The sequence below is a fragment of the Pseudoalteromonas galatheae genome (assembly GCF_005886105.2).
In the GTDB taxonomy this organism is placed as follows: Bacteria; Pseudomonadota; Gammaproteobacteria; order Enterobacterales; family Alteromonadaceae; genus Pseudoalteromonas; species Pseudoalteromonas galatheae.
Genome location: NZ_PNCO02000001.1, coordinates 3,225,172 through 3,340,514 on the forward strand (window position 1 = coordinate 3,225,172; position 115,343 = coordinate 3,340,514).

General features: G+C 42.8%; 102 protein-coding genes and 1 other RNA gene (2 of these 103 only partly in view). 40 read left to right on the forward strand and 63 right to left on the reverse strand.

The window, feature by feature from the left end; all coding sequences use genetic code 11:
- Positions 1–1,146 carry the 3' portion of an ATP-binding protein gene (locus CWC29_RS14325; protein WP_138524728.1) on the forward strand. Its footprint begins 288 nt before the window's first position, so only the last 1,146 of its 1,434 coding nucleotides appear in the window; its start codon lies off the left edge, out of view; the stop codon is at positions 1,144–1,146.
- A 124-nt stretch (positions 1,147–1,270) separates the two neighbouring features.
- Here CWC29_RS14325 and CWC29_RS14330 read toward each other — a convergent pair whose 3' ends face one another.
- The 6 genes from CWC29_RS14330 to CWC29_RS24110 form a co-directional block, all read right to left on the reverse strand.
- Positions 1,271–2,359 (reverse strand): winged helix DNA-binding domain-containing protein, encoded by a 1,089-nt coding sequence (locus tag CWC29_RS14330; RefSeq protein WP_138524726.1) that lies wholly within the window; start codon positions 2,357–2,359, stop codon positions 1,271–1,273.
- 136 nt (positions 2,360–2,495) lie between these two features.
- A complete protein-coding gene (locus CWC29_RS14335; protein ID WP_138524725.1) occupies positions 2,496–2,960 on the reverse strand; it encodes a hypothetical protein in 465 nt (154 codons plus the stop codon).
- 19 nt (positions 2,961–2,979) lie between these two features.
- A complete protein-coding gene (locus CWC29_RS14340; RefSeq protein WP_138524724.1) occupies positions 2,980–4,080 on the reverse strand; it encodes a hypothetical protein in 1,101 nt (366 codons plus the stop codon).
- A 1-nt stretch (position 4,081) separates the two neighbouring features.
- Positions 4,082–4,813, reverse strand: a complete 732-nt coding sequence (locus tag CWC29_RS14345; protein WP_138524723.1) for a hypothetical protein — start codon at positions 4,811–4,813, stop codon at positions 4,082–4,084.
- On the reverse strand, positions 4,810–5,592 hold the full coding sequence (locus CWC29_RS14350) for a class I SAM-dependent methyltransferase (RefSeq protein ID WP_235956663.1): 783 nt from the start codon (positions 5,590–5,592) through the stop codon (positions 4,810–4,812). Before CWC29_RS14350 ends, CWC29_RS14345 begins: the two co-directional genes overlap by 4 nt.
- 74 nt (positions 5,593–5,666) lie before the next feature.
- Entirely contained in the window at positions 5,667–6,779 is a 1,113-nt protein-coding gene (locus CWC29_RS24110; protein ID WP_167815434.1) for an NAD(P)-dependent oxidoreductase, read from the reverse strand.
- Between the two features lie 619 nt (positions 6,780–7,398).
- Here CWC29_RS24110 and CWC29_RS14360 point away from each other — a divergent pair.
- The 7 genes from CWC29_RS14360 (at position 7,399) to CWC29_RS14390 (ending at position 18,813) form a co-directional block, all read left to right on the forward strand.
- Entirely contained in the window at positions 7,399–8,943 is a 1,545-nt protein-coding gene (locus tag CWC29_RS14360) for a TnsD family Tn7-like transposition protein (RefSeq protein WP_167815435.1), read from the forward strand.
- A gap of 5 nt (positions 8,944–8,948) precedes the next feature.
- A complete protein-coding gene (locus CWC29_RS14365) occupies positions 8,949–9,938 on the forward strand; it encodes a TniQ family protein (protein ID WP_328820784.1) in 990 nt (329 codons plus the stop codon).
- A gap of 97 nt (positions 9,939–10,035) precedes the next feature.
- Positions 10,036–11,169: an SEC-C domain-containing protein gene (locus CWC29_RS14370; RefSeq protein WP_167815436.1), complete on the forward strand. Its 1,134-nt coding sequence runs from the start codon at positions 10,036–10,038 to the stop codon at positions 11,167–11,169.
- A 33-nt stretch (positions 11,170–11,202) separates the two neighbouring features.
- On the forward strand, positions 11,203–15,723 hold the full coding sequence (locus CWC29_RS14375; RefSeq protein ID WP_167815437.1) for an NACHT domain-containing protein: 4,521 nt from the start codon (positions 11,203–11,205) through the stop codon (positions 15,721–15,723).
- 197 nt (positions 15,724–15,920) lie between these two features.
- On the forward strand, positions 15,921–17,501 hold the full coding sequence (locus CWC29_RS14380; RefSeq protein WP_138523029.1) for a hypothetical protein: 1,581 nt from the start codon (positions 15,921–15,923) through the stop codon (positions 17,499–17,501).
- An 11-nt stretch (positions 17,502–17,512) separates the two neighbouring features.
- Entirely contained in the window at positions 17,513–18,352 is an 840-nt protein-coding gene (locus CWC29_RS14385) for a M4 family metallopeptidase (RefSeq protein ID WP_138523031.1), read from the forward strand.
- Between the two features lie 14 nt (positions 18,353–18,366).
- On the forward strand, positions 18,367–18,813 hold the full coding sequence (locus tag CWC29_RS14390) for a hypothetical protein (protein WP_232288079.1): 447 nt from the start codon (positions 18,367–18,369) through the stop codon (positions 18,811–18,813).
- Positions 18,814–19,253: 440 nt separating this feature from the next.
- Here the strand turns inward: CWC29_RS14390 and CWC29_RS14395 are convergent, their stop codons facing one another.
- The 8 genes from CWC29_RS14395 to prlC all read right to left on the reverse strand — a co-directional run bounded on the left by CWC29_RS14395 (position 19,254) and on the right by prlC (position 31,755).
- A complete protein-coding gene (locus tag CWC29_RS14395) occupies positions 19,254–22,361 on the reverse strand; it encodes an efflux RND transporter permease subunit (protein ID WP_128727625.1) in 3,108 nt (1,035 codons plus the stop codon).
- Complete coding sequence (locus CWC29_RS14400; RefSeq protein WP_128727626.1) at positions 22,361–23,461, reverse strand: efflux RND transporter periplasmic adaptor subunit; 1,101 nt, start codon at positions 23,459–23,461, stop codon at positions 22,361–22,363. The genes CWC29_RS14395 and CWC29_RS14400 overlap by 1 nt, the downstream gene beginning before the upstream one ends.
- 15 nt (positions 23,462–23,476) lie before the next feature.
- Complete coding sequence (locus tag CWC29_RS14405) at positions 23,477–24,202, reverse strand: TetR/AcrR family transcriptional regulator (RefSeq protein WP_128727627.1); 726 nt, start codon at positions 24,200–24,202, stop codon at positions 23,477–23,479.
- A 184-nt stretch (positions 24,203–24,386) separates the two neighbouring features.
- Entirely contained in the window at positions 24,387–25,049 is a 663-nt protein-coding gene (locus CWC29_RS14410) for an alpha/beta hydrolase (RefSeq protein ID WP_128727628.1), read from the reverse strand.
- Positions 25,050–25,533: 484 nt separating this feature from the next.
- Complete coding sequence (locus CWC29_RS14415; protein ID WP_138521398.1) at positions 25,534–27,456, reverse strand: methyl-accepting chemotaxis protein; 1,923 nt, start codon at positions 27,454–27,456, stop codon at positions 25,534–25,536.
- Positions 27,457–27,618: 162 nt separating this feature from the next.
- The gene (locus CWC29_RS14420) at positions 27,619–28,374 is read right to left on the reverse strand and encodes a class I SAM-dependent methyltransferase (protein WP_128727615.1); all 756 of its coding nucleotides are present in this window, start codon (positions 28,372–28,374) and stop codon (positions 27,619–27,621) included.
- Positions 28,375–28,448: 74 nt separating this feature from the next.
- Positions 28,449–29,600: a response regulator gene (locus CWC29_RS14425; RefSeq protein ID WP_128727614.1), complete on the reverse strand. Its 1,152-nt coding sequence runs from the start codon at positions 29,598–29,600 to the stop codon at positions 28,449–28,451.
- 115 nt (positions 29,601–29,715) lie between these two features.
- Positions 29,716–31,755, reverse strand: a complete 2,040-nt coding sequence (gene prlC / locus CWC29_RS14430) for an oligopeptidase A (protein ID WP_138521400.1) — start codon at positions 31,753–31,755, stop codon at positions 29,716–29,718.
- A 177-nt stretch (positions 31,756–31,932) separates the two neighbouring features.
- Between prlC and gorA the strand changes: the two genes are divergently transcribed.
- Positions 31,933–33,291 carry a glutathione-disulfide reductase gene (gorA, locus tag CWC29_RS14435; protein WP_138521402.1) on the forward strand — a complete coding sequence of 453 codons (1,359 nt, stop codon included), beginning with the start codon at positions 31,933–31,935 and terminating at the stop codon, positions 33,289–33,291.
- 180 nt (positions 33,292–33,471) lie between these two features.
- Here the strand turns inward: gorA and CWC29_RS14440 are convergent, their stop codons facing one another.
- Complete coding sequence (locus CWC29_RS14440; RefSeq protein ID WP_128727611.1) at positions 33,472–35,289, reverse strand: alpha/beta hydrolase; 1,818 nt, start codon at positions 35,287–35,289, stop codon at positions 33,472–33,474.
- Between the two features lie 131 nt (positions 35,290–35,420).
- Between CWC29_RS14440 and CWC29_RS14445 the strand changes: the two genes are divergently transcribed.
- Positions 35,421–37,391: a winged helix-turn-helix domain-containing protein gene (locus tag CWC29_RS14445; RefSeq protein ID WP_128727610.1), complete on the forward strand. Its 1,971-nt coding sequence runs from the start codon at positions 35,421–35,423 to the stop codon at positions 37,389–37,391.
- A 56-nt stretch (positions 37,392–37,447) separates the two neighbouring features.
- Here the strand turns inward: CWC29_RS14445 and rpmG are convergent, their stop codons facing one another.
- The 3 genes from rpmG to radC form a co-directional block, all read right to left on the reverse strand.
- The gene (gene rpmG / locus CWC29_RS14450) at positions 37,448–37,603 is read right to left on the reverse strand and encodes a 50S ribosomal protein L33 (RefSeq protein WP_010364212.1); all 156 of its coding nucleotides are present in this window, start codon (positions 37,601–37,603) and stop codon (positions 37,448–37,450) included.
- 11 nt (positions 37,604–37,614) lie between these two features.
- Positions 37,615–37,851, reverse strand: a complete 237-nt coding sequence (rpmB, locus tag CWC29_RS14455) for a 50S ribosomal protein L28 (protein WP_010376746.1) — start codon at positions 37,849–37,851, stop codon at positions 37,615–37,617.
- 459 nt (positions 37,852–38,310) lie between these two features.
- Complete coding sequence (gene radC, locus CWC29_RS14460) at positions 38,311–38,985, reverse strand: RadC family protein (protein ID WP_138521404.1); 675 nt, start codon at positions 38,983–38,985, stop codon at positions 38,311–38,313.
- A 128-nt stretch (positions 38,986–39,113) separates the two neighbouring features.
- Here radC and coaBC point away from each other — a divergent pair, with 128 nt between their 5' ends.
- The 4 genes from coaBC (at position 39,114) to CWC29_RS14480 (ending at position 47,125) form a co-directional block, all read left to right on the forward strand.
- Entirely contained in the window at positions 39,114–40,310 is a 1,197-nt protein-coding gene (coaBC, locus tag CWC29_RS14465) for a bifunctional phosphopantothenoylcysteine decarboxylase/phosphopantothenate--cysteine ligase CoaBC (protein WP_128727609.1), read from the forward strand.
- A gap of 157 nt (positions 40,311–40,467) precedes the next feature.
- Positions 40,468–41,055, forward strand: coding sequence for a nucleoid occlusion factor SlmA (gene slmA / locus CWC29_RS14470; RefSeq protein ID WP_010376740.1), 588 nt, complete (start codon positions 40,468–40,470; stop codon positions 41,053–41,055).
- A gap of 106 nt (positions 41,056–41,161) precedes the next feature.
- Positions 41,162–43,933 carry a S9 family peptidase gene (locus tag CWC29_RS14475; protein WP_138521406.1) on the forward strand — a complete coding sequence of 924 codons (2,772 nt, stop codon included), beginning with the start codon at positions 41,162–41,164 and terminating at the stop codon, positions 43,931–43,933.
- Between the two features lie 276 nt (positions 43,934–44,209).
- The gene (locus CWC29_RS14480) at positions 44,210–47,125 is read left to right on the forward strand and encodes a TonB-dependent receptor plug domain-containing protein (protein ID WP_128727607.1); all 2,916 of its coding nucleotides are present in this window, start codon (positions 44,210–44,212) and stop codon (positions 47,123–47,125) included.
- A 636-nt stretch (positions 47,126–47,761) separates the two neighbouring features.
- On the opposite strand, the gene CWC29_RS14485 is transcribed toward CWC29_RS14480, so the two are convergent.
- Together CWC29_RS14485 and CWC29_RS14490 are read right to left on the reverse strand one after the other, a co-directional pair.
- A complete protein-coding gene (locus tag CWC29_RS14485; protein ID WP_128727606.1) occupies positions 47,762–48,013 on the reverse strand; it encodes a hypothetical protein in 252 nt (83 codons plus the stop codon).
- A gap of 124 nt (positions 48,014–48,137) precedes the next feature.
- Positions 48,138–50,327: a bifunctional diguanylate cyclase/phosphodiesterase gene (locus CWC29_RS14490; protein WP_138521408.1), complete on the reverse strand. Its 2,190-nt coding sequence runs from the start codon at positions 50,325–50,327 to the stop codon at positions 48,138–48,140.
- A gap of 220 nt (positions 50,328–50,547) precedes the next feature.
- Between CWC29_RS14490 and CWC29_RS14495 the strand changes: the two genes are divergently transcribed.
- Positions 50,548–51,030, forward strand: coding sequence for an SRPBCC family protein (locus CWC29_RS14495; RefSeq protein WP_128727604.1), 483 nt, complete (start codon positions 50,548–50,550; stop codon positions 51,028–51,030).
- A gap of 1 nt (position 51,031) precedes the next feature.
- On the forward strand, positions 51,032–51,910 hold the full coding sequence (locus CWC29_RS14500; RefSeq protein WP_138521410.1) for a TIGR03899 family protein: 879 nt from the start codon (positions 51,032–51,034) through the stop codon (positions 51,908–51,910).
- Positions 51,911–51,996: 86 nt separating this feature from the next.
- Here the strand turns inward: CWC29_RS14500 and CWC29_RS14505 are convergent, their stop codons facing one another.
- The 7 genes from CWC29_RS14505 to dusA all read right to left on the reverse strand — a co-directional run bounded on the left by CWC29_RS14505 (position 51,997) and on the right by dusA (position 56,858).
- Complete coding sequence (locus CWC29_RS14505) at positions 51,997–52,758, reverse strand: TIGR04219 family outer membrane beta-barrel protein (RefSeq protein WP_010376724.1); 762 nt, start codon at positions 52,756–52,758, stop codon at positions 51,997–51,999.
- 4 nt (positions 52,759–52,762) lie between these two features.
- Entirely contained in the window at positions 52,763–53,749 is a 987-nt protein-coding gene (locus tag CWC29_RS14510; protein ID WP_010376722.1) for a DUF2333 family protein, read from the reverse strand.
- A gap of 17 nt (positions 53,750–53,766) precedes the next feature.
- Positions 53,767–54,291, reverse strand: a complete 525-nt coding sequence (locus CWC29_RS14515; protein WP_138521412.1) for a copper chaperone PCu(A)C — start codon at positions 54,289–54,291, stop codon at positions 53,767–53,769.
- 95 nt (positions 54,292–54,386) lie between these two features.
- A complete protein-coding gene (locus CWC29_RS14520) occupies positions 54,387–54,728 on the reverse strand; it encodes a hypothetical protein (RefSeq protein WP_045964956.1) in 342 nt (113 codons plus the stop codon).
- A 23-nt stretch (positions 54,729–54,751) separates the two neighbouring features.
- Complete coding sequence (locus tag CWC29_RS14525; protein ID WP_128727601.1) at positions 54,752–54,961, reverse strand: PspC domain-containing protein; 210 nt, start codon at positions 54,959–54,961, stop codon at positions 54,752–54,754.
- Between the two features lie 48 nt (positions 54,962–55,009).
- On the reverse strand, positions 55,010–55,666 hold the full coding sequence (locus CWC29_RS14530; RefSeq protein ID WP_128727600.1) for a PspA/IM30 family protein: 657 nt from the start codon (positions 55,664–55,666) through the stop codon (positions 55,010–55,012).
- 178 nt (positions 55,667–55,844) lie between these two features.
- Entirely contained in the window at positions 55,845–56,858 is a 1,014-nt protein-coding gene (gene dusA / locus CWC29_RS14535) for a tRNA dihydrouridine(20/20a) synthase DusA (protein ID WP_138521414.1), read from the reverse strand.
- A gap of 257 nt (positions 56,859–57,115) precedes the next feature.
- Between dusA and CWC29_RS14540 the strand changes: the two genes are divergently transcribed.
- The gene (locus CWC29_RS14540; RefSeq protein ID WP_328820785.1) at positions 57,116–58,030 is read left to right on the forward strand and encodes a site-specific integrase; all 915 of its coding nucleotides are present in this window, start codon (positions 57,116–57,118) and stop codon (positions 58,028–58,030) included.
- On the opposite strand, the gene CWC29_RS14545 is transcribed toward CWC29_RS14540, so the two are convergent.
- Both CWC29_RS14545 and CWC29_RS14550 read right to left on the reverse strand, forming a co-directional pair.
- Positions 58,031–59,209 (reverse strand): pentapeptide repeat-containing protein, encoded by a 1,179-nt coding sequence (locus CWC29_RS14545; protein WP_138521416.1) that lies wholly within the window; start codon positions 59,207–59,209, stop codon positions 58,031–58,033.
- A gap of 80 nt (positions 59,210–59,289) precedes the next feature.
- Positions 59,290–59,586, reverse strand: a complete 297-nt coding sequence (locus CWC29_RS14550; RefSeq protein ID WP_167815399.1) for a hypothetical protein — start codon at positions 59,584–59,586, stop codon at positions 59,290–59,292.
- A gap of 91 nt (positions 59,587–59,677) precedes the next feature.
- Here CWC29_RS14550 and CWC29_RS14555 point away from each other — a divergent pair, with 91 nt between their 5' ends.
- The gene (locus tag CWC29_RS14555) at positions 59,678–59,920 is read left to right on the forward strand and encodes a S24 family peptidase (protein WP_167815438.1); all 243 of its coding nucleotides are present in this window, start codon (positions 59,678–59,680) and stop codon (positions 59,918–59,920) included.
- A 40-nt stretch (positions 59,921–59,960) separates the two neighbouring features.
- On the opposite strand, the gene CWC29_RS14560 is transcribed toward CWC29_RS14555, so the two are convergent.
- The 5 genes from CWC29_RS14560 to rsmI form a co-directional block, all read right to left on the reverse strand.
- Positions 59,961–61,493, reverse strand: a complete 1,533-nt coding sequence (locus CWC29_RS14560; RefSeq protein WP_138521420.1) for an anti-phage dCTP deaminase — start codon at positions 61,491–61,493, stop codon at positions 59,961–59,963.
- Between the two features lie 48 nt (positions 61,494–61,541).
- Entirely contained in the window at positions 61,542–61,706 is a 165-nt protein-coding gene (locus tag CWC29_RS14565; protein WP_167815439.1) for a hypothetical protein, read from the reverse strand.
- 702 nt (positions 61,707–62,408) lie between these two features.
- Entirely contained in the window at positions 62,409–63,884 is a 1,476-nt protein-coding gene (locus CWC29_RS14575) for a serine hydrolase domain-containing protein (protein WP_138521422.1), read from the reverse strand.
- A 237-nt stretch (positions 63,885–64,121) separates the two neighbouring features.
- Positions 64,122–64,492: RNase P RNA component class A (gene rnpB / locus CWC29_RS14580), an RNA gene on the reverse strand.
- 54 nt (positions 64,493–64,546) lie between these two features.
- A complete protein-coding gene (gene rsmI, locus CWC29_RS14585) occupies positions 64,547–65,407 on the reverse strand; it encodes a 16S rRNA (cytidine(1402)-2'-O)-methyltransferase (RefSeq protein WP_017219056.1) in 861 nt (286 codons plus the stop codon).
- 60 nt (positions 65,408–65,467) lie between these two features.
- Between rsmI and CWC29_RS14590 the strand changes: the two genes are divergently transcribed.
- The 4 genes from CWC29_RS14590 to dolP are packed head-to-tail and all read left to right on the forward strand — an operon-like array spanning position 65,468 to position 68,881.
- Positions 65,468–67,354, forward strand: a complete 1,887-nt coding sequence (locus CWC29_RS14590) for a penicillin-binding protein activator (protein ID WP_138521423.1) — start codon at positions 65,468–65,470, stop codon at positions 67,352–67,354.
- Positions 67,355–67,363: 9 nt separating this feature from the next.
- On the forward strand, positions 67,364–67,729 hold the full coding sequence (locus CWC29_RS14595; protein WP_010605918.1) for a YraN family protein: 366 nt from the start codon (positions 67,364–67,366) through the stop codon (positions 67,727–67,729).
- 1 nt (position 67,730) lies between these two features.
- Entirely contained in the window at positions 67,731–68,318 is a 588-nt protein-coding gene (locus tag CWC29_RS14600; protein ID WP_010376705.1) for an SIS domain-containing protein, read from the forward strand.
- On the forward strand, positions 68,315–68,881 hold the full coding sequence (gene dolP, locus CWC29_RS14605) for a division/outer membrane stress-associated lipid-binding lipoprotein (RefSeq protein ID WP_128727596.1): 567 nt from the start codon (positions 68,315–68,317) through the stop codon (positions 68,879–68,881). The genes CWC29_RS14600 and dolP overlap by 4 nt, the downstream gene beginning before the upstream one ends.
- A gap of 46 nt (positions 68,882–68,927) precedes the next feature.
- Here the strand turns inward: dolP and CWC29_RS14610 are convergent, their stop codons facing one another.
- The 8 genes from CWC29_RS14610 to zapE all read right to left on the reverse strand — a co-directional run bounded on the left by CWC29_RS14610 (position 68,928) and on the right by zapE (position 75,499).
- Positions 68,928–69,353, reverse strand: coding sequence for a ClpXP protease specificity-enhancing factor (locus tag CWC29_RS14610; protein WP_128727595.1), 426 nt, complete (start codon positions 69,351–69,353; stop codon positions 68,928–68,930).
- Positions 69,353–69,979, reverse strand: coding sequence for a stringent starvation protein SspA (sspA, locus tag CWC29_RS14615; protein ID WP_095728872.1), 627 nt, complete (start codon positions 69,977–69,979; stop codon positions 69,353–69,355). The genes CWC29_RS14610 and sspA overlap by 1 nt, the downstream gene beginning before the upstream one ends.
- Positions 69,980–70,075: 96 nt before the next feature.
- On the reverse strand, positions 70,076–70,837 hold the full coding sequence (locus tag CWC29_RS14620; protein ID WP_128727594.1) for a cytochrome c1: 762 nt from the start codon (positions 70,835–70,837) through the stop codon (positions 70,076–70,078).
- Positions 70,834–72,135, reverse strand: a complete 1,302-nt coding sequence (locus CWC29_RS14625; protein WP_128727593.1) for a cytochrome b — start codon at positions 72,133–72,135, stop codon at positions 70,834–70,836. The genes CWC29_RS14620 and CWC29_RS14625 overlap by 4 nt, the downstream gene beginning before the upstream one ends.
- Entirely contained in the window at positions 72,135–72,725 is a 591-nt protein-coding gene (petA, locus tag CWC29_RS14630; protein ID WP_095728873.1) for a ubiquinol-cytochrome c reductase iron-sulfur subunit, read from the reverse strand. The genes CWC29_RS14625 and petA overlap by 1 nt, the downstream gene beginning before the upstream one ends.
- A 503-nt stretch (positions 72,726–73,228) precedes the next feature.
- Entirely contained in the window at positions 73,229–73,621 is a 393-nt protein-coding gene (gene rpsI / locus CWC29_RS14635; RefSeq protein ID WP_161568695.1) for a 30S ribosomal protein S9, read from the reverse strand.
- Between the two features lie 8 nt (positions 73,622–73,629).
- Positions 73,630–74,058, reverse strand: a complete 429-nt coding sequence (rplM, locus tag CWC29_RS14640) for a 50S ribosomal protein L13 (RefSeq protein WP_010376694.1) — start codon at positions 74,056–74,058, stop codon at positions 73,630–73,632.
- Positions 74,059–74,410: 352 nt separating this feature from the next.
- Entirely contained in the window at positions 74,411–75,499 is a 1,089-nt protein-coding gene (gene zapE / locus CWC29_RS14645; RefSeq protein ID WP_138521425.1) for a cell division protein ZapE, read from the reverse strand.
- A gap of 123 nt (positions 75,500–75,622) precedes the next feature.
- On the opposite strand from zapE, the gene CWC29_RS14650 reads away from it, so the two are divergent.
- The 3 genes from CWC29_RS14650 to CWC29_RS14660 all read left to right on the forward strand — a co-directional run bounded on the left by CWC29_RS14650 (position 75,623) and on the right by CWC29_RS14660 (position 78,727).
- On the forward strand, positions 75,623–76,078 hold the full coding sequence (locus CWC29_RS14650; RefSeq protein WP_128727591.1) for a YhcB family protein: 456 nt from the start codon (positions 75,623–75,625) through the stop codon (positions 76,076–76,078).
- 115 nt (positions 76,079–76,193) lie between these two features.
- The gene (locus CWC29_RS14655; protein ID WP_128727590.1) at positions 76,194–77,546 is read left to right on the forward strand and encodes a DegQ family serine endoprotease; all 1,353 of its coding nucleotides are present in this window, start codon (positions 76,194–76,196) and stop codon (positions 77,544–77,546) included.
- A gap of 101 nt (positions 77,547–77,647) precedes the next feature.
- Positions 77,648–78,727, forward strand: a complete 1,080-nt coding sequence (locus tag CWC29_RS14660; RefSeq protein ID WP_128727589.1) for a trypsin-like peptidase domain-containing protein — start codon at positions 77,648–77,650, stop codon at positions 78,725–78,727.
- Between the two features lie 71 nt (positions 78,728–78,798).
- On the opposite strand, the gene murA is transcribed toward CWC29_RS14660, so the two are convergent.
- The 7 genes from murA to CWC29_RS14695 are packed head-to-tail and all read right to left on the reverse strand — an operon-like array spanning position 78,799 to position 83,456.
- Positions 78,799–80,058: a UDP-N-acetylglucosamine 1-carboxyvinyltransferase gene (gene murA, locus CWC29_RS14665; RefSeq protein WP_138521427.1), complete on the reverse strand. Its 1,260-nt coding sequence runs from the start codon at positions 80,056–80,058 to the stop codon at positions 78,799–78,801.
- A gap of 12 nt (positions 80,059–80,070) precedes the next feature.
- A complete protein-coding gene (locus CWC29_RS14670; RefSeq protein WP_128727587.1) occupies positions 80,071–80,328 on the reverse strand; it encodes a BolA family protein in 258 nt (85 codons plus the stop codon).
- 5 nt (positions 80,329–80,333) lie between these two features.
- Positions 80,334–80,639, reverse strand: coding sequence for an STAS domain-containing protein (locus CWC29_RS14675; RefSeq protein ID WP_010376680.1), 306 nt, complete (start codon positions 80,637–80,639; stop codon positions 80,334–80,336).
- The gene (locus tag CWC29_RS14680; protein WP_128727586.1) at positions 80,626–81,312 is read right to left on the reverse strand and encodes an MlaC/ttg2D family ABC transporter substrate-binding protein; all 687 of its coding nucleotides are present in this window, start codon (positions 81,310–81,312) and stop codon (positions 80,626–80,628) included. Before CWC29_RS14680 ends, CWC29_RS14675 begins: the two co-directional genes overlap by 14 nt.
- A gap of 2 nt (positions 81,313–81,314) precedes the next feature.
- On the reverse strand, positions 81,315–81,860 hold the full coding sequence (gene mlaD / locus CWC29_RS14685) for an outer membrane lipid asymmetry maintenance protein MlaD (protein WP_128727585.1): 546 nt from the start codon (positions 81,858–81,860) through the stop codon (positions 81,315–81,317).
- A 13-nt stretch (positions 81,861–81,873) separates the two neighbouring features.
- A complete protein-coding gene (gene mlaE / locus CWC29_RS14690; protein ID WP_010376675.1) occupies positions 81,874–82,653 on the reverse strand; it encodes a lipid asymmetry maintenance ABC transporter permease subunit MlaE in 780 nt (259 codons plus the stop codon).
- A gap of 2 nt (positions 82,654–82,655) precedes the next feature.
- Positions 82,656–83,456, reverse strand: coding sequence for an ATP-binding cassette domain-containing protein (locus tag CWC29_RS14695; protein WP_193554575.1), 801 nt, complete (start codon positions 83,454–83,456; stop codon positions 82,656–82,658).
- A gap of 174 nt (positions 83,457–83,630) precedes the next feature.
- Here CWC29_RS14695 and CWC29_RS14700 point away from each other — a divergent pair, with 174 nt between their 5' ends.
- The 12 genes from CWC29_RS14700 to mgtE all read left to right on the forward strand — a co-directional run bounded on the left by CWC29_RS14700 (position 83,631) and on the right by mgtE (position 93,091).
- Entirely contained in the window at positions 83,631–84,590 is a 960-nt protein-coding gene (locus tag CWC29_RS14700) for a calcium/sodium antiporter (protein WP_128727584.1), read from the forward strand.
- A gap of 27 nt (positions 84,591–84,617) precedes the next feature.
- Positions 84,618–85,571: a KpsF/GutQ family sugar-phosphate isomerase gene (locus CWC29_RS14705; protein WP_408004178.1), complete on the forward strand. Its 954-nt coding sequence runs from the start codon at positions 84,618–84,620 to the stop codon at positions 85,569–85,571.
- Positions 85,571–86,122 (forward strand): 3-deoxy-manno-octulosonate-8-phosphatase KdsC, encoded by a 552-nt coding sequence (gene kdsC / locus CWC29_RS14710; RefSeq protein ID WP_138521429.1) that lies wholly within the window; start codon positions 85,571–85,573, stop codon positions 86,120–86,122. Before CWC29_RS14705 ends, kdsC begins: the two co-directional genes overlap by 1 nt.
- Positions 86,119–86,673, forward strand: a complete 555-nt coding sequence (gene lptC / locus CWC29_RS14715) for an LPS export ABC transporter periplasmic protein LptC (RefSeq protein ID WP_138521430.1) — start codon at positions 86,119–86,121, stop codon at positions 86,671–86,673. Before kdsC ends, lptC begins: the two co-directional genes overlap by 4 nt.
- The gene (gene lptA, locus CWC29_RS14720; RefSeq protein ID WP_138521431.1) at positions 86,663–87,205 is read left to right on the forward strand and encodes a lipopolysaccharide transport periplasmic protein LptA; all 543 of its coding nucleotides are present in this window, start codon (positions 86,663–86,665) and stop codon (positions 87,203–87,205) included. Before lptC ends, lptA begins: the two co-directional genes overlap by 11 nt.
- A complete protein-coding gene (gene lptB, locus CWC29_RS14725) occupies positions 87,205–87,930 on the forward strand; it encodes an LPS export ABC transporter ATP-binding protein (protein ID WP_128727579.1) in 726 nt (241 codons plus the stop codon). Before lptA ends, lptB begins: the two co-directional genes overlap by 1 nt.
- Positions 87,931–87,976: 46 nt before the next feature.
- Entirely contained in the window at positions 87,977–89,476 is a 1,500-nt protein-coding gene (locus CWC29_RS14730; protein WP_128727578.1) for an RNA polymerase factor sigma-54, read from the forward strand.
- 29 nt (positions 89,477–89,505) lie between these two features.
- Positions 89,506–89,793 (forward strand): ribosome hibernation promoting factor, encoded by a 288-nt coding sequence (gene hpf, locus CWC29_RS14735; protein WP_128727577.1) that lies wholly within the window; start codon positions 89,506–89,508, stop codon positions 89,791–89,793.
- Between the two features lies 1 nt (position 89,794).
- A complete protein-coding gene (gene ptsN, locus CWC29_RS14740) occupies positions 89,795–90,253 on the forward strand; it encodes a PTS IIA-like nitrogen regulatory protein PtsN (RefSeq protein ID WP_128727576.1) in 459 nt (152 codons plus the stop codon).
- Positions 90,246–91,112, forward strand: a complete 867-nt coding sequence (rapZ, locus tag CWC29_RS14745) for an RNase adapter RapZ (protein WP_010605937.1) — start codon at positions 90,246–90,248, stop codon at positions 91,110–91,112. Before ptsN ends, rapZ begins: the two co-directional genes overlap by 8 nt.
- Positions 91,113–91,382 carry an HPr family phosphocarrier protein gene (locus CWC29_RS14750; protein ID WP_010376658.1) on the forward strand — a complete coding sequence of 90 codons (270 nt, stop codon included), beginning with the start codon at positions 91,113–91,115 and terminating at the stop codon, positions 91,380–91,382.
- A gap of 350 nt (positions 91,383–91,732) precedes the next feature.
- A complete protein-coding gene (gene mgtE, locus CWC29_RS14755) occupies positions 91,733–93,091 on the forward strand; it encodes a magnesium transporter (RefSeq protein ID WP_128727575.1) in 1,359 nt (452 codons plus the stop codon).
- A 61-nt stretch (positions 93,092–93,152) separates the two neighbouring features.
- Here mgtE and pmbA read toward each other — a convergent pair whose 3' ends face one another.
- A complete protein-coding gene (gene pmbA / locus CWC29_RS14760) occupies positions 93,153–94,502 on the reverse strand; it encodes a metalloprotease PmbA (RefSeq protein ID WP_138521433.1) in 1,350 nt (449 codons plus the stop codon).
- Positions 94,503–94,638: 136 nt separating this feature from the next.
- On the opposite strand from pmbA, the gene yjgA reads away from it, so the two are divergent.
- Positions 94,639–95,157, forward strand: a complete 519-nt coding sequence (gene yjgA, locus CWC29_RS14765; RefSeq protein WP_138521434.1) for a ribosome biogenesis factor YjgA — start codon at positions 94,639–94,641, stop codon at positions 95,155–95,157.
- A gap of 91 nt (positions 95,158–95,248) precedes the next feature.
- Here yjgA and tldD read toward each other — a convergent pair whose 3' ends face one another.
- From tldD to CWC29_RS14810, 9 genes are all read right to left on the reverse strand, one after another.
- A complete protein-coding gene (gene tldD / locus CWC29_RS14770) occupies positions 95,249–96,688 on the reverse strand; it encodes a metalloprotease TldD (protein ID WP_138521436.1) in 1,440 nt (479 codons plus the stop codon).
- Entirely contained in the window at positions 96,685–97,500 is an 816-nt protein-coding gene (locus CWC29_RS14775; RefSeq protein WP_138521438.1) for a carbon-nitrogen hydrolase family protein, read from the reverse strand. The genes tldD and CWC29_RS14775 overlap by 4 nt, the downstream gene beginning before the upstream one ends.
- Complete coding sequence (locus CWC29_RS14780; RefSeq protein ID WP_138521440.1) at positions 97,493–101,422, reverse strand: YhdP family protein; 3,930 nt, start codon at positions 101,420–101,422, stop codon at positions 97,493–97,495. The genes CWC29_RS14775 and CWC29_RS14780 overlap by 8 nt, the downstream gene beginning before the upstream one ends.
- A 13-nt stretch (positions 101,423–101,435) precedes the next feature.
- The gene (gene rng / locus CWC29_RS14785; protein WP_010376650.1) at positions 101,436–102,908 is read right to left on the reverse strand and encodes a ribonuclease G; all 1,473 of its coding nucleotides are present in this window, start codon (positions 102,906–102,908) and stop codon (positions 101,436–101,438) included.
- A 3-nt stretch (positions 102,909–102,911) separates the two neighbouring features.
- Positions 102,912–103,478 (reverse strand): Maf family protein, encoded by a 567-nt coding sequence (locus CWC29_RS14790; protein WP_138521441.1) that lies wholly within the window; start codon positions 103,476–103,478, stop codon positions 102,912–102,914.
- The gene (gene mreD / locus CWC29_RS14795; RefSeq protein ID WP_010376646.1) at positions 103,478–103,957 is read right to left on the reverse strand and encodes a rod shape-determining protein MreD; all 480 of its coding nucleotides are present in this window, start codon (positions 103,955–103,957) and stop codon (positions 103,478–103,480) included. The genes CWC29_RS14790 and mreD overlap by 1 nt, the downstream gene beginning before the upstream one ends.
- Complete coding sequence (gene mreC / locus CWC29_RS14800) at positions 103,950–104,792, reverse strand: rod shape-determining protein MreC (RefSeq protein WP_128727568.1); 843 nt, start codon at positions 104,790–104,792, stop codon at positions 103,950–103,952. Before mreC ends, mreD begins: the two co-directional genes overlap by 8 nt.
- A complete protein-coding gene (locus CWC29_RS14805) occupies positions 104,792–105,835 on the reverse strand; it encodes a rod shape-determining protein (RefSeq protein WP_010376642.1) in 1,044 nt (347 codons plus the stop codon). The genes mreC and CWC29_RS14805 overlap by 1 nt, the downstream gene beginning before the upstream one ends.
- A gap of 67 nt (positions 105,836–105,902) precedes the next feature.
- Positions 105,903–107,915: an SUMF1/EgtB/PvdO family nonheme iron enzyme gene (locus CWC29_RS14810; protein WP_138521443.1), complete on the reverse strand. Its 2,013-nt coding sequence runs from the start codon at positions 107,913–107,915 to the stop codon at positions 105,903–105,905.
- A gap of 299 nt (positions 107,916–108,214) precedes the next feature.
- On the opposite strand from CWC29_RS14810, the gene CWC29_RS14815 reads away from it, so the two are divergent.
- Positions 108,215–109,126, forward strand: coding sequence for a 1-aminocyclopropane-1-carboxylate deaminase/D-cysteine desulfhydrase (locus tag CWC29_RS14815; RefSeq protein ID WP_128727566.1), 912 nt, complete (start codon positions 108,215–108,217; stop codon positions 109,124–109,126).
- A gap of 21 nt (positions 109,127–109,147) precedes the next feature.
- On the opposite strand, the gene CWC29_RS14820 is transcribed toward CWC29_RS14815, so the two are convergent.
- From CWC29_RS14820 to CWC29_RS14835, 4 genes are all read right to left on the reverse strand, one after another.
- The gene (locus CWC29_RS14820) at positions 109,148–110,734 is read right to left on the reverse strand and encodes an EAL domain-containing protein (protein ID WP_128727565.1); all 1,587 of its coding nucleotides are present in this window, start codon (positions 110,732–110,734) and stop codon (positions 109,148–109,150) included.
- A 266-nt stretch (positions 110,735–111,000) separates the two neighbouring features.
- Entirely contained in the window at positions 111,001–111,654 is a 654-nt protein-coding gene (ssb, locus tag CWC29_RS14825) for a single-stranded DNA-binding protein (protein ID WP_128727564.1), read from the reverse strand.
- 17 nt (positions 111,655–111,671) lie between these two features.
- Entirely contained in the window at positions 111,672–113,039 is a 1,368-nt protein-coding gene (locus CWC29_RS14830; protein WP_128727563.1) for an MFS transporter, read from the reverse strand.
- A gap of 138 nt (positions 113,040–113,177) precedes the next feature.
- Complete coding sequence (locus tag CWC29_RS14835) at positions 113,178–113,924, reverse strand: substrate-binding periplasmic protein (RefSeq protein WP_128727562.1); 747 nt, start codon at positions 113,922–113,924, stop codon at positions 113,178–113,180.
- 180 nt (positions 113,925–114,104) lie between these two features.
- Between CWC29_RS14835 and uvrA the strand changes: the two genes are divergently transcribed.
- Positions 114,105–115,343 carry the start of an excinuclease ABC subunit UvrA gene (uvrA, locus tag CWC29_RS14840; RefSeq protein ID WP_138521444.1) on the forward strand. 1,584 nt of this gene lie beyond the right edge of the window, so 1,239 of the gene's 2,823 nt are visible here — the first part of the coding sequence; its start codon is at positions 114,105–114,107; the stop codon falls past the right edge of the window.

Consider the following 115,343-nt stretch of genomic DNA (forward strand, 5'->3'; position numbering starts at 1 on the left):
CCGACCACGGCTCAGTACCTTCATTATCCGGTTGAGGAAAGACCGGAAATAGCCCCTAGAACTGGTTATTTTGAACCTAAAGCTGAAACCATTACCTTGATAGGAAGCAGTGGTGTAGGTAAAACTAGTATGCTTGAGCAGATCCTCAACTATTTGCCAGCCGTTATCGAGCATGATGAGTATAAGGGGCGTCGGATGGAGTTTACCGAGCAGGTTATATGGATAAAAGTTGAGTGTCCAAACAACTCCAGTGTGCGTGACTTATGTGAAGAGATACTGGCAAGTTTGGATCTCGTGATGAATAGACCAAAAGAAACGCCTGCGAGTACAATAGGCGGTTTGATGAGGCAAATTGAGCAACGCATAAAATCGAGTTTTCTCGGTATCTTAGTCATTGATGAAATGCAGCGCCTGGTATTCAAACGTACGGGAGGGGAAAATAATCTACTGAATTTCCTCCATCGTTTGGTCAACAAACTGGGTGTTCCTATGTTGTTTTGTGGTAATCCGCCTTTTGATGAAACATTGTCAAAAACGTTGAAGGCAGCTCGCCGTGCGGAAAGCGCCGGTTGTTTCCAAATGGAGCCTTTAAAAAGAGACAGTGATGAGTGGGAAGCGTTTCTTGGTGAGCTTTGGGAAATTCAATGGACGAGCGTTTACAACGAACTTACAGTTAAGTTAAACGATAAAATGTACGAGCTATCGCTCGGAAATTTGGATATAGCCCACCGTATTTATCGTGAAGCGCAACGACTGGTTATTTTATCTGATTCAGATGATGAACGGATCAACGCTACAGTACTTGAACAGGCTTATGCAAGAGCTTGCGGCCTGTCTTCCAATACCGAAGAAATAAAGGTGCAGAGAGAAAAGTTTCTGTTACCAACCGGTAATCGCGGGTCAAGGAAGAATTCGCAGCAAGAGAAAGCCGCAAAACCTAAGGTGTTTATTGCCGATATAACTCGTCCACAACATCCGGAATTTGAAATACAGTTGCGCGAGCTAGTCGGTACGGTAGATTTACCGATCAGGATCCGAGATCCAGATATGTTTCAGCGAGCCGCTGAACTGGAAAATCCGGTCGACATGCTCAAGAAAACGGGGATTGTTTGTGATAATCCTATTGCAGATTTGGACTTTATTTAATTAGTTGATGTAATGCTGCCCGAGAACAAAGTTAAGTGACGCTTAAGAGGTTGTAACTCTGGTTTGAGCTTACAATTCGCCTGATTAGGTCAAAACTAATCTGACGGTTTGTTATAATGAAATATCAGACGCTTCGCATCGCTGACTTCAAGTTAGCATCAAAAAATTTTTCTAAAAACCTCTCATGCTCTAAAGCTTTTTCTCTCACTTCTGTTGAAATTTTTTCATTCGAAAATGGTTCTACTTCAATGATATATTTCTTCCCCTTTTTGATATAGTGCCACTTTGCCACCGCCGTTCCTTTTACAACGACGACACCTGAAACATGTCCTCCTGCGGTCCAGACTTTGTTGTAGTGTTCACGTGGAACGATCCACTCTTTTGACTTATGGGCTAATAGAAGTGGGTCGAAACGATATAGCATAATAATTGGACAACTCCGGATTCTATCCTGATTTTCCAATGATGAAATTATGCTTGGTTCCTTTCGCAACATATAAAGCTTTATCCCACTACATTCAAGCTCCATTAGGTCCATAAAGCTCATTAAGTTCTCTATAACCCCTACTTTCTCTCCAAACCAAAATGCTATATCAGCAAGACTGGCTGGGCCATAGCTATAGAGGTATCGAGTAACTAATTGTATACCAGCCTGCCTCTTACTTAGGCTTTTATCATTAACAAAACCTCTATACTTTCCATGGGAGAAGCGTTTCTTACCTGCATCATAAACTAGGCCTCTATAAGCGGCGTCGATTAGTAGACCACCCCACGCAGACGAACTAACTCCCGTGTACGCTGATATTTCACTTCTCAAAAGAGGCTTCCCTGTTTCGAGTATCTCACCGATCTTATGGAGGAGTCGTTCATACTCACTATCTGATCCCCCATCTTTTTTGAAGTTTTTATATGCCCATGAGCGTCGATTGCAAATAGCCGGGATAATATTTGGCCAGTCTGTCGAGCGATATACGTGGAGAGTATGACGTTGTCCCCATGTTCGTATTAGAGAACCAGAGTCGTATAAAAGGTTTTCAAACTCTAAAAATGAAAAGTTGACAACTCTATTAGCTATTGAAAGTGCAGCAGCTCTTGGCATCTGTGCTTGAATACCGATAAGCGACTCCGCGCAATCCTCAGCTGATTTGAATGGAGTTATTAAACCAGACCGCTTCATGCGATGCCATTTAAGATCATTTAAAGTTATTTTCATTAATTCACTCAGAGAGAATATATATATTTTGCTCGAACAAATGCCGCTTGATTGTATTTAACATTTAAAGTCATTTGAACATTAAATTCACTATTAGACGGTAATAGGTATACCAATGATATGGTTGATACCTCAATTATTCACCCAAGTGCCGAGCTCGGATGAAATCACGAAGGGCAGGGTTATTATCTAACACAAGATAACTTTGAGGTGCTGTAAAGCCAAATCGCTCTCGTAGGTCTGCCAGTGGAATTCCTTCAAAACTATCATACGATAATATTGGAATCGCAAACCCATTATCTCGAGTGCCTAAATATTCCATCATGCCTTTATATGAACCGGGGCTTTGACTTTCAGCTAAATCAGCTATCTCCTTCGGAGAGCTTATTAGTGGAACATCAAAATCGATAAAGCCCACAATTTCTTTTCTAGGAGAGCTAAGATAAATATATGCTTGAACAGCATCCTTACGGAATAAACGACGATATTCAAACTTTTTTTCTCCGCTAAGAACTAGTTGCCAATATTGAGGCTGAAGACTCAAAAGGAGTAGAGGTTTTTGGTATTTTTCGTCATTTACAAAAAGACTTTCTTGGGACATATTTTATATTCCTTCTTTGTTATTTCTGGAGCATAAGCTGAAAATAGTCGATTGAGTAGTTTCTAAAAAGCTTCTTAGGCTCCTCTGGCCAACTACGTACTTCTTCCCAGAGCTGGAGAAAACCTGATTTACCATAAAATTCTATGAACTTTTCAAAATTAATGAGACCCTCTGGTAGGTATTCATATGCATGCGCTTTTACATAGAGTGACTTAGAAAACTTAGCCCCTGACCAGTCGGTTATAATCGGAGAAAAAAAGCGGAAGGGTAAGCTTTCATAAGGGTATCCCAGCCTAGTTATTCCATTACAAAATACTTGCATATTCCAAACCCCAGCCCAGTCTCCTCCATCGCACATAACCATGAGCTCATTACTGTGCTGCCCTTCTTCAATTAACGTTGCTCCTTTAGCTACATCTCTTAAGGGAGTATTCGTATCTATAAAATCGCTACTTTTTTCACTAAGGATTATTTGATGTTCACCGTGTTTAAAGCATCTGCTACTTAGCACGGCATGATCCTCATCGAAGGATAATATCCTTGTCGTCTTGGATGATTTATCCACCCACCTACATTTTGGACACGGAAAACGAAAGCGGATTACTTTGTCTGTAGGTGAAAGAAAAGAAGAGAATTGCTCTTTATTCTGAAGGATTTTAAGAAGGTTTCTACGAAAAGCGGGCTTTTTTTGAAAGTCGTCGTAAGAGCAAATTTTATAAGGAATATCTGTTAGTTGTGATAAAAAATCAAAAACCCAGCGGAAAGACTTCATGTACTCATTTGCTAGTGATATACCCCTGTCCCCCATGGTATCTCCGAGGCTCTTTTGATATTCGATACCATCTGCTGTTTGCTTTTCACCTGGAGCATTCTCTAACTGATCAAAGGTAAGTCGTACAGGCAAGTTGAAGTAACTTCTTAGATACTCACCTATAGCAAAAGCGGTCATTAACGTCGTTACTGTTCCAAGGTGGGGGTTGCTATTTGGCTGTGCAGAAGTATTTATATGTATACCTTGTTTTTCTGCGATATGTGGTTCTAAAAGTTTTCCGACTGTATCAGTTATATGCACAATCCCTACCGGAGGGTAAAAAATATTTTCATGGGTATTAAGTGTCATACTAAATCCTTTTTTTATTTAAAACCCAAACAATGACGGCATCATAGTAAGGATCTCCCTTTACAGGAATCATTTCTGCATGCAATAGTTCCATATCGTGTATTTCTGCAGCAGAGACTATCAACTCTGTGCAGAGATAGGAATTTTTTCCACCATATAGAGAAACATAATGATTGCTACGCACCCAATTTGCTCCGATGAATCTACCTCCTGGAGTAATCGCTGGCTTAACATATCCAACACAATCAATAAATGCTTCTGCAGATGGTGAAATACCGAAACACCCAAACTCTGTAACCAAATCAAAAGATTCAGAGAGCGCATGACCATGCCAAGGTCGTAGCGCATCTATTTCATAGTAACTACTAAATTTTTTACGCATATCAGCAAGGTGATCTACATTTCTTGAACAGATTTCAAGTACATCTTTATAACATTTAGGAATCTTTCTACTGCATACGAAATTCCGAAGAATAAGTAACATTTCTGGATGCTTATCAGAACAAGTAATACTAGTTATTCCCGATAGTGGAATTGACCAAAGTAGTGTGGAAGGTCCAGAACCTAGATCTAACCATGATCCTTTAGTTCCATAACACTCAAGTATTTTGAGTAGCTCTTCGACGCCTTGTCCGTAGATAAAAGGTCCTTGATAGTATTCTAAGAAATATTGTTTAGCCCTAGAGTATTGAGCAGGATCTAACTTGATATCATCAAATGAATCTATTTTCATTTTTCATGGCCCACCAGATAAATGCAACGTGTGCTATCATGCCTAAAGCTCCCGCGATCATAATCGCAAAAACGTTCTTTGATTTCTAAACCTGTAGAAGTAATTAATATATCTAAAGCCGAGTATGTATAACGTCGAAGTACCAGCTTTGATTTATATTCTTGTAAATCCGTTTCATTTGTTTTCACTTGATATGAAAAATCAAAGTGCACTAAGTCAGCTATGTGCTTTTGTCGTGTTCTTCGAAAAAGAAAAGATTCATGGTCTAAGGCTCGAACAATATCTGTTTTCCATTTACCATCAGGAAGCTCGGGATCGTAACACATAGGTGTATTCTGCAAGCTTAAAGAAGTCGATTCCAATAATGATACATCAATCATCAGCCGTCCAGATGAGCTCAGATGTTGTTGCATACAATCTAAAACGGCCTTGACTTCATCATCTTTTGAAAACATGAGAAATGCATCATGAGAGATAATGATAAGATCAAATTTCATACCTAAATCTAAGTCCCTCATATCTGCAACAACAGCCCTCACTCGAGGGATTTTTTTTCTTTGTATTAATTTCTTAGAGAGTATTTCTATCATTGCAGGTTCTAGATCTGCGAAAACGATTTCCCGGCCAGTTTCCGCAAGCCATAGATTTCTTCCTGTTCCAGAAGGGATATCAAGGATAGTTCGCACATTTGGAGTTACCAAAGAAGCAATGAAGTCCTTATCTTTGTTAAAGGAATATTCAATGTCATAGTGGCGCGCACGCATTCCATAATCAATCATATCCACGTCTTCTTTCCATAGTAAGAGAACAATCAAGGCATATATTAAGTTAGTTCAGAGCTAGAAAAAGCACGTCAAAAAGAAATCGATTGCTTTCTATAGTGGTCCATATGTTTCTGAATAACAGGGTGAGTAATTTTTCCTTGACTAACAATTTTGCCTGTAGAAGAAATAGAGTCGAAAGTGCCTTCATATACCATTTCTGCTAACCGCAGCAAATACGGTAATGCGTTGGCGCTATATGCTTCCGTTGTTGTTATAGGAAACTGTGCAGGTAGTTTATCAATTTTACAATGTAGAACACCATATTTCTCATAAACAGGATCTTCAAAACTTGTCTCTTGATCAAAGCTCGGCATGTACCCGGAACCATAACCACAGGTCACATCAACAATCATAGAGCCTTTTGGCATTAATTTCACAAGATCATCATGAACGATTGGTTTGGTATCGTAAGTAGATATTAGAATTGCTCCAATAAGTAAATCGGTGTCAGATAACTCGCGTTGTAAAACTTGCTCTGAGCATATTGCGGTTCGGATATTTCCACCTAAGTTTAATTCAAAACGTTTCAACCCTTCGCCGCTTCGTCCAAGAACCACTACTTCCGCCCCCATAGCTAGAGCAAGTCTTGCTGAGGCACTCCCCACGTTACCATAACCAATAATTGTAACTTTCGCTTTAGAGGCCCCCTTAGTTTCAGTTAAAAGAACTCCCGAGCCTCCGAGGTGGCGCTGAAGGTGGTATGCTCCATATAGTACAGCCATTTTTCCAGCAATTTCACCTCCTGGGATGGCTAAGGGGAAATCCCCATTCTCTTTTTGGAAGAATTCGTAGGAATACGCAGTAACCCCACTTCGTACTAGTGCTGTAACTAAGCCGGGATCACCTTCGGCATGAAAAATTGCACATAGGTGCATGTCTGGACGGAGCCATTTCCATTCATCAGGTAGAGGGGGTTTGTACTTTAGAACAAAGTTACTACTCCATGCTTGCTTTTGAGAAACTATCTGTGCGCCGACATCTGAGTAGCTTGTATCATCGTGACCGGCTTTAATTCCGGCTCCCTGTTCAACCAAAACAGTAAATCCTTTACGGAAAAATTGCTCTACTTCTTTTGGTGTAAGTATAACTCGACACTCACCTTTTGCTCTTTCTTTTATTACCGAAACTATTTTTTTATTCACTGTCACTTCATCCCTGTACTTTACTTAGTCAAAAACATCAACTTTAAGTAAGCTAACATAAATAATTGAGAAGTGGAAAGAGCAATAGGCAAAATCATATATTGAATTAGGCGTTGAGTATCGAATCGCGCGCTGGCAAAAATTGAGGCCTTTCGTAGAGGTAATATTAACCGATTCGGTACGAATTCGTTGAGAATGGAGTGAGAAACGCCAGATATCAAATTTGAGATTCCATTTTCACCGCTTGATGACTTTGAATTGATTGATAAATGACCGTCTGGCTGTTTAATGAAGGAGTCGCTGCCGACCCTCTCGTTCATGAGAAGTTTTAGGTGGAGTTGAGCCCAATCAGATTTAATTTAAATAGCGACATCTTGGATATAGTCATTCAGACAACGCTAACTGATGAATAGCAAATTCGTTTCGTGATGAAGGGATAATTATCAATTTTCACTATTGTTCATTAGAAGTATCTGATCTACAAGCTCCATGAATGTAGCTTTCGCATCATCATAGCCATGGAGCACTGTGCCACTACACTGATGCTTGCAAATTCATTTGGGTGATTTGTATATATGGGCTAAGCTCTGAGTGTCGCTGACCAATTATGGAGGTTGTAGTGAGACTTCTCTCGGCGTTGTCGAACGAAACTCTCTATGGTCGCTTGATGCGCAGTTTAACTGTTTCTGGTATGAAGACCGAACGATTTCTTGATGCATTGCTTGGTAGCTCAAGAGCGAGCATCCACCCATATTTGACGTCCAACCTGAACGAAATAGCCAATGCCTGTGGCGAGCAGCCGCATATACTTTTGCGGGACCAAACCTTGTTTCCTTTATTCAGCTTTTATTTGCCATCTTGCCGCCAAGCGATAGATGATGATGCGTTATCTGCTGTTTCCGCATGGCGAGCATGTCAGTTAGCGAATTTCAGAGAACATGAAACGCTGACGCTAAAGTATTGCCCGATCTGTGCCCGTGAAGATATGCGAAATTACGGACTGACATATTGGCATTTAAACCATCAAACTCCAGGTATAGAAGCTTGTCATTTGCATTGTGTATGGTTGATACATGTACCGTTACCGGCTCGGCCGCATATAGCGCACGGTATATGTCCATCTTTAGAGACAAGGGTGAGAGAGTGCTCTGAAATAGCATATCAGCTTTCAATCTTCGCTGCTGTTAAGTTGGAAGCAATACGAAATGGGGACACTGAACCTTCAGACTATCATCAAAGTTTAAAGAAAAATGGCTACATTACTTCAAATGGACATGTGCGTAGAAAAGCCCTTGTTGCTGAGCTTTTTAAACTTGCGAGTCAGCTCGAATATCCGGACTTTGGATTGCTTCCTAAAGCTGAGGACGATTTTAAATATCTGTCGTCATTGGTTAAGGAAAGTACCAGTCAGCATCCATTTAAGCACTTGCTACTTGGCTTTTTTATTGAGCATGCCAAAACCAAAGATGTGGAAATTCATCCAGATAATGGGCGGAATTTAGTTTTCAGTATAGATTTAACCGAACGGTGTAAAAAGCTACTGCTTCAGGGGTTGTCTATGGCTGAAGTTAGCCGTAGAACAGGAAAAAGCAGATGTTATCTTAAATGTTTGGCACTGAAAGAAAATATTCCTTTGAACCTTAAGCCCCGAGTTTTGAATGAAAAGATGCGTTTTTGCATCATCAATTTAGCCAGAAAAGGTTTTCATCGACGTGAAATCGCTAAAAGGTTTGGGATCTCTTGTGGCAGTGTAGAGATGTTGATTTCCACTCAAACGGGCTTGGTAAGCCATCGTAAAAAGTGTAAGTTTGAATCAAGGCGTCGGCGATACAAACACCAATTGTTACTTTATATTGAGTTACATCCGCAGGCTAATCGCCAGCAGTGCAAGGAAAAATGTAATGCGGCCTTTTTCTGGCTTCTTAACCATGAACCGACTTGGCTGGAAGAAGTATTGCCAGCCGCAACGCCGCCTATTCGGCATGACAGGGTTGACTGGTGTGAGCGGGACAAAGTGCTAGCAAGCCAAGCTGAGCGATTGCTTGCTATACACGGTGCGGATATTTCGTTGGCAAAGTTGGACCGTTTGCTAGGTGGGCATGGTTGGCTTTTAAGATACTCAAAAAAAATCCCTCTTACTATGAATCTGATTAGGAAGTTTTAAGCTAAATGTTGTTATTGCCGGGAGAGTCGCTGCATAGCCTTTTTCTAAGGTATTACATGAGAGAGGGTTTACCATCCTCTATACATCGTACAATCATAACTCCCGGTGGGCGCTGGCGTAAATTTTCTGATTTGAAAGCCCCCAAATTTTTCGAAGAGTTAAAAGATTCGGTGCGATATGAAATTATTAGGGAATCAATTTTAGTGTCAAATTCGATGCTCAGAAAAGATATAGATTGGATTTCATATAATATTGTTTCATCTGGGTATGCAAAAATAAACTTGTCAGATGTGAATATTTTTCGAAATGGTAAACTTTTCTACTTCTACGATAGAGTTGGCGAGGTTAAGTTTTGCCCTATCTGTATGAGAAACAGTATCAAGCAGTACGGTGTCGGGTACTTTAAAAAAGAGTGGTTTCGACGGGATAATGGTACTTGCTATGAGCATGGAGAGGAACTTATAGTTCTTCAAAGTAAAAGTTATGCTACGTCAAGTCATAGTATATATGACGTCATGATGGGGACGTATCCATGTAATAACAGGCCTATTTTTCTTAAAAATATAAAAATGGAAAAAGTACTAAGTTTATCGGAGCATATCTCTAAGTCTGCACATTGTTTGTGGAATGAGTTGGTTTTATTTTCTAGATACTTCATAGTCGCGACATTCAAACACTATGACCTAAATAATATTACTCAAAATTTTCGTAGTGCCCTCAGGCTAGTTTTTACCTCCAAGGGGGAATTGAAAGCATTAAATTGGAGGCATGAAGTTCAACTCATGAAATTTATGATGGAGGAGTTCTCCATTGAATTGATTTCCTTCTTGTATAAACATGCTCTTTTTTCTGAAAAAGAGAAGGTTATGCCTGACGGTTCAAGGATACGTTATCGGATATTAAAGTTTGATAGGGCTAAATGCGATTTTTGTACAGAAAAACGGAAGGAGTGTCTGAGTAGTTCAATTATACCCTTTGTGAAAGTTACTGTGTGAAATTTAAGTTGAAGTAGGTTACGGTGAAGCTGAAGCACACGTAGTAAAAGTTGGAGCGTGGATTAGAACTTTTTGGCAAGTAATAAGGAGACACTTTGTGGTTAACAGTAGAATAGGTAGAAACGATCTGTGTTGGTGTGGCTCTAATAAAAAGTACAAAAAATGTCACCTTAACCGCGATAAGCAGGAGCCGATTAAGTATTGGGAAATTAACCAAGCATTTCAAAAAGCAAACTCAAGAAAGGAATGTTTAGTTCCAAAATCGCTAAGTTTACAGTGCTCTGGCAACATTATTAAAGCTCATACAGTTCCTAAAACTTCTAGCCTTAGAGCCATATCCCAAGATGGTCATGTTCTTGGCTACAAGATGACATTTGAATCAATGCGAAAGCATTCAGGTACTCCTACGTTTGAAAAAATAGGTGTCAATCAGGCATCAACATTTAATGGCTTTTGTAAATATCATGATGATGTATTGTTTTCTTCCCTAGAAAAAGAAAGGTTTGCTGCAACTAAGAAACAGTGCTTTAGCTTATCTTACAGAGCATTCGCAAAGGAGTATTATGCTAAGAGTGCTGTTTTATCCCTCTCTCCTTTGCGAAACGATGCAGATAAAGGTAAGACTATTCAAGAGCAGATAGATATCCAAATGAATAATTATTTATTTGAGTTGGGAACTAAAGCAGCGATGGAAGACCTTGAATACCACAAAGCATATTTTGATGCTGCACTAGAAGCTCATGACTACGATAATACAAGAGCGGTGGTGTTTATTCTGGATGAGCCCCCACCATTTATGGTTTGCGGAAGTGTTAATCCTGATTATGACTTTAATGGGGCAAAGCTGCAGGAACTCATGGATCTAGATAAACGTTCGGATTGTATCTCTGTTACTTCTTACTATGACGGTTGTAAAGGAATCGTGGTGCTTTCCTGGCTAGAAAATAGCGATGTGTCTTGCCAGAGTTTAATGCGCTCGCTACTTAGCAAAAAGAAAGAATTATACTTACCTTTTGTAGTGCAATATATATTTAAGTACTTTGAAAACGTGTTTATTGCACCTAATTGGTGGGAGAAATTGCATACTGATAGTAAAAATATGTTAACTGCATTAACTAGCGATAATGTTTCGACCCATGACGAGCCAAATTCGGATGGTTTATTAGAAGTTGTTGCAAAGTACGAGCTTCCCAAGCTTGCAGAAGTGCAACTTGTTGGTTGGTCATTATAAAAACTAAATAATCCCCCTGTGAGAGAGATTAACATGGATATTAACTTTTCAAATATAAGAGCACATGATGGAAGTAAGAATGCTGGTTTTGAAGAGTTAATTTGCCAACTTGCCCATTTGCAGCAACCGAAAGGAGGAAGGTTATTTGTTCGTAAAGAGGGAGCAGGAGGTGATGCTGGCGTTGAGTGCTACTGGGTTCTTGAAGATGGTTCAGAAATTGGGTGGCAGGTTAAATATTTTCCTGATGGGTTGAATGCTTCGAGGTGGCAACAAGTCGATGAGTCATTTTCAACGGCGTTGAATAAGCACCCTAATTTGAAACACTATAAAGTGTGTTTACCTTTAGATAAAGCTGACAGCCGAAAACGTGGGAGAGGTGGCAAGACGGTAGTTTCAGTTGAAGATGAGTGGTTAAAGCATGTTGCAAAATGGAAGGCGCAGGCCGAGGCTTCAGGGCGTGATATAGAGTTTTCATATTGGGGGAAGCATGAAATTATGACCCTTCTCACTATTGATGACCCCCAGTTCTCAGGGAGAGCTTTGTACTGGTTCAATGAACCGTTTCTCGGCTCTGCAGTGTTCGAAAAAGTTGCTATGAGATCTCGACAAAGCTTGGGAGAAAGGTATTCAGCAGAGTCACACATCGATTTACCGATAGCGTCAGAATTTGATGGGCTGTGTTTGCGCTCTTCGTGGTGGGCTTTATTGAAGCGTGAAAAATCAGAGCTGAAGCGAGTAAGTGAATCGGTTCTTTCCGAATTAAATAAACTCGTTGAAAAATCAATTATTTCAATAGGTAGCGGGAACTTTGGAACCTTACAGAAACAATTTAAAAGTGTTGTAAGTGAATTAGATAAAAGCATTAAATATAAAAGCTTTCACCATGAGATTTCTTCAATCGCTTCTTCAATAAACAGACTATCTGAGATGTATTTGAGTATCTATGAGCATGTCCTAAGGCAAATACATCAGATTGATAGGTACAAAACACTTAGAGATGGCCTAACCAGCTTATCTGATCTACTTGAAAGGTTAATTTTAATTGTTAAGCGAAGAGGAACTTTGGCATCTAAGTCTAAAGCTGCTCTTCTATTTGGAGAGGCCGGTATAGGTAAATCTCACCTTTTATGTGACTTGAGTTTAGAACGAATAAATCAGAACCTTCCAACTCTGTTTTTATTAGGAGCACAGTATTGCGGCGGAAATCCTGTTAGCTTCATAAAAGAGGCTTTAGATTTACAAAGTTATAGGACGACCCATGTTTTGGGGGCTTTAGATTCTGCTGGTGAAGCTTCAGGAGAGAGAGCACTGATTGTAATTGATGCAATTAATGAAGGAAATTATAGAGATGATTGGTACAACCACATTACCACATTCATTTCAGAGCTATCTTATTTTCCAAATATTGCAGTTCTGTTTAGCTGTCGAAGTACATATTTAAACTATATCGTTCCCGACAGTGCCCATGAGCATTTGTTACCTCGTTTTAAACACACAGGGTTTAGCAGCTTAGGAGCTAGGGCTGTAGAAAAGTTTCTTTCAAAACACGGCATATTCAAACCAAGCGCACCTATATTAGTTCCAGAGCTAACCAACCCTTTGTTTTTAAAAATATGCTGTAAGGCTTTGCGTGAAAGTAGAAAAAAAACTTTTCCAAAGAATTTAAACTCAACAGAAGCACTGTTTAACTTTTATATTGATAGCATTGAAAGTGTGATATCAAAGAGAAAGCGCTTTAATCCAAAAGAAGCTATTATCCAGTCGCTTTTAATTGATATATCCTCCAAGTTATTCCCTGACAATTTACAGGGCTTACCTAAACATGAAGCTAGAAAGTTAGTTAATAGCTATGATCCAAACCCATATGTAAATGAAAGTCTTTTTGATATTTTATTAGACGAAAGTGTAATTGCAGAAGACGTCTCATACGATATGAGCCAGCGTGGAAATCTGGTAATTCGTTTTACATACGAACGTTTCAGTGACTATTTCATTGCTAAAGAGTTAGTAAAAGGGGTTTCAAAAATTGAAAAGCTTTGTCTCGAAGGGCCAGTTGCCCATTTACTTAGTGAAAATCGTTACTATGCTGATGCGGGGATTTTTGAAGCTTTAGCAATTGTTGTCGCTGAGAGACACAATAAAGAACTGGAAGATTTAATTCCTGCTGAAGCAAAGGTTGATAAATGGCAATTGGATCAAACTTTTAAAAATACAATTCTATTGAGAAGTCCCGAGTCATTTTCAGATAGAACGCTAGAAATTTTAAATAACTTAGATGCTTCTTCATTTGAATATCCTGCACTAGACATCTTATTAAAACTATCGACAGTGCCTAATCACCCATGGAATGCTGAATTTATACACAAAAACTTGTGTGATAAACAGATTGCTGAGAGAGATCATTCTTGGTCTATACACATAGCGTACGGTGATTGCTCTGAAGAAGAGAGTGATTGCGAGTCATACGTAAAAATAATTATTGAATGGTTACAAACTAGTGATATAAAACTTTTAGAAAGAGAGCAAGTTAGATTATGTGCAATCACTTTAATCTGGTTTCTGACTACTTCGAACAGGAAAGTACGAGATAGATCCACAAAAGCGTTAGTTAGAAGCCTTTCCCTCTATCCTGATTTAATTACAGAGCTATTGAATCGTTTTTCAAAAATCAACGATACCTACTTAATAGAAAGACTTTTTGCAGTTGCTTATGGTGTTGTTTGCAACATAGATAACAGTGAAGTTATTGAAGAAATAGCTATAGTCACCTACGATTTGCTCTTCAAAGAAGGCTATCCGTTGCCTCATATTTTACTCAGAGATTATGCTCGGGGAATTTTGGAACTTGCTTTGCTCAAAGGAGTTCTTTCCTCAGACATACCTGCTGAAAATTTTAGACCGCCATATAAAAGTATTTCTATACTAGAAAACCCAACTAAGGATGAGTTAGATAAACTCACCGGTGACACTTTTTCATCTAAAATAAAAAGTTCTTTAATGGGTTTTCCAGGGGACTTCGGAAACTACACGATGAGTTGTGTGCATAACTGGTCTTCGACACCAATTACTCATACAAATATTGACAAAGGAATTGATGTAAAAAGGCGCTTTGCTAAAGAATTTTTAGCAGGCGAAATACAAAAAGAGTACTTAGAAAATGTAGAGCCTAAAAAATTGGAACAGGAGTCTGGTTTGCCTTTAGACAGACTTGAATCTTTGCTTAATATGTATGATCTGGAGGAGTACTACAGCCATGAAGAAAGTAAGAAGCAGCAAAATGAGTTTGATGAAAAAGTGAAAGTTTTGCTCAATGAAGAGCAACAAGAAAAATATAGGTGGTTGTCAGGGCTAAGTAACCATAGGGAGGCTTCATTTAGCAGAAAGTGGGCGCAACGGTGGGTTTGTAAGAGGGCTTATGAGTTTGGCTGGAGTGATGAACTTTTCTCTGGTTTTGAAAGGTTTTGCTCTTATGGGCGAGGCCACAGTCTTGGTGGTGGAGCCATGGAGCGTGTAGGGAAAAAGTATCAATGGATGGCTTTTCATGAATTTCTAGCTAGACTTTCAGATACTTATCAATGGATTAATAGAGGTTATAGCGACCTTCCCGATGATGATGATTATGAAGGCCCATGGCAAATAAATTTAAGGGATATAGATCCTACAATTTGGGCTAAACGAAATGGTGAATATAAAACCTATCATAACGAGCACTGTACTTGGTGGCAGCCCTATAACTTTCCGTTTCCAGCTGAAGATGATCCAAAAGCTAAGGCTGGCTTTCTTTGGGATGAAAAAACTATACCTGAATTCTCGAAAATACTTAAACGGAATAACCCTGAAGAAGAGGGGGAATGGGCTGTTTTGAGGGGGTTCTGGTCTGAGAATAAAAAATACTCTGCTGATGAGTTAGATAGTCCTTATCTAGATGGATGGTTTAGGATTAATGCAATTTGTATACGTAAAGGAGACTTTGATTCTTTGCTCAAAAGGCTTAAGGGGCAAACATTATGTGACCCATCTCTTGTCAGCGTGCCATCAACGCAACATGAAGGTTTTTTTGGTGAGTATCCATGGCACACAATTTACAAACATTTATCAGGATGGCAAGAGCGGCAGGACAATTCTAGAGGCAGAATACCCGTTAAACACTTTGTCCCATACGCACAGTATGAATGGGAAAGTGGTGGTAATGACTATTCCATTGATAGTTCACTTCGCTTCAACGTTCCCGCTAAAGAATTAATTCAAGAAGCTGAGTTAAAAAGGGCACAGGGGAAGTGGGGGTGTTGGGAGCATGGGGGAAAAGTAGTGTTTTCGGATCCTAGTATAGAAGAGTACGGGCCATCTTATGCCTTAATGAGCACAGATTTTCTTCAAAAATGGCTCAGTGATAATAATATGGAACTTATTTGGTTGATTGGTGGAGAAAAGCAAATGTTTTCTAATGAGGGCGGCGAATTCTTTGGACGCTTAGTTTTCAGTGGCATTTATAGGTATGAACAAGGCAAACCTACAGGAAGCATGTGGTTTACAAAGGAACAAAGAGACGGATAGACATATCCGATCTGACATACTCTGTTGGCAGTTTAGACTCGACCTGACAGGCAGATATGAGCGAAAAAGTGACAATCATGAAGTAGAAATTTGGACTGCCGACCAAAATATCTCACATACGATGAGATCTCTCCAAGCCTTATCACAATGATCTGCTAAAATAAACGAATAGACGCGACCAAGTTAAAGGAATGAGTATGAAACTGGTAAATATTGTGGCTTTGTCATGCATTGTTGCACTGAGCGGATGCGAATCAATTCCCCAAGAAAATAACAGTTTACCCACCGGAAGTAAGTATGCCTCAACGAAGTTTTCACCCAAAGCAGTAACAGCTAGGGTAGAATTTTCAGCCCAATGCAAATTCAAAACCGATAAGCAAGGCATTAGCGAATTCCTCGGCTTGTTTGTTCCTGCCGCTATCGAGCTGGCTGTAGATAGTTTAGTCGGTGCAGTACAAAAAGCCGGGGAAGACAAGACCAAATCTTTATCAGCTTACACCGACAAACACTTTTACCGGGTTAAAACTGGTTTAGACGGCTATGATTCCAACCCAGCCACCTCATGTATGGCATTATTCATTCCCAACAACGATCCTAACGCAACGACTTTTTCCAACCAATATGCTTTGTATAGTGCAGAATTTGGTGCCTATAGTCTGACCGCAGAACCTGCATTTTTCATGGAAATGTTTGTGGAAAAATCAGCAGACGGCAAGATGTTTAGATTGCACCCTATATTTTTACTCAAGACCAAACATCTGCACGGTTCAAACAGCGGGAATGTTAAGGATATGGTCATCGCCCTAGATTTTAGAAAACCGAGTGGCACCGGGGATAGTGATACCTTTGCGACGTCGTTAATTGAACTTAGTGATCTGCAACTGGGCACCATTTACGACAGTGATGCATTAAAAGGTACTGTGACGCCCTGGATGAAACTACCAGGTGTCGAAACCGAAAGAAGTCAATTGATTGAAGACTTAAAATCCTCCATCTCGGAAGTCAATGCTTTGCAGCGTGAACTGTGCCTCGACGCTTATCACTATAATCTGTATCCGGATGTCCGAAAAAACCATCAGGTTACCGATCCGTATTTGAAGAATCTTGCCACCAATATCAAGTGTCAGGATATCCCCTGGAAGGATGAATCTCACGTCGCGATAGCAACCTATGACACCGCCTATAAAAAGGCTAAATTTTCAACCGAAGAAACCCTTAAACACTCGCTGGTAGTCAATCAGGCTGGCAAAGAAAGCGAAGCGGAGAAAAAACTACTCAAGCTTACTGATACTTCGACACGCAATGCCGAATCTTTTGCAGCCTTAAAGGCAATTGGTCCCAAAATGGATTCTCTTGAAAAGCATGAAAACAAAGTAACTCGTGTCAAAAAGAAAGTAAGCGAAGTCGCTAAATACGGCGGCCATTTTGAGCTTTTTGCTGAAATCGTAGAAGTCAAAGAAGGCAATAAGTTTTTCAAAGCACTTGGCACTATTTTAGGCGCATCAAAAGACCCACTGAAAGATTATCTCAAAGGCAAATATGACCCTGCCACCAAGGCTGCGGCTGCAGCGACCGCAGCGACAGAGAAAGAGACTAATACACAAGCCAAGTTCGATCTGAAGGTAAAATTGTTTGAAGCGGAAAAGCAAGTTGAGCTGGCAACCATTGCAATTGGCAATGCCAAAGATGCCACTGAACTGGCCACGGCAAACGCAAACTTGCGTAAAGCCCAACTTGAAGTTGAGGAGTATCAGCGACGCCTGGCGCTATTGCCTTAGGATAAAGCTGCTTGGATATTAATATTTACAACCTTTATCAAAGCTCTCAATACAGCGATGCGGTATTGAGGCGCAAAAAAGGCTGGCCGAAGGCACAAGCAGCCGAAGTCAACTTTGCTTACGAGAGCCTTGAATACGGTGAGGCATTTTTCGAATCCGAATTGAATGTCGATACAACGGACGTTGATGTCAAATGTTTAGTTAACTATGACATTTTCAGCAATGTTGCCATGTGGGATAAGCCTTACCTGGTGCTTGGCTCAGGTGACACCAGCTTAAATAACATGGCATTTGCTATTGATGTCATTGTGCATGAACTTACCCATATAGTGCTTGAGAAAGACAGTATGCTCAGACAAGGTCTGGAGCATCAGGGTATTAATGAACACATTTGTGATGTTATTGGGCTGACTTGCCGGTATTACGCCTATCAGACACCGCCAGAAGATTTCACTTGGTTGATAGGTGACCTGATTGCCAAGGATAATCAACGAAGAGCAATACGGGATCTTGCCAATCCCGGTAGTGCCCACCCAAATGATCGGCAGACATCAGATCTTGCGAGCCTCATGAGGCGGCCCAACTGGCAACTCGATACTTCGTCGTATGATCTTCTTGGGCCGCTTAACTACCTTTTCTTTGTTGTCGCCAGTAGTGGTATCCGCCCCTTGGAAGACTACGGAAAAATTTGGTGGGAAAGTGTCAAAAACGTTCCGGCTCACAATGCCTTGTTTCATTTCCTGAGTAACCTAAAAAGTACACTCGAAGAGGAAAGAACGCAATTTTTCAGTGCCTGTGAACAAATAGGATTGGCACATATTCCTAATCTTGAACAACTACTTAGAGCGTAAATTGAGACAATGCTATGACTTCGATAACTATTAACTGGGACCTCATTTTCAGTTGTTTAATGATAGTGATCATTCTATCGATGTTGGTGGAGAGAGTGCTCGCATTACTATTTGAGTCCCCGCTTTTTATCGGCATGGTGGAAGATAAACCAGACAACCTGCTTACCATCAAACCACTCATTGCCTCAGTGCTGTCAATCGTCACCACTTACTATTGTGATATCGACCTGTTACAGGCCATCCGAAATGCCCCTAGTACTCATCCATTTGGTTTTGTTATGACCGGGCTATTGATTGCTGGAGGTAGTAAAGGCTCAACAAAACTGTTTCGCGACTTAATGGGATTACAAAGCAATACGTTCAGAGACTATCAGCAACGCAAGCGAGACAAAAGAATGGCCTCTGATATACCGCAGGCCGTTCTGCAAGCATCCCGTCAGTCTAAAAGTTGTGTGAAATAGTACACCGAAGGGTAGTGTTCAACTATTTGTGTAAATGGCTTTCTTTACTCGTTGAAAGGAAATGTTGAATGCTAATATGAGACAAATTCATCGTTCAGCTCCTTGGCGGTTTACCCGAAAACCCCAGTACAACTGTGTATAGTGCACCAAATTGGCCATTCATTGTGTTACGTGAACTGGAAAAAACAATGTGTAATTTGCAACTATGATTCTATGGCTTGCTCACACAGAATAATAGTTGCTATACGGGGATGTATAAAAACGTAAGGACAAACTCTATTGTTTTAAAAGCCGCTAACGGGCAAACTTTATTGTCTGTTCACAGCCTAAATCACCTTCTATAGATTGAAATAAATTCCGGTTTATCAAAAGAAAGGTTTTACCAATTAAAAAGGACACTAAGCATGGCACTTAGTGTCCTTTTGGTTATTAGCAAGTTATCACGTCATACTGACTTTGCCTGCCAATTGCGCTTCTGGGTAGGTTTCAATAGTTTCTGCTTCACCACGGTGATCGCTGGCTAACTTTTCATAAAGTAGCGGTAAGACAATCAAAGTGAAGAAAGTACCGATGAGCATGCCTGCGACTAAGATAATACCTATGCTGTTGCGCGCTTCTGCGCCTGCACCGGTTACCAATACCAACGGAAAGTGACCAAGCACGGTTGCACCTGTGGTCATCAGTATAGGTCTTAGACGTGTGGCCGCAGCCCCTTTTACCGCCTCAAATTTCGATTTACCTTCAAGCTGTAAATGGTTCGCAAATTCAACAATCAAGATGCCATTTTTGGCTATTAAACCGATGAGCGTAATTAGGCCGATTTGGCTGTAAATATTGACTGTTGTAAGTGATAAAAACGGCAGCATCAATGCACCAGCGAGTGCCAGCGGTGCGCAGCCGAGTAGTACCACGAGCGGATCTCTAAAGCTGTTGAACTGGATAGTCAGTAAGAAAAACACCACTATCATGGCAAACAAAAGTACGCCAACCATGGTGTTGCCTTCTTTTCTTAGCTGTCTTGATTCACCTGCGTAGTCAATGGAGTAGTGACTAGGTAAGACGTCTGCTGCAATTTCTTCTACCTGTGTGAGCGCTTGCTCTTTGGTTATGTGTGGCAGTGTGCCTGCCAAGATTCTAAACGAGTTTTGCTGATTGAATGAGCCAAGCACTCTAGGGCTTGTAAAAGTACGTAAGGTAGCAAACGCTGAAATTGGAATAAGATCGCCAGCATCGGTTCTTACTTGCATATTAAGAATGTTCTCAGGATTGTACCTTTCGCCATCGCCCACAATGGGAATGACGCGGTAGGCTTTACCTTCTTTGTTGAAGTAGTTGGCAAAATTATTAGACATATAAATACTAAGTTGCTCGTTTACCGACGACAAACTGAGACCTAAGTCTGCAACCAGCTCTCGGTCGATTTCAAGCTCGGCTTGCGGCAGGTCGATTTTTAGGTCGGTATTGACGAACATAAAGCTGCCACTGGCGGTGGCGCGTTGAATAATCTCATCGGCGTACTGCTTCATCGCGGTTGGGTCGTCACTGGCACGGAATACCACTTCAACGTCAAACTGCCCTGCGGTAGGAAGCGATGCAGGTAAAATAGGGAATAAACTTAGTCCAGTGACGCTGCCTAACCGGCCGTATAGGTCGTATAGTAAGTCGTGTACTGAATTTTCTCGCTCATCAAATGGTGCAAGCTCTACACCACCAAAGCCTGCTGCCGCCGTAATAATCTGCCAAGTAAACTCAGCGCCTTCAGTGGCGTTCATGACCTCGGCAGTGTCATTCATTTTCGCTGAAGTATAAGCTTGAGAAGACTCTGGTGGTGCTTCCACTACGACTTGGATACTGCTTTGATCTTCGATAGGGGCTAGCTCTTTTTGTGATAACAGGTAAAACGGCACCGACAACAAAGAGAACATGATAGCGACAAAAAAGACCTGTGGACGCCACTTAAACAAGGTATCGAGTGCACGAAAATAAAACGCTTGTAATCGATCAAAATAGCCATTGACCTTTTGCGTTAATTTACCTTCTTTACCGCCTTCGGGGTTAACGTAAGCACTCATAATGGGCGACAAGGTTATAGCAACCAATCCAGAAATTAACACCGCAATGGCTAGGGTGAACGCGAACTCTCTGAATAAGAACCCCGTTAAACCTGTTAAAAATCCGATTGGCGCGTAGACCGCTGCAAGGGTCAACGTCATGGCAATTATTGGGACGAGTAATTGACGTGAACTGATAAGCGCCGCTTGTAATCTGGGTTTGCCTTCGCGCATATGGCGCGCAACGTTTTCAACTACTACGATGGCGTCATCCACCACTAACCCAACAGAAAGCACGATAGCTAAAATAGTCAGTAGGTTGAGTGAAAAGCCCATTGCTGAGATCACCGCGATTGCGCCTAAAATCGAGATAGGAATGGTAACCAGCGGCACCATAGCGGTTCTAAACGAGCCCATCATAGCGAGTACAACAATCCCCACGAGTAGGACGGTTTCCCCAAGCGTGGTGAAGATTTCTTTTATGGAATCACGCATATAAAGCGTGCCATCGTAGCCAATTCTTAGATACATACCGTCGGGTAAGATGGTATTAATCTCATCAATCTTTTTATACAGCGCGTCACCAATATCAATTTCATTAGCACCTGGTAATGCCCACACCGCTAAGAATACCGTTTCGTGGTCATCAAGGCGTGCGGTTACCATGCCTTCGGCTTCACCGAGTTCTATCGTGGCGATGTTACCAAGCTTGAGTTGCGTGCCATCGATTTCTTTTACCACTAGGTTGTTAAAATCGGCTACCGTTTTTAACGAGGTATTGGCCATCAGGTCGATGCGTTGTCTGTTATTTTCACTGTAACCTAAGGTGGCAATGGTGTTGTTTGCTTGTAGTGCAGCAAATACATCGCTAGCACTTACGCCATAGATAGCGAGTTTTTCGGTATCGAGCCAAATTCGCATTGCTGGATCGCGGCCACCTTCCAGTGTCACTTTTTGTACACCGGGAATATCAGACATAGAAGGGACAACATTTCGGATCAAATAATCGCTCACGTTATTACGTGGCAGACCTTGAGATTCTACATCGAGATAGAATACCGCATACGGGCTGTCGGCACGCACGATTTGAATGGCTGGATCTTCCGCTCCGCTGGGTAACTCAAACTTAATCTGGTTTAAGCGGGTGGTTAGCTCAGCCAAGGCGTCGGTGGTACTGTGATTAAGTTCAAGCCAAGCGGTGACTTTGCTAAGTCCCGAGGTAGTTATCGAGTCTACATAGTCGACACCCGGAACGGTAGAGGCCACTCGCTCGATTGGCTCGGTAACATAGCCTTTTACGACGTCTGCGGCAGCGCCTGTATAGACAGTGTTGATCACCAGTGAGGCACTTTCTATTTTTGGATATTGCTGCACTGATATATCTCGGGCGGCATTAAAACCCGCTAGTACAATAAGCAATGACACCACTATTGCCAGTACCGGCCGGTTAACAAAAATATCCATGATAGACGGCTTATTTTCGTGTAATGCACTCATTACTGACCTCCGTTGTTGCCATCAACAGCGGCAACCTGATCGGTATAAACCAGTAAGTTTTCTTGTAGCTTGAATGCGCCTTCAGCAGCAATAAATTCACCACCGCTAAGGCCAGATAGTACAAGTTGCTGGTCGTTGACCTTATCGCCTAAAGTGATTTTTACTGGCTTTGCTCGCCAGTTTTGGCTCTCGTCCTTTTCAAGTACATAAACAAACTCGCCAAAGTGATTGCGCGTAATTGCATTGGTTGGCACTATCGCGGCACTCACGACCTCCATTGGTACATTGACTAACACCATTTTATTGTGGCTGAGTGTGCCATTGCTGTTTTGTAGCTCTGCACGATAACTTTGTTGACGCGATGCGACATCGACCATTGGCATTTTGGCAGATACGCGAGCGGGTAATTGGCCATTGGCATTAGAAATTGCCACGCTAACATCTTCGCCTATACTAGGTTGTGGTAAGGTTTGTGGAATTTTGAAATCTACCCAAATACTGTCGTCTAACCCAACCAAGAACGTGATTTCGCTATTGGCATCCAGCAATTGACCGACTTGATATTGCTCTAACCCTGTTTGACCCGGATAAGGGGCACGAATGGTTTTTTTCTCGATTAACGTGGTTAATCGTTTTACTTCAGCCTGATTAATTGCCACCTCGGCTTCGGCTTTGTCTACCTCATCAGGGCTGATCCGCTTTTGTTCAAGTAATTTGGCAACTCGTTGATAAGTGGATTTAGCGAGTTTTACTCGAGCTTTAGCTGCTAGTAGATTTGCCTCATCAATGCTGCTGTCTAGGCGCAGTAATACCTGATTCTCCTCCACTTGCTCGCCGGGCTTAAAGCCGACGTAAGTGATAAGGCCGGGATACTCGTTACTAATGGTGACGGTGCGTTTGGCGTGAAGCTGGCCTACAACCTTAACCGATTTAATATATTCAGTAGTTGATACATACGTGCTTTTGACTGAAGCCGAAGGTTCCGGAAAAGATTCCCCAAAGGCGATTGCCGCTTGGATTTGTGTAAACTTAACAAAGCCAAGACTGGTAATAACGATGAGAATAATGACAACGGCCATAAGCCAGCGTTTAATATTCATTGAAGTTTCCTTAAGTTAACGAAGTTTGAGCGTTTGCAATTCTTTCTCTATGCGTACCAGTGAGTCTTGTGTGATAGGCTGTTGCCATGGATAACTGTTAAGCAATCGCACGGTACTGCGAATAACTGGATCGTTTAGTTCAAGTGGTGCGAGTAGCGACGCTGTGCCCTCTACAATTTGCTTAGTTTGTTGTAAGCGCATTACTTGCTCATATCCTACGGTAAGCGCCCAACCGGTGATGATGATTTCTTCTACCATGTCGTGTAGATCTGGTGTAGCTTGTAACTCACCCGCTTCAATACCATCAATGAGTGCTTGTTTAAACACGCTTTCACAACCGTCACATGAATCGATAATTTTATTGGTCCAAAACTCAGAAGCTCTTTTGATAACCGCCTCATTGGTGGAGTAGGACTGTAATTCATAATCAAAAGAGAAGCGTTTAAGCTTTTGTGGCGAGATAAGACACACTGCGAGCATGCGTTCTGGCGTGCTAAGTGGTAAGGACAACACTTGCTTAAAAACACTGGATGTATGGGTAAAAGATTCATAGGCCAGCGCCATTACTAGATCTTCTTTAGTCTGCACAAATTTATAGATTGAGCCCATAGACAATCCTGCAAGCAAAGAGACCTTTGCCATTGTAAAGTCAGTGACTGAAGACTCATTAATGCATTGTTCTGCAGCGTTTAAAATCATGCGTTGCTGGGTTTCTTTATCATATTTAGGTGCCGGTGCCATCGTTTCTCCTTAGAGGTTGAACCTTATTCGAATGTCATTCGAATAAGGTTCAATTATAGAGAGCATTTTCAAAAGTGCAATAAGTAAACAGAGTTTTGTTTTCAAAAAAGGAATTTGGAGTGTAGGTAGATTCTGAAGGAAGGTTCAGCACGGCGCGTTATTGGTATAGCGACGTGCTAATGATTTAGTGGTTTAAAATCCAGCTTTTAACGGGCTTCAACCACTCCTCTCTTGGGACATAGAAAGCGCCGTGCTCCTTACCGGTTGAAATCGAAAGCTCCGTAAAGCTTTTGAGGTTTGCTGAGCGTGCTTTCACAAAATCGCAAGAACCTACTTGATCTGAGGTTTCGTAAACGGACAACACCTTGCCGTAGAGCTGAATTTCGGTTTTACTTTTGATAAGCCCAGCGCAGCCCGCAAGTATCACGTAGTGAATAGCATCATTTTTTAATGCATCACTTGCCATTATCGTTAATGCACCACCGCGAGAAAACCCCACGAGCGTAATGTTGCTGGCGCTGACGCCCACGTCCAGTAATTTGCGGACCTTGCTAACTAGGGTTTTTGTGTATGTTTCTGGTGCGACGCCTTTAGGTCGGTGCTCAGCAATTAGCGTATAGGCATCATCACTTAAAGCTTGTTTGATGGCTGGAAAGTCATATTTACCCCAGCGCTTATGAATAGGCGTTTCATTATCACCTTCAACGATATAGCCATGAGAGTAAAAAACGTATTTGGCAGATGGATTAATCTGCTCTGGTACATCTGGGTAAATTGCTTTTGCAGAGGCGATTGACGCTACGCAAGCAGCAAATGAGGTGCATGCAGCATGTAGTAAGTGATTCATTTTTGAGTTTTTTTAGTTGATGTAGAGAGATGGTAGCCAAGCTTTGATAAAAGAAGCAAGCGTAGCGCGATGGGTTATTTTGTATGAGAGAGTTGTGGGCTTGTGGGAGCGAGTTTAGCTCGCGATCTTTTCACTGCTCGCCACATAAAGTGGCTCCTACCATAGTGTTCGCCTATGGGAGCAAATTACCCGTGTAGGAGCGAGTTTACCTCGCGATCTTTTCACTGCTCGCCACATAAAGTGGCTCCTACCATAGTGTTCGCCTATGGGAGCAAATTACCCGTGTAGGAGCGAGTTTACCTTGCGATCTCTTGACTGCTCGCCACATAAAGTGGCTCCTACCATAGTGTTCGCCTATGGGAGCAAATTACTCGTGTAGGAGCGAGTTTATCTCGCGATCTTTTAACTGCTCGCCGCGTGAAGCGGCTTTTACATTTTTGCTTGCAGTAGTCGAGATAAATCTCGACCTACGGCACAATCCTGATTACTGCAAGCCTAAAGTGCCTCTGATCTCCCTCATTTTCTCTTTAAGACTTTGCTGGATTTGCTGCACTTGCTCATGTGAGCTATTAACCTGACCTTTCATGCTGTCCATAGCGTGGCCAAAGGTATCTAGTAGATCTGATTGCTGATTGGCAAGGTCCATTGCATGGGCAGCGACTTGGTTGGCGCTTTGTGCGCTATCTGCCACACCTTCTGAATTACGTTTCAACTCTTGTGCATGTACGGTTTGCTGCTGTGCCTCATCTGCCAAGGCCGAGATTTGTGTCGATACTTTGTTTGAGTTATCACTCAAAACATTTAATTGCTGATGAATATCAGTCAGTGAAGCTTGTGTTTGCTGTGCAAGCTTTCGTACTTCGTCCGCAACTACTGCAAATCCACGCCCATGCTCACCTGCGCGCGCTGATTCAATTGCGGCATTAAGTGCAAGTAGGTTAGTTTGTTCTGCAATGGAGCTGATCATATCAATCACTTTACTCACATCTGAAACACCATTAAGCAATTCATTTAAGCTCTCTAATCCCTGCTCTACCCGCTTTTGCGTGGTCGATGAAGCGCTCAACATAGAATCCGCATAGGACACACTTTGTGTCATTGCTTCAAAGGTGTTGTTAGCATTGTCGGCAACTTGTGCATTAATTTGATTGGCATCCGCCCCAAGCGCTCTGAGCGAGTCGAGCTGCGCTTGGTTTTGTTCCACTTGCTCAAAGGTATCTCCAGCTTGTGCTGAGATCTGCGCCAAGTTAGTGTTCATCTCTTCCATAAAGGTATTGATCACACTCAGCATTTCTGAGCGTTCGTCCGCTTCTGCTCGCTGCCTATCGATTAACTGATTAAAGTAACTCGCAATTTCGCCAATTTCGGTATCTTGGTTTTTACTTTCAATATTGCGTAACTCATTACTTTCTATCAACTGAGCAAAGCCATCGCGTAGTTGTCTTAGCGGCGTTAGTACTTGATTAAACTGCACAAAATATACACCACCAGCTAAGAGTACGAGTAACCCAATTGCCACACCAAAGAGCATAAATACATTAGTTTTGACGGCGGCCTGCTCTGTTATTAAAGTCGTTTCTGCTTGCAGAATATTCTCTGAAATCGCTTTAATATCACCTCGCAGTGCCAGCATGCCTGCTTGGCGCTGTTTGGACTGCTGTAAGGTATTTTCTAAGTCGCGAGCATAACGTTTTGGCCAGCTCACAAGCTCCGCTTTTATTTCTAGCGCTAAGTCTTCAGCTTGTGCACCTAAAAATAGCTCATCTTCATCTACCTCACTCATTACTCCTAAGTTTTCGAGTTGATCTATTCGCGCGGCAATATCCTGCAACCGACCTAAGCTCAACATCAAGCTTTGTTCAGTTTGCTGCTCATAAGCCATGACTAACTGATAAGTATATAAACTCAAATTCGAGACTTCGCTAAAGTAGTCTGAGGCGAGATTAAAATAAGATTCTTTAGCGGCACTATCTTGCGCTGTAATTGCATACTTTACGAGACTTGATGCTGAACCCGACATTTGCCGGAGCGCATTATCCAAAAGCGCAAGTTCGTTACCTGAAAGCTTGCCAAGTGCCCGGTATTTGCCTGCAATGTCTTGTTGTAGCTGTGTGAGTTTGGCTTCAAGTTGTTCAGCAAGTGCTGGTGGTAACTGTTCCACACTTTGCTGTAGCGTTTTGATTTGTTCATCGGCCTGACTTAAATATTGGCTATCACCCGCACTCAGGTAATCTTCAACTGTGCCCTCAAGCTCAATAATCACCGCATTTTTAACTCGATTGTAAGCGGCGTCTTGCACATCAAGTTCGGTTAAGACTTGGCTTGCCCAAAACAGACTCGCCCCAAGTAGAATACTCGCAGTGGTTAATAAAATTGCCAACAACCGAGTAAATGTAGACACGCGCATAGAATCACAACCCCTTTATCAAAATGCTCCGCAAGAGTATTAAGGATTTATGACAACTTGATTAAATCTGGTTACCTTTTCTGTACAACCGCGCAAAACCATACTTTTTACGTATATCCATCTAGATATCTGCTGAACAAATTTAGAGCAGGCATTGGTATGCTATTTCATCGCAGCGTTTACATAGACGTCAAAGCGATTTTTCTTGGTTTTTATTTGCATACTTGGCGTTTGAGCATTTAAAAAGCCAGCGTAGTCTGGACGTTTTACCACCACCCTTTTTGTGGCTAACTGCAAAGCAAAAGGTAAAAGTGCATCCGCATCTAAGTCGTTGCCAACTAAGTCTTGAAATACCCGCATTTCTTTTTTCACTTGCGCCGATTTTTCACGATGTGGAAACATAGGATCAAGATAAACTACATCTGGACGCCAACCTGCTTGCTCTAGCAAGTCATGGCTAGAACCAAACTCTAGTCGCATGGTTGACCTTACCCACTCGCCAATTTCAGCATCTTCATAGGCGCGTTGCAAACCGTCATATAACAATGCTGCGACTACCGGATTACGCTCATGCAATACAACGTTACAGCCCATAGACGCAAGCACAAAAGCATCACGTCCAAGCCCTGCTGTCGCGTCTAATACCGTAGGCACTGCCCCTTTGTTTAAGCCGACAGCTTTTGCAATTGCTTGCCCTTTACCACCACCAAACTTGCGTCGATGAGCGACTGCACCTGTCACAAAGTCAACACGAATAGCGCCGAGCTTTGGTTCGTCTTTTTTAAGTAATTGTAGGCCTAACTCGTCATAAACCAATTGAAACTCCGCCTCATTAATATCTAGCGCAGATAAGTTAAAAAGCTTAGTTAGCGTATCTAGGTAGGATCTGTTTTCTTCAAAAGGGGTGTGAATATACAAGCTAAGCTCCCAAAGGTTACCAACCGTGGCAGTATACCGCTTTCCCTATCTAGTGTCTTTGATTATCCAACGGCTTAGAACAGCTCGATATCAGCCTGTGATGCCACTTCGTCCTCACCCCAAGGCTTTGCTATTTTATTTAAACTCTCAATAAGCTGCTGACGTACCTCTGTTACCTCGCCTAGCTTATATTTAATTATGGTTAGCTCATCGCTCAAATAAGTAAAATGCTCGTAGAGTTCTTGCAATCGCTCTCTTTCACTTGGTTCTAAGTTAGCAAGCTTGTCACTTTCAAGTACAGCTTGGAACTCGGCCACTTTACCGCTGTAATGATCGCCAACGCCGCTTAAATGATCGCTCAGCTCAGCAAATACCTGCCCGATATGTTCCACTTTATTGAGCGCATCTTCACTAACTTCCATATCCTTGATTTTGGCATCAGTCGCTTCCAGAATGTGCGGAAACAAATCTTTATAACGACCATACACCGCAACATCATCCACTGGCATATTCTTAATCAGCAAAGAAACTTTAGAGTAGTTAATAATGGTCCTGCGCCCAAAATCAACAAAGCGGCTGCCATCTTTATGCTTCTCAAACAATTCTTGCTCTATCGGTTGGATCGCCCCCTCGCTAGAGTAAAACATCGCATCTTGGTGATACCAAAAAGCCACTGCAACATCGAGCTCCATCGGCATAAAAAATTCTAAAAAATGAGTGCTCAAGGTATTGAGGTCATGTGCATGATACGATTGCCCGACATACCGCATTATGCGTCCCATATCACCAGAGTCGGTCATGGCGATTTCAGCCGTGGTTTGGGCACGCTGTACATCTTGCTTGAGCTGCGAAGAAGTCTTTCTGTAGTCATCAAGAACATTAATACGCGCCAGCAACTCTTCAGCATTAAAAGGCTTGACTATGTAGTCAGCAGCGCCCGCGTTATAACCCCGCATCCGCTCTGAAATATCGGCACGAGAGGACAAAAACATAACCGGGATCTCAGTGGTTTCCTCAAGTTTTTTTAGTTGCTTACATACTTCAAAACCTGATACTCCAGGCATTTCAACGTCAAGCAAGATGATATCTGGGCGATATTTTTTAGCTAATCGTAAGCCTTCCTCACCATTTTTCGCGTGTAATATTTTGCACGTACGCGCTAACGCTTCATCAACAACGTGATGAACGAGCTTGTCATCATCAATGGCAAGAACCAGTTTTGTCATGTGGCTTTCCCTATTAATTCATATCTTTATAGAATAGTCAGAGATATTGGATTTGCTAAAAAAAATAAGGCAAAAAAAACGCCTTCAAAAGAAGGCGTGAAGAATGGAAAAAAAACTAGGCGGCGATCCCACTGTGGCGTAGTAACGCATCCACTTTTGGCTCTCGACCACGGAAGCGAGTAAACAACACTATCGGCGCTTCGGAGCCACCTTTTTCAAGAATATGATGCATAAATTCACGCCCGGTTTTCGGGTTGAATATTCCTTCCTCCTCAAACTTAGAGAAAGCATCCGCAGACAACACTTCTGCCCATTTATATGAATAATAACCTGCACTATAACCACCAGCAAAAATGTGGCTAAAACTATGCTGGAAGCGGTTAAATTCAGGCGCTTTTACAACAGCTGTACGTTCACGCACCGCATTGAGTGTGGCTTGAATTTGGCAGTCAGTGTTTGGTGTAAAGTCTGCGTGAATATGAAAATCAAATAACGAAAACTCTAACTGACGCAACATTTGCATAGCTGATTGAAAGTTCTTTGCTGCAAGTAGCTTATCTAACATGTCTTTTGGCAACGGTTCTCCCGTTTCATAGTGCCCTGAAATGAAGTTCAGTGCTTCTTCTTCATAGCACCAATTTTCTAAAAACTGACTTGGCAGCTCAACCGCATCCCATGCCACACCATTAATACCCGCAACTGGCGCTGCATCCACTTGTGTTAGCATGTGATGAATTCCGTGACCAAACTCATGGAATAAAGTGGTTACTTCATTATGGGTAAATAGCGCAGGTTTGTTACCGACCGCTTTATTAAAATTACACACTAAATAAGCGACTGGAGTCTGTAATTCGCCATTTGCGCGTACTTTTCTGCCCATACAGTCATCCATCCAAGCACCGCCACGCTTATGTTCACGGGCATATAGGTCGAGATAGAAGTGACCACGCAACTCACCTTTGTCATCGTGAATAGCAAAAAAGCGTACATCTGGATGATAAGTGTCAACGTCTTTAACTTCGCTAACACGGATCCCAAACAAACGGTTTACGGTTTCAAATAAGCCGGAGAGTACCTTATGTTCAGGGAAATAAGGGCGCAGTGCTTCGTCAGAAATTGCATACTTAGCTTGTTTTAACTTTTCACCATAATATGCGTAATCCCAAGGTTTTAGCTCACTTACACCGTGTTCTTTATTCGCAAAGTCACGTAGTTCAGCTACTTCTTGCTCGGCTTGTGGTTTTGACTTAGCAGCAAGGTCATTCAAAAATTTAAACACTTGCTCTGGCGTCTCAGCCATTTTAGTTGCCAGTGATTTTTCTGCAAAACTAGAAAAGCCAAGCAGCTGAGCCAATTCGTGTCTAAGCGTAAGCGCTTCATGCATAATCGCTGAGTTATCAAACTCGCCAGCATTCGGCCCTTGATCCGAGGCACGGGTTACAAACGCACGATAAGCCTCTTCACGAAGCGTTTGGTTATCTGCGTATGTCATAACAGGAAGGTAAGAAGGAATATCTAGCGTAAATACCCAACCTTCTAATCCTTTGGCTTCAGCAGTATGAGCAGCAAGTGCTAAGGCCGACTCCGGCAGTCCAGATAATTCTGACTCGTCAGTAACATGCTTTTGCCATGCTTGGGTGGCATCCATGACGTTGTTGCCAAACTTTGATGCCAACTCAGACAGCCGTGCCACAATTTCGCCATAACGTTTTTGGTTAGCAGGCTCAAGTGCAATACCTGAAAGTTGAAAATCACGCAGTGCATTATCCACAGACGTTTGCTGAGCAACCGTTAAGTTGCCAAATTCAACCGATTCTTTTACGGCTTTATAAGCTTCATACAATCCTTGATGCTGACCAACATAAGTAGAATACTCAGAAATTAACGGCAAACACTCATCATACGCTTTGCGCAGTGCCTCTGAATTAACGACTGAATGCATATGCGATACTGGCGACCACATGCGGCTAAGCTTATCGTCCGCTTCTTCTAGCGGAAGTACAAAGTTGTCCCAAGTATAATTCGACTGAGCTAAAACAGTGTCTATGGTTTCACGACAGTGCGCGATGGCAGATTTTAATGCTTCAACAATGTGTTCAGGCTTAATTTTTGAAAAAGGAGGCAATCCTTCTAGCCCGATTAATGGGTTACTCATGGGCACGCTCTTTATTTTCTAATCTAATATTGAGGTTGAAATAAGGGTGAATGACCGCATTTACAAGTATCTGAATAGATTTTTGCTTAATATCGGTCTTGGGTTGTGCACCTTTGCTATTTACTTAATATAAAGTAGTAGGGTTTAAGCAAAACAAATAATTGGCGAGGAATTTTTATGGCTCAACATTTTGACTATATCGCAATCGGTGGCGGTAGCGGCGGGATCGCATCTGCAAACCGAGCGGCGATGCGAGGTGCCAAGGTGGCATTAATAGAAGCAAAGCACTTAGGCGGTACTTGTGTAAACGTGGGCTGCGTTCCAAAAAAAGCGATGTGGCACGGCGCTCAAGTTGCTGAAGCCATTAAACTATACGCACCAGATTATGGTTTTGATGTTGAGCTAAAGAACTTCGATTGGGGTAAACTCGTTGAGAGCCGCGAAGCCTACATTGGCCGTATTCACCAAGGTTACAACGGCTACCTAGCAAAAAATGGCGTCACCGTGATCAATGGCTTTGCTAAGTTTGTTGATAACAACACCATTGAAGTCAATGGCGAGCACTACACTGCCGATCATATCAATATTACCGTAGGTGGTCGCCCAACGATCCCTAACATTCCAGGCGCTGAGCATGGTATCGATTCAAACGGTTTCTTTGAGCTTAAAGCGCAACCTCGCCGCGTAGCTGTTGTGGGCGCGGGCTATATCGCGGTAGAGCTTGCGGGCGTATTGCACAGCTTGGGCACAGAAACCCATTTATTTGTTCGTAAGCACGCTCCACTTCGTAACTTTGATCCTATCTTGGTTGAAACCTTAACTGAGGTAATGGAAAAAGAAGGCCCAACGCTGCACACTCACGCAGTGCCCAAGTCAGTGACCAAAGAAGAGGATGGCTCAGTCACCTTACATCTTGAAAATGGTGAATCTTACACCGTAGACGAACTGATCTGGGCAATTGGCCGTGAGCCAATGACAGATCTTATCAATCTCGCGGCAACAGATGTAGAAACCACGCCAAGTGGCCATATAAAAGTTGATGAGTGGCAAAACACCACAGCTAAAGGTATTTATGCCTTAGGCGACATTATGGATGGTGGAATAGAGCTGACTCCGGTAGCCGTGAAAGCTGGCAGAATGCTAGCAGAACGCCTATTCAACCCTGAATTGCCAAACGCAAAAATGGATTACGACTTAGTCCCTACCGTCGTCTTTAGCCATCCACCGATTGGCACCATTGGCCTAACAGAGCCAGAAGCCGAAGAAAAGTACGGTAAAGATAATATCAAGGTCTATACCTCTACCTTTGCTGCGATGTACACGGCGGTTACTCAGCATCGTCAGCCATGTCGTATGAAACTTGTTTGTGCGGGTAAAGAAGAGAAAGTCGTTGGCCTGCATGGTATCGGCTTTGCGGTAGATGAAATGATCCAAGGCTTCGCCGTTGCCATGAAAATGGGTGCAACCAAAGCAGACTTTGACTCCGTAGTCGCAATACATCCAACTGGTTCCGAGGAATTTGTTACCATGAGGTAAAGCCTAGATAAGTAAAAGCTACTGCCTCTCAACCTGAAGTGGCTGTGAGCAATTACTTTATCAATCTTTACACAGGAATTTACTAGCTCCACATAATGAGTTAAAAAAAGCTCAGATAAGGATATCTGAGCTTTTGGGGTTGTAGTGACTGTCCAAGTCAACTAGTAGGGATAGGCTTTATTATCTACTTGAAAGCTCAATCAATGCTTGCTTGATAAGCTCAGGATGTGTGAGCGGGATCAAGTGCTCTGTAGAGGTTATTGGCAAATACTGTCCCCCGCTTATTTCCGCGACTTCTTGAGACCATTTTCGACCTTCGGCTTCCCACTTAATCAAACCCGCTCTGGCTTCTTCTGTTTCTGCTTTTTCAATATCTAACTGTTCAAACTCACTATCGATCACGGTAATTGGAATACTGCTATCTGGCTGCCAGTTTCTCACTAACTCCAAATCGTCATGATAGTTCATCATTTCATTTACTCGGATAAGTTGGGCTTCAATACTATAACGTGTTTGCATGATTTGATTGAAGTAACCCCAATCCATATGTTGAGCAAACTCACTTTCTTCCAGCAAAGACTCTACATGTGCCTGCTCCTCAGCTATTTTGACATTCATTTTTTCCTGCCACTTTCCTGCACTCACATGGTCTATCAAATGCTGACCCCATTCGCGATAAATATCAACAGGGTAACCCTGATACTGTGCAATTGAGTGCGGTAATAAAATGTCCGGATCCATCCACAACATACTGGCAATCTTTTGTTTGAAGTCTTCCGACTGTTGCATAGCAATAAGCGGTACAGAGTTACTATTAGCAAAACTCACCAAATGCACATTGCTCAAATCAAGCTTCTCAAATAGCACTGGAAGATCTGTTGCAAACTTTTGCATTGACGGTGCGCTGGTGTTACTACTAAGCCCTTGCCCAAGCCTATCAATCACATACACATTAAACTGTGTTGACAAATAAGGTTGTAATAATGCAAACCAAGCGCTATCGCTATGAAAGTGCATGTTTGCACCTGACAACATAACTACCGTTGGTTTGTCTGCCTGATGCGTTAAGTGTCTTACATGGTAATAATTATCACTGACTTTAATTAAATCAGAACCAGCTGGTAGTGCATATTGACTTGTCGATTCAAAAAATTCCATTATCGATTGCGTCGTTTTGACTGGTGATAAGTTCCAACTATGTCCCGCCCCGTCTACACTAATAAGCTGAGTCTGGATATTTCTGTTGGGATAGTGAGTTAAGGTAACACCATCATCCAAATCTTGCTCTACCGATAATGCGGCTTCATAGTTGAGATCACCTACAATTTTGATCGCTTGGGGTGAGGACAACAGCCCAAAATTAGCATGGCTTTTACCATTATAGGGAAGAACCGAATCAGCCTTACCGTGCATAATTCTGTAGTTCGTCGGCGTAGTAAGGTTACAACTATCTCCTAATTGATAGGACATTGGTGCACCAACGGTCACTATCGCGTTAAATACCTCGGAGCGATTACACAACAAGTTCTGTACAAATAGTCCTCCTTGAGAAAAACCTGTTGCGTAGATTTCACCATCAATAATCTGATATTTTGCTTTTAGTTCTGCGACCATGTCATCAACAAAGCCCAGATCATCAACACCTAGACGATGCGCCTTATTACAACCACACCCTTCATTCCATTCTTCATTTTTTGACTTGGGATAAACGACGAGATAATCATCACTTTGTTCATGCAACCTGGTCATACCCGCCATACCTTGACCACTCCCCCCAGAGCCATGAAAAGCAAATAAAAGTTTATATGACTTGCTGGTATTTTCGACCGGTAGCATATAGTAAAAGCGTTCATTAAGTTCATGAACATTAACCCCAATCTCGGTTTTTCCGCTATCACTATCGATTGGCGCAGCGTTATTGCTTTTACCACCACACCCCACTAACAATGTCGCGACTACTACATTTAACGTTCGCGTTAAAAACCATCTACTTTTCATGCAGGCCATTCCTATTTTATTGTTTTCATGTACTCTTAAATAGCATTGAAAAAAGCGCGACGATTTCTCATGAAATCATCGTGATGAATTTATTACCAAAAAATATAACCAATAAAATCAAAAGGGTAAAAATGCGATTTAAGATTGCAGCAATACAATTTGATACACTAAATCGAACGCTAGAAAACGACAATTCAACAATAAGATTAGAGCCAAAGCCCTATTTGTTGCTACAAACTTTAATTGCTGCAAATGGAAATACAGTCTCTCGCGAGCAATTGATCGAAGAGGTTTGGCAAGGGCGTATCGTCACCGAAAGCGCAATCAATAAAGCCGTGTCAACGCTACGTCAGCATCTAAATAAATTAGATAGCCAAACGAATTATATTGAGACTATTCCTACCGTTGGATACAGGCTAATACCTAGAGCTGTAGGACTAGTTACCTCCACAAAATCACCAAAGCGTAAAGTACGCTTTTTAATTGGTGGTGCGATTTTGGTTAGTTTGCTTAGTGCATTAATTACTTTTCAGGTAGTGAGGCTTTCACCTAATACTAAGTCACTTATTCCAGAAAAAATAACAAGTCAGAGTGGTATTGAGCTGCAACTCAGTAGCGCAACTAGGTCTAGTAGCTTTAGTTATCTACACCCAATCACAACGCCACTTTCAGAGTTATGGTTACACCACCATGGAGAAAGTCGCAAGTTACTATCGGGTAATATAAGTGCTCAGGCATTAAGCCCTGACGCAAGTAAGATAGCATTTGTGGACGATGAAAATGGCTGCATGGTGAAGCAGTTAACTATAGCAAAGCAAAGCGTACAATCATTATTCAGCTGCCAGGCCGTTGAGAGGATAAAGCTCATTTGGGGCCGTAACGGGCGAGAATTGATTTATCGAAAACGTGAAAATATTCACAACGGCTTTGGTCTGTATCGCTATGATTTAAACACCCATAAGCATACACAATTAACGCTCCCCCCTTCATCAGGTAATCTAAGAGGTGATCACCTCTTTAGTTTATCTCAAGGCCAAGACCGCCTCGCAGTGGCGACATACCTCGGTGAAGATATACACCGATTAACCCTCTATCACTACCCACAGATGTCTACAGAGCACACAATTGAACTTCCGTATAACCCAACTTCACTGACCTGGTCTGCAAATGGTCAGCAGATTTACTTTTCACAGGCTAACAGCATTTATAGTGTGAATGCACAGTCACATGCAGTAACTCTTTTACACAAGTTTACCGCTCCAATCGAGAGCCTTACCCTATTGGATAATAATGATACGTTATTGTTAAATCAGTATAAGTTAGCCAGTAACATTAAGCTTTTTGAGCCCGTGCAGAATGTCGTAAAGGTAGTTGTTGATAACCAAGCGCTAAACCGTCTACCTCGCGCTAATCAATCACAACATATTTGGTATATTTCAGATCATGGTGCACACTCAGCCTTATGGTCGATTGACACCAATAGGGAGGCAAAGACTCAAGTACCACTGCCTCACATTTTTAATTTCCAACGTTATCAACTCAATAGCGACAGTTCTAAAATACTTTTTGAATATCAAGATGCTATTTATCAGTTTTCGATTGAACAACTGGAGACCACAGAAATACTTAGTGCAGAGTTAAAACCCTATGTCGCGAACTACGGTCAACATGATGATGAAATAATTTATAGTAGTGAACGCTCTGGTAGTTGGCAGTTATGGTCTCTAAATTTAATAACAAACCAACATCAGCAGCTTACAACGCAAGGTGGCTACAGTGGATACAAGCTTAATAATGTGTTGTATTTTACTAAATTTACACAGCCCGGTATTTGGCGGCTGGAAGATGGGCAGGAGTCGTTAGTTGTTGCAGAGGTGCCTGTAAGAAATTGGTTAAATTGGCGGCTCAGAGGTAATGCGCTTTACTATGAAAAAGACAAAAGCATCTGGCGATTCGATCTTAAGACTCATCAAGAAAAGCTATATTTCACTCCGCCACAACGGTTTATTGGACAGTTTGATATATTGCAAAATGGCGATGTGGTTTTCAGTGAGCTGAAGCAACCAAGTGGAGAGCTTTGGCAATTAACCGTGAAAAATTAAAGTACAAAAACAAAAAACCCAGCCGAGGCTGGGTTTTTATTGATTCTTGAAACGAATTACTTGATTTTCGCTTCTTTGAAGATCACGTGTTTACGAACCTTAGGGTCGAACTTTTTGATCTCCATTTTTTCAGGCATGTTACGCTTGTTCTTGTCGGTAGTGTAGAAATAACCAGTACCAGCAGTTGAAACTAAACGGATCTTATCACGCATGATTCAGCTCCTTAAACTTTTTCGCCGCGAGCACGGATATCTACTAATACCGCGTCGATGCCTTTTTTATCGATAATACGCATACCTTTAGTAGTAGTGCGTAGAGAAACGAAACGCTTTTCGCTTTCAACCCAAAAACGGTGTGTTTGTAGGTTAGGTAGGAAGCGACGCTTAGTAGCGTTGCGCGCGTGCGAACGGTGGTTACCAACCACTGGGCGCTTACCTGTAACTTGACAGACTTTAGACATGTCTATGTATCTCCAATAACTTCGCTCGAGCTTAATTTTCCCTTAAAGGCCTTTTAACTGCGTGCCCTAGGTAAAATCAAAGGGCGCTCTTTATACAGTATCTACAGGCAGAGATCAAGGATCTGATCCTACTGAAATCAGCTCATGGGTAAATTTGATAGCGGCCAATTATAATGATCCGAAGCCCACTAGGAAAGTAAAAACTGCATTTAAATTGAACTAATTTATAAAATTTATACAAATATGCTGATTTAACGAGCAAATTTCTTTTTTGGCCCTTTGTAGATGATGATTTTGACTGTTTAATTTTCGTGCTTATGAGTATATTCAAGCAGCAACACTCCACCAGCTACCCCACACGTCGAGTAAAAGCTGAGTGATCAAGCTCCATTCCATTTTGCTCAGTTCAAAAGGACAGCTTGAGAAAGCGAAACCCACCTGATAAAACAGCAACTCAGCTTAAATCAGTCCTCGTTCGGCAAACGAAATACAATAACTTCCAGCGACGATTAAATGGTCAAGTACATTAATATCAACCAATGCCAAGCCTTGCTGCAATTTTTTCGTGATAAGTTTATCCGCTTCGCTGGGCTCTGCCACGCCCGATGGATGGTTATGGGCAAAAATCACAGCTGCACTATGGTATTTGAGTGCCGCCTTTACTACTTCTCTTGGATAAACCGAGGCCGCATTAATCGTGCCGTGAAACAGCACTTCATCTTTTATTAGCCGATTTTGGTTGTCTAAATACAACACCATAAACACTTCATGGCCAAGCCCCCGTAGTTGAGCACTCAAATAGTCACGTACCGCAGTCGGGTTTTGAAATACCGTTTCTCTTAAGCACTCTTCTTTTAGATAACGCCGACTTAGCTCCAAAACGGCCTGCAACTGAGTGTATTTGGCAACGCCTAAGCCTTTTAACGCTGAAAACTCTTCTAATGAGGCATTGAATAAACGCTGTAACGTTTGCTGTTCTTGTAACAAGGATTCGGCAAGCTCTATGGCATTTAATCCTTTGATCCCTGTGCGTAAAAAGATAGCCAATAACTCAGCATTGGATAACGCTTCGGGCCCTTGTTCAATCAACTTTTCTCTTGGCCGCGCGGATTTGGGTAAGGCTGATATTTGCATTCTATTATTCCTTATCTTTGTATGTCTCCTTGACTAAATTAAGCTTAGCGGGTGATCACGATTATTCAAAAGCAAACACAGACTGTGATATCTTTAGTTTATTGATACTGTGATCGTATAAAACAAACATGCAAAGAAATAAACGCCTCTTACTTGGGATCAGCGGTGGTATCGCTGCTTACAAATGTGCAGAACTCGTTCGCCGCTTAAAAGAACACCAGATAGATGTCAAAGTGGTGATGACGGAGTCAGCTAAGCACTTTATCACACCACTAACAATGCAAGCTGTCTCTGGTGAAATCGTTTCTGACTCTTTGCTTGACCCGCAAGCAGAAGCATCAATGGGCCATATCGAATTTGCAAAATGGGCAGATCTAGTACTGGTTGCTCCCGCGACCTCAAATATCCTCGCCAAAATGGCAGCGGGTATTGCAGATGATTTACTGACCACATTACTGCTCGCAACTCCCGCGCCTGTTGCCGTGGCGCCGGCAATGAATCAACAGATGTATGCGCACCTATCGACTCAAGCAAATCTCAACACCCTTGCTTCACGCCATGTCCAAATCTGGGGGCCCGGTAAAGGCGAACAAGCCTGTGGAGATGTAGGCGCAGGACGCATGCTTGAACCCCATGAATTGGTGCAACTGTGTTTAACTGCACTTCGCCCTACTGAGCAAGTATTAGCAGGAAAAACGGTAACTATCACTGCAGGGCCGACACGCGAAGCATTAGATCCGGTGCGTTTTATTACCAATCACAGTTCAGGAAAAATGGGATTTAGCCTTGCTGAGGCGGCAAAGGCTTTGGGTGCAAGCGTAAATCTGATCGCAGGCCCGGTTTCACTGAATACTCCCACTGGAATTACTCGACTTGATGTAGAAAGTGCTGAGCAGATGCAACAAGCCGCACTCGAATATGCCGTACAATCGGATATTTTTATCGGCTGCGCTGCGGTCGCTGATTACCGTGCAGCCACCGTAGCCGATCAAAAGATTAAAAAGCAAGGCGATGAAATCACACTTACACTGGTTAAAAACCCCGATATTATCGCTACTGTCGCAGCACTAAAACAGTCGCGTCCTTATACCGTTGGCTTTGCCGCTGAGACGCAGAATGTCGCCGAATATGCGCAAGGAAAATTGGTAAATAAAGGGTTGGATATGATCTGTGCGAATGATGTGTCGGATAGTACAGGTGGGTTTAATTCTGATAACAACACATTGACCCTATATTGGAAAAAAGACCGACTTGAACTCCCTCACTCTAGCAAAAAAGAGTTAGCACTTACTGTCATGCAAGCTATTGCCGAAAAGATAAAATAACCTTCATGTAAAAGACTGGAAAGAAACTGAATAAAACATTAACATGATACCCCGATAACGTGTAAACGAGTCGGGGTTTGCACTTCTGCGCATCACTCTCTGTGCTTAATAAACCCGGCAAAAACAATATAACAATTAGAAAAATAAGGGAAATTTCATGCCAGCGACAAAACGTAGTAATCGCAAAGAGCAAATTCTTCAATCACTCGCACAAATGCTGGAAACCAGCCCGGGACAGCGTATCACCACAGCTAAACTCGCTGCTGAAGTCGGGGTTTCAGAAGCTGCGCTTTATCGCCATTTTCCAAGTAAAGCGAGAATGTTTGAGGGGCTTATTGAGTTCATCGAAGATACGTTGCTGTCACGCATTAATTTAATCCTAGAAAACGAAAAAGAAACCCGTAACCGGATCTACAACATTCTTACTCTACTTCTCGCCTTTGCAGAGAAAAACCCTGGGATAACACGTATTTTAACGGGCGATGCACTACAAGGTGAGCAAGAACGTTTACGTGAACGAGTACAAAGCTTATTTGAAAAGCTTGAGACACAATTCAAACAAGTATTAAGAGAGCGCAAACTGCGAGAAGGCAAAGCATTCACGAGTGAAGAAAGTGTACTGGCTAATCTATTCTTAGCTTTTGTTGAGGGTAAGATGAACCAGTTTGTAAGAAGTGACTTCAAAGCAAAGCCAACCGCGCAATTCGATAAACAGTGGGTTGAGCTTGAGAAAATCTGGCTTTAAGCACCTGCGGCTAGCCGCTTAAATACATCCGCACACCGCAGAGCATTTTAGTTTCACTGTTAAAAGTGATAAAAACATCATAAATACATACTAAAATGCTCTAGATATGACTCTAAAACTTTCTCTCTTAAGCGCAGCACTTTTTAGTGTAAGCAGCTTAGCAGCTAAACCCAGCCTTGAATTTAAAGACGTTTTTGATTTTCGTTACCCACAGGGTACGGTGATCTCCGAACAAGGCACATTCCTCGGCCTAAGTGCAAAGCCTTACCGTGGTGACAGCGAAGGCCAAGTGTATTCTCTCAATAATAGAGCACTGATTGCATCGGTTCCCCGTGGTACAAATCCAGTTATCAATAAAAGCGGTCAATGGGTTGGCTTTACCCAACTCCCCACTCTACTTGAAAAAGAAACCACAGATAAAAAAAAGAAAAAAACATTAAAGAACAACTTAGTGTTAGTTAGCACCGCAACCAAAACGCAGCAAACCTTTAGCTCAGTTAAAGATTATCAAATCTCAGATGATGGCTTGTGGCTGGTGTACCGTGAGGATACAAAAACAGGCGACAAAAAATCAGACGCAAAAGAGAATACAGACGAGCAAGCTGATGAACTCAAAATCAGTGCAGATAAAGGTGATGACACATTAACACTTGTGGTGCTGAACCTTTCTAACAATGAAAGTACTCGCTATGACAACATCGCAGCATACAAAGTAGGACCAAATAGTAACGTGATACTGGTCAATCAGCGCAGTGAAGACGGCAGTAAAAACCGTGTTGCCGTTATTGACTTAGCGAGCAATCAAATCACAAGTCTTATTGATGAGCCCGGTGTGACTTTAGGAGACATTGCTTGGCAACCCAATTCTCAACAGGTCGCTTTTTATTTAGGTAATTATGTCAACGATGACAAACGCCGCCGCGACTACCAACTCAAATTATGGTCTCCAACAAGCAATAAAATTACCGATATCCATAACCCAAGCGGTTGGTTTTCCGGCAAAACAGCATCAATCAAATGGTCTAAAGACGGCTCACGATTATTTTTTGAAAACCGTCCACAGCTTGAACAAAAAGCCAAAGTGCTCAAATACACAGATGAAAGCTCGCTTTTTGATTACGATACCATTCGCCAGCAAAAAGGCTTAAAGGTTTGGCACAATGCCGATCCTGAAATCAAAACTAGAGAAATAAAAACATGGAATGAAAGCCGGCGAGATCAACATTATCAAGCGGTTTATCATCTTAATGGCGAGCGTGTAGTACAGCTTGAAAACCTTCAAGTGCCGTCTATTTCACTGCGCACAAACGCAAACTTTGTGCTGGGCAGCGATGATACCCCCTATCTAAAGCAGATTATGTACAAAGGCTTTTATCGCGACTACTACAGCGTTGATATCAGCAGTGGTGATAAACAACTCATCGTTAAAGAAAGTTCAAATCGCCCAACTGTTGCACCTGATGGTAAACATGCGGCCTATTTCGATGGTGAACAAATCTGGTTGAAATCGCTATCCACCCAACAGCTTACCCCAGTAAGCAAAGCGGTTAAAAATGCACTGTTTGCTGATGATAAACATGATAAGCCAGAACCAAACGAAGGATTTGGATTTGCTGGTTGGCAGCTCGATGGTTCGACACTCTACGCCTACAGTAAATATGATATTTGGGCATTTGATACTAAAACGGCAAAAGCAACTCGACTGACTGACGGCTATAAGACCCAAACACAATACCGCATTGAGTATAAAGATAAGGACAAACTGGGCTTTAACCCTGACGATACCTTACTATTAAGTGCGCACAACCTCGAAAATAAACAAACGCATATTGCTACGCTTTCTCTACAAGATAACAAGTTGCAAACTGTTTTGTCTGGCGAAGCCAAATATAACGTAGTGAGAAAAGCCAAAGAGGCAGATACTTATATTTTCACAAGACAGTCTTATCAAGAATTTCCTGATTATTGGGTTACAGATAACAGCTTTAATAACCCGACAAAACTCACAGACTTAAATCCACAGCAACGGACATTTGCTTGGGGCCAAAAGCCTGAACTTGTGAAGTACAAAGGCTACGATGGCGAAGATCTTCAAGGCGTGTTAATCAAACCTGCTGATTATAAAGCCGGTGATAAAGTGCCAGTAGTAATTTACTTCTACCGCTATATGAGCCAGCGCATGTATGACTTCCCGAAAATGGAGTTAAATCACAGACCAAACCTGCCAATGTATACCTCAAACGGTTATGCGATATTCTTGCCTGATATTCGTTTTGAGATCGGTCATCCTGGACGCTCTTCAACGCAAACCATGATCAATGCCGCACAAGCGCTTATTGATAAAGGTGTTGCTGATCCAGATAAAATAGGCTTACAGGGCCACTCTTGGGCAGGTTATCAGAGTGCATTTATGATCACCCAGACAAATATGTTTAAAGCGGTTGTCTCTGGCGCACCAGTATCAAATATGACCTCTGCTTATAGCGGAATTCGATTAAAGTCCGGCTTAGCACGTCAATTCCAGTATGAAACGGGACAAAGCCGCATAGGTAAAACACTCACCGAAGCGCCAGAATTATATATAGAAAACTCTCCAGTGTTTTACGCAGATAAAGTAAATACACCAATTTTGATCATGTTTGGCGATAACGATGGAGCGGTTCCTTGGCAAGAAGGTATTCAATACTACTTAGCATTAAGAAGGCATGGTAAAGACGCAATCTTCTTACAATACGAAGGCGAACCGCACCATCTTAAAAAGCTGCCAAATCAGCTAGATTATTCAATTCGTATGAAAGAATACTTTGATTATCACCTGAAAGGATTGCCACCTGCAGAATGGATTCAATCCGGTAAAGCATTTATCACTGAGGAATAATCAGCTTCACTCGTATTGATTATCAAGGGCATCATTTAGGTGTCCTTTTTTTTAGCAACCCCGACTCTTCTCTGTGTTTATTTTTTATCTAGAAATGTTTTGTTTCAACTTACATCCTTATAATTTCATTATAAAAAAAAGCCTATATATCTATTACATTTGATTGTTTTACAAACGAACCATTGAACTTTACGTAGATGCAATGTAAGTTCTATGTTGCAGGAACATTTTCCTACTCTGCTAATAAATAAAGAAATAAAGAAATAAGGAAATAAGATGAAACTTTCTAACTTATCAGCAACGATCAGGCTATCTCTACTTGCTTGCTCAACGCTGACTGCAGGCGTATCAGGTATTGCCCACGCTGAAGAAACAGATACCAATGCTAATAATAGTGTAGAACGAATAGAGGTTACTGGTACTCGTATCAAGCGAGCTGCTATGACTGGTGCAAGCCCTGTAACAAGTGTTACAGCCGAAGATATTAAAGTTGCAGGTATTACAAGGGTAGAAGATCTACTCAACGATATGCCCGCAATCTTTGCTGACCAAACTTCAGGCCAAGCAAATGGAGCTACAGGTACCGCAACAGTAAACCTACGTAACTTAGGCACAGAACGTACATTGGTACTAGTCAATGGACGCCGCTTGCCTTCTGGTTCTCCTGTCGCCGGAGGTATCGGTGCTGACCTTAACCAAATCCCAGCGGCCTTGGTAGAACGTGTTGATGTTCTTACCGGTGGTTCGTCAGCAACATACGGTTCTGATGCTGTTGCTGGTGTTGTAAACTTTATCATGAGAGACGACTTTGAAGGCTTCCAAATTGAGTATCAAGGTAGCGTTTATCAACATGATAACGACCACAAAGACATGCAACGAGCACTAAAAGAGAGAGGCTTCGAAGTACCTGATGGAAGTCAATGGGACGGTGATACTCATGACATCTCTTTAACTTTTGGTGCTAACTCTGCAGATGGTCGTGCAAACATCACAGGTTATGCAACTTGGCGTGATATCGAAGAAGTAACGCAAGACAACCGTGACTACAGTGCTTGTGCTATGAACATAAATGCGACAGGTACACGAATTTGTGGTGGTTCAGGAACAATTCCTGATGGCCGTATTACCGATTTTAATACCTACGACTACAAAGTATCTGGCACCGATTTCGTTCCTACAGCTGGAACTGTTTATAACTATGGCCCGCTGAACTATTTCCAACGCCCAGACAAACGTAAGACATTTGGCTTACTAGGTCATTATGATTTTAACGACAGCCATACGTTTTATGCTGAATTTAACTACATGGACAACCGCACAGTAGCACAAATCGCGCCTTCAGGTTCATTCCTGAATGAAGTTAATATTAGCTGTGATAACCCGCTGCTTTCAGCTTCACAAAGAAACACGCTTTGTGGACCTAATGGCGTTGCAAATGATGATGGTGTTGTTGAGGGTGCCTTCATCGGTAAGCGAAATGTTGAAGGAGGCCCTCGTCAAGACGACATTCGCCATACCTCAACTCGTTTTGTATTAGGTGTTCGCGGTGAAATCGATGACAACTGGACTTATGATGCGTATATGAATTTCGGTAATGTATCATATGCCCAGACTTACCAAAACGACATGTCGACTACCCGAATTATTCGTTCATTACAAGCTACAACTGATGACAAAGGCAATGTAGTATGTAAGTCAGTTGTAGATGGTAGCGATCCAACTTGTATTCCATGGAATATATTCGATCCATCAAAAATCACTCAAGAACAAATCGACTATCTAACAATACCTTTATTTGCTCGCGGTGACACTAGAACAAAACAAATTAGTGGCTATGTTACTGGTGATCTTACAGAGTACGGAGTTGTAGTACCTGGAACTTCCACCGGTGTAGGCGTAGTATTTGGTCTTGAACACAGAAAAGAATCGCTAGACTTTAATCCGGATCAAGGCTTTGAGTCAGGTGACGGTGCAGGCCAAGGTGGTCCTGTTCTTGGTGTAAGTGGTGAATTTGACGTCAATGAATTCTTTACAGAACTCAATGTGCCCTTAGTTGAAGACTCTGAATTTGCTGATTATATTACATTAGAATTAGCTTATCGCTACTCTGACTATTCAACGGATAAAACAACCAACACCTATAAGGGTGCGTTTGACATTCGCGTTAATGATCAACTTGGTTTGAGAACAAGCTTCCAGCGTGCTGTACGTGCAGGTAACGTACGCGACCTATTCAGATCTGCTGGTTTAGGTTTGTTTAACTGGGAAGATCCATGTGGTGGTGACAACCCAACTCTAACCGTTGAGCAGTGTGCTAGAACAGGTCTTGATCCATCTAAATATGGTTCAAACGCACTTATCAGCCCTGCGGGCCAATATAACAGTATCACAGGTGGTAACCCAGACTTAGAACCAGAAAAGTCGGATACTATCTCATTTGGTATTCTACTATCTCCTGAAGCTATTGAAGGTTTAGACATTGCGATTGACTATTTTGACATTACTGTTGAAGATGCAATTCAAGCAATCCCTGAAGCAACAATCTTCAACCAGTGTGCAATTAATGGTAACGATGAGTTCTGTGGACTTATCAACCGCGGTAAGACTGGCTCTTTATGGTTAAGCCAGGATTCGATCACTGCTATTGATACCAACATTGGTAGCGTAGAAACAAGCGGTATTGATTTTGATGCATCTTATCGTTATACCCTACCTGATGATATGGGCCTTTTGCGCTTTAAGCTAATCGGTACATGGCTAGATAAGTTTGCAACGCAAAACTTACCAGGTGGTGATATTGATGATTGTGCTGGTCGCTGGGATAGAGCGGTATGTGAGTACCCTGTTCCTGACTTTAAGACTAACTTCTCAACGACTTGGGTAACGCCTTGGGATGCAAACGTTACAGCAACCTATCGTTATGTAAGTGAAGTGAAAGAGTTTGCACGAAATGAAAACGGTCAAGTGATCGATGGACCAGTTCCATTGACTGCCCGTGACTACGTTGACATTGCAGTCACTTGGAATGCTTCTGATAACCTGCAATTCCGTGGTGGTGTAAATAATATCTTTGATAATACTGCTCCACTAGTACCAAATGGTCCTTCAGGCCCGGCAAATGGTAACATTTACCCTGGTTTCTATGATTCTTTGGGTCGCTATATCTTCGCAGGTTTCACATTTAGACTATAATCTAAGACTCTCAAGATTTAGTCGTAATTATCAGCCCCCGCAAGTTCATAACTTGCGGGGGCTTTTTAATTGAACCTAAGCCTTGGGTAAGGAGTGGACTACCTCATTTTTTTTAACCACATTAAATTATTTCCTTATCTAGCCAGAGAGTTTTAGCGCTAAAACTGGCAGCTAAAAAACATTACTTGTCCGAAGTTCAGGTTACTTATACCAATATGCTTAATTAAGTGATCTATTTTGAGGCGAGAAAATGTTGTCGTTAACACCGATACTGCATCTTGCTATCGCAAAGGTATCTACATTCCTGTAGGTAAGGGTAAAATTTTGTTATTTAGTTGCGCTAAATAAGCAGTTTTTAACACAGTTAGCGTCAGATCAACGCTTTCAAGTTGAGCAAATATTAAGATTAATTGGTATAAATAAATTGACGGAGTAAAGAGCAATAAAGTAGAAAACATTCTTTGATTCTCAGAACAACACCGGTTGCGAGAATTAGCCAAAGCAAGCAAGTGGAAGACAACGCGTAATTTAAATTTGAGGGGTGGGAAGGTCATTGCTCTAAAAAAGGATCCTCAGCGCAGTGGGCAATAGCTTCCTAAATTAGAGCAAATAATTACTAATCTCACAAAGCAAAAGTTACTGCTTGCCAGCAGTATTCCGCTGTCGATTGAGCATATCTTTTGCCGCATGTCGATCATACTCAATCTGATCTTTTGTACGACATCTTCGTTTTGTAAATTTACTACCAGTGATAATATCTTGCTTGCAATATAGATCTTCTTGATTCTTAGCTATCGCGCTCTCATTATCATTTTTTGCCGGCTCGGTCGTTGAGTTACAACCCGACAGAAGCACCAATAGGACGACACAAATTCCTGCGATTTTCATAGTAAATCCTTTATATAATTATTATGTAAAGTACCTAAATACACTCCAGAACAGAGTGTTCAAACTTTAGTCTAATCAACATTACATAGAAAAGCAATTGCACCGACTTTAACAACGCAAATGACTAATTAGACTCTAAAAACTCCAGCAGTTCCTTTTCAGGCATAGGCTTTGCGAGCAAAAAACCCTGTACTTCATCGCAGCCAAGCTTCTGTAACACTGTCATCTGCTCTTCTGTCTCAACGCCTTCTGCAATCGTCTTCAGGCCGAGATGTTGACCTAAAGAGATGACAAGATCGGCAATTGCACCGCTATCATCATGAGGGATATCTTTAACGAAAGCACGGTCAATTTTAAGCCGTGCCAAAGGTAGTTTTTGTAAGTAGCTCAAAGAAGAGAACCCAGTACCAAAGTCATCAATTGCAACCTCAACACCAAATTCTTGTAACTCTTGAAGTGTATTAATCACCGAATTTACTTCATCCATAACCACACTTTCTGTCACTTCGAGCTCAATATGTTTTGGCTCCACATTAAACGACAAGATTGTGTCTTTTACTTGCTGCGCATAGTTCGGCACTTTAAACTGCGGTACGGAGACATTCACAGCAATACTAAGCTCACCAAACCCCTGTTGTTGCAAAGTTGCCTGCAACTGACAGGCTTGCTCTAATACCCATTGACCAATTTCAACGATAAGCCCCGCATTCTCCGCAAGAGGAACAAAAATCGCAGGGGAAATATAATTACCGTTTCCAGAAGGCCAACGTAACAAGGCCTCACAGCCAATCACCTTACGATCGGCAATAGAAAACTGCGGTTGATACCAGACCTCGAGTTTTTTCATTTCAAAGTCTTGCCTGAGCTGCCTTATTAACCCCAACTTCCAAGCCATTTTTTCTTCTAAATCTGGGGTATACCAATCCAGTGAAATACTCGACTGCTTTGCTTGGTTAAGCGCAATATAAGCAAGTTTTAAGGTTTCTATGCCTTGCGGCTGGAAGTCCTCTTGACGGCATACTCCAATATGAAAGTGCATAGTCAACAAATGCTCCCCGACATGGTAGGGTACACACAAGTTATCAATAAAAGACTCTTCATCAAATTGCGACTCAGGCATTAAAAAGCCAAACACATCCGCGCCAATTCGTGAAATTAACTGGGCCTCAGGAAACTCAATACTAATTCGTTCAGCAACCCCAAGTAACAACAAGTTCCCAACTTCTTGGCCTAAACCGTTATTGATGTCAGAAAACTGAGCAATATCTACAAGAACAAAAATGAGCGACTGCTGCTGGTTAAAGTAAGACTCTATTTTCTCGATAAAATTAGCGCGATTAGGTAGTTTGGTGAGATTATCTTTGTAAGCCACCTCACGTAATTCATTAAATAGCTTGATATTATCAAGACCAACACCAACGTTAGTCAGGAATATTTCAGCAAACTTCAATTGTGCTTCGGACGGCTCACTCTCTAGCTCTAAATAAATGGCTGCCTTTTTGTTTTTGCTTTCAAGTAAGAAGGTAATGTCGTGTGCAGTAGATTGGTGGGATTCGGTATCAATACAGTTTTGCACTTGCATGATGACACGTCCATTATCAAGCTGCTCTATACCATGGCCAAAGAACTCACGGTACTGCTCACTACCACCAAACACCCTTAAATGCATATCATCATCTAGGTAGCCACTCACTAAGCCTTCGCCTGACGCATCTAAAATATTTGCCAATTGGGCAACAACCGCAGCTGCAAAGGAGCCCATATCGGTATGACCGAGGATAGCGCGAGAAGCTGAAAGGATCTGCTCTAGTGCATGACTTTGCGCTTCGAGTTCACAAATTTGCTGATAGGAACGGATAGCGGTAAGTAAGGAAGTAACCAGTTTACTGCGAGTGAGTTCAGTCTTCATTTTGTAATCGTTGATGTCGAACTCGCGGATGACTTTTTCTTCTGGCGCGTAACCAGGCTGACCTGTACGCATAATAATACGTACTGCCATATTTTTTATTTCTTCGCGCACTCGACGGACAACATTAAGGCCCGCGTCGTCAGTTTCCATTACCACATCGAGTAATAAAATACTGATATTATTTTGTTCTTTTAAAATCTCAATGGCTTCTTTACCCGAATAGGCATGAAAAAACCTGAGCTTTTTGCCCCAAAACTCTAAATTAGACAGTGCAAGCTTAGTGACAGAGTGGATCTCTGGGTCATCATCAACGACTAAGACATCCCAAAAAGCACTTATCGTTTCTGCTTCTTGAGTAACTTCTTCGTGCTCTGCAAACAAATAATCATCTTGCTCAGGTGCCATGTTTTACCCTTTAAATCCACACTACTTTTTAATTATAGGCACTGATTCACTCCAGTGTTTACCATCCTACAAAATATGGTACATTTTTATTATTACAGTTCTGTTCGATTAACATACATGAAATATTATAGTCGAGCATAGAACAAAATAGATGATTTAGCATACTTTTTACCAATGAGGATTCTGTATCAAACGTTTATCTACTCCCATTAGAATGTTGATGATTTTAGCACTTGTTATTGTGATTGCTGGTTTAGCGATGCCACATCATTATAAAGTGGAGAAAAGCACTGATATTTCTGCCAATAGCACAACACTCTCTCCTTTGGTGTTATCCCATTGGCCAGTACTATTTAATTGGCAAACAACTGAGGCTCTCCACTTTCGCATATTGCCGAAGAAACAGCGAGTAGGCAGCTCAGCTGTGTTAGTGCATCCTTGGGGAGAAGCTGAAATGACTATCATCAAAATCAACGAACAGAATTTAGAACTATCTTTGCATGTAGACGACGAGCACTTAGCCAAAATTAGCCTTAATTTGTTTACCACTCAGGCCGATAAACAACTGACCATCACGATTGAAGGAAGAGCCAATACACCCTTTATTGGCAGTTTTATCGCACTTTTTATGCAGCAGTATTTACCGCAAGTAACCAATTCTGCGGTGAATCATATGCATACACTGTATAAATTACGAGCTTGATATGGCAGTCAAAAATGCACAAGTAAAATCAGCCTTAGCGCTTTCGATTGAAGAAAAGCTCGGCTACCCCATGGTGAAACGGATCACACCGCTTGTCACTCAAAATGACCGTTATCAGTCTGATAAAAATAAAGACAACCAATACACGGTACGAACTGAGCACGGCACACTAAAACGCGCCCTAAAGCGTCAGCAGTTAATCAAAATCCAACGCCAGCAAAACCTCGAGGCCATTATGGGCATGGCGCTTACATTATGCCCCGAGGTTACCGCCCGAGGTCGCCCCGATCCCGATTGGTTGGAGCACTTCATCACCCTTGCAGAAGACATTGCCAATCACTCTATGCAAAAGTTGTGGGCAAAGATATTGGTAGGTGAAAGTATTACGCCAGGCACTTTTTCAATTAAAAGTTTGCAAACCCTAAAGATGATGACCCAACGTGAAGCAACCGCGTTACAAAGATGTGCACCGCTGTGTGGCTACTTAGAAAAAGAAGACAGCTACCTTATTCTTCATGGTTACTATAAAAAGCCATCTATTTTTGATTTGCTGCGTAAGGGCAGCACCGAATCCATCAACTTAAGCCAAGCTGGGCTGAATTTTCCAAATATACTTACGCTGATGGATATTAATATCCTTTATCGGCAAGAAATTGAGTCCGCGTCACTACAAAAAGGACAGTCAATGCAGTTGGTGTATTTACGCAAAAAAATGACCTTAACGGCCAAATCCAATGACTTAGTGCTGAGCTATTACAAGTTGACGCAAACCGGAGACGAGCTTAAAAAATTACTCCAAAGTCCAATCAATAAACAATATAAGCAACTTGTAGAAAAGGCCTTTGAAAGTGAGTTTACGCTCGACTGGGAAGAGAGATAAGGCAGCTGTTTTACTTATACCATACAGATAAAAACGGCTTGGTCGATCACTCGTACCAAGCCGCTAGAGGAGTAAACTACACTATCTTAGAAATGTAGTTGGATCCCTGCAAATGGACCTGAGACATCCAAATCAGTGTAGATATCGTCAATATCATCCAGCTCCAGTACCATAGAGCGGTAACCCACTTTTACCGCAACATCAACAGCCATATTGTCGATAAACTCATAAGCGATACCAATTTGATAATCTTGGATTTTGCTGTCATCAATTGCCAGCATGCTGCCTTCAGCAAAAACACTTAGCCCTGTAAGTGGTAAACCCACTTCACCGCGCAAATAACCCAGAGGAACAAAGCCTGAGAATTCAACTTCTTCTGTGCGTGTTTGACCATTTGCAGTACCAGTTACCATGATAGAACCGTCAAACTGCTTAAAGTTCACACCAAAGTCTAACGTCAACAAGTCATTGTCTAGCACTTCGTAATACAATGTATAGTCGATGTGGTTTAGATCTGCGTTTGTTGTCGCGTCAGTACCTACTGTATAAACTTGACCACCAAAGTCAAAAGACTCTGTTAACGTCGTTTGACCATTTAACTCAAGCTCGGTATAGCGTAACTTGATATTTGGTACTAGCGGCACTGGGTGCTCAAGTGCAGCATAAAAACTCGTAAAAGTTTCATCGTCAAAGTTAAAGGTTTGCATATTGCCTTTTTCAGCAAAGCTACCTTCGGTTTCGGTATCCCACCCTTCTGCACCGACATAAAGCCCGAGTACCGTATCTGCATGTGCAGCAGGTGCTAAGCACGCGAGAGATAATGCCGCTGCTAAAAAGTGTTTTTTCATGATGTTATCCTTGCGCTAAAAGTTCACTAAGTTCTATGAGAGCCGCATTGGCTCGCGAAATATAATTTGCCATGACCAGAGAGTGGTTTGCGACCAAGCCGAAGCCACTGCCGTTTAATACCATAGGGCTCCATACCGTCTCTTGAGTCGCTTCTAACTCTCTGATGATCTGCTGTAGGCTGACAAGTGCATTTTTCTTTTCGAGCACAGGTCTAAAGTCATGCTCTACCGCTTTCATATAGTGTAGTAACGCCCATGTGGCGCCTCTGGCTTCATAGAATACATCATCAATCTGCCACCACGAAGTTTTCACCATATTATGGCTTGGCGTCATGGTTGCTTGATCGGCTGCCGAATCTCCAGCTAAATCGGTATTTAATCTGTCTTGACCTACACTTGCACTTAATCTTTGACTTAAGCTGCCCATGCGCTTTTCAGCTTCTTTTAGCCAAGCTCTCAAGTTATCAGCACGCGCATAAAACTGACTGTCGCGGTTACTGTTATCAGAAATTTGCGTCAAATACTGACGCAACAAATCATTGCCTTTTTGATATTCACCCTCAGCACTTGGCCACATCCACGCTGTTGAACTGATATTAAACTGTGGCTGAGCTAGCTTTAAACTTGGGTGCTCTGTCGATTGAGACTGTGAACGACTAAAGTCTTTACGCATCGAAAGCGTAAGATCTCGTGTCATCTCAAGCACGCCGTACTCCCAAGCGGGCATGTTATCCATCATTACGCTTGGCGGCATCATGTCGTTCGACAAGTAACCACCTGGCTTATTTAAAAGCGTATCTGTCACTTTAATCAAGGTATGTGTTGTCACATATCCAGTGACTAATGTATTGCCATTTTTCTGTGCATCCGCTTTTGCAGCCGCGACGACGTCAAACTGTTCTGGTTCCACACTCCAATACACGGCTATAACATAGCCCAGAAGTATGACAGCGATAATGCCAGAGATGATTTTTCCCGTATGATTTCCCATTTAATACCTCACTGTTTTTAGTGATGAGAGTGATGTCCTGCGTTTGATTTTTCTTTACCACCAAACATATCTGCAAGTGCGACGACTTCCGCCATGGTGAAGATCCTATCGCCATCAGCAAAATATAGCGTAAGCTTACGCTTCTCACCGACTTTTAATGTTTCTACTGGTTCAAACACCATTAAGTGATAACCACCAGGCTGAAATGTCACTGACTTACCCGCGGGAATAGCGAGCTCGTCAACACGTTGCATTTTCATCATATCTTCTTTATGAATATGCTCGTGAATTTCAACACGCTTAACGCCTTCGAGCGCAGCTTTAACCAGCACTTTATTTTGCTGCGTTGGGTTTTCAATAACGAGATAACCTGCAGTAGATGGCGCTGCCGGTAAAAATGCACGCACGGTGGCATTGTGAACAGAAAGTTGCTCCGAACCATGATGATGTTCACCATGTTCATGCCCTTGATGAGCTGAAGCGTTAAAGCCGATAAAAGTTGATAAAGCAAAAATTAAGGTTTTGATTACACTTGATTTCATGTTGGCTTTCCTTGGATTTATAACTGCAAATAACTATATCACAGATCCCAATTTAGCGTGTTTTTTATCTCCTACCGCCAACAAAAACCCACTGCTCACACTTTTGCTTGAGCAGATTTGTCTACCACTAACCACACAATTGCAATAATACAGATGAGTGGAAATAGCACTATCAGCGAATTAAATAGCAATGTCATTACTAGCCCAATGAACACAATAAGGAGCAGCCCTAAAATACCTGCGCTCAAGAGTGCTCCTAGCACCACCAGCGCTACAATTGCAAATAGCAACGTGAGTATTTCAAAGCCAAACCAACCTAGGTCAAATCCCATATCGAGTTGCAGATCGCTGATGTCTAACCATATTAGTGGCAGCGACACCCAAGATAGCGCCAATAAAAATACCAGCGCTAATAATATACCGGCCACGACTTTCATAGTGCCTACCTCGTCGCCGTTACTTAGTTTTCGTATTGCGTTTTTGGCATTGCAAACCAAGCGACGCCATACGCCAATAACACCAACATTGGAAACTTAAAAAACAGCAATACCGTTAGTAAACGCGTTAACCAAATTGGCATATCAAAACGTTGTGCAAGTTGCGCACATACGCCACCAATTTTCTTTGAACTATTCATTTGAGACAGTGTTGATTGATATCTATTTTTCATCTTTATCCCCTTTCGCTTTGATTGCTCAGTTCGTTGCAGTGGGCGAGCCTAGCTCGCCATTTTTTGCTTCAGTTGGGCTAATTCATCGTCAATTTGTTGCTGCTTTTGCTCATCTTCAAAGCGCTGCCATACATCGGGCTGCCCTAAGTCATAGGATTCGACTTCAGCTTCAAGGCGCGCCACCTTACGTTCTAACTCATCGAACTTGCGCGTTGCAGAGCGCATGTCGTCACTATTCAGCGTTTGTTTGACGGTTAGTCTTGCCTTACCAGCTTCCAAGCGACGCAACATCGCCTTTTCTTTTGCCTTTAATTGCTGAATTTTGCTTTGCAACTTGTCCGCATCTGCGCTGAGTTTTTCCAGTGCAGGCGTTAGATCATCAATTTTTTGCTGTGCTTCTTGTGCTTTTTCGGTTTCTCGCTGTTTTTGCTCAAGGGCTGAGCGGGCAAGATCTTCACGACCTTTTTCAAGGGCGTGTTCGGCTTTGCTTTGCCACGTTGCCGCAGCTTTATTTGCTTGCTCAACTTGACGCTGTGCTACTTTTTGTTGGCAAATAAGCTCAGCTGCCGTTGCCCGACAATCAGATAGCGCTTCTTCTAAATCACGCACTAACTGAGTGGCCATTTTTTGTGGGTCTTCGGCTTTGTCTAGTAACGCGTTAAGTTCTGCTTTGATAAGATCTTCAATTCTGTTGATGATGGTCATTGTTCGGCTCCTTTTATAATATAGTGAGACTATTCCAAGAGCCGTGCCAAAAATAAAAACAAAATTAAATCATTGAGTTAAGGTTTTTAAAAAGAAAAATAGATTTATCGAGCGACATTAAATAGTGAAAAAGACGATAAAATCGTCTTTTTCACACATAGGATTGGAGCAATATATTTTACACTTCTGGTACAAAAGACAGCGCCTTTTCCATCACTTCAATGCCAGCCTCTTTTTTGTGACCATTTTCTGATAAATGACGACGGAAACCACGAGCACCGGGCTGGTTTTGAAAAATACCCAACATGTGACGCGCAATGTGCCAAAAGTTTGCACCATTCGACATTTCACTTTCAAAGTAGTCATACATGCTTCTTACCACCTGATGACGCGTTTGCGTAAACGCAGCTTCGCCATACAATAGCTCATCAACCTGTGACAACATAAACGGGTTGCTGTAAGCTTCACGGCCAACCATTACACCGTCAAGGTGAGCCAAATGATGCAGGCATTCCTCAAGAGTTTTAACACCACCATTAATACTGATATGCAGATCTGGATAATCTTTCTTTAATTGATAAACACGAGGATAATCTAATGGTGGGATCTCCCGGTTTTCTTTCGGGCTTAAGCCTTGCAACCATGCTTTACGGGCATGAATGATAAAGTCATCACAGCCCACCGCCTGCGAGGCTTCAATCAACGCCGTAAGAAACTCATAGGAATCTTGTTCATCAATACCAATGCGCGTTTTTACCGTTACCGGAATATTCACTTCTGCCTTCATCGCCGCCACACAATCAGCAACGAGCTGAGGCTCAGCCATTAAACACGCACCAAAGCGACCATTTTGCACGCGATCTGACGGGCAACCCACATTTAGATTTACCTCACTGTAACCATATTCCTCAGCACGCTTAGCACACTCTGCCAACGCCTTAGGATCAGAGCCACCCAACTGCAACGCCACTGGTAACTCATGCGCACCAAATGCCAAATAATCCCCTTTACCAAAAATAATCGCACCTGTAGTGATCATTTCAGTATAAAGCACCGCATGTTTAGTCAGCTTGCGGTGAAAGGTTCTGCAATGGCGATCCGTCCAATCTAACATGGGTGCAACGCTAAAGCGGCGAAAGGCTGAATCACTTGTATTTTCTGGCTTAGCGCCTGATTTAACTGAATTACTCATGGTACCCCAAAGGCTAACTTTACTCGATAAAGACATACACCTAATACGAAAAATCTCCCTATCTTCTTCAGAGAATAGGATGAAATACAATTAGAAACGACTGACCTGCCTTTAAGCTCGAATATACAAACTAGACGTTACACGAACAAAACTTCAATCGTTTTATTGTTCGTGATAAAAATTAGGGCGATATTATACACAAAGAGCGTGAAACATTCAGTACAAAAGCACTTGCCGATACATAGGGCAAAAAGCGCGTGCATGAACTTGAAACCGAAAGGGTGACTGAAAAGAAACGCACAGTCACCCTAGGCACCCTACTCAATATGTACTTTGAAGATCACGACTTGTGGAATAGAACAGGCCGCACTAAACAGTACGTTATTAAAATGCTGATGGATTGCGATATAGCAAAAGTCCAATCTAATGCGCTTAAAGTAAGTGATGTGATAGAGCATTGCAGAAACCGCCGCGATGCTGGCGCAAGTCCTTCAACTATTTATCATGATGTTGCTTATCTGCGCTCGGTGATGAAGGTGGCCTATCCCGATTGGAACATAGACGCCAACTATAAAATATTTGAAGATGCCGTACCGGTGTTAATTGATATGGGGCTGGTTGGCAAAAGCCAAAAGCGCACCTGCCGCCCGACAAGTGATGAACTCGAACGACTGCGCGAAGGGCTACAAAAACGTATGGAATACCGCCCGAACGGCACCAAGCGCATTCCTTACCTTGATATTTTAGACTTTAGTTTACTTACTTGTATGCGTATTGGGGAAGTATGCAAAATCACTTGGGATGACCTAAACACCAAGCATAAAACAGTAATGGTCAGAGATAGAGAAGACCCCCGCAAAAAAGCAGGTAATCACATGATAGTGCCGCTCCTTGGTGGCTCGTTTGATATTGCAAAGCGCCAACCAAAAATAGATGAGCGAATATTCCCTCATAACTCACGCAGCGTAACCGCAGGATTTCAGCGGGTACGTAATGAGTTAGGCATTGAAGATCTACGTTATCACGACTTACGCCGCGAAGGGGCAAGCCGACTTTTTGAAAAGGGCTATACTATCGAGGAAGTTGCCCAAGTTACTGGGCAGCGTAATTTAAATATTTTGTGGCAGGTATATACGCAGCTGTTTCCGCATCAATTGCATGACAAATTTTAATTACCTCGGTGCTAGTTTATTACTAAATAGGTTTATTAAAAGGCCTAGGAAAATAAAGCCAATAATTACCTCTCCCCCTGCTAAGGCCATAGCCAAGATACTGCTGGGGGATATATCCCCATACCCCAGTGTAGTAAATGTTATAACTGAGTAATACAAGTGTGTCCAAAAGCTTTGTTGAACACCATCAGATATATGGTCGGGATAATTCATTGCACCATTTGGTAATGACCAATAAATCAAGGCAAAAAACACAACTATTATACTTGCCCAAAAGCCTAATATGTAACCGCTCCTTCCACAATTCGAACTAAGAAGCCAAAAAAAGTACGATTTCGGTCGGTTTTCTGAAAACTCATCTATATATGAGTTTTCATTAATCTTATGCTTTAAAGCCTCACTACAGTTTGCATTAGATATATTGCAACCTATGGACAGTTTCAGTGGCTTTGTCCCTTGCTTCAACCGCTCACAAAGAGTTGAGAAGTTTATAACAATATCATTCAACTTTGATCTACTGAAATCCACATTAGAGATATTAGAATGATCAATTGAACAATTTTTGAATTCGGATTCGTTGAAGACGCTATGAGCCATATTGCAACGTTCATAAGCCACATGCCAAAAAGTACAACCTTTGAAGTTCGAGCTTTCAATAGAGCTATTTAAGAAATGAGTATAATAGATATTAGAGTCTTGAAACTTACAACGAATAATTTTTGCGCTATCAAACTTTGCCTCTTGTATCATTGAGTCTGAAAAGTCACAGCCAATAAACCAAGCTCCGCTGAAGTTCGCCTGTATTTTTACAAAAACCTTATTCCTCACTTCCACGAACCAAGTTTGTGAAAGGTCTGCATCACCAAACCTCACCATGCTCAAATCACAATTATGGAATAGTGCTCCCTTGAAATTAGCTCCCTCTAAGCAGGCACCATTGAAATTTAACTTTTCAAAATGAGAAGACCTGTAGAGTTCGTCATCACTACAATCTACATTGACTGTCGGGATATTTGTAGCTCCATTGTCATAGACACATACTTTACGAGAGACATTTGATTTCCCGTAAACTTTATCTAGATAGTCAGCCTCAAAATTAGCAACTACTCCTTCTTTACCACCACTTTCCAAATATTTATTATGAAGCTCTATTATTTTATCAAGCTCAGATTGGATCATTGAACCTCCGTATCGCACTGTAGACTCAGCTAAAATACTAAATCAATTGAAACTAAAAACCTAGCGGCATAGCAAACATCTCAGTTCAACACATCTTCAATCACGGCAACCAACTCATCATCCAGCTTATTCGATGATTTGCTTGCCAAGTGCTTGGCTGTGGCTAAGCACACCTGTTTGATAAACGCCTCGGTGGCCAGTTTAGCAAGCCAGTTACCCAGCGATTCAGCAACGGATTTAGATCCGCTATCAATATATTTATAGACGTAATAAATACCGCCAATAGTGAGTAAAAGACTCAAGTTGCGGTTAAATAAAGCTAGCCGAGATGGTAGGGATGGCTCAGCAATCTTTGCAACGAGTTGAGAGCGAGGCATGGGCTGATATTCAAGAGGTCAGTCAATTAGAAGCCGAACACTTTCTTTGCCCTGTTAATTGTAGCGATAAATCTTTTGTACTTAGGGTGCAATGGAACCTAAGTTCCAAGGCGGCGATTTAATATTTGTCGACCCTGAAGCGACCTGCGTTCATGGTTCTTATGTGGTGGCAAAATTTGATGATGATAACCAAGCTACCTTTAAACAGCTAATTATCGAAGGCGGGCAAAAATACCTAAAAGCACTGAACCCCAATTGGCCAGTTCAGCTTATTCAAATTAATGGGAATTGCACGCTAGTTGGTAGGGTTGTTTTTACAGGGAAGTCTTTATAAAAGGCCCACTAAGTGAGCCTTTTATTATTTAATCGAACTGTCACTGAAAGTCAGGCAGTACCTGATTTACTTTTTCGACTGTTTTTAGTTCGTAGTCACTATAACCATCCAACTGCTGAAAGTCTACATGTCCAGAGTCTTGAGTAAAATAATTAATAACATCTCCTGCACCGTTTTTCCTTTGCTGGTTATAACCAAAGAATTTAGGATATCTAATCGGAGAAACACCTTCGAAGTTTTCCATTAAAACTTTGTTAGCACTTGAAGTACTATCGTGATTTGAAATAGCGTCGCTATGAAGTTGTGTGGCTAAACTCTTCTCGTATGGCTCAATGTAAACAACTCTTTCTATTCCAGCAGCAACGATGTGACGTGCACATACATGACATGGATAAGTTGTGCAGTAAAGAGTTTTTCCTAGGGTACTACTATTTGAACTTCTAGCTAATGCCATAATCGCATCCATTTCAGCATGGATCGCTCTAGAATACTCTATCAATGACTTCGCTTTAGATTCTTTAATTATTTTATGAGCTACCTCAGTGTAGTTCATGACATTATGAGCATTTAAAATGTCTTCAATTTCTACTCTGAGTGCATCTTTATGCCAGTCATTATGGCAGTATCCTCTGTGATTAAAACAACGGTTATCATCTTTACTTTCTGCGTTATATAGTCCACCACCAAACTTTGGAACGTCGTTACACCCAGTAGAAACTATATCTCCATCTTTATCAGCAATCGCAGCTCCAACCTGACGAGATAAGCATGCTGACTTCAAAGAGGCAGAAAACGCACTATATATACCGACCTCATCTTTTGTGGGAGTGATGTGATTAGTACCATGTATAAGCTTTATAAACCTCGTGATTGATTCACCCATATCTTGGTTGCTATCAGCATTACGAATAAAGTAATCAGCCTTATGCAGAGATTTACCTACTTGCTGACCATGAGGTTCTGATTTTCTATCTCGATCGATAAGTAAACCAGCTTCCGCATCTGACATTTGCTCACCTTTCAGACTTTCTCTTCTGTCAAACTCAGTTCTTAGAAGCCCAAGTAAATAAAAGTTGTTCCTGTAGATTTCTCTCAATAAGTTAATTTCATCGGGGTGTTTCAGTTGGTCAATGATATAGGCTGCTTTCTTTGTAACTTTAACAACTTCATCAGAGTCATCATCTCCGAAGTTTTTCTGTCTCAGTACAGTAATACGCCTAACAGCTAGCTCTGCAAGTATACTTGTTCTATGGTCGAGTCTTAGTTGATCACCTGCATTTTGGAGGGTATTGTAGCGTTCATATCCTCTTTTATTTGTAAGGTCTTCAGGACCGTTATAGTGCTGAGAAATTAACTCACTTAAACGGATATGCTCCACTACATAGCCCGAATCTATAAGTTTACCTTCTAATAATTTTTTTAGGTTTCTAACACCTGACCCAACAGTACCGCAAAGACCAATAATAAGCTCTTCAGATCGACGTCCTTTTATCGCATCAAGGGGGTTGTCGTTTTTGTCGCTGGAAGTAGATGATTGAGAAAGAGGAGAAATTTTGGTCGCAGTCTCTGCCATAGTAATGTCCTTGATAGTATTTCTAAGAACATTACTATAACAAAAAAATTACCAATTCAAGTTATTAGCTGCTTTGTATACTTTTTCTTTCGCAAGAGACTCACGTTTTTTGTTATAGGCTGAAGAAAAGCACTTTACCTTTGTGGTATCACTCTTTTTTGCTTTTGGATTGGTAGAGCCATGTTTTAAAACTTCTAAGTTATTATTCATCATTGACTTTCCTAAATATGCTGAAGAAACACGACCCAACCTAATGCGCGCGGATTCTACATACAAATACTGGTTAAAGCAATCATTTTGATCCTTCAGTATTATTGTTAGCACAGCTTTAGTTAAAGATAAATATCGATAAGAGGAAATAAGGCTTAAAGTTTAACTTTTTATCACTTTATTGATTTGCTCATCACCTTAGAGGCATAAAAGACCCCTATAATCACCCTCACGATCAATAGAACAGGTATTTACTTATAAATCAGTCCAATCCAGCATGGGTGCAACGCTAAAGCGGCGAAAGGCATCAACGCAGTGGTTCGGTGTTTGTGGCGCTAAGGGTGGAGTTGGTTGTTGGCTCATGGTATGACTTTCTCAATCAAATTTGCTATCAGCGAGCTGCACTAACTATCTATAGCAGTACATAGCTCAAATAGGTGATTGCGTAGTATACCGCAGCTTCTAATACTTCGTTAAGTATAGATAGTAATTTATTGCCAATAGTAAATAGCCTGAGCTTCGGATAATTTATGCCTTTCTAGCAGCCTGTTTTTGCGCTAGACAAGGAAATAATTTACTGTGATTTTAAAAGCAATGAGTTAGCTCATTTCTTATCCAAACCTCAGGTTAAATACAAAAAAGCCGCAAGTAATTGAACTTGCGGCTTTCGATTTGTTTAGGTTGCCTTCACAGTCTTATGGTGAGTTAAAGATACTCCTTCACTACCGCTACTTTATTTTTTGCGAACTGACTGTTTGGGTTTATCGCAAGTAACTGCTGATAGTGCGCCAGTGCTTGCGCATACTGCTTGTTTAACTCATACGCTTGCGCGATGCTGTTATGGTAATATGGCTGCTCGTTATTTTGAGTCAGCGCAAATTTAAAGATTTCGATACCATTATTAACTTGGCCATCTTCAACAAGCTTATTGCCCCACTCCACCAAGATCTCTAAATCATACATTACACCGGTATCTTGCTGCGCTTTTGCAAACATAGCCGCAAAGTCGGCAAAGCCTTGTTTATCTGTAAGCTGCTTTAAGTACGCCATCGGCTGGTAGGCCTTTTGCTTACTAGCGTCGTTAAAGTTGGGAATATAGTAAGCGGCAATATCATCAACAAACTCAATGGGTAATCCACCCAACAGGTTAGTAAGCACAATCACCGAAACCTTGTCTTCAGGGTAGGTGATCACTGTAGTCGCATTACCACCGCTTGCGCTGATTGCTGGGTGATATTTACGCTGAACCACTTGCCAGCCCATTGCATAACCGTTTTCTTTGTTGTTAAAGGCTTCTGTACGCCCGTTGTTCAGCTTAACTGGCGTCAATAGCATATCTAACTCTTTAACCAGCTCGCCTTGTTGTAGTGATACAACATAGTTAGCTAGTTCCGTTGCGGTTGAACTCATTCCCGCTGCGGTTCTCAACATATAAGGGAATTCGCCGTAAAAGTTTTTGTAATTCCCCTCTCCTAAATGAATATATTGGCGAGCCTGATTTGGCACCATAAGTTCAAGATAATCAAAACCTGCCTGCGCGGTTTTTGGCATATTGGCACGTGCTAACTGCATCTTGGTAATAAAAGCAGGAAACTCTTCCGGTGTATATTTATCAATGATTTTACCCAAAATCACATAGCCGGTTTGGTTATAACGAAAACGCGAGTTAGGTGTAAATTGAAGAGGCTGCTTTTGCACTGCTTGCCATGAGGCTTCCGCATCATTCGGTACAATGGTTTCTAGGGCATAATTTGATGCTAGGATCGGCGGCAGACCTGTGGTGTGACCCATTAATTGGTTAATTTTGAGTTGCTGCCAAGCCTTTGGTAAATCGGGTAAGTGCTTACCAATTTCATCGTCAATATTTAGATAACCTTGTTCAGCGAGCTGTACAATCGCAACACCGGTAAACGCCTTTGTCATCGAGTTAATCGGAAATAACGTCTGCTCAGTTACAGGCACTTGATGCTGTAAGTCTGCAAAACCGTAACTTCCTTGCTTAATGATTTTATCGTCCTTAACCACGGCCAGCTGTAAGCCCGGAATATGCCTTTCTTTCATGAGAGTTTTGATCAGCTTGTCTATCGACTCAGCCTTCACTAAGGATGAAAATAATGCCGACCACAGTAGCGTGCCAAACCATAAAATGGTTGATAATAAGACTTTGTTGTTCTTGTACATGATAGTTCCATTACTCATTTTCGTTTGAGAGATGGCTCTATCTTTCCAAGTATTGTACCAATCTTAAAAATTATTATTTATCAGTGTATTAAATAAACCCAACAAGTGAAATTAGTAAATAAATTAACGAAAAGTGGTGGGATATACAAATAAATGGCGTTTTTAACAAGGTAATCGTGAGGTGATAAAGTGGAAGTCTCAAGCGTAAACATCTCATGTTGGGATGTTTACGCTTGAGGTGTGAGTCAGCCTATAAGCCGGGTTCTGTCCACTCCCGAAGGAGATCGATAATCATTCGTCTAGGCCTAGGATCGCTCCTAGGCTCGAGCAACCTACCCGGTTCCGATGCGGGCCACACCATAAGGAACCCTATTTGGTCTTGCTCCGGGTGGAGTTTACCTTGCAACCAACTGTTACCAGTGGCCCGGTGCGCTCTTACCGCACCCTTTCACCCTTACCGGTCCCGAAGGACTTAGGCGGTCTTCTCTCTGCTGCACTTGTCGTAGGCTCACGCCCCCCAGCCGTTAGCTGGCACCCTGCCCATTGGAGCCCGGACTTTCCTCCCCCTGATCATTTTCGTCACAGGCAGCGATTATCCGGCTGACTCAGGCGGGCGATTATACGCACTTTAATGCAATAACGCACGCGATAAATTGCGTGTATTACGCTTCTCGCTCAGCAATGATAGCCTTATACAAGGCGTTCTTTTTTAGCCCTAAATATTCAGCTGCTACGCCGCAGGCCTTTTTCAATGGCATTTCTGGTTCTAGTAACTCAATCAGCTTTTTCGCTTCTGGCGTTAATGCTTGTTCATCTCTTTGTTCACCGGGTAGCATCAACACCAGTTCACCTTTTTGCTTTTCAGGCGTTGCGGTTAAAAACTCAATGAGCTCGGTAACCGTGCCACTGAAAAAGGTTTCGTAGGTTTTGGTCAGTTCTTTAGCAAAAACGACTTGTTGTGTTTCGCCCAGCGCGATTTTCATATCTTCTAGACTCGCCATAATGCGGTGGGTGCTTTCGTACAAGATACTCGTGATGCCAGAGGCGACTGCATCTTTAAAAAATTGCTGACGCGCTTGGCTTTTTGCTGGTGAAAATCCCACGAATTGGAACTTATCTGTTGGTAAGCCGGAACAACTCACCGCAGCAATGGCGGCACACGCGCCAGGAACGGGAGTGACGGTAGCACCTGCTTCACGGCACAGGTTTACCACGGCATAGCCCGGATCGCTGATAAGCGGCGTTCCCGCATCAGATACTAGCGCGATGTCTTTACCTTCGTTTAACCAATCTAAAATTTGCTGCGCTTTTTGCTTCTCGTTGTGATCATGCAGTGCAAAAGTTTTTGCTTTAATGCTAAAGTGGCTCAATAATTTACCGGTGTGGCGCGTATCTTCGGCAGCGATTAAATCGACCTGACTTAACACTTTCAGTGCACGTTCACTGATGTCATCTAAATTACCTATTGGTGTCGCTACAATATGTAGGGTGCCGATTTTGTTTTCGTTGTGAAGATTAGCCATTGAGCTCTCCAATATCAGTCAGTAAGATATCCACTCAGTCGTGAAAAAGAAGGTTTGCCTGTGCAGTTTAAAAAGATAGCGCTTTTAGTTGCCATATTGTCGGGGTTATCCGCTTGTAGTACAAGCACAAATGTCACCAAATCCCCCCAAGAAACTAAAACAACTAAAGCCGTTAGCCAATCGGATGACAATGCCGCGTCGTTATTTGCAAGGGCGCAGAGTAAAGAAGGCGTTGCCAAAATCCAATTGCTGTATGCAGCCAGAGACGCTGCTATCTTAGAAAAAGACTGGCAAATGTTAGAGCAAATTGGTTTAGCGATGGAAGCTAAAGCCAGTGTTGATCACATTCAAAACAAATTATATATCGCACTTGCTCGCAAAGAATTGTCGCAGTATGCCAATGCGTTAGCTATCCTAAACACGCTAGAGGGTAGGCTCAACACCCCAGAGCACCAAGCTTGGTATGAGTATTTACTGGGTAGTATTTATGCCTCGCAGCAACTACCAAAAAAAGCGTTGGTTGAGTACTTTAAAGCGGCCGATATTGCCAATGAACATAACTTAGCGGTGGCCGGGTTACACGAAGAGATTTGGCTAGCGCTACAACAGCTATCAAGTTACGCCCTTGAGCGCTTTGATTCTGGCTCTGTTTTACAACGTGGTTGGGTGACGCTAGCTAAGTATCAACAAATTTATTTGGGTTCGAGCGTCCAGCTCGACCAAGCTATGAATAATTGGCGTCGTCGTTTTACTAATCACCCTGCGGTTGCTTTGCTGCCTAAAGATTTACAAGGCGCGGTTGCGCTTGAACCTTACCAAGTTAAAAGACTTGCGGTGTTGTTACCACAATCAGGTGCGAGCGAGCGACTCGGTACAGCGCTTAAAAATGGTTTCTTGGCTGCTACTGACGAAGGGATGATTGAAGAGGTCTTCTTCATTGATGAGATGGCATCCGAATCTGAAATAGTAACGCAACTTGCTGAGGCAAATGTCGATTTTGTCATTGGTCCATTATTAAAATCCAACGTTGAAAAACTACTCGCAGATAAAGGTTTTGCGGCTTACCCAACTTTGTTTTTAAATGCACGCGAAACGCTTACGCCTAGCAGTAGTGAACAGTACTTTTTTGCACTTAACCCTGAGCATGAAGTCGAGCAAGCAATGAAGCACTTTCTTGCTAAAGGCTATAAAAAGCCCATGTTACTGGCTCCAGCAAATGCCTCTGGTAAGCGGTTGATTGAGCATTTTGATCAAGGTTGGAAACGCTATAGTGAGACTAAGCCGGAAGTAGGTTATTACACTAATAGTAAAAATATGGCGGATGTCATTACCGATATTTTAGAGGTGGACGCTTCAAAGTCACGTACTCGCGTCATTAAGAGCCTATTTCGTAAAGAGGTCAAAAGCGAAACACGCTCTAGACGCGACATTGATGCCATCTATATTCTTGGCGATGCTATGGAAACCCGATTGCTCAAGCCTTATTTAGACGTCAATGTCAGTACGTTTGCCGACCGGATCCCATTGTATGCGAGCTCTCGCAGTTATAGTAAGCAAATCGATGTCACTGATAAGGGGGATTTAGAAGGGCTTTATTTTACCGAGCAACCTTGGATGCTGCCGGGTGCTGTTGAAAAAGCACCGCTTCGAGATACCTATCAATCTTTATGGCCTGAACAGGCCGATTTAGAACAGCGCTTGTTCGCGATGGCATATGACGCTACCAATTTAATCCCAGAGCTGCGGCAACTAGCTTGGCTCTCGGGTAAAAGTTTTGATGGCTTAACCGGCCAGCTCAGCATACGCGGTGGCAGTGATGTTGTGCGAAAGCTCAGTTGGGCACAATATCGTAATAAACAAATTCGTTTGGTGAGCTTGGATGAACAGCCTCCACTACCATTATTTATGCAACAAGAGAAACCTGTGGGAGACTCTTTGATCAGATAGGATATCTGGATGTTTAAAGGACTATTTAGCAACACACGGAGTAAGGGCGAGCATTTTGAGTTGATTGCGGAGCAATTCTTGGTAAAACAAGGATTAACCCCCGTCACCAGAAACTATCTCTGTAAATACGGAGAGATAGATCTGATTATGCGAGAGTCGCAAACCTTAGTGTTTATTGAAGTAAAGTATCGCGATAGCAGCCACTTTGGTGGCGCAATTAACGCACTATCAAAAACTAAGCTTCAAAGATTAAAGCGTAGTATTTATAATTATTTAGCACAGCAAAATTTGCATAACACGCAACTTAGAGTCGACTTTGTTGCCATTCAAGGGGCCGATCCCCCTGAAATAAACTGGATTAGAAATATTTTTTAGCATGCAAGAATCTATAAAATCTATATTTACAGAGTCAATTCAAGCGCAGATAGCGGCAGGCGAAGTATTGCCTAAAGCGCTAGAAACCGCAGCGATGACTATGGCTCAGAGCCTGATCAATGGCAATAAAATCATCTGCTGCGGCGCGCCAAGTAATCATATGTTGGCGCACCACTTCGCAACCATCTTAAGCAACTTTTACGAAACAGAACGCCCATGTCTGCCCGCGATTGCACTAACGAATGAGCAATATAATTTAGCGTCACCAGAAAATGGCAAAGCCAGAGAGCGTTTTGCCAAACAAATACGCGCATTTGCGCAACAAGGTGACTTGCTGGTGGCGTATGCCATAAACGGGCAAGAAAAGGCGGTTATTGGCGCAGTGGAAGCGGCTCTTACTAGAGATATGAAAGTCATCGCGCTAGTTGGCGATGATGGTGGTGAAATAACCGGTCTGTTAGGCCCACAAGATGTCGAGATCCGGATCCCAAGTAAACGCCCAAGCCGGATAATCGAGTCACAACTATTCAATACTCACTGTTTAAGTGAGCTAATCGACGCAATTTTATTCCCTCAGGACGAAGTATAATGATGAGAATAACCTCTTTACTTGCCGCCATCTTGTTACTACAAGGGTGTGCTGCTGCGGTAGTTGCTGGTACAGCCGGTGCGGTCTCTGCTGCAAATGATAGGCGCACTATCGGTGCGCAAATTGACGATAACAATATCGAGATTAAAGGCACGCTTGCTATCAAAGAGATTAAGCGCCTTGCAGATCATGCCAACATCACACTGGTGAGTGTTAATGGCGTAGTACTAATGATTGGTCAGGTCACCAATCAAGAAATGAAAACGGAAGCTGAGCGTGCGCTACAAAACGTTGCAGGGATTAAGCAGGTACATAACCAGTTAAGAATAAGCTCAAATATAGGTATCACAACGCAAACACATGATACTTGGCTGACCTCTAAGGTTAAAACCAAATTACTCGCTGCCGACGAGGTCAATGGTGCAAATATTAAGGTCGTTACCGAGAATGCAGAAGTGTTCTTAATGGGCTTAGTCTCTAGGCAAGAAGCAAACTCCGCGGTAGAAATCGCCAGGAATATTAATGGTGTAAAACGTGTGATTAAAGCCTTTGAGTACATATGATACCAATAATGTATAGCCATAAAAAAACCTGCATTCGCAGGTTTTTTTATTTTATCACTCGAAGGTGAGAACCTTTTTTCTTTTCAGGTTCAGGCTTAGTCTCTGGCGCTTGTGAGACTTCAGTCTCTTCCGCCAAATCTAGCTCTTCATCTTCAAAGACTTCTTCTTCAGGTGTAAATACCGTGCCCTCACCATTTTCTCTGGCATAGATAGCCAATACCGCACCGTTAGGTACGTATACTTGCATTGGCTGACCACCAAACCGAGCATTAAAGCTCAGTGCTTGGTTATCCATAGAGAAATTCGTCACAGCAGATGGGCTTACGTTCAACACAATCTGCCCTTCTTGCACAAACTGTGTTGGAACCTGTACCGAGGGGAAGTCCGCGTTCACCACTAAATGCGGCGTACATTCGTTATCGACAATCCACTCGTAAAAAGCGCGTAGTAAGTAAGGACGATTAGACGTCATTACGATCTGATCTCACGCTCAGCATCAGTTAGCGATGCTTGGAATGAGTCACGCTCAAATAAACGTAGCATGTATTCTTTTAGCTCTTTGCTACCGGCGCCATTCAGCTCAATACCAAGCTGTGGTAAACGCCAAAGTAGTGGAGCTAAATAACAATCTACTAAGCTGAACTCTTCACTCATGAAGTAAGGTGCTTCATTGAAGATAGGTGCTACAGCTAGTAGAGCTTCGGTTAACTCTTTACGAGCTTGTGCAGCTTCATCACCGCCCGCAGAAACCTTTTCAGCAAGTGAATACCAGTCAGTTTCAATGCGGTGCATCATCAAACGACTACGACCACGCATTACCGGATATACAGGCATCAGAGGAGGATGCGGGAAGCGCTCGTCTAGATACTCCATAATGATATTCGCTTGGTACAAACCAAGCTCACGATCGATTAGCGTAGGAACAGTACCATACGGGTTAATCTCATGTAGAGCTTCTGGTAAGTTGTCCTTTTCAGCCTGATGAATATCAACACTTACACCTTTCTCAGCAAGTACGATACGTACCTGGTGACTGTACATACAGTTTGACCCAGAAAAAAGTGTCATTACAGGGCGCTTATTGGCAGCAACGGCCATGCCTACCTCCATTAAAAAACTAAAAGTAATTAAATCACTTTAAACAGCAAAAGGGGCGAACGCCCCTATTGCAAAAATTACCTTTGAATATTCAAATTAATGAACATCTCTCCAGTATTCTTTCTTCAAGAAGAATGCCAGGATGAAGAAGATAACTAAGAAACCAATAACCTTAATACCTAAAGCTTCTGACTCCAGGCGAGAAGGCTCACCTACATAAGCTAAGAAGTTTGTCAGGTCACGTGCTGCTTGGTCATATTCATCAACACTCATCTCACCACTACCATCTGTTTCAGTACCGACAACTTTGGTGACGGTTTTCATGACTTTTTCGCCATTTTCAACCACTTCAACTTCATGCTCTTCAGTGATTGGAGTTGGCAAGCCTTGCAACTCTTGTAGTACGTGAGGCATGCCCACCAATGGGAAAACAATGTTGTTTACACCAAATGGGCGAGACTCATCTTTATAGAATGATTTCAAGTAAGTATAGATGTAGTCCGGTGACTTAACACGAGAGATAAGTGTTAAGTCTGGTGGAGCAGCACCAAACCACTTTGCTGCATCATCTTTCGCCATAGAGTTTTTAATATGGCTACCCACTTTAGAACCATCGAAAATAAGCGTTTCTTGACCAATATCTGTTGGAATACCAATATCACGGAAAGTACGCTCATAACGCTGATACTGCATCTGGTGACAGCCAAGGCAGTAGTTCATAAATAACTTAGCGCCACGCTGTAAAGATGCTTTATCTGTTAGGTCATTATTTGCTTCCATCAAAGGTACTGATGGACCCGCTGCCATCGATAACGTTGGCAACAATGCGAATAAACCGATTACTAGCTTTTTCATCATTTCGTCAACCTCGTTGGTAGTGGCTTCGTCTTCTCATTTTTACTGTAGAAGAATAGCAATACGAAGAACATGAAGTAAGTTACTGTCGTAATTTGCGACAATAGCGTTTTAAAGTCAGTTTGCGGTGTTGCACCAATCCAACCAAGGATAACAAAAGTGACAACAAACTGAGCAATGTTCAACTTATGGAAGCCACAGCGGTAGCGAATCGAACGAACAGAACCACGGTCAATCCAAGGCAATAGTGCCAATGCTACAATTGATGCACCCATCGCAAGTACGCCGATTAGCTTATCAGGGATTGCACGAAGGATCGCATAGAATGGCGTAAAGTACCAAACTGGGAAAATGTGCTCTGGCGTTTTCAGCGGGTTTGCTGCTTCGAAGTTTGGCGCTTCAAGGAAGAAACCGTTCATTTCTGGTGCGAAGAAAACAATTGCACAGAAGAAAATTAAGAAGCCAGCAACACCTAAGACATCTTTTACTGTGTAGTAAGGGTGGAATGGAATTGCATCCACAATATCTTTTTTGTCAGTGTAGTATTCATGGAATTTAAATTTAGGTTTGTCTTCCTCAGCCACAGAGCCTTTCTTACGCTTGATCTCAACACCGTCTGGGTTGTTCGATCCTACTTCGTGAAGTGCAACAATGTGAAGGAATACCAAGATAACCAGTACTAATGGTAGGGCAATAACATGTAGTGCAAAGAAGCGGTTAAGCGTTGCACCTGAAATAACGTAGTCACCACGGATCCAAAGCGTTAAGTCATCACCAATTACAGGGATTGCACCGAATAATGAAATGATTACCTGAGCACCCCAGAAAGACATCTGGCCCCAAGGAAGTAAGTATCCCATGAATGCTTCAGCCATTAGCGCTAAGAAGATAAACATACCAAACAACCATAGAAGTTCGCGTGGCTTTTGGTAAGAACCATAAATCATACCGCGGAACATATGGAGATAGACCACCACGAAGAACGCGGACGCGCCAGTGGAGTGTAAGTATCGCAATAACCAACCATATTCAACATCACGCATGATGTATTCTACTGATGCAAAGGCACCTTCAGCAGAAGGAACAAAGTTCATAGTCAGCCAGATACCAGTCACAATCTGGTTTACCAATACTAAAATGGCGAGTGAGCCAAACAAGTACCAGAAGTTAAAGTTCTTTGGCGCTGGGTATTGAGCAATATGCATATTCCAGACGCGAGTCATTGGAATACGAGCATCGATCCAATCAACAACTTTGCCCACTACGCCCGTATTTTCTGCTTTATCTACATTTACAGACATTATGCAACCCCTTCTTCTTCACCTACCAAAATAGTAGTGTCGTCAATAAAGGTATACGGTGGGATCTCTAAGTTTAGAGGTGCAGGTACGTTTTGGAATACGCGACCCGCCATATCAAACTTCGAACCGTGACAAGGACAGAAGAAACCACTATCAGTGCCTTCTACTTTTTCGCCAAAACTTCCGTTAAGGAAAGATGGTGAACATCCTAAGTGAGTACAAATCCCAACAGCGACGAAGATCTCAGGTCGCTTAGAACGAAAACCGTTCTGCGCAGACGCCAACTGTTGTGGCTCTTCAGAGTTAGGATCACGAAGTTGGTCTTCGTGTTGCTTCATTTGTTCTAGCATTTTTGGTGTACGATTAACAATCCAAACAGGTTTGCCTCGCCACTCAACACGAATAAGTTGTCCAGACTCAAGTTTGCTGATATCTACTTCTACAGGCGCACCTGCAGATTTAGCTCGCTCACTTGGATTCCAGGACGCAATAAAAGGAACAGCAGCTCCAACCGCACCAACGCCACCTACAACAGAGGTAGCGATAGTTAAAAAGCGACGTCGGCTGTTGTCTACAGGCGCATTGCTCATCCACTTATCTCCACTTGATTCCCAACACTTGCTATATTGAGAACATCAGTTACAGCAGGTTAATTTAAGAAATTACAAAATAGACGCGATCATAAATAAATACCTTGATTAAAACAAGGTTATTCCAGATCCATGCCCGAATAAACCCGCAGATAATCATCTATGATTACTTCGAGCATGAAACCGCGTATTCATGATATCGCGTCTGACACAACAATATACTGACTAAGATCAACCCCCGACTAAGGATACGCACCAAATCGCATGACTGGATCTCAGGTCTTTCTACTTGCTCCGCCAATTGTAGCAAAAAAAACCGCCAAGTTACCGCTCGATTTGCACTAATTATTATATTTATTGAACTTTTTTAACTCGATGCGATATTTTTGAGCGAAATTGAAGGAAATCTCAAGAACAAGCTTACTCCAATTGCTGAGTTCCACAGTATTAAAAACAAAAAACCCAGCATAAGCTGGGTTTTTGAATTCTTGAAACGTAATAAATTAACGCTTAGAGAACTGTGTCTTCTTACGTGCTTTCTTAAGACCAACTTTCTTACGCTCAACTTTACGAGCATCACGAGTAACAAAGCCAGCTTTACGTAGAGTTGGACGTAGTGACTCGTCAAACTCCATTAGTGCACGTGTGATACCGTGACGGATAGCACCCGCTTGACCAGTTGTACCACCACCTGCAACAGTGATGTATAAGTCAAACTTTTCTGTCATTTCAACTAACTCTAGAGGCTGACGAACAACCATGCGAGAAGTTTCACGACCGAAGAACTCTTCTAAAGAGCGCTTATTGATTACGATGTTGCCAGTGCCTGGGCGTAGGAATACGCGAGCACTTGAACTTTTACGACGACCTGTACCGTAGTATTGATTTGCCATGATAGTGCTCCTTAAATGTCTAGAACCTGAGGCTGCTGTGCAGCGTGGTTGTGCTCGTTACCAGCGTAAACTTTAAGTTTACGGAACATTTCACGACCTAGAGGACCGCGAGGTAACATGCCTTTAACCGCTTTCTCGATGATCATTTCAGGCTTTTTAGCTTGAAGTTTCTCAAAGTTGATAGACTTAAGGCCACCTGGGTAACCAGAGTGAGCATAGTACATTTTGTCCTGAGTTTTATTACCAGTTACAGTAACTTTCTCAGCGTTGATTACGATGATGTAATCACCAGTGTCAACGTGTGGAGTGTACTCAGCTTTATGCTTACCGCGAAGGCGACGAGCGATTTCAGTAGCGATGCGACCTAAAGTTTTACCTTCAGCGTCAACTACGTACCAGTCACGTTTTACAGTTTCTGGTTTAGCAACAAACGTTTTCATTATAAAAATCCAAAGTTTTCAATTTTAAAACCACAGGCAGTCCTTGGACTACCGCTCTACTTGTATTTGCTTTAACCCCTTCGAGTTTAAGACTTTTATGCCGCTCAAGTCAGTGGCTAAGCCGACGAGGGCAATAGAACGCAACGTGGCAGGCCGCGGATTATAGCAAGCCTTCTGGGTGAAAACCAGCGCTTGGTGCTTTTTTCTACAAGAAAATCTGAAGAATTTCGAAAAAAATCGAAAAGGCAAAAAATCCAACGAAACGATGACGTATGCGTGAAACGGACTTATTCAAATACGATGTTTACCACCCCATGTCGAACAAGTCCTCTTAACAGAAAAGTAATTGCCGTTAGGCTAAGTGCTCTTTTGCTAAATATTCATGGGATTGCATTTCTTGCAAACGGCTTATGCAGCGTTTGAACTCAAAATTCAGTGTGCCATCGGTATAAAGTTCAGTAATAGGCGCCGCCGCCGAGATGATAAGCGTCACATTTCGCTCGTAAAATTCATCCACAAGCGCAATAAAACGTCTTGCAGCATCATCGTTTTGCTGGCCCATTTGCTTCACATTAGACAAGATAACAGTGTTATATAACCGGCTGATTTCCATGTAATCCACTTGCGAACGAGCGGTTTCACATAGCGCAGGAAAGTCAAACATAACGATACAGTCAGACACCATTCGAGTTTGGATCATCCGACCTTCAATCTCGATTGCTTGGCCAGCAGTACCCGGCTCTGGAGACAATTTGTTAAAGTAATCGAATAAGTTTTCATCCGCTTGCTTATCAAGCGGACTGTGAAAAATTTCCGCTTGTTCCAAAGTACGTAAACGATAGTCAATACCCGAGTCTACATTAACAACCTCAGTATTGGCCTTTACCAACTCAATGGCAGGTAAAAATCGAGCTCGCTGGAGCCCATTTCGGTACAGTTCATCGGGGATTATATTAGAAGTCGCTACCAATACGATTCCACGTTCAAACAGCGCCTGCATTAATCCACCAAGTAGCATGGCATCGGTGATATCTTGGACAAAAAATTCATCAAAACAAATAAGATCAGTTTCTGATTTAAAAGTGTCGGCAATGCTTTCCAGCGGATTTTTTATGTCTTTGAGCTTTTTCAATTCTGCGTGAACACGATGCATAAAGCGGTGAAAATGCACCCGCATTTTGCGCTCCGTCGGCAACGCATCGTAGAAAGTATCAACTAGATAAGTTTTTCCACGCCCTACTCCACCCCAAAAGTATAAACCCTTCACTTTTGGTTGCTCAACTTTGCCAAACAAGCGTGAGAAGAAACTTTGTTTGACTGGTGGCTGATTGACAAGGTCGTCATACAGTCGCTGTAAATGCTTTACGGCATTTTCTTGCGCACTGTCATATTGAAAATCATCACGTTGTAGGTCTTGCTGATATTTTTCCCAAGGCGTCATCGACTTAAATATTTTTTTACGATTTGTTTGTAGGTTATATTAACACGACTGTATTCACAGCGTATATTTAACTCTAACAGAGTTTTAATTTTATTTGCCGTTGAGGCACACAGGGAGAAACATATGACTACCGTTACTTGGCTTGGATTACTGATTATTGTTGCCATTGCTGCATTCTTTTTAGGTGGCTTTGTAACGAAAAAGCAGTTCAAACACCATGAGTTAGAAGTGCAAGCACAACAAGCTAAACACGACCTTGAGCAATATCGTCAAGATGTATCAGATCACCTATCTAGCACCAAAAAGCTGGTAAATAAAATGCAAGATAGCTATCAGCAATTGCTTACCCACGTGGAAGAAACGAATCAGCTACTTACACAGGATCGCCCATCTCATCCTGCGGAGCCTTTTTTCTCGAAAGAGACCACAGAACAGCTACAAGCTTCTCTACAAGCACGTCCAGAGAGAAGACGTAAGCAAGATCCAAGCTTTGAGGCGCCACCAAGTGATTATGCAGAAGGTGAAACTGGGTTATTTTCTGGTCAAAAAAAAGAAAGTGAGCAAATTAAAGCCTCTTGATGAAACTTTTTGTCGACCCCATAGTCTTTAAAAGAAGTTATTGATTACTAATAAGAGGCTAGTTATCAGCCTCTTATGACCTATATTAACGCTAATAGCGGAGTACTTCACGACTATGAAATTTAAACTATCTTTGTTATCGGCCGCTTTACTCTCTTCTAGCTTATTGCTGTTACCGCAGCAAAGCATGGCCAAACTTCCTGTTGCCGTAGACGGCCAGCAGCTGCCAACGCTAGCACCCATGCTGGAAAAAGTAGCCCCCGGCGTTGTCAGTATCCAAGTAAAAGGCGCTAAAGAAGTGCGTCGTCGCGTCGACCCTTTCGATTTTTTCTTTGGACAACCGCAACCACGTAGTCAAAAGCGCCCTTTTAGTGGCCTCGGCTCAGGTGTCATTATCAATGCAGATAAAGGCTATGTGGTTACGAACAATCACGTTATTGATGATGCAGACGAAATGCTGGTCACTCTGAAGGATGGCAGAGAGTTTGAGGCTAAATTAATCGGTAGCGACGCCGAATCTGATATCGCATTACTACAAATCGATGGCGAAGACCTAACAGAAATCAAACTCGCTAATTCAGACAAGTTGAGAGTGGGTGATTTTTCCGTTGCTATTGGTAACCCATTTGGTTTAAGTCATACAGTCACTTCAGGGATAATCAGTGCACTAGGTCGTAGCGGCCTGAATATCGAAGGCTATGAAGACTTTATCCAAACAGATGCGGCAATCAACCAAGGTAACTCAGGTGGTGCTTTGGTTAACTTAAACGGCGAACTCATTGGTATCAACACTGCTATTTTAGGTGCATCTGGTGGAAATGTAGGGATCGGCTTTGCTATTCCGTCAAACATGATGAAAAATCTGGTGGACCAAATTGTCGAGTATGGCGAAGTTCGCCGTGGCTCATTAGGTATTTTAGGCCGTACCCTAGATGCTGGTCTAGCTAAAGCGCAAGGTTTCGAAGTTAAACGTGGTGCTTATGTCATGCGTGTAGTTGAAGACTCAGCAGCGGACAAAGCCGGCCTGAAAGCCAATGATGTTATTGTCAGCCTAAACGGAGACGAAATTGAGAGCTTTAATGAACTTCACGGTAAAGTGGCGACAATGGGTGAAGGTCGTGAAGTGCGACTTGGCGTCTACCGTGATGGCAAGACCAAATTTATCGACGTGGAGCTTGGTGGCAAGCAAGAAGAACAGGCTAACGCTGAGGACGTACATCCAAACCTACGAGGTGCGGTACTAGAGAGTGGCGAGCGCAACGGCAATGAAGGTGTCGTTATCACATCTATAGAACCTCGTTCACCAGCAGCACGTGTTGGACTTGAAGAGGGCGATGTGATCATGCAAGTGAATCGAAAACGCGTTACTAGCGTCAAAGATATGTCTAAGCTTATCGACGGTATCAAAGGCAATATTGTGCTTGGGATTAAGCGTGACCGTGAAACGGTTTTCTACCTCATTCAGTAACGAAATCGAGAAATATTAAAATGAAACACAGCGAAACTTGTCGCTGTGTTTTTTTTTGTGTCATTATTAACAGTATCAGATAACGATAAATATAAGCTCTTGTGTTCAAATTAATTAAATTCATTTTTCCACCGCTGCTTGCCGGGCTTGGGATCGCTTTTATCATCATTTGGTTTAATCCTGAATTAAGGGAAAACCTGCCAAAGCTTGAGGCCCCACATATTCAGGCCCACCATATGAGTTTTGCTGATGCAGTAGAAAAAACCGCTCCAGCGGTCGTGACGATTTTTTCCGAGGGTTTTAGCAATCAACCAAGATATCAGCGCCAAAGTACGGTTAGAGAGCTTGGCTCTGGTGTTATTATGAGCCGAGACGGTTACATACTGACAAACTATCATGTGGTGAACAATGCTGATCAAATCATTGTGCTTCTTCCTGATGGCCGCCAGTATAGCGATACGCAACTAATTGGCTTTGACACCATTACGGATTTAGCTTTATTAAAAATTCCAGCAGAGAATTTGCCAGTCATTCCTATCGATCATGATTACTCGCCCCGTGTTGGAGATGTGGTGCTCGCAATTGGTAATCCGTTGAACATTGGACAAACCATTACGCAAGGTATTATCAGTGCTACAGGTAAACAAACACTTACGGAAAGCCAGTTCAATAATTTACTGCAAATGGATGCGGCAATTAATGTTGGTAATTCCGGTGGTGCCGTTGTCAATTCTAATGGTGCACTCGTTGGTATTACCTCTGCACAATTTCGCACGCGCTTGAACATTGATATTCAAGGTATCTCGTTTGCAATCCCTTATGACCTTGCATTGGATGTCATGCATAAACTCATTATGGATGGCCGAGTGATCCGAGGTTATCTCGGCTTCAGAGGCACGCCAGTTGACAATACAGGTAAAAGCGTAACGGATCTCTACACACCAATTGTCGGCCTTGCGGTGAGCGAATTAGACCCACTAGGCCCTGCATGGCAAGCAGGTATGAAAGAACACGATATTGTCGTTAAAGTAGGTGGAGAGCCTGTGACTAATCCACAGAGGACATTAAAGACGATAGGTAATACCGCGCCTGGTACAAAACTCGAGTTTGAAGTACTCAGAGGGGGGCAGCGCCTCACCATTACGGTGGAAGTCGCTGAACTCGAAACAGGGTTATATTAGGCAAAAAGGTTAAGCAAAAAGCGTCCAGATGGACGCTTTTTCGTTTTTTATACTAACTTACTTAATTAAGCTTAGGTTTTACGGCGTTTTATATTTGCACCTAAACGACTTAGCTTATCTTCTATCTTCTGATAACCCCTATCAACGTGATAGATGCGGTCGACAACGGTTTCGCCCGTTGCAACAATTCCCGTTAATATAAGACTCGCTGATGCGCGTAAATCGGTTGCCATCACCTGAGCACCTGATAGCGATTCAGTCTCACCACAGATTGCTGTGTTGCCTTCTAAACGAATATTTGCGCCCATGCGCTGTAGCTCCGGCACATGCATAAAGCGATTTTCAAAGATAGTTTCTGTGATTGTCGCACTCCCTTCAGCCACCACATTTAATGCAGTAAACTGAGCCTGCATATCTGTTGGAAAACCTGGATGTGGCATGGTTTTGATATTAACGGCTTTCAAAGTGCGTTGACGCATATCTACATAAATATTGTCTTCACTTACCTCAACAATAGCATTAGCAGCTCGTAGCTTTTCAAGTACAGGCTCAAGGCTATGATAATTCGTGTTTTTACAGAGTACTTCGCCTTTTGCCATTGCCGCAGCAACTAAAAAGGTCCCCGTTTCAATACGATCTGGAAGGATTTTATGCTCGCAACCGTTGAGACGTTCAACGCCTTCGATCTCGATTCGGCTGGAGCCTGCACCGCTGATCTTGGCACCCATAGCAACTAAGCATTCCGCTAAGTTAATAATCTCAGGCTCTCTCGCAGCATTGTCTATCACAGTTTTACCATCGGCGAGGGTTGCAGCCATCAGTAAGTTTTCAGTAGCACCAACGCTGACGGTTTCCATAAAGATCTCGGCGCCCCGCAGACGACCCTCAGTTACCGCATGGATGTAACCATTCTCAACTTTGATCTTAGCACCCATTTTCTCAAGGCCAGAAATATGCAGATCGACAGGACGAGCACCGATAGCACAACCTCCTGGCAGTGAAACCTGAGCTTGACCAAACCTTGCAACTAATGGGCCTAGCGCCAAGACCGACGCACGCATTTGCTTAACGAGCTCATAAGGTGCAAGCACGCTATTTACCGTGGCACCATTGATTTCTAAGATATCACCATCCCACTCAACTGCAGCACCTAATGTTTTTAATAAAGCTTCAGTGGTACCAATATCGCGTAAGTGCGGTACATTAGAAAAACGGCTTTTACCATCACCAAGCAGAGCGGCGAATAAAATAGGTAGGGCTGCGTTTTTAGCCCCGGAAATAGTGACTTCACCGGCTAAAGTGGTGCCACCTTGGATAACAAACTGATCCATTGCGGCACTCCGTTATTGTGGAAGAATAAATTTGCGCTCTTTTTGCCATTCATCAGGTGTGAATGCACGGATGCTAACAGCATGCATAGTGCCGTCTTTAATAGTATCCATCAGTGGGCCATAGATAAGCTGTTCTCTTTTCAGCCTTCTTAATCCGTCAAAACACGTTCCAACAGCAATGACTTCGTAGTGACTACCATTAGCTTTGACGATGATCTCGTCAAGTGATAGCGCATCTTTTAATAAAGTTTCGACTTGATTTGTTTCCATTAGACTCACTCAAATAGGGTTGTCACCTGTCCCAACTCCATTAAATTTTGCAGTTGTTCAGGCGTATTTTTCAGCTCGAGACGAATGTCGCGCTGTTTCAATTGACCTAAAGAGTGAATTAACCAAGCTAAGCCCGCAGTGTCAACCCTTGTCACCTCAGAAAGGTTAAAATAGACGGTTGATTGTGCATTTTTCAACACTTGAACGATGGTTGACTGTTTCAGTGCGCTTGGCAAACTCGCTCTCGTAAGTTCACCAGTTAACACGATTTCACCTTTACTTTCGGTGAATGAAATATTAGGCGTCACCATCATCCCCTCTAAATTGCACTGGTAGCTTGCTCTTTTTATCCAACAGTTGGATCACATGTTCAATACCTTGCTGGCGCAAAATACCGTGTAGCTCCGATTGTTTGGCATCGAGTAAACTAATGCCTTCCGCCATCATGTCAAAAGCACGCCAATCGCCGTCTTGACCACGTCTAACCTTAAAGTCAATTTTGATATCAGGCTTTCCAGGCTCTACAATTTTGGTCTTAACAACCACCACGCCCTCGCTCTCAAATGGGCGATGCTCACCAAATTCTACTTTCTGATCTTTATATTGAGTAAACACGCCAGCATAAGTCGCTACCAAGTAATTTTTGAATACTTCAATAAACTCTTTAATATGCTCAACAGCTGCTGCTTTCTCTTGTTTATCCTCAATATTGCGGACGGTCTGAATATAAGATCCTAGTACACGATACGCGGCATATTTGTAATCAATGTAAGGCAAGAGCTCTTCTTCAACGATCACACGTAGGTGTTCTTTGTCTTTTGCAATGATGCTTTGATCTTTGGTAACACGCTGAAAAGTTTGCGCCGCAACTTGCTCTACCATTTTGTATGGATCGCTTGAGTCCACTTCTTTCGCCTGAACCAATGCAGTAGCCATCAAGGCTACAAACAAAGTCAGACATTTTACATAGATATTTTTTAACATATTTACTCGCTCCCTTGATTAAATAGGAACTGACCGATTAGCTCTTCTAATACAAGTGCGGATTTTGTATCTGTGATCATGTCACCGTCTTTTAATGCCTTTGTTTCCACACCAAAGAGAGACTCTAGATCAACGCTATCTTCACTCGTTACTTCCTGACCAAGACATTTTTGCTTCGCTGATTCGGCGGCAATAACGGGAGAAATACCTAAATATTGCTCACCTAAAATGCCCGACGTCAAAATCGAAACCGACGATGTATCAGAAAACTGACACTCGTAGTTTTTATCTAAACTCATTGAAACTACCGGCACGAACTCTTGTGGATGGATGTGAATTCCATCAACACGACCAATCACAACCCCACCCACCTTAATTGGAGCACGGGTTTTCAACGAGCCTATATTTTCGAATTTAGCCTGTAAGGTGTAGGTCTCACCATTCCCGCTTAAGCCTGAGTTAGCCACCTTTAGCGCCAACATTACAAATGCAGCAACGCCCAACGCCACGAACAAGCCAACTAAAATTTCTATTTTCCGTGTATTCATTTTTAAAAACCTTTTAACTTGAGAACATAACCGCTGTTAATACAAAGTCAAAGCCAAGTACAGCCAGTGAAGAATGTACTACCGTCTCTGTCGTCGCTTTACTTATTCCTTCTGAAGTAGGAATACAGTCATAGCCTTTGTATAGCGCGATCCAAGTTACTAATAGTGCAAATACGAAACTCTTAATAAGACCATTTAAGATGTCTTGTTGAAACGACACTTGCGATTGCATAATTGACCAGAAGCTACCTGAATCTACGCCTAACCAATCAACACCCACCAAGTGTGCGCCTAAAATAGCGATCGCAGAGAATATCAGTGCGAGTAATGGCATACTAATAAAACCGGCCCAAAAGCGAGGGGCTACCACGCGCTTAAGCGGGTCTATCGCCATCATTTCTAAACTAGATAATTGCTCAGTTGCCTTCATCAAACCGATTTCTGCAGTTAACGCACTGCCTGCGCGCCCTGCAAATAAGAGTGCGGTTACCACAGGGCCTAGCTCTCTGAGTAAACTCAAAGCAACCAAAGGCCCTAGGCTATCTTCTGCGCCGTATCCAACCAACACGGTATAGCCTTGTAATGCCAATACCATGCCGATAAATAAACCCGACACCATGATAATCAACAATGACTGATGACCAACCATGTAAAGTTGCTTTATCAACAGTGGCGTGCCTTTTCGGAAATTAGGTAAGCTACATAGCGCACCAAAAAGCATCGTTGTGGCACGGCCAAGCGCAGCAAAACGGCTAAGAGTTTTGTGGCCTAGTTTTTGTAAAAAGTCGACCATATTCACTCTCCTTGCAACAGCGCTTGCTGATAATCAGGCGCTTTAAAGTGGAATGGTACAGGCCCATCCGCAAGGCCCTGTAAGAACTGCTGCACTAATGGCGATTCGTGTTCAAGCATCTGCTCAGGGGTTCCTGTACCAATCACACCTTGCTCAGCAATAATGACGACGTGATCGGCAATACTCAGCACTTCGGTGACATCATGGGTGACTATCAGCGACGATAACCCCAACACTTCATTCAGAGACTTAATCAACCGAACTAGAACACCCATGGAAATCGGATCCTGACCTGCAAACGGTTCATCATACATAATTAATTCAGGATCAAGCGCGATAGCACGCGCTAGAGCAGCACGTCTTGCCATACCACCAGAAAGCTCCGCTGGCATTAAATCTTTTGCACCACGAAGACCAACGGCTTGGAGCTTCATCAACACCACTAAACGAATTAACTCTTCAGATAGTTCAGTATGCTCGCGTAGGGGAAAAGCCACATTGTCGAACACACTCATATCGGTAAACAAAGCACCGCTTTGAAATAACATGCTCATGCGCGTTCGAGCTTGATACAAAGCTGTTCGTGACATATTAGGGATACTGTTTCCAGCAAAAAGAATATCACCGCTATCAGGCTTAAGCTGACCACCAATTAAACGAAGCATGGTGGTTTTACCAATACCGCTCGGCCCCATTATTGCGGTAATTTTGCCCTTTGGTACAGAAAAGCTCATGTTTTTGTAGATGATCCTTTCACCCCGAGAGAAGGTTACATCCTTGATTTCTACAATTGACTGCGACAAGTCGCTCTCCAGATCCAGACTATATTCATCCAAGTATGATACTTTTTTTTCAAACAAGATGGAAAATCGTTTTGGTAAAATTTTGTAAGTCGTGAAATGTAACGGTTTGCTTATACTTTCCAGAGCGCTTTTGGTAGTATCTAACGAAATTTTAATCCTATTGGCTAGAGGTTCATGGTTTTATCGTTTGTTATTCTCATTCTTGGCTTCATTGCATTGGTTTGGAGTGCTGACCGCTTTGTTTTTGGTGCGGCTGCTCTTGCACGAAACTTTGGTGTACCGACATTAATTGTTGGTTTAACTATTGTGGCCATGGGTTCTTCAGCGCCAGAAATGATGGTTGCTGCGCAAGCCGCTCTTGCAGATAAAACAGACACCGCCGTAGGTAATGCCATAGGTTCTAACATTGCCAATATTTTGCTCGTTTTGGGCCTTACTGCGTTATTAAGACCGCTATCAGTCGGTTCTGGTATTTTACGCCGCGAAATGCCGCTGTTAGTTATCGTTTCACTAGTTGCGTGGTATATCGTAAGTGATAACCACTTTAGCTTCGTTGAAGGTGTTTTATTATTAGTGGGTTTTATCGCTTTTCTGATCACATTAATCATCATCACAAAACGTGGTGATGGAGATAGCGATGACCCATTTGTAAGTGAGGCCTGCGAGGAAGTACCAGATAATATCCCAACTCAAAAGGCCTTATTTTGGTTAGTTGTAGGAATGATCCTACTGCCAGTTAGCGCGGATTACTTGGTTGGTGCAGCCGTTGATATAGCCAAATATTTTGGTATGAGTGACTTGCTTATAGGGCTAACCATTATTGCCGTTGGCACTAGCCTACCAGAGCTTGCCGCCTGTATTGCTGGCGTGTTGAAAAATGAAGACGACTTAGCCCTTGGTAATATTATTGGTTCGAATATTTTTAACATCTTGGCGGTGCTATCGATTGCCGGGATCATGAATCCATCCGTCCTCGACGCCAATATTGCTTCACGTGATATCTTTATTATGCTCGGCGCGACACTGCTGCTTATCCTAATGAGCCTCAGCTTGACAGGTAAGCGTCGCATTAACCGTTTAGAAGGCGGCATACTTGTCGCAAGCTTCGCCGGTTACATTTACTACATCATTTAAGGAAGTCTAGTGACAAAGAGCCCATTTATCGATTCTGCAAATCAAGTTTTTGCTACCGAACTTGCAGCAATAGAAGAAGTGCAGCAGTTCGTTGATCAACAATTTGCAAAAGCCTGTGAAATTATGTTTGGCTGCCAAGGCCGGATCATCGTAATTGGCATGGGTAAATCTGGCCACATTGGTAATAAAATTGCAGCAACGCTCGCAAGTACCGGCAGTCCTGCGTTTTTTGTTCATCCAGGCGAAGCGAGTCACGGCGACTTGGGTATGATCACCAAAGATGATGTAGTATTGATGATCTCCAACTCGGGGGAAACCCAAGAGGTAATCTCAATCCTACCTGTGATTAAGCGCTTAGGTGCGCCAGTAATCTCCATGACAGGTAACCCTAACTCTACAATGGCTCTAAACGCGACAGTCCATCTTTGTGTCAAAGTATCAAAAGAGGCGTGCCCATTAGGGCTTGCACCTACAGCTAGCACCACAGCTACGCTAGTGATGGGTGATGCACTCGCAGTTGCGCTACTTGAAGCCAGAGGCTTCACGGCTGATGATTTTGCGCTCTCCCATCCTGGCGGTAGTTTAGGAAGACGACTACTACTAACCGTTGCTGACGTCATGCATCAAGGAGATGCAATCCCAATGGTCGACAGCCATTGCACAGTTAAAGAGGCCTTGTTTGAGATCTCTGCCAAAAGTTTAGGTATGACCGCAATCGTAGATGAAAACATACAATTACAAGGTATTTTTACCGATGGCGACTTACGCCGTATTATTGAACAAAAGATCGATATTCACACCACCCCTATCACGCAAGTAATGACGGCAAAAAGTACAACAGCACGCGCCGATATGCTCGCGGCTGAGGTACTCAATATCATGGAAACCAAGCGAATTAATGGCTTAATTGTGGTAAATGAAAACAACGTTCCGGTTGGTGCCTTAAATACGCAGGATTTACTTAGAGCGGGGGTACTGTAATGCAGTTTGAAGATTTATATCAGGCAATTTCAACTACAGCTTGGGAAAAAGCAAAGCAAATTAAATTATTGATTTGTGATATTGATGGCGTGTTTTCAGATGGCCGTATATACCTTGGCAATAATGGCGAAGAACTGAAAGCTTTTAATACCAAAGACGGGTTTGGTATTAAGGCTTTGATTGATTGTGGAATTGAGGTTGCAGTGATCACAGGAAGACATTCACAAATTGTTCAGCAACGCATGACTAGTTTAAATGTAACTTATATTTACCAAGGTCAAGAAAACAAGGTAGTGGCATATGATGAACTGAAAGCTAAGCTTAACCTTAGCGATGATGAAATCGCGTATATTGGTGATGATGGTCCAGACCTACCCGTAATGGAACGAGTCGGTTTCGCCGTTGCCGTCAATGATGCACATCCTCTTGTTAAGCACATCGCTCATTACACGACCTTAATGCCTGGTGGTTTTGGTGCTGTGAGAGAGCTTACTGATCTCATTATGCTTAGCCAGAAGCACTTATTAACTTCCAAAGGATCAAGTACATGACCGTATTGCGTGTCATTTTACTCATTGTTTTCGCTTCTTTAATGATATGGATGTGGTCACCCATGTTCAATCCATCAGAGACGGATCCAACAAAGGAAGATGAACCGTTAGCTAAGCCAGATTACGTTGCAACCACGCTTCAACAAACGACCTATAGTGAAAATGGCTTATTAAACTATCAAGTAACTGCTGATAAGATGGAGTTGTATCAAGATCTTGGCTTTAGTCACTTTGAAAAACCTATTTTCACTTTGTATAACGGTGAGCAAAATTGGCAAATAAGTTCATCGGAAGCAACATTATACGAAAACAATACTTTAATCTTGGAAGGCAATGTATTGGCAAAGAATTTAACACCTAACGCCATGATCACTGATATTAATGCCGACAATGTAAGAGTTGAAATTAAGCAAAAATTGATGAAGTCGGAACACCCTGTTGTTATCACGGGTCCTAGTCTTAGGATCACGGGTAAAGGGCTACATGCGGATCTGCAAAAGCAAGTGATCGAACTCATCAACCACACAAAGACAATTTATTATGACCAGTAAAATCATTAACAACCTAGTTTGCATCGGCTTGCTTGCAAGTTCTACTCTGGCTATTGCCGCAGAACAAAATGAAGTCATTATTGATGCTGGCCGTCAGCAAGCTCAGCTGCAAAGCAATATCGGTATTTTTGAACAGAATGTTGTAATTATTCATGGCAACAGAAAAATAAATGCTGACCGCCTAGAGGTTCACCGCCGCGCAGAGCTTGGTACAAATAAACAGCTGCTTGTTGCAACTGGCAGCCCTGCCACTTTTAGCGAACGTCAACCTGATGGCAACTTGCTAGAAGCCAAAGCAAATGAAATCCGTTACGACGTAGCTAAAGGAACCCTAGTGATTTCTGGCGATGCGGAAATCAATCAAACAGGGCAAAAAATCAATGCGCAAGTCATCACCTACGACATTGAAAAGCAATTGATCAGCGCTGAGCGCTCAGATCAAGAAGATTCCCGTGTAAGAACCATACTTGTTCCTGTAGATGACAAAAAAGACGCAAAAGATAAAAAAGCGCAGGAAGAAGGTAACAATTAATGAGCGAGCTCAAAGCAACGGGTTTAGCAAAGAGTTATAAAGGTCGTGAAGTCGTCAAGAATGTTGGCTTAAGTGTCCAAGCTGGCAGTATTGTAGGTTTGTTAGGCCCAAATGGCGCAGGTAAAACCACTACTTTTTACATGATAGTAGGATTAGTACCAAGCGATAAAGGTTTTATTCAGATTGATGGCGAAGACATCACTTTACTACCGATGCATAGCCGCGCGCGACTTGGCATTGGCTATCTTCCGCAAGAGTCTTCAATCTTTAGAAAGCTCACGGTCTATCAAAATTTAATGGCGATTTTAGAAACTCGAAAAGACTTAACTAAAGTTGAAAGAGAGGCTGAGCTAAATGAGTTATTAGATGAATTTAATATTCAACATATTCGCGATTCACAGGGTATGGCATTATCGGGAGGCGAAAGAAGACGGGTAGAAATTGCTCGCGCTTTAGCTGCTAATCCCAAGTTTATCCTGTTAGATGAACCTTTTGCTGGTGTTGATCCAATTTCGGTGTTAGATATAAAGACAATCATAGAGCACCTAAAAAACCGCGGTATCGGTGTATTAATCACCGATCACAACGTAAGAGAAACACTAGACGTATGTGAAAAGGCCTACATCGTTTCACATGGTGAGTTAATCGCTGCAGGCACGCCAGAACATGTTTTGGCAGATCAAACCGTAAGAGATGTCTACCTAGGCGAACAATTCAAGCTATAGTTAAGACGTAGTATTAATAACTGTTAAAAAGGATTGTTAGAGATACATGAGGCAATCATTACAGCTGCGCATGGGGCAGCAACTTACAATGACTCCACAACTGCAACAAGCTATTCGCTTGCTGCAGCTTAGTACATTGGATCTGCAACAGGAAATACAAGAAGCATTAGACAGCAATCCATTATTGGAAGTGGAAGAAGGTGATAATACTGACGGCGAAAATGCTGACCAACACGGCCAAGAAAAGAGCAGCACTGAAGATAATCAAAATTCAGGCGATGAAGCATCAGTTAGTGACTATGAGATAGACTCAGATACCGCCATGAGCAAAGACACGGTGAGCGATGATCTCGCCATGGATGTCACTTGGGACGAGTATATGAGCGCAGCTCCAGCCGCCAGCTCAGGTCCACTCCCTGATGACGATAATGTTTATCAAGGGGAAACCTCTGAATCTCTCCATGATTATCTCATGTGGCAACTTGAGTTGACTCCATTTAGTCCAACAGATAGAGCTATTGCGATTGCGATTATTGAAGCGGTCGACCTGTCAGGCATTTTAACACTCTCTTGCGAAGACATTTTAGAGAGCATTAATGACGAAGATAGCGAAGAGCCTATTGAGCTAGATGAAGTCGAAGCCGTACTCAAACGTATTCAGCTTTTTGACCCTGTTGGTATCGCTGCGCGTAGTTTACAAGAATGCTTATGTATTCAGCTAAACCAATTCGCCCCAGATACGCCATGGATTGCCGAAACGAAAATGATCCTGACAGAGCATATTGATTTGCTTGCCAGCCGTGACTATCGAACTTTGGCTAAGAAAACGCGCCTTAAAGAAGCCGATCTCAAAGAGGTGATGACGCTAATTCATAGTCTTAACCCAAAGCCTGCGGCAAGCATTATTCATGAAGAACCTGAGTATGTGATCCCTGATGTATCGGTGAAAAAAGTAAAAGGTCGTTGGGTCGTAGAGCTAAACCCTGATGCTATGCCTAAAATAAGAGTAAACGATCACTACGCTGCGATGTCTAGAACGGCGAAATCCAGTACGGATAGTCAGTTTATTCGCTCTCATTTACAAGAAGCAAAATGGTTTATTAAAAGCTTAGAAAGCCGAAATGATACTTTATTAAAAGTTACCAATTGCATTGTGCAACAACAACAGGCATTCTTTGAACATGGCCCCGAAGCAATGCGCCCTATGGTGCTAAATGATGTTGCTGAAATGGTTGAGATGCATGAGTCCACAATTTCCCGTGTGACAACACAAAAATATATGCATACACCTCGGGGAATATTTGAGCTGAAGTATTTCTTCTCTAGCCATGTAAGTACAGAAAATGGAGGTGAGTGCTCTTCCACAGCAATTAGGGCACTTATCAAAAAGCTGATAGCTGCAGAAAATACCGCGAAGCCATTGAGTGACAGCAAAATTGCAGATATCTTAGCTGAGCAAGGAATTAAGGTAGCGAGACGCACGATTGCAAAATATCGTGAATCCCTAGCCATTCCACCGTCAAATCAGCGTAAAAGTTTGATATAAGACGTAAAACCCAAGAAGGAAAAATGCTTATGCAACTAAATCTAACTGGTCGCCATGTAGAAATTACTGACTCATTAAGAGACTATGTCACCAACAAGTTTGCGAAGCTAGAAAGGCACTTTGATCATATCAATAACGTGCATGTGATCCTAGATGTCGAGAAGCTAGTACAAAAAGCAGAAGCAACATTACACGTAAACGGCGGCGAACTATTTGCATCAACAGAGCATCAAGATATGTATGCCGCAATTGATGGCCTTATCAACAAGCTAGATCGTCAAGTTATTAAACACAAAGAGAAGCTCACTCGACACTAAGATGAAATTAAGTGAATTAGTGAACAAGGACTGCAGTAAAGCTGCGGTCCTTTTTAATAGCAAAAAACGTATTTTAGAATACATCAGCGAACTGGCTCATAGTCAAATTCCAAATACCAGTCAGCATGCTATCTTGGACGCTTTAATGGCGCGAGAGAAATTAGGTAGCACTGGGATTGGTAAAGGCATTGCTATTCCTCATGGACGACTTGAAGGGTTAGATAAAATCCTTGCAATGGTACTTGTCAGTGAGCAAGGGATCCAGTTTGAAGCCATAGATAAGCAGCCGGTCGATATTTTTGTCGCATTCATCGTACCTGAAGGTGATAATCAACAGCACCTGAAGACCTTAGCGGCGATTGCTGATACACTCCAAGACAAGTCTTTTTGCAAAATGCTTAGGCAAGCAAAAAGTGATGATGAGTTATATGCAGTGATCCAAGGTGAATTTGATGAGTGATGAAGAAAAAGGACTCGAGCTTATCATTATCAGTGGCCGATCTGGCTCTGGTAAATCTGTAGCGCTTCGAGTATTGGAAGATTTAGGCTACTATTGTGTAGATAATATTCCAGTCAACTTACTGCCCTCTTTAGTCCGTAGTGTTTCCGACAATTATAATAAAATTGCAGTGAGCATTGATGTTAGAAACTTGCCTAAAGAACAAGACGAGTTTAATGACATTCTTGAGTACTTACCAGGCTTCGCCAAACCTACCCTGTTTTATTTAGACAGTGACGATCAAACCCTGATAAAACGCTTCTCAGAAACACGCCGTTTGCACCCGCTTTCACTGCATAACCTCCCATTAGATGTTGCAATTAAGAAAGAACGAGAATTATTAGATGTATTGATCACTCGCGCCGACTTCCTCATTGATACTACAGGCCTGAGCGTTCATCAACTTGCTGAAGATATTCGCGAAAAAATCTTAGGTAAAAAAGACAAACAACTCATTATTACCTTTGAATCTTTCGGCTTTAAACACGGTATTCCAAAACAAGCGGATTACGTTTTTGATGCGCGCTTTTTACCCAATCCACATTGGGAACCTGAGCTTAAGCCGCTCACGGGCCTAGATCAGCCAGTCAAAGACTATTTGTCGAGTCACAGCATCGTGCAAAAGTTTACTTGGCAAATTCAAACCTTTGTACAAACTTGGTTACCACACTTAGAACGTAACAATCGCAGCTATCTAACAATCGCAATAGGATGCACTGGAGGGCAGCACCGTTCGGTATACCTCGCACAAACCATAGGCGAGCGTTTTGCTAAAACCCACCCTAACGTCAAAATTCGTCATCGTGAGCAAGAGGGTTAAATGTTAGAAGATACGTTTTTAATCCAGAACAAGCTAGGTCTGCATGCCCGAGCTGCGACGGTTCTTGCTCAATTAGCTACCCAATTTGATGCCGAAGTGACCTTATATCAAGGAGACAAAAGCGCAGCTGCTGATAGCGTTCTAGCACTGCTGTTACTTGAAAGTAGCCAAGGCAAAGAGGTACGAGTTGTCTGCGAAGGCCCTGATGCTCAATATGCATTAGATGCCATTGGTGGACTGATAGAAAATAAGTTTAATGAATCCGAATAACCGCCGGTAAAACAATAAGGCCTGATTCATTTACTCCCTGCTAATCTCCCCCTCCTCCGTAACCAAAGTGGTCTAATAAGTCTCTCATAATTAAGCGTAAACCTTGGTAGTTCCCAGTAAACTGAGTTACACTGTAATACCAATTTAGGTTTCTTTCGTGCGGTAAAGTTAGTTACCGAGGTAAACTTAAATTATCGTTGCGTACACCTTTAAGGTGTATTAACGATAACAACCCACCAGCAGAAACAACACGAATAGCATTCAAATTAAGAAATTGATTTCTGCAATAAAGTATACGAATAGGGTTAACTTAATCACGATAGTCACCACTATTATCAAAAAGGATGCCTATGCCTGAAGTATTTGAACAAGACTACACACTGGAACAACTCCAAAAGGTAACCAAAGCCTTAAACAGTGGTCAGTTTGTTCAAGTTAGGCGCATGCTCGCAGAGACGGCACCTTGTGATACAGCACTACTGTTAGAGTCATCTCCGCATAAAGTTCGTTCTATGTTATGGCAGCTCGTCGACCCAGATATCCAAGGGGATGTCTTGGAGGAACTGTCAGAGGACGTAAGACTTGGGATCATCGCCCAAATGGAGCCGGAACTAATTGCTGCCGCTACAGAAGACATGGACGACGATGATCTTGGTGATGTCCTAAGGAGCCTGCCTGATACCGTCTACCAAGATGTTATCGGCGCGATGGATAGCCAAGACAGAGAACGTGCGACACAAGCATTGTCCTACAAGGAACACTCGGCAGGTGCCCTGATGAGCACCGACACGGTCACCATTCGCCCCGATGTTACCTTAGAAGTTGTATTTAGATATCTACGTCTTAAAGGTGAGTTGCCAAATGGTACAGATGAGTTATATGTAGTTGATAAAGACAACTGCTTTTTAGGCACCTTATCAGTCAATACTTTATTAACTAAATCTCCTGACAGTATGGTTCGAGACTGGATGGATGAAGATAAAGAAACGATCCCTATCTCTATGGACGAATCTGAAGTGGCGCAGCTTTTTGAGCGCCACAACTGGATCTCTGCTCCTGTCGTTGACGATAACGCTCATTTGCTTGGTCGTGTCACCATTGATGACGTTGTTGACGTTATCCGTGAAGATGCCGAGCACAGCTTATTAAGTATGGCAGGTCTTGAAGATGAAGAAGATACTTTTGCGCCAGTTCTAAAAAGTAGCCAGCGCCGCTCTATTTGGCTTGGGATTAACCTGCTAACCGCCTTGATGGCTGCGTTTGTTGCGAGCTTCTTCGAAGGTACTCTGGATATTTTACCTATTCTCGCAGTGTTAAATGGCATAGTGCCAAGTATGGGTGGCGTTGCCGGTAGCCAAACACTAACTCTAGTTATTCGTGGTATTGCCCTTGGTCATATTAACCAAACTAACCAAAAGTTTTTAATGGGTAAAGAGCTGGCGATCGGTGCACTAAACGGTGTGCTTTGGTCTGTATTGATCGCTGGGGTTATTGCTATATGGCAATGGGATTTTACACTCGGTGCCGTTATTGCCTTTGCGATGTTTATGAACTTAGTCGCAGCTGGTATCGCGGGTGCCAGTATTCCTATTATGCTAAAGAAAATGAATATCGACCCAGCACTAGCTGGCAGTGTAGTGCTAACAACCGTTACCGATATCGTCGGGATCTTCGCATTCCTTGGCACAGCGACTTGGTTATTAGTGTAACAGTGTCGAAATGGCGGGAAATGCTGGTCAAAGCCAGCATTTCTTGAGCTGAGGAAGAGAGTTATTCGCCCGCTATTTGCATATTATTGAGTAGTATAGAGCCGGTTTGTACTGCGCCTCGACACTCAATATCACCGCCAACGCCTTCAATCCCCATAAACATATCTTTTAAATTGCCAGCAATCGTAATTTCACTCACAGGATATTGCAGCTCACCATTCTCGACCCAAAAACCAGCAGCACCTCTTGAGTAATCACCGGTTACTGTATTAACACCTTGCCCCATTAGTTCAGTGACTAACAAACCAGTACCCATCGACGCAAGTAGACTGGTTAAATCACCGTGTGTTGGTTTTACTAACCAGTTATGGATCCCACCCGCGTGACCTGTCGATTGCATATTCATTCTACGTGCAGCATAGCTTGCCAATAGGTAAGTATTCAGTACGCCATCTGTGATAATTTCACGGTCGATGGTTTTTACACCTTCACTATCGAAAGGACTAGAAGCAAGCCCTCTTAGTAGATGTGGCTTCTCTTCAATGTTTACGCAGCGATTAAAAATTTGTGTGTCTAAAGAGTCTAACAAGAAGCTAGACTTACGATATAGCGCGCCGCCACCAATACCTGACACTAAGTGCCCAAATAAGCTGTTCGCGATATCCGCTCGAAAAATAACAGGCACTTTACGCGTTGATACCTTACGACTACCTAATTTGGCCAGCGTAGACTGCGCGGCTTCCAAACCAACTTCTTCAGGAGATTTTAGATCCGTGTGCACGCGGGACAACGAATAGGCAGAGTCCCGTTGCATTTGCTCACCTTCTTTACCAATCACCATAGTACTCAAGCTGTGCCTGGTACGTGGAAACCCTGCAATTAAGCCATGGCTATTGCCGTATACACGGATCCCTTGATGGCTCGATAAGCTCGCGCCATCAGAATTCACAATTCGAGGATCGAATTCTAACGCGGCTTTTTCAGCAGCAACACATTGCTCAATGGCTTCATCGGGAGAAACTTGCCAAGGGTGAAAAAGATCTAAATCTGTTGGTGACATCTCTAGCAAGGCTTTATCAGCCACACCATTACAGGGGTCATCCGAGGTAAACCGAGCAATATCTACAGCCTTTTCAACCACTGAGCGTAAGGCGTCAGGACTCAGATCTGCGGTTGATGCTGAGCCTTTATGATTACCCACATACACGCTGATACCAAGACCTCCATCTTGATTAAACTCAATGGTTTCAACCTCTCCCATTCGTGTACTTACAGACAGACCTGAGGTGCTAGACATCGCCGCTTCTGCCGAGGTTGCACCTAGTTTTTTAGCATGCGCTAACACATCGGCAACTGCATTTTTCACATCATCAATTTGATTATATATAGGGTGTTGTTGAGGTTGAGTCATAGATACCTTATCCGCTCGCTCGTCTAACTAAAACATATTAGTTAATATGCTATCACAGCTACTAACTATTGTAGTGATCAATTGTGGTATACTCTAATGTTAGAGACCTTAATATTTACTAGTATAGACAAGACCAATGGCTAAACACGAGCAAACGACCGAAGAAGAGATTATTTACGTTTCAAAAAGCGAGCTTAAGCGCGAGGCGCTAGAGTTGCACGAACTAGGCTGCGAAATTGCAGGGCTTGCCAAGAAGCAGCGTGAGAAGTTACCTCTAACGGACGAGCTTAAAGAGGCCATGACTGTTGCGGATAGGATCCGTGCTAAAACAGATGCTTACCGTCGTCATATGAACTACATTGCCAAGACATTACGTAGTACTCCAAATGTCGAAGAGATCCAGGCTGCGATGGATTTGATGCTAAATAAGAACAATAAAGCAGACGTGTTGCTGAACAAGATTGAGCTTATTCGCGATGAAGTGATTGCCAAAGGAGATAGCAAGATTAATGAGCTATTGAATAAGTATCCTGAACTTGAGCGTCAAAAAATGCGCCAGATGGCGCGCCAAGCAAGTAAAGAAGTAAAAGCTGAGAAGCCAGGCAAAGCCTACAAAGAGCTGTTTCAGTATTTAAAAGAAGCAATTATGCCGTAACGCAGTGTTGTGGCTCTGATACAACATAAAAAGGCGCTGCTGCGCCTTTTGCTTATTACTTTTTGCTTATCAATAGTTTGCGTAGGTAGTATTACGCTGTACCACCGACAGTAATTTCATCAATCTTCAAACTCGGTTGGCCTACTCCCACAGGGACGCTTTGACCATCTTTACCACATACCCCAACGCCTCTATCAAGCGCAAGGTCATTGCCTACCATCGAGACCTTTTTCATCACCTCAGGGCCATTGCCAATAAGCGTTGCGCCTTTAATGGGTTGGGTTATCTTACCATTCTCAATTAAGTAGGCTTCAGACGCTGAGAATACAAATTTGCCGGAGGTGATATCCACTTGACCACCGCCAAAGTTACTAGCAAAAATACCTTTATCTACGCTACGAATGATCTCTTCTTGACTGTGCTCACCCGCAAGCATGTAGGTATTTGTCATTCTTGGCATCGGTAAATGGGCATAAGACTCACGACGCGCATTACCTGTAGGCGCCACGCCCATTAAGCTCGCGTTTTGCTTGTCTTGCATATAGCCTTTCAAAATACCATTTTCAATCAGTACGTTGTATGCCGCAGGCGTACCTTCATCGTCCACATTCAAAGAGCCGCGACGGTCGGCTATCGTGCCATCATCCACCACAGTACAAAGACTCGAAGCGACTTGTTCACCTATTTTACCACTGAATGCAGAAGCACCTTTACGGTTAAAATCACCTTCTAGGCCATGCCCAACAGCTTCGTGTAACAACACCCCCGGCCAACCAGAACCCAGTACCACAGGCATCGCACCTGCTGGAGCATCTATGGCCTCAAGATTCACGCGTGCTTGGCGCACAGCTTCTTTGGCAAACTGCACCCATCTCGGTGCACCGTCTACTAACTCTTTAAAGTAACCATAGTCTAAACGCGCACCACCACCGGCACTGCCACGCTCTCTGCGACCATTTTTCTCAAGGAGTACCGAGCAATTTAAGCGTATTAGCGGGCGAATGTCGGTTGCAAATGTGCCGTCGCTTGCGGCAATTAACACTTCTTCATATACCGCCGACAGCGAACTGACCACTTGCTGCGCCTCAGGCGCTAAATCGCGAATGCATTGTTCAATCTCTCTTAGTAAAGCCACTTTATCCGCATCACTCATACTGGTAATTGGCTGTGCTGGTTGAAACTGAATGGGAGCTTTTACATCGCTAAATACCTGGACTTTACTGCTTTCGCCAGCTTGCGCAATGCTACGTGCAGCTTCTGCAGCTTTGGTTAACGCTTCAATATTGATGGCATCAGAATAACTAAAGCCAGTCTTCTCGCCACTCACGGCACGCACACCAACACCACGTTCGATGTTGTAGCTGCCGTCTTTGACTATGCCGTCCTCCAGCACCCAAGTTTCGTGGTAGCTTGATTGAAAGTACAGATCGGCATAATTTACTTTGTGCTGATGAATATACTCGAGAGTTTGTGATAATTGCTCACGTGTCAGCTGGCTATTGGTCAGTAAATTCTGCTCTACATTACTCATAAAAACTCACTTTTAAATCGGTTATGATCCGCAACCGGCATTTTTTGCCGGATCGAATCAAGAAACGCGCTATCTAGCTGCTGTGAAATGGGTTCTAAACTCGCACCAGAGTCAATTAAGACTTCACCCCAAGGCGATACAATTAAACTGTGTCCGTAGGTTTCTCGGCCATTTTCATGACAACCTACTTGCGCGGCTGCAACTACATAGCATTGGTTTTCTATCGCCCTTGCCTGTAATAATGGCTGCCAGTGTGCCTTGCCCGTTGCACAGGTAAAAGCACTCGGGACTAAAAATAGCTCAGCTCCCTTCGCTCTCATCATTTGGAACAAACCAGGAAAGCGCAGATCATAACACACGCTTAATCCAATTCTGCCGAATGGACTATCCACTACCACGACATCCTGTCCTGACTCTGTTCGCTCAGACTCTCGATATTGTTTAGTTTTGTCACTCACATCGGCGTCAAACAGATGGATCTTATTATAGCGTGCTACGATTTCGCCACTCGCATTAAATAAGTAACTCGCAGCCAGATATTTATCGTTCTGACTTGGTATCGCGATGGTACCTGCCGCCAACCAAATGTTATGTTGTTGACACAGCGCTGAGAGTTCTTGGAGCAGTGCTTCATTATGCTGCGCGTATTCCCAAGTCTGTTGCGCATTGTCGCAAAATGCCAGCCAAGTTTCAGGTAAGCAGACTAAGGTTGGTTCTTCAACCACTAACTTAGCCAGCTGGCTTTTAAGGTAATCTATATTTGTTTGGGGTGCTTTAGCCGAGCACATTGGCAACGCAATCACTTTAGCCATTACCACTTTCCTTATTTTGCGACACAAGAGGTTGCTCACTTTGCTTAAGTGTAGCACTTGGTTGTGATTCTGAGCTCAATGCAGGTGCTTCTTTACTGGTATTCTCATCAGCTCCATCTGGCATAGCCCCGTCACTAGGAGGCACAACCGGTTTAGGTAACTCAATTTCTTTACTCTTACGATCAACCTCGGTAACCACTGGCTCTTGCATCGTTCCGGTGATTTTAAAATTAATCTCAGAGATCACTCGCGCGGAGTGGATAACCTTATCTAATGCCAGCGCAGCTAACCCCGTCACAGGGTTCACCGCCCATGCCATAATCACAGGTAAACTCGAAGTGACTTGTGGTGCGACGGCTAAATCGTAATTAATTTCATGAGTATTGAGGTCAGCATAGCCACGTATCGTTAAATCAGCTGGCACACCATCAAGCTTTGAGTCTTCCGTGATCGCAATACCATTCGTTAGTTTTACCGATCCACTCATACTGTTATAGAAAAAGCCTTTAGAAAACACATCTCTAAAGTCCAAACGCAACTTTCTGATCAAAGAGTCCAAACTCAGTAGCGAAAAGACGCGTGCCCCTTTATCACTTATTTCCGCCAAATGACCTTCACCTAAGCGCCAAGTCAACTCACCTCCCAGGCTAGGTAAATCCATTTCGTATGGCGCACCTTGCCAATTGAGGGCAAAATCTATGTTGGCGCGGGAGTCTTTGATAGTCGAAGTAATATCAAACTCATCCGTTAGTTCACCAAAATCATCGCTGTTTAACGCACCACTTAGCGTCGTTTTACCTTGTTCAAAGCGGCCACTGGCATTGAATTTATGATCTTTTTTGTCAATCACTAACTCTGAGATATTGAGTCTATTACCATCTCCAAACAACGACATATTAACCTGATCTAACTGATATTCACCGACTTTACAGTCACTGCATACAAATTCGGTTGCAGGTAAGCTCAACAACCAATCTAAAGAATGAATGTCTCTTTCCAGCGTATCTTGTGCTTGCGGCTCTGCCTTAGGTAAATTTAGACGTAAATAATCACTGTTAATGTGAATAGGCCGACTTGAGTTTGACGCTGGAATAGCCACTTGTGAGCGCATTTCTTTACTATTGATTTTAAGCTGCATCGCGCCGTCAATCGCAGCCATAGTAAAGTCAACATCATGGAAAGGGATCTCTGAGAATGTTACTTTTGAGAAAGCGCCATTTACCTGGTTCAGTGCTGGTAAAAATGCAGTTTCGGAGCCTGAACTTGGCGCTTTGATAATACGGTTGATCAGTGGTAACCAAGGCAGCAGCTCGACTTCTTGCTGTTTGATTGTGATATCAAAACCGGATGCATTTAAGCCTTCATCTTTACTGCCAATTATCAGGTGTGCATTACGCATCGCACCGGATCCATTTTCAATGATGCCATTAAAATACAATTGATTATCTAGGCTAGCCGTAACAAGATTCGAAATATCATCCCCTAATACTGTGCCGCTTAGTAGCTTAGCTTGATCAGCAGGTTTAGCGAATTGATCGGGTAAATGACTTGTCATGCCCCGTAAATCACTCGCAAATTTGGCCTTATAGTTAAACCCAGTTTCGGCAAAATTAAGGATAAGCTCAGTGCTCAGCACGCTATTGCCTTCTAAGTAGCCGTCAATAATTCCATTTGCGTGCGGTTGCAATTGCTCTATCCCTGCTTCAAGGCTGACCTTGGTCGTGACTTGATAACTTTGCTTATCTCCGCTTCCCGATAAGTCCAACGACAAAGGCATGTCCAACCACTTAGCAGACAAATTATTCACTTTGATAGTGTCATCATCGAAGCTAACCACACCTTTCACTTGCTGTAATTGCATCCCAGGCTTTGCCAAGAAAACAGGATTGTTGTCTAGGTAGATGTCACCTTTAGCATGTACGGCTCCTGAGTCTAGGTCGACGGCCAATTGCACATCCCCTTTTGCATCACCTTTACCTTGAACAATATCTAATATATTCGCGAGCGGATCTGCGAGCGGTGTTGCCGCAAAGAAAGGCTGTAACGTGCTCGCTTCAGTGGTGTGATTAATATCAACAGTCAGCACATCAGCGTGATTTAAATCCGCAATACTCACAATGACACCCTCATCAATACTTTGATTAACAAGTTCACCACGGTGTGCGTAAATATCCATTCTTTCATTTTCAAAGTGTAGTGTGACATCACCTGAAGTAACGCTAGGCCAATCTGGTGCAAAACCAAAAGTAACCTCATTCAAACGTGATTTAACTTCAAACTGACCTTGCTTATCGGCGAAAGGAAATTGTGAAAGCGGCCCACTCAGTAAGACCTGTGTCTGTAAGTGCTGTCCACCTTGGATCCCTGCTTCTAAATAATCGACTAAGCTTTTACGCATAATACTGACAGGAAAGTACTGTGAGGCGATTTCTCCACGCCCACCGAGTAGCTCCGCATATAAATCAAGCCAAGGGTCATCAGATAACTGCAAGGAAAACTCTGTGGCTAACGCTACATCTTGATTGCTAAGCCAAAAGTTGGGACTAGAAACTTGCCAGCCTTGTGCTTGTTGATTGCGAATATAGACATCGCCACTGAGCTGCTGGAGCTTAATATTATCTTTGAAGGTCTCTTTTGATAGCAGTTCAGTTTGTTCAGCACTTAAATTGAGCCTAACTTGCTCATCAGTCGCATTCACCTCTAACCTGGTACCATAAATTCCTGGGATCCCTCGAAATGGCTCAAAAGCAATCTCTTCAATGACTCCCCATGCGGCAAAAGCATTATCAGTACCTAGGCTGAATCTTGCTGCGCTCAATTGACCATTGGGATTTATACCATACAACAAATCTCGCCCAGGGAATTTAGCAAGTTGTGCTAACTCAGCTAAAAAGTTGGCGTTAATATCCTTTAGCCAAAAGGTCTTGTTATCTTTATACCATCTCGCTTCAAATAAAATAGGAGCAAGCGATGCTTGATCGCGACTAAACTGGATACCACTACTTTGCACCCACCATCCCTGCTGATCTGGCTTTAATAGAAATTGCGCATCGTCTAATGCTAACGTGCGCTGATTTTCATCTTCTTGCCAAGTCAAGGTGCTGGGTTTGATATCCACTGTGATATCTTGCAATGTGCCTTGCTCGAAACCCAACCATAGCTGAGCATTGATGTCAGCTTTAAGATCAGGGTGTGCTAAGGTGATAAGCTCTTCTAGCCAATCGACTGGATTAACTTTATCCGCAGATACATAGATATTCCCCGCAAGTTCATGTAGCTTTCGCCCTGATAAAGAAAGACGAGCATTAAACTGACCTTGAGAGAACCCAGGTAATGCGATTTCTCCCACACCTTCATGTAATGCGCTAGAGTTTTGCCACACCAAGTCTTTTAGTAATAAACTGTGGGTTTTACCGCTGACAAAGGCGATATTAAGACGACTATTTTGTACCGCAAAATGCCCAACATCACCTAGAAAAAGGCTTTCAATTAATGCTTGTTGCTCAAAAGCACCTTGGTCTTGAGCCGCATTTAACTTGCTCAGATCTATATCGGCTTCAAACCCTTCCAGTACAAAATAGTTAGATGCGATCTGCATTTGTCGTACAGACTCAAATACATTGAGCTGCAAAGAGGTTTTGGCAATATTAATGGAGATTGGCGAGTCTTTATTATCTTTAAAAGAGAGCGACTCCAACACTAGGGCGGGCCCATTACCTTCCCAACTCGCACTGATCTGGCCAATACTAATATCAACATTCAGTTGCTTTTGGATCAGCGCTTCGATGTTACTTCTATAATCATTTGCATAGGGCAAGGCGTACTTTAGCGCAGACACCAGCACCGCGAGTGTCACTAAAGTGATCGCAAAGATTTGCCACGCTTTACGCAGGCAGAAAAAACAGACGGCCTTAGCCTGCATGTACCGCTACCCTTTACATCATTACTACGTCAAACTGCTCTTGGCTATATAAGCTCTCAGTTTGAATGCTAACCTGCTTACCAATAAATAATTCAAGCTCAGCTAAATTATGATACTCATCGTTGATCAGGGCTTCGCTCACCGCTGGCGAGGCATAAACCATAAACTTGTCAGCATCATAAGCACGATTCACACGCACGATTTCCCGTAGGATCTCATAGCAAACGGTTTCAACTGTCTTTAATGAGCCACGACCCGAACAAGATGGACACACATCACAAAGAATATGTTCTAGACTTTCGCGCGTGCGCTTGCGGGTCATTTCCACAAGACCAAGTGCAGAGAGTCCATTGATATTCGCTTTCGCTCGGTCTTTAGACAACGCAGTTTCTAAAGAGTGCAATACTCGACGTTTATGCTCGTCAGATACCATGTCAATAAAGTCGATAATAATGATACCACCAAGGTTTCGTAACCTTAGTTGCCTCGCAATTGCTGACGTTGCTTCAACATTGGTATTAAAAATCGTCTCTTCGAGGTTACGATGGCCAACGAACGCGCCAGTATTGACATCAACCGTTGTCATTGCTTCTGTTTGGTCAATGATAAGGTAGCCACCAGACTTTAACTCAACCTTTCGATGTAGTGCCTTTTGGATCTCAGTTTCAACATCAAACAAGTCAAAAATAGGACGCTCACCTGGGTAATACTCAAGTGCACTTGCGAGTTGGGGAACAAACTCTTCAGTGAAAAGCTTTAGCTCTTGGTAGGTTAACTTTGAGTCAACACGAATACGCTCCATATCCTCACCAACATAATCACGCAAGGTGCGAAATGCTAAGGTAAGATCCTCGTGCAAGATTTTTGCTTTGCTCGTTTTACGGCGGCGAGTCACTATTTTTTGCCAAAGCTTTTTCAAAAACTCAGCATCGTGCTGTAACTCTGCCTCCGAAGCACCTTCAGCAGCGGTACGAACGATAAAACCACCATTTTCGTCATTATATTGTGCAACGATTTCTTTTAATCGGTCGCGCTCTTGTTCGGTTTCAATACGTTGACTCACTCCCACATGCGTAGCATCTGGCATAAACACCAAATAGCGTGAAGGAATAGTAATGTCCGTTGTCAGTCTAGCGCCTTTTGTGCCAAGCGGATCTTTGACCACTTGTACCATAATAAACTGACCTTGTTTAACCAGCTCACGAATATCCTGCACTTTCTTAACAGGGGACTCGGCCACCCCCTCTTCGATAGAAGCGCTGTTCACGATATCTGACGCATGTAGAAACGCCGCTTTTTCCAAGCCGATGTCGACAAAAGCAGCCTGCATACCGGGAAGTACTCGGCTTACTTTGCCAAGATAAATATTACCAACGATGCCGAGGTTACCGATCCGTTCAACTTGAACTTCTTGCAGCACCCCATTTTCGATTAAGGCTACGCGACTTTCACTTGGGGTGACATTGATTAGTAGTTCGCTACTCATAATTTATTTTAAAAACCGTTGAATTAATTCGTCTGTCTCATATAAAGGTAAGCCGACAACTGCAAAATAGCTACCTTGGATCTCAGTTACAAAGCGTCCACCTACCCCTTGGATCCCGTAACCACCCGCTTTATCTTGTGGCTCGTTAGTGTCCCAATAGGCCTCTATCTCAGTTTCGCTAAGCGTTTTAAAAGTCACATTGGTCACAATCACATCACTCAGTACTTTGCTTGAATCTGCAATTGCAATCGCAGTCATCACCTGATGTGTATTACCAGAAAGGCGCTGCATCATCGCTTTGAAATCCGCTTTATCACGAGGCTTGCCAAGTGCTTCCCCGTCAATGACGACCACAGTATCACTGCCAAGAACCGGCCTGTCGGTATATCCTAGCGCCACACCAGACTGTGCTTTTAAACGCGCTAAGCGCTCCACAAGCTGTAATGCGGTTTCATCGTCTAGTGGACTTTCATCAGCATCAACACTAAATTGCTCAAACGAATAGCCAAGCTGAGAGAGTAGCGCTTTGCGACGCGGAGAAGCCGAAGCTAAATATAAAGAAATAGACATTATCTGATCCTAAACTGTCTACGATATTTTCTTAGCAGTGGGAATATCCATAGCCAGCACACCATGCCCGTAACCGCAGGCCACAGATAATGCGGGTTAAAGTAGATATCAAGCAAGAAATGATTAAGCCAAAATTGTAACAAATGATAGAGCGCGAGAAATAGCCCAATCAGCACAGCTTGCTGCCAGATGGAGAAATTACGAATTTTCTGAAAGTTGCTGGCGGTAATATAAATACAAATGGAATAGGTCAACGAGTTCACCCCGAGTGGCGCGCCCATCGCTAAATCTATTATCAGGCCAGTCATCCAAGCCCAGCCAATATTCACACGGTGAGGAACGGCCAAAGACCAGTACATTAACACCAATAATACCCAGTCAGGACGAAAGGGCTCTAGTGAAAAAGGCAATGGCATAAGCGCCATGATTAACGCAACAAAGACACTCAATGCAATCAATAAGTTGCTATGTTTACTCATGATTAATTGCCTCTTGGCTACGTTTACCTAATACCACGAGTAAGCGAATGCGATCTAGTTGTGCAATTGGCTCTGCTTGTACTTGTGCAAATGGTAGACCTTCGTCTCTGTCTATCTCAGTAACTACAGCCACCGGATAGCCTTCGGGGAAAGTACCACCAAGCCCGGAAGTGACCAACACATCACCAATGCGAATATCCATACTATGCGGTACATGAGCAAGACGAACATTATTGATTTTACCCGTCCCCTCAACCACAGTGCGAACGTCATTACGCAATATTCTGACCGGTGTCGCATGGGTGGTATCTGTCATTAGCAGCACTCTTGAGGTCGTTGTACCGACTTGAGTTAGCTGCCCAACAATGCCCATTTCGTCAATAACAGCCTGCCCTTCGCTGATCCCATCAATAGTGCCGCGATTAATCACTACCTGATGACTATAAGGGTTCGAATGAACAGACAAGACTTGAGATATTAAACGTTGATTGGTTTCCCTAGCCGAAGCACCTAATAAAGCGCGCAATTCTTGATTTTCTTTTTGCAAAAACTGCAGTTGCTGCAATTGCTCACTCTGTATTAATTGTTTTTCTCTGAGTGCTTGGTTTTCTTGTTGCAGCTTTTCTCTGGTATTGAGACTTTTCAGGCCCAAGTTGAACGCTTCATAGGGAAGGTTAGCGACGTACAGTAGCGGACTGACCAAAGTATTTAAACTGGTTCGCACCATAGTCCCACCAACCGTGTAGCGGTCACCAATGATCAGAATAATACTAAGCACAACTGCGACAGTAAGTCGCAGTTGTAAAGGTACGGTTCGGCCAAATAATAAATTCATCAGTCGTAACTAAATACGTCACCACCGTGCATGTCTATCATCTCTAACGCCTTACCACCACCTCTTGCCACACAAGTTAATGGATCATCGGCAACCACAACTGGAATACCAGTTTCTTCCATCAACAAACGGTCTAAGTCTTTGAGTAATGCGCCACCACCTGTTAATACCATGCCGTGGGCAGAAATATCAGAGGCAAGCTCTGGTGGCGACTGCTCTAGCGCAACCATTACTGCACTTACAATTCCCATCAAAGGTTCTTGTAAGGCTTCTAAGATTTCATGTGAGTTGAGTGTGAAAGAGCGTGGCACCCCTTCAGCTAAGTTACGTCCGCGAACCTCAATCTCAATCGGCGTTTCACTCTTAAATGCAGAGCCTATTTCATGTTTGATATGCTCAGCCGTCGCTTCACCAATCAGGCTTCCAAAGTTGCGACGTACATAGTTGATAATCGCTTCATCAAACTTATCACCACCGATACGTACTGAAGACGAGTAAACAACACCATTCAGTGAGATAATCGCGACTTCCGTCGTACCGCCACCAATATCAACAACCATTGAACCCGTCGCTTCAGATACTGGTAGGCCAGCACCAATTGCAGCAGCCATAGGCTCTTCAATTAAGTACACTTCACGCGCACCGGCGCCCATTGCGGATTCACGGATTGCACGTTTTTCAACTTGCGTTGCACCACAAGGTACGCAGATAAGTACACGAGGGCTTGGACGCATAAAGTTATTATTGTGCACCTGTTTGATAAAGTGCTGTAACATTTTTTCTGTTACATAGAAGTCTGCAATCACCCCATCTTTCATCGGGCGAATAGCTTTAATGTTACCCGGCGTTCGGCCTAGCATTTGCTTAGCCGCAGTACCCACTGATGCAACACTTTTTGGGCCACCAGCTCGCTCCTGACGAATTGCCACTACCGATGGCTCATTCAGTACGATGCCTTCTTCTTTTACATAAATAAGTGTGTTTGCCGTCCCTAAATCGATAGAGAGATCGTTAGAAAATAATCCGCGTAATTTTTTAAACATGAGGCTGGGTGACCTTTCAGAATTCTGTCAAACAAAGCAGCATCACCTGCTGCTCTTAATTTACTACTTATCGCTCTCGAACGAGTCGAAAACCTATATAATTCGCTCTAAAATCTGGCGCTAACGCTAAGCGAGTTGACACTCGAGCCAAACTCGGCGCGAAATTCCATGCACCACCACGCACTGTAACATCGTTCTGAGAAGCACGCTTTTGCGTCCACTCCCAGACATTTCCTACAGTATCATATAAGCCATAGCCATTGGGCGAGAATTGGGCAACTGGTGAAGGGCTTTTATTAGACCACTCACTGCCACACCAACCACAATTAGCTAGGTTTCTTCCGATTTCATTACCCCATGGGTACTCAGATGCAGTGCCTGCACGCGCCGCATATTCCCATTCAACTTCATTGGGTAATCTAAATTGCTGTCCTTTTTCGCCAGATAACCAGTTGGCATACGCTTTGGCATCATCATAAGCAACACAAACAACGGGAAAATTATCTGATTGCTCGTAACCTGGGTTTTCCCAATTATATTCAAGCTCCCAAACCGGTTCGCCATTTTTATAATATGCGCAGCCTTTACCTTGTTCGGCTAAGGTTTTATATCCAGTGCTTTGTGCAAAACGGCGAAAAGCCGCTACTGTAACCTCAGTGCTCTGCATGGCATATGAATGACTCAACACTTTTTCAACAATGGGACGCTCATTTGGTAGACCATTACCCGTCAAATCTCCCATTTTAAAAGTGCCAGCAGGGATAATAGCTAGCTCATTTTCGGTAGTTGCAACAGCAACCACCTGTGCTTGTTGCGCTTCAGACGCAGGCTTTTTCGTTACAACAGACGTTATCGATTGGCGTTTCTTCACCAATTTCGCATTAATGGTTTGTGCAGCTCGTAGGTTAATGCGTGCTTTATAAGGTTCATAACCTAACTTACGGATCTCAACATCATAAAATCCGGCAGGAATTGCTACTGTCGTTTTTGTCGCGCCGTAGCTGACTCCATTAATAAATACTTCGTCGTCGTAAACATTTGATCTTAAAGTTAACTCGACTGTTTTATCAGCCGTTTGTGACTTTTTTACAAGAGGGGTCTCCACGACAGGCTGCTTTGTAATAGTCGCAACTTCAACTGGCTCACTTTGCTCGTCCGAAAAAGTCAGTTGATTATCACTGTAGACGCTCGAGTAGTTAGACTGGTAATTTACGGCAAGCGGAGTGCCATACTCAGCACAATAACGATTGTCTAAGCTCAACAAGTTACATAAGCGGCTGCTATTTACATCACCACGCATCGTCACACTGAGGTTAACGTTGTAGTTGCCTTGTCCACTAAATCCACTATTTACAACATGGCTGCTAATCACTTGAACCTGCGCGCCAGCCATATTGCGTTTTGGCTCGACAACACGGCTCTCGGTTAGGTTTGCAAAAATCTGATCAATAAAGCGCTTAGTTGCTTTTTGAAGCCCCATTTGCTGACCACGCTGCTCACAAGCCGCCAAGGTTTCTGTGCGCTTACAGTTAATCGTGTGGTCTACCTCTAAAGTACCTTCACGAGTAAACTCATTACGTAGTCGCTCTACTCGCGCTGTGCCAAGCTGATCTTTTAAGTTTTCGAGTGTATTTACTAAGGTGTGCTTAGTTACACGGACTTGCTCAATATCTTTACGCTGTGATGCAATCGCCGCAATTTGCATCGCAATGTCTTCTTTATTCTGCTTGTGATCTGCCACCGCTTGCTGATAACGCGTTTGCGCAGAAGAAATATCAATGGAAGGATCATCAATTAGCCGACGATACAACTCATTCATTGCATCTAAGGCCTGATTTTTTTCTTTATCTAACTCACCTGAACGTTTTCTCAATAACTCAAGTTGAGACTGCAGACGCGTTTCCTCTGCTAGGTGCTTTTCTAAAACGACCGAGTATCTGTCTAATTCACTTTGCTTATTAGACAATTCAGACTCGATGGCAGTGACCGTCGCAGTATCTTGCGCCATAGCGCTTTGAGCAACAGTACCCATGGCCAAGATCGAGGCCGAGACAATAAAAGTTAAAGGAGCAATTCGCATATGTTCCATTCCCAACAGCGGCAATTGTTTGGTCTTGTTATTTCTTATAGTTAGGGCTCTATGCTATGTACTTACAAAGTAAAACACAAGCTTTGCACAATTAATATCTGAGTTTACAACTATTAACCAGCGTCTTGCCAGTTTTTAGCTGAGATTTTGCCTATTTTTCTCAAACATTGTGATGTATTACTAATTCGAGCCCAAAATAGTAGATAGGCAATCAAAGATATGTGGTAACCTCTGGAGTGAAATGCTCGGGTTATTTATTATAGAGCGCAAAATATCAGACTAATTTCATCATGCAAACCATCACCAATATCGCCGAGTCACCAATTCAAACTATTCACCACCCGACATTGGATAAGTACGGTTTGACTTTGCTGGTTAAGCGTGATGATTTGCTCCATCCTGTGATCCAAGGAAACAAGTGGCGTAAGTTAAAATACAACATTCTCCACCTAAAGAAAGCAGGCCTTGGAGAGTTAGTCACTTTTGGCGGGGCGTTTTCCAATCACTTATATGCTACCAGCATGGCGTGCAAACTTTTCGCAATCAAAGGGCGCTTAATTGTTAGAGGCCCAGAGATTGACCTACACAATCCAACGCTAAAAATGGCAAGCGCTTGCGGGCTTACACTTCATCCCGTGAGTCGAGTCGAATATCGGCAAAGAAATCAACCTGAATACATTAAAACTCTGCAAGCCAAGTTTAATAATGCTTATCTCATACCAGAAGGCGGCACTAATGCACTTGCACTGCAAGGCGTTGAAGAGTTAGCGCATTCCTTGCCTCAAAGTGATTATGTCATGACTGCCGTGGGCAGTGGTGGCACAATAGCAGGACTAACCTCGGGGCTACCTAACCACACGCAGGTTTTAGGCGTTACGGTACTTAAAGGTGCTGAATACCTAGCACAGGAGATACATGAATTAATCACAGCTCAGCGCTGCGCGCCATGGCAGCTACTCCATAATTTTCACCACGGAGGTTACGCCAAGACAACACCTGAATTGCTGAGCTTTTGTCATGAAATGAAAGTAAAATGTCGTTTGCCTCTTGAGCCTATTTACACGGGGAAACTATTTTACGCCATTTTCACTTTGGCCAAACAAGGATACTTCAAAAAAGGCAGTGTGATCACCGCAATCCATACCGGCGGTTTACAAGGATTAGATGGCTTGAGATATTTGGAAAACAAAAAGTCGACTTAATCAGCTCATGCGATTAGCATTTTAGTGAATATCAGCGAGTTGTTGTAATGGTGCGGAGAAATAATGCCCTTGAGCCCCTTTCACTCCAAGCCCTTTGATGCAACTCAGTTCAGCAACGGTTTCAATCCCCACTGCATATACTGGGATACCCAAGCTTCTCGCTTGAGCGACGATTTGCTTTACTGTGCGTTTACGGTAGGCAGACTTTTCAATGCCGTGCACTAGCTCATAGCTGAGTTTGATGGCTTTTACCAACTCGACAAGCGGTGAGCGCCCTAGCGTCAGAGCCTGCGTAACGTTATCCAAATAAATATCGCACCCAAGTCGGTTCAACCTATCAAAAGCGGTCAACAATCGCTCTCCATGTTGGTAGACCTCTTCAATGCTAAGTTCAAACCCGATTGCCGCACCACTATGAGACGCAATGAGCTGCCCCTCTAGCCAATCAATAAACTGATTATCCACCCAACTCGAAATATGTAAGTTAATACTTACTTTACCAAAATTCCTTTCCTGCTCATAAACAGACAACACCTGCTTCACTATCGCTCTATCAAGAAACTGAAATTGCTCAGGGGTATAAAGGTGTTGCATCACCTGCTTGGCCGAAATTCTCCCCATTTCTTTGTGAGTTATCCTCAATAGCGCTTCGCTTACAATTACATCTTCGGCTAAAAAGTCGAACAACGGCTGGAAGAATAGTGAAAACTGCCCAACTTTGAGGTAACTAAGCAAAGCCTCACCGTCTTCATTAAGACGTTTTGCCAATAACTCTGTAAGATGAACTAAATGGGTATGTTGCCACACTTGATTTTGCGCGATTGAGAGCGCTGATTTAGCGCTTTGATAAACCTGTGTTTGCTGTTTACTCTCCTGATAAAAACAAGCGCCGAGCTTGACTTTACTGCGTGACAAATCCCCCCGAAACTCTAGCAGCACTCTGTATACGATTTCATGAATTTGCTTTGTCAAATCCATACCTTTAGTCGCTCCTACTTGCTTGACTGTCACTGCTAGTGCTCCCGAAGCAAGATATTTAACCGCTACCGTCCCAAACTCTCCAGCGCCTTTAACCAGCGCAAGCTGAAAGTGTAGTTGCAAGTCAACTTCTTTGGGCGTGCTACACTGCCAATGGACTAAAGCAAATAACGCATATTGCCTTTCAGAAGGCGGAGCTGGCAACGCCACTGGTTTTTGCTCATTTGAGCTATATGCCGCCTTACCATATAAAAACCACCACCGATGTACGAATAACACGAGTCCAATTGACAACAAGTTAAAAAATATCAATATGAAACCATGACTTATCCATATAGATTCATGATATAAGGTAACGGTTTGGTCATTCGCAGCAAATTGGTGTTCTTCTGCATTCGCAACAGGTAACAACGAAAAACCATACCTCGTAGCTATTTCACTTGCTCCCGCAGCAAAGGCTTCAGTTGATAGCTGGGTAATTTCAGCCGCAGCCTCCTCTCCTTGGGTGTGAACCTGAAGGTGTAATAAATGACTAAAAAGAAAATTTAAACACAACAACACCGCCAAACTTACCGCGACTAGCTTTTTTCGGTACTGACGACTAAATCCATCTAACAGCTGAGTTGGCATAATATTTTTATTGCGTGAAAAGATAACTGAAGTGTTGTTCAAAATAATGCAAAACTCAAGCAAAATGCGGCTTTAAATTGTACAGAAAGGTTAAGCAACTGAGCCAAAACTAGAAATGCGTTAAGTTCATTGATCGTACATGAGGTTAAGCTTCATCTAAGCCAACTTATCGCAACTTACTTAGAGATAATGTAAGCCAATAAAAAACAAAAACCCCAGCATAATGCTAGGGTTTCCTTAAACGCTATACCACTCTTTAGTACGGATCAGAAGGGAATATCATCATCAAAATCAATTGGCGGCTCCATAGGGTTTGAGCTTCCGCCTGATTGACCGTTGTTTTGGTTCTGTTGTGGTGCAAAACCACCTTGAGACTGACCGCCAAATCCAGAAGACTGCTGTGAATTCTGTTGCGATTGCTGTGGTGCGAATCCACCTTGCTGTTGGTTTGACTGGCTTTGCTGTGGCTGCGAATATTGCTGCTGAGGCGCTTGATTATAGCTTTGCTGGCCATAATTATTTTGCTGCTGTTGACCACCTTGGTACTGGCCACCACCTTGACTTTGCTGCTCGCCACGGCCACCTAGCATTTGCATTTGACCACCCATGTCCACAACGATTTCCGTTGTATACTTTTCTTGGCCGCTTTGATCTGTCCACTTACGAGTCTGTAGACGACCTTCAATGTACACCTGCGAGCCTTTTCTTAAATACTCACCTGCAACTTCCGCAAGTTTGCCAAACAACACCACGCGGTGCCATTCTGTGCGCTCTTGCAATTGACCGGTGTTTTTATCTTTCCAGCTATCCGTAGTTGCAATGCTGATGTTAGCCACGCCGTTACCGTTTGGCATATAGCGAACTTCAGGATCTTGGCCCAGATTACCTACCAAAATTACTTTATTAACACCACGTGCCATGGCATTGTCTCCTCACACTATGACAAGCCCAGCACTTGCTTGGCTTGCTTCAAATCAAAAATTTTATCATCTACTTTTAGGTAGCTACGATTCTCATCTCTTACTACCGTGGCCTCAAGTACCCCAGGTAATGAAACCAGTTGGTCTGCTAATTCCGTCGCCTGTTGCTCATTTTCTACAGCAGAAACTAAGCTGATCGCTTTGCTCTTAGGTGGCACTTGCATACCCCAAGCGATAACAAACCATATTACCCCAATAATAGCCGTTGCGGCAAATATCGTATCGACCGCAAAATTTTGTGCCAAGATACCACCCAAAGCACCGCCTATAAATGCACCTAGAAACTGGCCTGATGAAAACACTCCCATCGCCGAGCCTTTTTGATTTGCTGGAGCTATGCGAGAAACCAGCGCAGGCATAGTTGCTTCAAGAAAGTTAAAGGCAATAAAATAGACCAACATAGCAGCTGCGATCACCCAAAGTGAATCTACAAAACAATACAAGGTAACTGAGCTTACCACTAGCATTGCAATAGACAGCAAGAATGTCTGCTTTTCTTTTTGTTTGCGGATCGCCACTATCATCATCGGTGCCATCAAAATGAAGGCGAGTAAGAATACTGGAATATAAAGTTGCCAGTGTCTGTCTGCAGCAAGGCCATCACGGATTAACTGACCTGGCAAGGCTACAAAAATCGTAGTCAACGTCAAATGTAATAGCAACACACCCAGATCAAGTCTCAGTAACTGTGGGTTTTTAACCAAGCGACGAATATCTGCAAAGCTTGCAATTGTGTCGCCTTTTGGCGCTTTATTTACCGCATTTGGTACCATAAAAGTGATGATAGCAATACCTACAATCGCTAATACTGCAGTAAGCCAGAAAATTCCCGCGATACCAAAAGACGCCGCAATCATTGGTCCTAATAACATGGCCACAGCAAAGCTCATACCAATGCACATGCCGATGACCGCCATTACTTTAGGACGCTGCTCGTCGCGGCTCAAATCTGCGGCAAGTGCAAGTAAAGCGCTTGCAATAGCACCCATGCCCTGTAGCGCTCGACCAAACGTTACCCAATAGATTGAATCCGCTAAGGCTGCAATAACGGACCCCAAGGCAAACACCAGTAAACCACCTATAATAATTGGCTTACGGCCGAACTTATCAGACAACCAACCCATAGGGATCTGTAGCACGGCTTGAGTCAAACCATAAGCACCAATCGCCAAACCAATCCACAATGGTGAAACATCCTGTAAAGATTGGCCATAAACAGCCAACACAGGCATCAGCATGAACAAACCGAGCATGCGGAAAGCGAAAACACCAGCAAGAGAAATCGCGGCGCGCTTTTCTGTCGGGTTTAAAGAGTCATTAGACATAAGGCGGTATTCATCACTATCGAAAATCACGCGCAAGTTTAACAAACTCTTTTCTTAACTTACACTAGCGCGAGCGGATCTTTGCAATGCGGTTATTAACATCATGAATTTGAGCGGCTTGCTCCGAAAGAAAAAACGCTAATGAACGTCGTACTTAACCGTGATCTGCTCTAACTTCCCGCTACGTTTTACCCGTTCAAATGCTTGACTCAACCGCTGCAAACGCTCGCTCGTTGTGCGTGCCTTGCTAAAAGCAAAATATACTGGGCTTTCGTTAATAACCAACGGACTAATAGCAAACTTTTCAAAATCAGGGTTATTTTTATTTTGATACAGGATGTTGAATTTTTCTTCTAAAAACCCTGCAATCCGTCCCTTTTTGAGCAAATTCAGTTTCACCTGATTGTCTGGTACATAGATAAATTGCGTTTCACTGTCGACACGACGCGCAAGACGAGCTGTAAATGCTTCACCATAATAAGCATTACGCTGAATAGCGATGGGCTTTGACAGATGGAATAACGACTCAAGTGAGTCAAGCTGGTGAGGTTCGCCTGAATTCATTGCAAAAACAATGGTTTCCATTCGTTGAGGACCAATAAAATAGGCAAACTGTTCTCGTACTGGTGTTTTTGTAACACTCAAAATAAGATCGATATCGCCCTCCTCTAATAGCTTCAGCGCCCGACCCCAAGGAATACTTACGAAGCGATAACTACACCCAGCTTCATCTAACAAGGCTTTTGCGAAATCAACGTCCATACCGTGCCAAACAAGGTTGTCATTTAATTTAGACTGCGCCGCATAATTCTCAAACCGCACCACCAGCTCACAAGCGAAGCTGTTTTGGCAAAGCAGCACCATAAGCAATAAAAGTCGATACAAAATCAATATCCCAAGTTGATCGGTTTAATAAGTTTAGTTCGTTTAGCAGAGATAACTTAATTTTGTATTCGGGATGCGGTAATCTGTTCACTTCACATCATGCTTTGACTGATCCAGGTTTCAATTTAGTGGATTAGTATCGCGTACTCAGTACAGCGCACGAAAAAACACAAGGGTCGTATGGATAAAATAGAAGTTAGGGGTGCCCGCACCCACAATTTAAAAGACATTTCACTCACTATTCCAAGAGACAAGTTGATAGTGATCACGGGTCTTTCTGGCTCAGGGAAGTCGTCTTTAGCATTTGACACCTTATACGCAGAAGGCCAGCGTCGTTATGTTGAGTCTTTGTCTGCGTACGCGAGGCAGTTTTTATCGCTGATGGAAAAACCAGATGTGGATCACATTGAGGGCTTGTCTCCCGCGATTTCCATTGAGCAGAAGTCGACTTCTCACAACCCACGCTCAACCGTAGGAACCATTACCGAAATATACGACTATTTAAGATTACTCTTTGCTCGAGTGGGTGAACCGAGATGCCCTACGCATGATTTACCGTTAGCCGCACAAACTATCAGCCAAATGGTTGATACTGTGCTTGCGTTACCCGAGGGTAGCAAACTCATGCTACTTGCACCGGTGGTGAAAAATCGTAAAGGTGAGCACGTAAAACTATTAGAAGAGCTTGCGAGCCAAGGTTTTATTCGTGCACGTATCGATGGCGAGGTATGCGATCTCTCAGATCCACCAACGCTAGAGTTACAGAAAAAACATACCATAGAAGTCGTGGTGGATCGTTTCAAAGTTAAAGCAGGGCTTGAACAACGGTTAGCCGAATCTTTTGAAACCGCGCTTGATTTGGCTGATGGCATTGCGCAAATCGCCTATATGGATGATAGCGACGCAGACGAACTGATCTTCTCGGCCAACTTTGCCTGTCCAACTTGTGGCTATGCCATGAGCGAACTTGAACCACGATTGTTTTCTTTCAATAACCCCGCAGGTGCGTGCCAAAGCTGTGATGGTTTAGGGGTAAAGCAGTATTTTGATCCCAAACGTGTAGTGCAAAACCCAGAACTAAGCTTGTCTGGCGGTGCAATCAAAGGGTGGGATAAACGCAGTTTTTACTATTTTCAAATGCTAAGCTCAGTTGCCGAGCAATATGGATTTGACTTAGAAACGCCATTTCAGGATCTGCCGAGTAAATTTCAAAGAGTGGTATTAGAAGGCTCAGGCAAAACTAAAATCGCGTTTAAGTATCGCAATGACAGAGGCGATCTGATCACCCGCAATCACGAGTTTGAAGGCGTGTTAAACAACATGAATCGCCGTTATCGGGAAACGGAGTCAAGTTCAGTAAGAGAAGAGCTCGCCAAGTACCAAACCAGCCAAGCTTGTCCAAGTTGCCATGGCTCACGC

What these genes read in the sequence shown, in the direction of transcription:
- CWC29_RS14330 (WP_138524726.1), bottom strand. Translation starts at nt 2,359, where the DNA reads ATGAAAATAACTTTAAATGATCTTAAATGGCATCGCATGAAGCGGTCT.
- CWC29_RS14335 (WP_138524725.1), bottom strand. Translation starts at nt 2,960, where the DNA reads ATGTCCCAAGAAAGTCTTTTTGTAAATGACGAAAAATACCAAAAACCT.
- CWC29_RS14340 (WP_138524724.1), bottom strand. Translation starts at nt 4,080, where the DNA reads ATGACACTTAATACCCATGAAAATATTTTTTACCCTCCGGTAGGGATT.
- CWC29_RS14345 (WP_138524723.1), bottom strand. Translation starts at nt 4,813, where the DNA reads ATGAAAATAGATTCATTTGATGATATCAAGTTAGATCCTGCTCAATAC.
- CWC29_RS14350 (WP_235956663.1), bottom strand. Translation starts at nt 5,592, where the DNA reads ATGATTGATTATGGAATGCGTGCGCGCCACTATGACATTGAATATTCC.
- CWC29_RS14365 (WP_328820784.1), top strand. Translation starts at nt 8,949, where the DNA reads ATGTTGTTATTGCCGGGAGAGTCGCTGCATAGCCTTTTTCTAAGGTAT.
- CWC29_RS14375 (WP_167815437.1), top strand. Translation starts at nt 11,203, where the DNA reads ATGGATATTAACTTTTCAAATATAAGAGCACATGATGGAAGTAAGAAT.
- CWC29_RS14380 (WP_138523029.1), top strand. Translation starts at nt 15,921, where the DNA reads ATGAAACTGGTAAATATTGTGGCTTTGTCATGCATTGTTGCACTGAGC.
- CWC29_RS14390 (WP_232288079.1), top strand. Translation starts at nt 18,367, where the DNA reads ATGACTTCGATAACTATTAACTGGGACCTCATTTTCAGTTGTTTAATG.
- CWC29_RS14395 (WP_128727625.1), bottom strand. Translation starts at nt 22,361, where the DNA reads ATGAGTGCATTACACGAAAATAAGCCGTCTATCATGGATATTTTTGTT.
- CWC29_RS14400 (WP_128727626.1), bottom strand. Translation starts at nt 23,461, where the DNA reads ATGAATATTAAACGCTGGCTTATGGCCGTTGTCATTATTCTCATCGTT.
- CWC29_RS14405 (WP_128727627.1), bottom strand. Translation starts at nt 24,202, where the DNA reads ATGGCACCGGCACCTAAATATGATAAAGAAACCCAGCAACGCATGATT.
- CWC29_RS14410 (WP_128727628.1), bottom strand. Translation starts at nt 25,049, where the DNA reads ATGAATCACTTACTACATGCTGCATGCACCTCATTTGCTGCTTGCGTA.
- CWC29_RS14415 (WP_138521398.1), bottom strand. Translation starts at nt 27,456, where the DNA reads ATGCGCGTGTCTACATTTACTCGGTTGTTGGCAATTTTATTAACCACT.
- CWC29_RS14425 (WP_128727614.1), bottom strand. Translation starts at nt 29,600, where the DNA reads ATGACAAAACTGGTTCTTGCCATTGATGATGACAAGCTCGTTCATCAC.
- prlC (WP_138521400.1), bottom strand. Translation starts at nt 31,755, where the DNA reads ATGAGTAACCCATTAATCGGGCTAGAAGGATTGCCTCCTTTTTCAAAA.
- gorA (WP_138521402.1), top strand. Translation starts at nt 31,933, where the DNA reads ATGGCTCAACATTTTGACTATATCGCAATCGGTGGCGGTAGCGGCGGG.
- CWC29_RS14440 (WP_128727611.1), bottom strand. Translation starts at nt 35,289, where the DNA reads ATGAAAAGTAGATGGTTTTTAACGCGAACGTTAAATGTAGTAGTCGCG.
- CWC29_RS14445 (WP_128727610.1), top strand. Translation starts at nt 35,421, where the DNA reads ATGCGATTTAAGATTGCAGCAATACAATTTGATACACTAAATCGAACG.
- rpmG (WP_010364212.1), bottom strand. Translation starts at nt 37,603, where the DNA reads ATGCGTGATAAGATCCGTTTAGTTTCAACTGCTGGTACTGGTTATTTC.
- rpmB (WP_010376746.1), bottom strand. Translation starts at nt 37,851, where the DNA reads ATGTCTAAAGTCTGTCAAGTTACAGGTAAGCGCCCAGTGGTTGGTAAC.
- radC (WP_138521404.1), bottom strand. Translation starts at nt 38,985, where the DNA reads ATGCAAATATCAGCCTTACCCAAATCCGCGCGGCCAAGAGAAAAGTTG.
- coaBC (WP_128727609.1), top strand. Translation starts at nt 39,114, where the DNA reads ATGCAAAGAAATAAACGCCTCTTACTTGGGATCAGCGGTGGTATCGCT.
- slmA (WP_010376740.1), top strand. Translation starts at nt 40,468, where the DNA reads ATGCCAGCGACAAAACGTAGTAATCGCAAAGAGCAAATTCTTCAATCA.
- CWC29_RS14475 (WP_138521406.1), top strand. Translation starts at nt 41,162, where the DNA reads ATGACTCTAAAACTTTCTCTCTTAAGCGCAGCACTTTTTAGTGTAAGC.
- CWC29_RS14480 (WP_128727607.1), top strand. Translation starts at nt 44,210, where the DNA reads ATGAAACTTTCTAACTTATCAGCAACGATCAGGCTATCTCTACTTGCT.
- CWC29_RS14485 (WP_128727606.1), bottom strand. Translation starts at nt 48,013, where the DNA reads ATGAAAATCGCAGGAATTTGTGTCGTCCTATTGGTGCTTCTGTCGGGT.
- CWC29_RS14490 (WP_138521408.1), bottom strand. Translation starts at nt 50,327, where the DNA reads ATGGCACCTGAGCAAGATGATTATTTGTTTGCAGAGCACGAAGAAGTT.
- CWC29_RS14495 (WP_128727604.1), top strand. Translation starts at nt 50,548, where the DNA reads ATGATTTTAGCACTTGTTATTGTGATTGCTGGTTTAGCGATGCCACAT.
- CWC29_RS14500 (WP_138521410.1), top strand. Translation starts at nt 51,032, where the DNA reads ATGGCAGTCAAAAATGCACAAGTAAAATCAGCCTTAGCGCTTTCGATT.
- CWC29_RS14505 (WP_010376724.1), bottom strand. Translation starts at nt 52,758, where the DNA reads ATGAAAAAACACTTTTTAGCAGCGGCATTATCTCTCGCGTGCTTAGCA.
- CWC29_RS14510 (WP_010376722.1), bottom strand. Translation starts at nt 53,749, where the DNA reads ATGGGAAATCATACGGGAAAAATCATCTCTGGCATTATCGCTGTCATA.
- CWC29_RS14515 (WP_138521412.1), bottom strand. Translation starts at nt 54,291, where the DNA reads ATGAAATCAAGTGTAATCAAAACCTTAATTTTTGCTTTATCAACTTTT.
- CWC29_RS14520 (WP_045964956.1), bottom strand. Translation starts at nt 54,728, where the DNA reads ATGAAAGTCGTGGCCGGTATATTATTAGCGCTGGTATTTTTATTGGCG.
- CWC29_RS14525 (WP_128727601.1), bottom strand. Translation starts at nt 54,961, where the DNA reads ATGAAAAATAGATATCAATCAACACTGTCTCAAATGAATAGTTCAAAG.
- CWC29_RS14530 (WP_128727600.1), bottom strand. Translation starts at nt 55,666, where the DNA reads ATGACCATCATCAACAGAATTGAAGATCTTATCAAAGCAGAACTTAAC.
- dusA (WP_138521414.1), bottom strand. Translation starts at nt 56,858, where the DNA reads ATGAGTAATTCAGTTAAATCAGGCGCTAAGCCAGAAAATACAAGTGAT.
- CWC29_RS14545 (WP_138521416.1), bottom strand. Translation starts at nt 59,209, where the DNA reads ATGATCCAATCTGAGCTTGATAAAATAATAGAGCTTCATAATAAATAT.
- CWC29_RS14550 (WP_167815399.1), bottom strand. Translation starts at nt 59,586, where the DNA reads ATGCCTCGCTCTCAACTCGTTGCAAAGATTGCTGAGCCATCCCTACCA.
- CWC29_RS14555 (WP_167815438.1), top strand. Translation starts at nt 59,678, where the DNA reads ATGGAACCTAAGTTCCAAGGCGGCGATTTAATATTTGTCGACCCTGAA.
- CWC29_RS14560 (WP_138521420.1), bottom strand. Translation starts at nt 61,493, where the DNA reads ATGGCAGAGACTGCGACCAAAATTTCTCCTCTTTCTCAATCATCTACT.
- CWC29_RS14565 (WP_167815439.1), bottom strand. Translation starts at nt 61,706, where the DNA reads ATGATGAATAATAACTTAGAAGTTTTAAAACATGGCTCTACCAATCCA.
- CWC29_RS14575 (WP_138521422.1), bottom strand. Translation starts at nt 63,884, where the DNA reads ATGTACAAGAACAACAAAGTCTTATTATCAACCATTTTATGGTTTGGC.
- rsmI (WP_017219056.1), bottom strand. Translation starts at nt 65,407, where the DNA reads ATGGCTAATCTTCACAACGAAAACAAAATCGGCACCCTACATATTGTA.
- CWC29_RS14595 (WP_010605918.1), top strand. Translation starts at nt 67,364, where the DNA reads ATGTTTAAAGGACTATTTAGCAACACACGGAGTAAGGGCGAGCATTTT.
- CWC29_RS14600 (WP_010376705.1), top strand. Translation starts at nt 67,731, where the DNA reads ATGCAAGAATCTATAAAATCTATATTTACAGAGTCAATTCAAGCGCAG.
- CWC29_RS14610 (WP_128727595.1), bottom strand. Translation starts at nt 69,353, where the DNA reads ATGACGTCTAATCGTCCTTACTTACTACGCGCTTTTTACGAGTGGATT.
- sspA (WP_095728872.1), bottom strand. Translation starts at nt 69,979, where the DNA reads ATGGCCGTTGCTGCCAATAAGCGCCCTGTAATGACACTTTTTTCTGGG.
- CWC29_RS14620 (WP_128727594.1), bottom strand. Translation starts at nt 70,837, where the DNA reads ATGATGAAAAAGCTAGTAATCGGTTTATTCGCATTGTTGCCAACGTTA.
- CWC29_RS14625 (WP_128727593.1), bottom strand. Translation starts at nt 72,135, where the DNA reads ATGTCTGTAAATGTAGATAAAGCAGAAAATACGGGCGTAGTGGGCAAA.
- petA (WP_095728873.1), bottom strand. Translation starts at nt 72,725, where the DNA reads ATGAGCAATGCGCCTGTAGACAACAGCCGACGTCGCTTTTTAACTATC.
- rplM (WP_010376694.1), bottom strand. Translation starts at nt 74,058, where the DNA reads ATGAAAACGTTTGTTGCTAAACCAGAAACTGTAAAACGTGACTGGTAC.
- zapE (WP_138521425.1), bottom strand. Translation starts at nt 75,499, where the DNA reads ATGACGCCTTGGGAAAAATATCAGCAAGACCTACAACGTGATGATTTT.
- CWC29_RS14650 (WP_128727591.1), top strand. Translation starts at nt 75,623, where the DNA reads ATGACTACCGTTACTTGGCTTGGATTACTGATTATTGTTGCCATTGCT.
- CWC29_RS14655 (WP_128727590.1), top strand. Translation starts at nt 76,194, where the DNA reads ATGAAATTTAAACTATCTTTGTTATCGGCCGCTTTACTCTCTTCTAGC.
- murA (WP_138521427.1), bottom strand. Translation starts at nt 80,058, where the DNA reads ATGGATCAGTTTGTTATCCAAGGTGGCACCACTTTAGCCGGTGAAGTC.
- CWC29_RS14670 (WP_128727587.1), bottom strand. Translation starts at nt 80,328, where the DNA reads ATGGAAACAAATCAAGTCGAAACTTTATTAAAAGATGCGCTATCACTT.
- CWC29_RS14675 (WP_010376680.1), bottom strand. Translation starts at nt 80,639, where the DNA reads ATGGTGACGCCTAATATTTCATTCACCGAAAGTAAAGGTGAAATCGTG.
- CWC29_RS14680 (WP_128727586.1), bottom strand. Translation starts at nt 81,312, where the DNA reads ATGTTAAAAAATATCTATGTAAAATGTCTGACTTTGTTTGTAGCCTTG.
- mlaD (WP_128727585.1), bottom strand. Translation starts at nt 81,860, where the DNA reads ATGAATACACGGAAAATAGAAATTTTAGTTGGCTTGTTCGTGGCGTTG.
- mlaE (WP_010376675.1), bottom strand. Translation starts at nt 82,653, where the DNA reads ATGGTCGACTTTTTACAAAAACTAGGCCACAAAACTCTTAGCCGTTTT.
- CWC29_RS14700 (WP_128727584.1), top strand. Translation starts at nt 83,631, where the DNA reads ATGGTTTTATCGTTTGTTATTCTCATTCTTGGCTTCATTGCATTGGTT.
- kdsC (WP_138521429.1), top strand. Translation starts at nt 85,571, where the DNA reads ATGCAGTTTGAAGATTTATATCAGGCAATTTCAACTACAGCTTGGGAA.
- lptC (WP_138521430.1), top strand. Translation starts at nt 86,119, where the DNA reads ATGACCGTATTGCGTGTCATTTTACTCATTGTTTTCGCTTCTTTAATG.
- lptA (WP_138521431.1), top strand. Translation starts at nt 86,663, where the DNA reads ATGACCAGTAAAATCATTAACAACCTAGTTTGCATCGGCTTGCTTGCA.
- lptB (WP_128727579.1), top strand. Translation starts at nt 87,205, where the DNA reads ATGAGCGAGCTCAAAGCAACGGGTTTAGCAAAGAGTTATAAAGGTCGT.
- CWC29_RS14730 (WP_128727578.1), top strand. Translation starts at nt 87,977, where the DNA reads ATGAGGCAATCATTACAGCTGCGCATGGGGCAGCAACTTACAATGACT.
- hpf (WP_128727577.1), top strand. Translation starts at nt 89,506, where the DNA reads ATGCAACTAAATCTAACTGGTCGCCATGTAGAAATTACTGACTCATTA.
- ptsN (WP_128727576.1), top strand. Translation starts at nt 89,795, where the DNA reads ATGAAATTAAGTGAATTAGTGAACAAGGACTGCAGTAAAGCTGCGGTC.
- rapZ (WP_010605937.1), top strand. Translation starts at nt 90,246, where the DNA reads ATGAGTGATGAAGAAAAAGGACTCGAGCTTATCATTATCAGTGGCCGA.
- CWC29_RS14750 (WP_010376658.1), top strand. Translation starts at nt 91,113, where the DNA reads ATGTTAGAAGATACGTTTTTAATCCAGAACAAGCTAGGTCTGCATGCC.
- mgtE (WP_128727575.1), top strand. Translation starts at nt 91,733, where the DNA reads ATGCCTGAAGTATTTGAACAAGACTACACACTGGAACAACTCCAAAAG.
- pmbA (WP_138521433.1), bottom strand. Translation starts at nt 94,502, where the DNA reads ATGACTCAACCTCAACAACACCCTATATATAATCAAATTGATGATGTG.
- yjgA (WP_138521434.1), top strand. Translation starts at nt 94,639, where the DNA reads ATGGCTAAACACGAGCAAACGACCGAAGAAGAGATTATTTACGTTTCA.
- tldD (WP_138521436.1), bottom strand. Translation starts at nt 96,688, where the DNA reads ATGAGTAATGTAGAGCAGAATTTACTGACCAATAGCCAGCTGACACGT.
- CWC29_RS14775 (WP_138521438.1), bottom strand. Translation starts at nt 97,500, where the DNA reads ATGGCTAAAGTGATTGCGTTGCCAATGTGCTCGGCTAAAGCACCCCAA.
- CWC29_RS14780 (WP_138521440.1), bottom strand. Translation starts at nt 101,422, where the DNA reads ATGCAGGCTAAGGCCGTCTGTTTTTTCTGCCTGCGTAAAGCGTGGCAA.
- rng (WP_010376650.1), bottom strand. Translation starts at nt 102,908, where the DNA reads ATGAGTAGCGAACTACTAATCAATGTCACCCCAAGTGAAAGTCGCGTA.
- CWC29_RS14790 (WP_138521441.1), bottom strand. Translation starts at nt 103,478, where the DNA reads ATGTCTATTTCTTTATATTTAGCTTCGGCTTCTCCGCGTCGCAAAGCG.
- mreD (WP_010376646.1), bottom strand. Translation starts at nt 103,957, where the DNA reads ATGAGTAAACATAGCAACTTATTGATTGCATTGAGTGTCTTTGTTGCG.
- mreC (WP_128727568.1), bottom strand. Translation starts at nt 104,792, where the DNA reads ATGAATTTATTATTTGGCCGAACCGTACCTTTACAACTGCGACTTACT.
- CWC29_RS14805 (WP_010376642.1), bottom strand. Translation starts at nt 105,835, where the DNA reads ATGTTTAAAAAATTACGCGGATTATTTTCTAACGATCTCTCTATCGAT.
- CWC29_RS14810 (WP_138521443.1), bottom strand. Translation starts at nt 107,915, where the DNA reads ATGCGAATTGCTCCTTTAACTTTTATTGTCTCGGCCTCGATCTTGGCC.
- CWC29_RS14815 (WP_128727566.1), top strand. Translation starts at nt 108,215, where the DNA reads ATGCAAACCATCACCAATATCGCCGAGTCACCAATTCAAACTATTCAC.
- CWC29_RS14820 (WP_128727565.1), bottom strand. Translation starts at nt 110,734, where the DNA reads ATGCCAACTCAGCTGTTAGATGGATTTAGTCGTCAGTACCGAAAAAAG.
- ssb (WP_128727564.1), bottom strand. Translation starts at nt 111,654, where the DNA reads ATGGCACGTGGTGTTAATAAAGTAATTTTGGTAGGTAATCTGGGCCAA.
- CWC29_RS14830 (WP_128727563.1), bottom strand. Translation starts at nt 113,039, where the DNA reads ATGTCTAATGACTCTTTAAACCCGACAGAAAAGCGCGCCGCGATTTCT.